This window comes from Nocardia sp. NBC_01503, assembly GCF_036327755.1.
GTDB lineage: Bacteria > Actinomycetota > Actinomycetes > Mycobacteriales > Mycobacteriaceae > Nocardia.
Genome location: NZ_CP109596.1, coordinates 4,232,534 through 4,347,876, shown reverse-complemented (window position 1 = coordinate 4,347,876; position 115,343 = coordinate 4,232,534). Strand labels below are relative to the sequence as shown.

Annotated in this window: 103 protein-coding genes, 1 tRNA gene, 1 other RNA gene and 2 pseudogenes (2 of these 107 running past the window's edge); 44 read left to right on the top strand and 63 right to left on the bottom strand. The window is 65.9% G+C overall.

Translation table 11 applies throughout. From position 1 onward, the window contains the following. On the bottom strand, positions 1-658 hold the 5' end (the start) of the coding sequence (locus OHB26_RS19560; RefSeq protein ID WP_330178721.1) for a prolyl oligopeptidase family serine peptidase. It extends 1,460 nt beyond the left edge of the window; the window shows 658 of its 2,118 coding nt (coding positions 1-658); the start codon lies at positions 656-658; its stop codon lies off the left edge, out of view. Positions 659-817: 159 nt separating this feature from the next. Here OHB26_RS19560 and OHB26_RS19555 point away from each other — a divergent pair, with 159 nt between their 5' ends. Then, positions 818-3,415, top strand: a complete 2,598-nt coding sequence (locus OHB26_RS19555; protein WP_330178720.1) for a DUF4132 domain-containing protein — start codon at positions 818-820, stop codon at positions 3,413-3,415. Here OHB26_RS19555 and OHB26_RS19550 read toward each other — a convergent pair. From OHB26_RS19550 to OHB26_RS19535, 4 genes are all read right to left on the bottom strand, one after another. Continuing rightward, complete coding sequence (locus OHB26_RS19550; RefSeq protein ID WP_330178719.1) at positions 3,391-4,848, bottom strand: FAD-binding protein; 1,458 nt, start codon at positions 4,846-4,848, stop codon at positions 3,391-3,393. The genes OHB26_RS19555 and OHB26_RS19550 overlap by 25 nt on opposite strands. After that, on the bottom strand, positions 4,845-5,333 hold the full coding sequence (locus OHB26_RS19545; protein WP_330178718.1) for a VOC family protein: 489 nt from the start codon (positions 5,331-5,333) through the stop codon (positions 4,845-4,847). Before OHB26_RS19545 ends, OHB26_RS19550 begins: the two co-directional genes overlap by 4 nt. Positions 5,334-5,448: 115 nt before the next feature. Further along, positions 5,449-6,138, bottom strand: coding sequence for a VC0807 family protein (locus OHB26_RS19540; RefSeq protein WP_330178717.1), 690 nt, complete (start codon positions 6,136-6,138; stop codon positions 5,449-5,451). Between the two features lie 122 nt (positions 6,139-6,260). Next, a complete protein-coding gene (locus OHB26_RS19535) occupies positions 6,261-6,701 on the bottom strand; it encodes a MarR family winged helix-turn-helix transcriptional regulator (protein ID WP_330178716.1) in 441 nt (146 codons plus the stop codon). 63 nt (positions 6,702-6,764) lie between these two features. On the opposite strand from OHB26_RS19535, the gene OHB26_RS19530 reads away from it, so the two are divergent. Then, positions 6,765-7,844 carry a substrate-binding domain-containing protein gene (locus OHB26_RS19530; protein ID WP_330178715.1) on the top strand — a complete coding sequence of 360 codons (1,080 nt, stop codon included), beginning with the start codon at positions 6,765-6,767 and terminating at the stop codon, positions 7,842-7,844. Positions 7,845-7,858: 14 nt separating this feature from the next. Here OHB26_RS19530 and OHB26_RS19525 read toward each other — a convergent pair whose 3' ends face one another. After that, complete coding sequence (locus OHB26_RS19525) at positions 7,859-9,547, bottom strand: purine-cytosine permease family protein (RefSeq protein WP_330178714.1); 1,689 nt, start codon at positions 9,545-9,547, stop codon at positions 7,859-7,861. Between the two features lie 226 nt (positions 9,548-9,773). Here OHB26_RS19525 and OHB26_RS19520 point away from each other — a divergent pair, with 226 nt between their 5' ends. Then, entirely contained in the window at positions 9,774-10,058 is a 285-nt protein-coding gene (locus tag OHB26_RS19520; protein WP_330178713.1) for an FmdB family zinc ribbon protein, read from the top strand. Positions 10,059-10,076: 18 nt separating this feature from the next. Further along, positions 10,077-11,330: a formamidase gene (gene fmdA, locus OHB26_RS19515; protein ID WP_330178712.1), complete on the top strand. Its 1,254-nt coding sequence runs from the start codon at positions 10,077-10,079 to the stop codon at positions 11,328-11,330. Between the two features lie 6 nt (positions 11,331-11,336). Here the strand turns inward: fmdA and OHB26_RS19510 are convergent, their stop codons facing one another. After that, the gene (locus tag OHB26_RS19510) at positions 11,337-12,665 is read right to left on the bottom strand and encodes an MFS transporter (RefSeq protein WP_330178711.1); all 1,329 of its coding nucleotides are present in this window, start codon (positions 12,663-12,665) and stop codon (positions 11,337-11,339) included. A gap of 245 nt (positions 12,666-12,910) precedes the next feature. Here OHB26_RS19510 and OHB26_RS19505 point away from each other — a divergent pair, with 245 nt between their 5' ends. After that, complete coding sequence (locus OHB26_RS19505; protein ID WP_330178710.1) at positions 12,911-13,318, top strand: nuclear transport factor 2 family protein; 408 nt, start codon at positions 12,911-12,913, stop codon at positions 13,316-13,318. Between the two features lie 42 nt (positions 13,319-13,360). Here OHB26_RS19505 and OHB26_RS19500 read toward each other — a convergent pair whose 3' ends face one another. Continuing rightward, on the bottom strand, positions 13,361-13,885 hold the full coding sequence (locus OHB26_RS19500; RefSeq protein WP_330178709.1) for a PadR family transcriptional regulator: 525 nt from the start codon (positions 13,883-13,885) through the stop codon (positions 13,361-13,363). A 96-nt stretch (positions 13,886-13,981) separates the two neighbouring features. Between OHB26_RS19500 and OHB26_RS19495 the strand changes: the two genes are divergently transcribed. Further along, positions 13,982-14,536: a hypothetical protein gene (locus tag OHB26_RS19495; protein ID WP_330178708.1), complete on the top strand. Its 555-nt coding sequence runs from the start codon at positions 13,982-13,984 to the stop codon at positions 14,534-14,536. Further along, positions 14,533-15,855 carry a carotenoid oxygenase family protein gene (locus tag OHB26_RS19490; protein ID WP_330178707.1) on the top strand — a complete coding sequence of 441 codons (1,323 nt, stop codon included), beginning with the start codon at positions 14,533-14,535 and terminating at the stop codon, positions 15,853-15,855. The genes OHB26_RS19495 and OHB26_RS19490 overlap by 4 nt, the downstream gene beginning before the upstream one ends. A gap of 10 nt (positions 15,856-15,865) precedes the next feature. Here the strand turns inward: OHB26_RS19490 and OHB26_RS19485 are convergent, their stop codons facing one another. Beyond that, positions 15,866-16,126 carry a hypothetical protein gene (locus OHB26_RS19485; protein WP_330178706.1) on the bottom strand — a complete coding sequence of 87 codons (261 nt, stop codon included), beginning with the start codon at positions 16,124-16,126 and terminating at the stop codon, positions 15,866-15,868. A 128-nt stretch (positions 16,127-16,254) separates the two neighbouring features. Here OHB26_RS19485 and OHB26_RS19480 point away from each other — a divergent pair, with 128 nt between their 5' ends. Next, a complete protein-coding gene (locus OHB26_RS19480; RefSeq protein ID WP_330178705.1) occupies positions 16,255-17,175 on the top strand; it encodes an SDR family NAD(P)-dependent oxidoreductase in 921 nt (306 codons plus the stop codon). A 13-nt stretch (positions 17,176-17,188) separates the two neighbouring features. Here OHB26_RS19480 and OHB26_RS19475 read toward each other — a convergent pair whose 3' ends face one another. From OHB26_RS19475 to OHB26_RS19445, 7 genes are all read right to left on the bottom strand, one after another. Then, the gene (locus OHB26_RS19475; RefSeq protein WP_330178704.1) at positions 17,189-18,142 is read right to left on the bottom strand and encodes a DNA polymerase domain-containing protein; all 954 of its coding nucleotides are present in this window, start codon (positions 18,140-18,142) and stop codon (positions 17,189-17,191) included. Positions 18,143-18,201: 59 nt separating this feature from the next. Continuing rightward, positions 18,202-19,023, bottom strand: a complete 822-nt coding sequence (locus tag OHB26_RS19470; protein ID WP_330178703.1) for a YceI family protein — start codon at positions 19,021-19,023, stop codon at positions 18,202-18,204. Further along, entirely contained in the window at positions 19,020-21,752 is a 2,733-nt protein-coding gene (locus tag OHB26_RS19465; protein ID WP_330178702.1) for an MFS transporter, read from the bottom strand. Before OHB26_RS19465 ends, OHB26_RS19470 begins: the two co-directional genes overlap by 4 nt. 11 nt (positions 21,753-21,763) lie before the next feature. After that, a complete protein-coding gene (locus OHB26_RS19460) occupies positions 21,764-22,270 on the bottom strand; it encodes a MarR family winged helix-turn-helix transcriptional regulator (RefSeq protein ID WP_330178701.1) in 507 nt (168 codons plus the stop codon). A gap of 138 nt (positions 22,271-22,408) precedes the next feature. Beyond that, complete coding sequence (locus OHB26_RS19455; protein WP_330178700.1) at positions 22,409-23,080, bottom strand: response regulator transcription factor; 672 nt, start codon at positions 23,078-23,080, stop codon at positions 22,409-22,411. After that, positions 23,077-24,312, bottom strand: a complete 1,236-nt coding sequence (locus OHB26_RS19450) for a sensor histidine kinase (RefSeq protein WP_330178699.1) — start codon at positions 24,310-24,312, stop codon at positions 23,077-23,079. The genes OHB26_RS19455 and OHB26_RS19450 overlap by 4 nt, the downstream gene beginning before the upstream one ends. 94 nt (positions 24,313-24,406) lie before the next feature. Next, positions 24,407-26,626 (bottom strand): MMPL family transporter, encoded by a 2,220-nt coding sequence (locus tag OHB26_RS19445; RefSeq protein ID WP_330178698.1) that lies wholly within the window; start codon positions 26,624-26,626, stop codon positions 24,407-24,409. Between the two features lie 141 nt (positions 26,627-26,767). Here OHB26_RS19445 and OHB26_RS19440 point away from each other — a divergent pair, with 141 nt between their 5' ends. Beyond that, positions 26,768-26,980, top strand: a complete 213-nt coding sequence (locus tag OHB26_RS19440; protein ID WP_330178697.1) for a DUF5302 domain-containing protein — start codon at positions 26,768-26,770, stop codon at positions 26,978-26,980. 81 nt (positions 26,981-27,061) lie between these two features. Here the strand turns inward: OHB26_RS19440 and OHB26_RS19435 are convergent, their stop codons facing one another. Both OHB26_RS19435 and OHB26_RS19430 read right to left on the bottom strand, forming a co-directional pair. After that, positions 27,062-28,666, bottom strand: coding sequence for an MDR family MFS transporter (locus OHB26_RS19435; protein WP_330178696.1), 1,605 nt, complete (start codon positions 28,664-28,666; stop codon positions 27,062-27,064). After that, positions 28,663-29,292, bottom strand: a complete 630-nt coding sequence (locus tag OHB26_RS19430; protein ID WP_330178695.1) for a TetR/AcrR family transcriptional regulator — start codon at positions 29,290-29,292, stop codon at positions 28,663-28,665. The genes OHB26_RS19435 and OHB26_RS19430 overlap by 4 nt, the downstream gene beginning before the upstream one ends. Before the next feature lie 192 nt (positions 29,293-29,484). On the opposite strand from OHB26_RS19430, the gene OHB26_RS19425 reads away from it, so the two are divergent. From OHB26_RS19425 to OHB26_RS19415, 3 genes are all read left to right on the top strand, one after another. Further along, positions 29,485-30,600, top strand: a complete 1,116-nt coding sequence (locus tag OHB26_RS19425; protein WP_330178694.1) for a class I SAM-dependent methyltransferase — start codon at positions 29,485-29,487, stop codon at positions 30,598-30,600. A gap of 103 nt (positions 30,601-30,703) precedes the next feature. Then, positions 30,704-31,657 (top strand): undecaprenyl-diphosphate phosphatase, encoded by a 954-nt coding sequence (locus OHB26_RS19420; protein WP_330178693.1) that lies wholly within the window; start codon positions 30,704-30,706, stop codon positions 31,655-31,657. A gap of 73 nt (positions 31,658-31,730) precedes the next feature. Continuing rightward, positions 31,731-32,420 carry a DUF899 domain-containing protein gene (locus OHB26_RS19415; protein ID WP_330178692.1) on the top strand — a complete coding sequence of 230 codons (690 nt, stop codon included), beginning with the start codon at positions 31,731-31,733 and terminating at the stop codon, positions 32,418-32,420. Between the two features lie 3 nt (positions 32,421-32,423). On the opposite strand, the gene OHB26_RS19410 is transcribed toward OHB26_RS19415, so the two are convergent. Next, complete coding sequence (locus tag OHB26_RS19410; RefSeq protein WP_330178691.1) at positions 32,424-32,549, bottom strand: hypothetical protein; 126 nt, start codon at positions 32,547-32,549, stop codon at positions 32,424-32,426. A 613-nt stretch (positions 32,550-33,162) separates the two neighbouring features. Between OHB26_RS19410 and OHB26_RS19405 the strand changes: the two genes are divergently transcribed. Then, on the top strand, positions 33,163-33,564 hold the full coding sequence (locus OHB26_RS19405) for a hypothetical protein (protein WP_330178690.1): 402 nt from the start codon (positions 33,163-33,165) through the stop codon (positions 33,562-33,564). An 8-nt stretch (positions 33,565-33,572) separates the two neighbouring features. Here the strand turns inward: OHB26_RS19405 and OHB26_RS19400 are convergent, their stop codons facing one another. The 7 genes from OHB26_RS19400 to OHB26_RS19370 all read right to left on the bottom strand — a co-directional run bounded on the left by OHB26_RS19400 (position 33,573) and on the right by OHB26_RS19370 (position 42,921). Beyond that, positions 33,573-34,112 carry a DUF1353 domain-containing protein gene (locus OHB26_RS19400; RefSeq protein ID WP_330178689.1) on the bottom strand — a complete coding sequence of 180 codons (540 nt, stop codon included), beginning with the start codon at positions 34,110-34,112 and terminating at the stop codon, positions 33,573-33,575. Then, complete coding sequence (locus OHB26_RS19395) at positions 34,112-34,831, bottom strand: alpha/beta fold hydrolase (RefSeq protein ID WP_330178688.1); 720 nt, start codon at positions 34,829-34,831, stop codon at positions 34,112-34,114. Before OHB26_RS19395 ends, OHB26_RS19400 begins: the two co-directional genes overlap by 1 nt. Then, the gene (locus tag OHB26_RS19390) at positions 34,828-35,475 is read right to left on the bottom strand and encodes a hypothetical protein (RefSeq protein ID WP_330178687.1); all 648 of its coding nucleotides are present in this window, start codon (positions 35,473-35,475) and stop codon (positions 34,828-34,830) included. The genes OHB26_RS19395 and OHB26_RS19390 overlap by 4 nt, the downstream gene beginning before the upstream one ends. Before the next feature lie 192 nt (positions 35,476-35,667). Next, positions 35,668-36,918: a glycosyltransferase 87 family protein gene (locus OHB26_RS19385; RefSeq protein ID WP_330178686.1), complete on the bottom strand. Its 1,251-nt coding sequence runs from the start codon at positions 36,916-36,918 to the stop codon at positions 35,668-35,670. A gap of 87 nt (positions 36,919-37,005) precedes the next feature. Next, a complete protein-coding gene (locus OHB26_RS19380; RefSeq protein WP_330178685.1) occupies positions 37,006-39,258 on the bottom strand; it encodes an MMPL family transporter in 2,253 nt (750 codons plus the stop codon). A gap of 15 nt (positions 39,259-39,273) precedes the next feature. Continuing rightward, positions 39,274-40,779 (bottom strand): ArnT family glycosyltransferase, encoded by a 1,506-nt coding sequence (locus tag OHB26_RS19375; RefSeq protein WP_330178684.1) that lies wholly within the window; start codon positions 40,777-40,779, stop codon positions 39,274-39,276. 852 nt (positions 40,780-41,631) lie between these two features. After that, the gene (locus tag OHB26_RS19370; protein ID WP_330178683.1) at positions 41,632-42,921 is read right to left on the bottom strand and encodes a DUF1254 domain-containing protein; all 1,290 of its coding nucleotides are present in this window, start codon (positions 42,919-42,921) and stop codon (positions 41,632-41,634) included. A gap of 413 nt (positions 42,922-43,334) precedes the next feature. Here OHB26_RS19370 and OHB26_RS19365 point away from each other — a divergent pair. Then, a pseudogene (locus OHB26_RS19365) lies at positions 43,335-43,454 on the top strand (NADH:flavin oxidoreductase); the annotation flags it as partial. A gap of 33 nt (positions 43,455-43,487) precedes the next feature. Here the strand turns inward: OHB26_RS19365 and ssrA are convergent. The 11 genes and pseudogenes from ssrA to OHB26_RS19310 form a co-directional block, all read right to left on the bottom strand. Continuing rightward, positions 43,488-43,860: a transfer-messenger RNA gene (gene ssrA / locus OHB26_RS19360) on the bottom strand. 129 nt (positions 43,861-43,989) lie between these two features. Then, the gene (gene smpB, locus OHB26_RS19355; RefSeq protein ID WP_067566355.1) at positions 43,990-44,463 is read right to left on the bottom strand and encodes an SsrA-binding protein SmpB; all 474 of its coding nucleotides are present in this window, start codon (positions 44,461-44,463) and stop codon (positions 43,990-43,992) included. Positions 44,464-44,685: 222 nt separating this feature from the next. Continuing rightward, positions 44,686-45,363 (bottom strand): slipin family protein, encoded by a 678-nt coding sequence (locus OHB26_RS19350; protein ID WP_330178682.1) that lies wholly within the window; start codon positions 45,361-45,363, stop codon positions 44,686-44,688. 366 nt (positions 45,364-45,729) lie between these two features. Further along, positions 45,730-45,802: transfer RNA gene (locus OHB26_RS19345), tRNA-Glu, on the bottom strand. Between the two features lie 100 nt (positions 45,803-45,902). Beyond that, on the bottom strand, positions 45,903-46,229 hold the full coding sequence (locus OHB26_RS19340) for a hypothetical protein (RefSeq protein ID WP_330178681.1): 327 nt from the start codon (positions 46,227-46,229) through the stop codon (positions 45,903-45,905). A 359-nt stretch (positions 46,230-46,588) separates the two neighbouring features. Next, positions 46,589-48,409, bottom strand: a pseudogene (gene recQ / locus OHB26_RS19335) (DNA helicase RecQ); the annotation flags it as partial. Positions 48,410-48,574: 165 nt separating this feature from the next. Then, on the bottom strand, positions 48,575-49,480 hold the full coding sequence (gene ftsX, locus OHB26_RS19330; protein WP_330178680.1) for a permease-like cell division protein FtsX: 906 nt from the start codon (positions 49,478-49,480) through the stop codon (positions 48,575-48,577). Beyond that, a complete protein-coding gene (ftsE, locus tag OHB26_RS19325; RefSeq protein WP_330178679.1) occupies positions 49,480-50,169 on the bottom strand; it encodes a cell division ATP-binding protein FtsE in 690 nt (229 codons plus the stop codon). Before ftsE ends, ftsX begins: the two co-directional genes overlap by 1 nt. Positions 50,170-50,380: 211 nt before the next feature. Beyond that, a complete protein-coding gene (locus OHB26_RS19320; RefSeq protein WP_330178678.1) occupies positions 50,381-51,244 on the bottom strand; it encodes a mechanosensitive ion channel family protein in 864 nt (287 codons plus the stop codon). Between the two features lie 130 nt (positions 51,245-51,374). Beyond that, entirely contained in the window at positions 51,375-52,496 is a 1,122-nt protein-coding gene (gene prfB / locus OHB26_RS19315) for a peptide chain release factor 2 (RefSeq protein WP_330185708.1), read from the bottom strand. Positions 52,497-52,823: 327 nt separating this feature from the next. Beyond that, positions 52,824-53,681, bottom strand: a complete 858-nt coding sequence (locus OHB26_RS19310; protein ID WP_330178677.1) for a helix-turn-helix domain-containing protein — start codon at positions 53,679-53,681, stop codon at positions 52,824-52,826. 142 nt (positions 53,682-53,823) lie between these two features. Here OHB26_RS19310 and OHB26_RS19305 point away from each other — a divergent pair, with 142 nt between their 5' ends. Beyond that, the gene (locus OHB26_RS19305; protein ID WP_330178676.1) at positions 53,824-54,420 is read left to right on the top strand and encodes an NADPH-dependent FMN reductase; all 597 of its coding nucleotides are present in this window, start codon (positions 53,824-53,826) and stop codon (positions 54,418-54,420) included. A 94-nt stretch (positions 54,421-54,514) separates the two neighbouring features. Beyond that, positions 54,515-55,300, top strand: coding sequence for a histidinol-phosphatase (gene hisN / locus OHB26_RS19300; protein ID WP_330178675.1), 786 nt, complete (start codon positions 54,515-54,517; stop codon positions 55,298-55,300). A 425-nt stretch (positions 55,301-55,725) separates the two neighbouring features. On the opposite strand, the gene OHB26_RS19295 is transcribed toward hisN, so the two are convergent. From OHB26_RS19295 to OHB26_RS19285, 3 genes are all read right to left on the bottom strand, one after another. Then, positions 55,726-55,971 (bottom strand): hypothetical protein, encoded by a 246-nt coding sequence (locus OHB26_RS19295; RefSeq protein ID WP_330178674.1) that lies wholly within the window; start codon positions 55,969-55,971, stop codon positions 55,726-55,728. A 96-nt stretch (positions 55,972-56,067) separates the two neighbouring features. Next, complete coding sequence (locus OHB26_RS19290) at positions 56,068-57,498, bottom strand: glycosyltransferase family 39 protein (protein ID WP_330178673.1); 1,431 nt, start codon at positions 57,496-57,498, stop codon at positions 56,068-56,070. A 104-nt stretch (positions 57,499-57,602) separates the two neighbouring features. Beyond that, complete coding sequence (locus OHB26_RS19285) at positions 57,603-57,935, bottom strand: hypothetical protein (protein WP_330178672.1); 333 nt, start codon at positions 57,933-57,935, stop codon at positions 57,603-57,605. Between the two features lie 233 nt (positions 57,936-58,168). On the opposite strand from OHB26_RS19285, the gene OHB26_RS19280 reads away from it, so the two are divergent. The 5 genes from OHB26_RS19280 (at position 58,169) to OHB26_RS19260 (ending at position 63,214) form a co-directional block, all read left to right on the top strand. Then, positions 58,169-59,563: an acyl-CoA dehydrogenase family protein gene (locus tag OHB26_RS19280; protein WP_442942680.1), complete on the top strand. Its 1,395-nt coding sequence runs from the start codon at positions 58,169-58,171 to the stop codon at positions 59,561-59,563. Positions 59,564-59,590: 27 nt separating this feature from the next. Then, positions 59,591-60,829, top strand: a complete 1,239-nt coding sequence (locus tag OHB26_RS19275) for an acyl-CoA dehydrogenase family protein (RefSeq protein WP_330178670.1) — start codon at positions 59,591-59,593, stop codon at positions 60,827-60,829. A gap of 161 nt (positions 60,830-60,990) precedes the next feature. Beyond that, the gene (locus tag OHB26_RS19270; RefSeq protein ID WP_442942679.1) at positions 60,991-61,803 is read left to right on the top strand and encodes a class I SAM-dependent methyltransferase; all 813 of its coding nucleotides are present in this window, start codon (positions 60,991-60,993) and stop codon (positions 61,801-61,803) included. 42 nt (positions 61,804-61,845) lie between these two features. Then, entirely contained in the window at positions 61,846-62,484 is a 639-nt protein-coding gene (locus OHB26_RS19265) for an ArsR/SmtB family transcription factor (RefSeq protein WP_330178668.1), read from the top strand. A 157-nt stretch (positions 62,485-62,641) separates the two neighbouring features. Continuing rightward, positions 62,642-63,214 carry a dihydrofolate reductase family protein gene (locus tag OHB26_RS19260; RefSeq protein WP_330178667.1) on the top strand — a complete coding sequence of 191 codons (573 nt, stop codon included), beginning with the start codon at positions 62,642-62,644 and terminating at the stop codon, positions 63,212-63,214. Positions 63,215-63,903: 689 nt separating this feature from the next. On the opposite strand, the gene OHB26_RS19255 is transcribed toward OHB26_RS19260, so the two are convergent. From OHB26_RS19255 to OHB26_RS19240, 4 genes are all read right to left on the bottom strand, one after another. After that, a complete protein-coding gene (locus OHB26_RS19255) occupies positions 63,904-64,740 on the bottom strand; it encodes an NAD(P)H-binding protein (protein WP_330178666.1) in 837 nt (278 codons plus the stop codon). A gap of 162 nt (positions 64,741-64,902) precedes the next feature. Beyond that, positions 64,903-65,442, bottom strand: coding sequence for a DoxX family protein (locus tag OHB26_RS19250; protein ID WP_330178665.1), 540 nt, complete (start codon positions 65,440-65,442; stop codon positions 64,903-64,905). Continuing rightward, on the bottom strand, positions 65,439-65,729 hold the full coding sequence (locus OHB26_RS19245; protein ID WP_330178664.1) for a hypothetical protein: 291 nt from the start codon (positions 65,727-65,729) through the stop codon (positions 65,439-65,441). The genes OHB26_RS19250 and OHB26_RS19245 overlap by 4 nt, the downstream gene beginning before the upstream one ends. Positions 65,730-65,825: 96 nt before the next feature. Beyond that, positions 65,826-67,610 carry a sensor histidine kinase gene (locus OHB26_RS19240; RefSeq protein ID WP_330178663.1) on the bottom strand — a complete coding sequence of 595 codons (1,785 nt, stop codon included), beginning with the start codon at positions 67,608-67,610 and terminating at the stop codon, positions 65,826-65,828. A gap of 77 nt (positions 67,611-67,687) precedes the next feature. On the opposite strand from OHB26_RS19240, the gene OHB26_RS19235 reads away from it, so the two are divergent. The 6 genes from OHB26_RS19235 to OHB26_RS19210 all read left to right on the top strand — a co-directional run bounded on the left by OHB26_RS19235 (position 67,688) and on the right by OHB26_RS19210 (position 75,699). Next, positions 67,688-68,293 (top strand): response regulator transcription factor, encoded by a 606-nt coding sequence (locus OHB26_RS19235; protein WP_330178662.1) that lies wholly within the window; start codon positions 67,688-67,690, stop codon positions 68,291-68,293. A gap of 109 nt (positions 68,294-68,402) precedes the next feature. Further along, positions 68,403-69,791 (top strand): allophanate hydrolase, encoded by a 1,389-nt coding sequence (locus OHB26_RS19230; RefSeq protein ID WP_330178661.1) that lies wholly within the window; start codon positions 68,403-68,405, stop codon positions 69,789-69,791. Further along, a complete protein-coding gene (locus tag OHB26_RS19225; protein WP_330178660.1) occupies positions 69,788-70,483 on the top strand; it encodes a cysteine hydrolase family protein in 696 nt (231 codons plus the stop codon). Before OHB26_RS19230 ends, OHB26_RS19225 begins: the two co-directional genes overlap by 4 nt. Before the next feature lie 12 nt (positions 70,484-70,495). Beyond that, on the top strand, positions 70,496-72,100 hold the full coding sequence (locus tag OHB26_RS19220; RefSeq protein ID WP_330178659.1) for a regulator: 1,605 nt from the start codon (positions 70,496-70,498) through the stop codon (positions 72,098-72,100). Between the two features lie 66 nt (positions 72,101-72,166). Continuing rightward, complete coding sequence (locus OHB26_RS19215) at positions 72,167-73,705, top strand: AIM24 family protein (RefSeq protein ID WP_330178658.1); 1,539 nt, start codon at positions 72,167-72,169, stop codon at positions 73,703-73,705. A gap of 29 nt (positions 73,706-73,734) precedes the next feature. Next, entirely contained in the window at positions 73,735-75,699 is a 1,965-nt protein-coding gene (locus tag OHB26_RS19210; RefSeq protein WP_330178657.1) for a molybdopterin-containing oxidoreductase family protein, read from the top strand. Here the strand turns inward: OHB26_RS19210 and OHB26_RS19205 are convergent. After that, positions 75,696-76,151, bottom strand: a complete 456-nt coding sequence (locus OHB26_RS19205; RefSeq protein ID WP_330178656.1) for a T6SS immunity protein Tdi1 domain-containing protein — start codon at positions 76,149-76,151, stop codon at positions 75,696-75,698. The genes OHB26_RS19210 and OHB26_RS19205 overlap by 4 nt on opposite strands. 16 nt (positions 76,152-76,167) lie before the next feature. Then, entirely contained in the window at positions 76,168-77,397 is a 1,230-nt protein-coding gene (locus OHB26_RS19200; RefSeq protein ID WP_330178655.1) for an MFS transporter, read from the bottom strand. Positions 77,398-77,522: 125 nt separating this feature from the next. Here OHB26_RS19200 and OHB26_RS19195 point away from each other — a divergent pair, with 125 nt between their 5' ends. Further along, entirely contained in the window at positions 77,523-78,455 is a 933-nt protein-coding gene (locus OHB26_RS19195) for a LysR family transcriptional regulator (RefSeq protein WP_330178654.1), read from the top strand. Between the two features lie 42 nt (positions 78,456-78,497). Here OHB26_RS19195 and OHB26_RS19190 read toward each other — a convergent pair whose 3' ends face one another. Next, the gene (locus OHB26_RS19190) at positions 78,498-79,709 is read right to left on the bottom strand and encodes an IS110 family transposase (protein ID WP_330178653.1); all 1,212 of its coding nucleotides are present in this window, start codon (positions 79,707-79,709) and stop codon (positions 78,498-78,500) included. Between the two features lie 280 nt (positions 79,710-79,989). On the opposite strand from OHB26_RS19190, the gene OHB26_RS19185 reads away from it, so the two are divergent. From OHB26_RS19185 to OHB26_RS19150, 8 genes are all read left to right on the top strand, one after another. Continuing rightward, positions 79,990-80,655, top strand: coding sequence for a response regulator transcription factor (locus OHB26_RS19185; protein ID WP_330178652.1), 666 nt, complete (start codon positions 79,990-79,992; stop codon positions 80,653-80,655). Positions 80,656-80,767: 112 nt separating this feature from the next. After that, positions 80,768-82,192 carry an FAD-binding oxidoreductase gene (locus OHB26_RS19180; RefSeq protein WP_330178651.1) on the top strand — a complete coding sequence of 475 codons (1,425 nt, stop codon included), beginning with the start codon at positions 80,768-80,770 and terminating at the stop codon, positions 82,190-82,192. Positions 82,193-82,197: 5 nt separating this feature from the next. Continuing rightward, positions 82,198-83,550, top strand: a complete 1,353-nt coding sequence (locus OHB26_RS19175) for a cytochrome P450 (RefSeq protein WP_330178650.1) — start codon at positions 82,198-82,200, stop codon at positions 83,548-83,550. Positions 83,551-83,966: 416 nt separating this feature from the next. Beyond that, complete coding sequence (locus tag OHB26_RS19170) at positions 83,967-85,625, top strand: acyl-CoA synthetase (protein WP_330178649.1); 1,659 nt, start codon at positions 83,967-83,969, stop codon at positions 85,623-85,625. A 165-nt stretch (positions 85,626-85,790) separates the two neighbouring features. Continuing rightward, positions 85,791-87,452 carry an acyl-CoA synthetase gene (locus OHB26_RS19165; RefSeq protein WP_330178648.1) on the top strand — a complete coding sequence of 554 codons (1,662 nt, stop codon included), beginning with the start codon at positions 85,791-85,793 and terminating at the stop codon, positions 87,450-87,452. Positions 87,453-87,517: 65 nt separating this feature from the next. Then, positions 87,518-88,093, top strand: coding sequence for a hypothetical protein (locus OHB26_RS19160; protein WP_330178647.1), 576 nt, complete (start codon positions 87,518-87,520; stop codon positions 88,091-88,093). A gap of 34 nt (positions 88,094-88,127) precedes the next feature. Beyond that, entirely contained in the window at positions 88,128-89,612 is a 1,485-nt protein-coding gene (locus OHB26_RS19155; protein ID WP_330178646.1) for a PepSY domain-containing protein, read from the top strand. A 135-nt stretch (positions 89,613-89,747) separates the two neighbouring features. Next, positions 89,748-90,443: a hypothetical protein gene (locus OHB26_RS19150; RefSeq protein WP_330178645.1), complete on the top strand. Its 696-nt coding sequence runs from the start codon at positions 89,748-89,750 to the stop codon at positions 90,441-90,443. 62 nt (positions 90,444-90,505) lie between these two features. On the opposite strand, the gene OHB26_RS19145 is transcribed toward OHB26_RS19150, so the two are convergent. Further along, positions 90,506-91,081 (bottom strand): helix-turn-helix domain-containing protein, encoded by a 576-nt coding sequence (locus tag OHB26_RS19145; protein WP_330178644.1) that lies wholly within the window; start codon positions 91,079-91,081, stop codon positions 90,506-90,508. A 66-nt stretch (positions 91,082-91,147) separates the two neighbouring features. Here OHB26_RS19145 and OHB26_RS19140 point away from each other — a divergent pair, with 66 nt between their 5' ends. Next, a complete protein-coding gene (locus OHB26_RS19140) occupies positions 91,148-92,164 on the top strand; it encodes an alpha/beta fold hydrolase (protein ID WP_330178643.1) in 1,017 nt (338 codons plus the stop codon). Positions 92,165-92,186: 22 nt separating this feature from the next. On the opposite strand, the gene OHB26_RS19135 is transcribed toward OHB26_RS19140, so the two are convergent. After that, positions 92,187-93,626, bottom strand: a complete 1,440-nt coding sequence (locus tag OHB26_RS19135) for an alpha/beta hydrolase family protein (RefSeq protein WP_330178642.1) — start codon at positions 93,624-93,626, stop codon at positions 92,187-92,189. Positions 93,627-93,790: 164 nt separating this feature from the next. Between OHB26_RS19135 and OHB26_RS19130 the strand changes: the two genes are divergently transcribed. Further along, positions 93,791-94,816 carry a S8 family serine peptidase gene (locus OHB26_RS19130; RefSeq protein WP_330178641.1) on the top strand — a complete coding sequence of 342 codons (1,026 nt, stop codon included), beginning with the start codon at positions 93,791-93,793 and terminating at the stop codon, positions 94,814-94,816. Between the two features lie 16 nt (positions 94,817-94,832). Further along, on the top strand, positions 94,833-95,240 hold the full coding sequence (locus tag OHB26_RS19125) for an Ig-like domain-containing protein (RefSeq protein WP_330178640.1): 408 nt from the start codon (positions 94,833-94,835) through the stop codon (positions 95,238-95,240). Between the two features lie 24 nt (positions 95,241-95,264). Here OHB26_RS19125 and OHB26_RS19120 read toward each other — a convergent pair whose 3' ends face one another. The 4 genes from OHB26_RS19120 to galK form a co-directional block, all read right to left on the bottom strand. Next, entirely contained in the window at positions 95,265-95,495 is a 231-nt protein-coding gene (locus tag OHB26_RS19120) for a hypothetical protein (RefSeq protein ID WP_067566280.1), read from the bottom strand. 12 nt (positions 95,496-95,507) lie between these two features. Then, entirely contained in the window at positions 95,508-97,232 is a 1,725-nt protein-coding gene (locus OHB26_RS19115) for a sodium:solute symporter family protein (RefSeq protein WP_330178639.1), read from the bottom strand. A 118-nt stretch (positions 97,233-97,350) separates the two neighbouring features. Next, a complete protein-coding gene (locus OHB26_RS19110; RefSeq protein WP_330178638.1) occupies positions 97,351-97,782 on the bottom strand; it encodes a group II truncated hemoglobin in 432 nt (143 codons plus the stop codon). 74 nt (positions 97,783-97,856) lie between these two features. Continuing rightward, positions 97,857-98,981 carry a galactokinase gene (gene galK, locus OHB26_RS19105; RefSeq protein ID WP_330178637.1) on the bottom strand — a complete coding sequence of 375 codons (1,125 nt, stop codon included), beginning with the start codon at positions 98,979-98,981 and terminating at the stop codon, positions 97,857-97,859. 426 nt (positions 98,982-99,407) lie between these two features. Between galK and OHB26_RS19100 the strand changes: the two genes are divergently transcribed. Together OHB26_RS19100 and OHB26_RS19095 are read left to right on the top strand one after the other, a co-directional pair. Then, a complete protein-coding gene (locus tag OHB26_RS19100; protein WP_330178636.1) occupies positions 99,408-100,847 on the top strand; it encodes a GGDEF domain-containing protein in 1,440 nt (479 codons plus the stop codon). A gap of 41 nt (positions 100,848-100,888) precedes the next feature. Continuing rightward, complete coding sequence (locus OHB26_RS19095) at positions 100,889-101,335, top strand: hypothetical protein (RefSeq protein ID WP_330178635.1); 447 nt, start codon at positions 100,889-100,891, stop codon at positions 101,333-101,335. On the opposite strand, the gene OHB26_RS19090 is transcribed toward OHB26_RS19095, so the two are convergent. The 7 genes from OHB26_RS19090 to OHB26_RS19060 form a co-directional block, all read right to left on the bottom strand. Beyond that, entirely contained in the window at positions 101,332-102,111 is a 780-nt protein-coding gene (locus tag OHB26_RS19090; RefSeq protein WP_330178634.1) for a DUF6319 family protein, read from the bottom strand. The two genes, OHB26_RS19095 and OHB26_RS19090, sit on opposite strands and share 4 nt — an antisense overlap. Before the next feature lie 249 nt (positions 102,112-102,360). Beyond that, positions 102,361-102,768, bottom strand: coding sequence for a hypothetical protein (locus OHB26_RS19085; RefSeq protein WP_330178633.1), 408 nt, complete (start codon positions 102,766-102,768; stop codon positions 102,361-102,363). Positions 102,769-102,919: 151 nt separating this feature from the next. Beyond that, positions 102,920-103,795 (bottom strand): SGNH/GDSL hydrolase family protein, encoded by an 876-nt coding sequence (locus OHB26_RS19080; protein ID WP_330178632.1) that lies wholly within the window; start codon positions 103,793-103,795, stop codon positions 102,920-102,922. 100 nt (positions 103,796-103,895) lie between these two features. Beyond that, positions 103,896-104,090, bottom strand: coding sequence for a DUF397 domain-containing protein (locus OHB26_RS19075; protein ID WP_330178631.1), 195 nt, complete (start codon positions 104,088-104,090; stop codon positions 103,896-103,898). Then, entirely contained in the window at positions 104,083-104,973 is an 891-nt protein-coding gene (locus OHB26_RS19070) for a helix-turn-helix domain-containing protein (RefSeq protein ID WP_330178630.1), read from the bottom strand. Before OHB26_RS19070 ends, OHB26_RS19075 begins: the two co-directional genes overlap by 8 nt. Positions 104,974-105,655: 682 nt before the next feature. Beyond that, positions 105,656-108,169: an MFS transporter gene (locus OHB26_RS19065; RefSeq protein ID WP_442942678.1), complete on the bottom strand. Its 2,514-nt coding sequence runs from the start codon at positions 108,167-108,169 to the stop codon at positions 105,656-105,658. A gap of 133 nt (positions 108,170-108,302) precedes the next feature. Then, positions 108,303-108,962 (bottom strand): phosphate signaling complex PhoU family protein, encoded by a 660-nt coding sequence (locus OHB26_RS19060; RefSeq protein ID WP_330178628.1) that lies wholly within the window; start codon positions 108,960-108,962, stop codon positions 108,303-108,305. Positions 108,963-109,154: 192 nt separating this feature from the next. Between OHB26_RS19060 and OHB26_RS19055 the strand changes: the two genes are divergently transcribed. Together OHB26_RS19055 and OHB26_RS19050 are read left to right on the top strand one after the other, a co-directional pair. Further along, positions 109,155-110,327: an AI-2E family transporter gene (locus tag OHB26_RS19055; protein ID WP_330178627.1), complete on the top strand. Its 1,173-nt coding sequence runs from the start codon at positions 109,155-109,157 to the stop codon at positions 110,325-110,327. A gap of 7 nt (positions 110,328-110,334) precedes the next feature. Then, positions 110,335-110,940: a DUF4126 domain-containing protein gene (locus OHB26_RS19050; RefSeq protein WP_330178626.1), complete on the top strand. Its 606-nt coding sequence runs from the start codon at positions 110,335-110,337 to the stop codon at positions 110,938-110,940. A gap of 46 nt (positions 110,941-110,986) precedes the next feature. On the opposite strand, the gene OHB26_RS19045 is transcribed toward OHB26_RS19050, so the two are convergent. Together OHB26_RS19045 and OHB26_RS19040 are read right to left on the bottom strand one after the other, a co-directional pair. Beyond that, on the bottom strand, positions 110,987-111,862 hold the full coding sequence (locus OHB26_RS19045) for a DMT family transporter (protein WP_330178625.1): 876 nt from the start codon (positions 111,860-111,862) through the stop codon (positions 110,987-110,989). Positions 111,863-111,896: 34 nt separating this feature from the next. Next, the gene (locus OHB26_RS19040) at positions 111,897-112,253 is read right to left on the bottom strand and encodes an Imm51 family immunity protein (RefSeq protein WP_330178624.1); all 357 of its coding nucleotides are present in this window, start codon (positions 112,251-112,253) and stop codon (positions 111,897-111,899) included. A gap of 74 nt (positions 112,254-112,327) precedes the next feature. On the opposite strand from OHB26_RS19040, the gene OHB26_RS19035 reads away from it, so the two are divergent. Continuing rightward, a complete protein-coding gene (locus OHB26_RS19035) occupies positions 112,328-113,683 on the top strand; it encodes a DUF2252 domain-containing protein (RefSeq protein WP_330178623.1) in 1,356 nt (451 codons plus the stop codon). Positions 113,684-113,712: 29 nt separating this feature from the next. On the opposite strand, the gene OHB26_RS19030 is transcribed toward OHB26_RS19035, so the two are convergent. Continuing rightward, a protein-coding gene (locus tag OHB26_RS19030) for an AfsR/SARP family transcriptional regulator (RefSeq protein ID WP_330178622.1) crosses the window boundary here: on the bottom strand, positions 113,713-115,343 show its 3' portion. It continues 193 nt past the right edge of the window; the window shows 1,631 of its 1,824 coding nt (coding positions 194-1,824); its start codon lies off the right edge, out of view — the gene reads right to left on this strand; the stop codon is at positions 113,713-113,715.

The window sequence follows — 115,343 nt, the reverse complement described above, 5'->3', positions numbered from 1 at the left end:
TGTACGGATACCCGGAGGCTGTCTTCTCCCCCGGTTGCCATTCCCGCGAGACCAGCAGCGTGTCATCGTCCGCCCAGGCGACGTACTGCTTCCCGCGTTCGAGGGTGAAGCCACCCGGTACGAATTGCCCGGTGCCACGGTCGAATTCGCGTACGGTCAGCGCGTCCTCGCCGCCCTCGGAGAGATTCACCAGACAGCGGGTGCCGCGGTTCGGGGCGCAGTTCATGCCCTCCCACACCCAGTTCCGGCCCTCCGCGGCGGCCAGCGCGTCGAGATCCAGGACCGTCTTCCACCGTGGTTGCGGTGCTTCGTAATCGGCGACGGTGGTCTCCCGCCAGATACCGCGCTTATGCTCGCCGTCCTGCCAGAAGTTGCCGATCATCCCGTCGCGGAACTCCGGTGCGGGCAATCTGTCCGGTGCGTTGGCCAGCGTGGTGGCCTGTGCGAGGTTGTCCGCGTAGTGCGGATCCTGCTCCAGCACCCCCAGCGTTTTGGCGTTCTCCGCGGCGACCCAGGACTGCACGCGGGGACTGTCCAACTCCTCGAGCCACTGGAATTGATCACCAGACGAGCCGGACCCGCCACATCCGGTGACGACCATGGCGACCACCGCGACTATCGTGGCGCGCCAGCCGAATCCGGTTCCCACACGAGCCATGAACACCCCCGTTTCATGATCATGCCTTCGCCCCGGGCGAAGCCTCGACGCGCAGATTACCCCGCCCCGGCGACACATTCACGGACGAAACCGAGCCGTCGGGATGCGGGTCCGCGGCGGAATCGAATCTGTCGGTGCGACCCGGCATGATCGCCGAGTATGACGAGTGAGGACGCCTGGCAGGTCCCGGCGGAGTGGTGGGCGAAGGCGGAACCGTTCCGGGGGCGGAACGCGGCGAAGGCGCGGGAGATCACGTCTGATGCGACGGCGGAGCTGGCGAATCTGCTTGCCCGGTTCCGCCCGAGGACATGGGAGAGGCTGAAGTCGGCCCCGCTGGGCGATGAGACCGTCGCGGCCGCGTGGGCATATCTCCGGGCGCCGGAGACACCGGTGCCCCCGATCGCCGCGGCGGTCATCTGGGCGCTGGCCGATTACGAGCAATCCCGTGGTGACCAGCAGACACGGGCGAAGATGCGGGATCTGTTCCTGGACAGTTGGATTCAACTGCACGGACCGGACTTCGCCGCCGAGGTCGTGGTGCGGCGCCGGCGCGTCGTAGTGGAGAGCCACAGGACGATCCAGGGCGTCTGGCTGGACGAACTGGGATACGCCGAGCCCGACGACCCCAACCTCATCAGCTTCGACATCATGGCGCAGCGACTGCGCGAGCACCTCACCGGCATATCGGAGGAGCAGTATCGGGCTGTGGTGCGGCGCCTTTCGGAACTGCGCGACGAGCCGGGCACGGTGTGGGCTCGGCTGGCCTGCACGTATCTGCTTCCCGACCAACAGGATTGGCTGGAGGCGGATCTGGCGGCCGAGGGGCGGGGACCACGCAGCCGGGCACGGACCATGCTCGCCTCGTGCCTGACGACCGAGGAGCAGTTCCAGCGCCTGCTGAAGGTCTCGGGGCCGCCGCTGTACAGCCCGGACGCGCAGAAATACAGCATGCTGGCGCAGGTCGGACCGGCCGTGGTGCCGATGATCGTGCAGCAGTTCGAGTGGGCCTCGGGCAATAACTGGACCGATGACATCAAGGTGCTGGCGGAGATGCTCGCTCATGTTCCGACCGATGCGGCCTATCAGGCGCTGCTGGATCGGATCGAGAACAAACATGTGGCCGCCGCCTTGGACAGGGCCTCGGCCAGATATCCGCGCCGGGCCATGCGGCTGCTGTCCCGGCAGGCCGCCGAATCGGCGACGCCCCTGGTGATCCGGACACTGCGCCTGCACGCGGTCTCGTACTCGGCGTTGGTCACCGAATGCGCTGTGGCCGAGGCACTTCCACTGCTGGAGAACGCCAAGCGGCTGCCGACGGCCGAGCCCGCGCAACTTCCGCCCGTGCTCACGGCCGAGCGACCCAAGAAGGGCCCCAGGCTGCCGAAATGGCTGGTGCCCGAGCTCCTACCGCAGCTCCGCTTGCGTGAGGTGCGCTCCGCACTTCCGGATGCGGATGCGGCGCGGTTCATTTCGATGCTGCTGGCCTCCGGCGCGCAGGGCGACCACCCCGATGTGGCCGAGGTGATCGCCGCCGTCGATCCGGTCTCGCTGGCCGAATTCACCTGGGCCGTCTTCGATGCCTGGCACCTGGCGGCCTATCCGGCGGTCAAGAACGGCTGGGTGCTGCACATGCTCACCCTGACCGGCAATGACGACACCGTGCGCCGCCTGGTTCCGTTCATCAATGCCTGGCCGGGCAAATCCGGGCAGGCCAGGGCGGTGACGGGCCTGCGGGTGCTGGCGGCCATCGGCGGCGAGATCGCGCTCATGCATCTGCACACCATTGCCGGGAAGACCAAGTACGCGAGCCTGCGCACCGAGGCCGAGGCCCAGGTGGCCGCGATCGCCGAGCGACTCGGCCTGGCTGAGGAGGAGCTGGCCGATCGGGTGGTTCCGCATCTGGGCCTGTCCGCGGAGAGCACGCTGCGGCTGGACTACGGTCCCCGGCAGATCGAGATCGGCCTGGATCATGAACTGCGGCCGAGTATTTCGGTCGGAGGTAAGCCGGTGCGCGGTATGCCCAAACCCGCCGCGGCCGATGATCCCGAGCTCGCGCCGGTCGCCTATCAGTCCTATCGTGATTTCGCGAAGGAGCTCAAGACCGTCACCACCGATCAGCTCCGCCGGTTCGAGGCCGCCATGGTGGATGGCCGGCGCTGGCGAACTCCGGCACATCGCGCCATGATCATCGATCATCCGGTGCTCGGTCAGTTGGCGCGACGGCTGGTATGGGCGACCTTCGCCGCCGACGGCACGGTCACCGGATCGTTCCGGGTCGATCAGGACGGCACCCTGGCCGATGTCGAGGATGAGCGACTCGAGCTACCCGATGACGCCCTGATCGGGATAGCGCATCCGGTGCACCTGGGTGCGGAGCTGGAGCGCTGGCGGGAGGTGTTCGCCGATTACGAACTGCTGCAACCGTTCGAGCAGCTGGAGCGCGCGGTGTATCAGCTCACCCCGGCGGAGGCGACCTCGAAGGTGTTGCCGCGCTTCGTCGATCGCAAGGTGCCGACCGGCAGGCTCTACGGTCTGCGGCAGCGCGGCTGGGAGCTGGGCTACACCTCGCTGCAGCGGAGTTTCGGCGTGAACCGGGAGGTGACCGTCAGCATGACCCCCGGGATTCACGGCGGCTACAGCTATGAGGCCGAGGAACAGGTGATCACCGGGGTGCGTTTCGGAGGCGATGGGTTCGGCGAGCTCGACGCCCTCACCGCCTCCGAACTACTGCGTCAGCTGGAGCGATTGGCGGCGTGAGCTCCGGCGCGGCGGCCGAAGAACGAGCCCGCACCGAGCTGGGTGCCACTGGCATAGCCCTTGCCGTCCTGGGCGAGGGTCGATGCGGTGGCACCCGCCGCGTACAGGCCGGGGATGGGTGAACCGTTGTCGCGCAGGACTTCTCCGTCCACGGAGGTGCGCAGGCCGCCGAGGGTGAAGCCCGCGTAGAGCGCCTTGCCCAGGGTCAGGTCGAAGGCCGCCCACGGGCCGGTGTCCTGCGGGGCCAGCCAGTCCGGATACTTGTGGAAGTCCGGATCCGCACCGCGCGCGGCATGCTCGTTGTACCGGTCGAGGGTGGCCTGCAGTGCCGCATAAGGGATTCCGAGCGCCTCGGCCATCTCCCGCACGGTCTCCCAGCCGTCGATGAACGGTGCGAGCGGGAACATCGGCCGCTCCATATGTTCGGAGTCGACGATCAAATACGCTGCCGCGCCGGGCTGTTCGAGCACGAAAGCGGAGGTCCGCGCGTGATAGGAGTCCTCGGCGACGAAGCGCTCACCCTGCTGGTTCACGATGAGTCCGGTCAGCAGGGTCGACGGCGGGTATACCGGCGCGGTGACGAACGCCTGGTTCATATTCCGGGTCGCACCGCCGGCCGCCGCACCGAGCCGCAGCCCGGTGCCGTCGTCATAGGTGGTGCCCAGTACGAACGGCTTCTCGGCCAGCCAGGGCACATGCTCGGCCACCATTTCGGTGTTCATGACGAAGCCGCCGGTGGCGAGCACCACCGAATTCGCTTTCACCGCACCGGTTTCGCCCGGTCTGCGCCAGCGCACACCGACAATTCCGCCGTCGGCGTCGGCGACCAGATCGGTCACCCCGGTCTCGTACCGGACCTCGACGCCGAGCGCGGCGGCCCGCTTGACCAGCAGTTCGATAATCAGTGCCGCACCCTGGGTATCTCCGGGCACCGGCACCTTATGCCCGCGCGGTGCGGGTACGGCCGCGTCACGATATGGCCAGACCTTCTCATTGCCGGTGTACATCAGCCCCTCGGTACCGGGCTGAATGACCGCCTTCTCCGGATAGTAGCTGCGCTCGAATTGGAATCCGAGCCCCTCCAGCCAGTCGAAGTGTTCGATACTGCCGTCGCAGTACGCGCGGATCTTGTCCGGCTCCGGATCGCGCGCCACCGACAGCAGGTATTTGTACATCTCGTCGGCCGAATCCTCTTGGCCGGTCGCCTGCTGCACCGCGGTGCCGCCGCCGAGGTAGAAGTGCCCGCCCGCCAGCGCGGTGGTGCCGCCGGCCACGGCGGCGCGCTCCAGGATCAGCACTCGCGCGCCCCGCGACGCCGCCTCCACGGCCGCGCAGCCACCCGCGATGCCGAATCCGGCCACCACCACCTCGAATTCGCCGGACCATTCGGTAACCGACTCCACCGCAACGACTTCCGGCACCTTCGTGCTCACAGCGCCCCCTTCTTGATCTGTTCGAAGAACATTCGCATATTCGGTCCGACCTCGGCGAGTTCGATATACGGCACCCCGGCCGCCGCGCCGTCGAGGTAGGCGAAGCGCATCTGCCCACCCATGTTGCCCTGCTGTACGACGTCGATGCCCTGCGCGGCAGCGTCTTTCAACGCGGCGTCGAAGTCCGGCGGCTCGACGCAGACGTGATGCAGTCCGGGGCCGCCGCGCTCGAGGAATTCGGTGTAGATGGAGGCGCCGCGGACGGGCTGGATCAGCTCGTACTGGGTGTCACCGTTGTAGGAGAGCGAGATGTGCGCGGTGAAGTCCGCCGGTGCGCCGCGATAGGTGCAGGTTTCGGGTCCGAAGTGCACATCGGGCATGCGGGTCCAAGCCTGCGCGCCGAGCATCCGCCCGAGAAATTCCTCGCTCCGCGCCACATCCGTGACGACCCAGGCGATCTGGGTTATCGGTCCTGTCGACAGCATTGTCGTCTTCGCTCCTCTGTGCCGCTTCTCGCGAGCGTAACCCGAATCGGCGGTGGCGACCCGGGCAAAACGGAAGGCCCGGTCCGTGGGACCGGGCCTTGTCCGCCGCGCCGAATTATGCGGTGGCGACGTGTTGTGCGGCGGCGGATCGAGCCATGGCCTGACGCATCCGCTTCACCGTGCGAGCGGTGATCACCATGAGCGAGCCGATGGTGGCGACCATGAGCACGCTGGACAACCACGCCATGGTGCTGATCGGCAACTGGTAGGCGAGCACGACGCGGAGGACGGCCTCGCCGGAAAGACCCACACCCCAGAGCATTGCGATACCCCGGTGGGTGCGGCGCACGGCGGGATCGGTCCGGTACGCGTTTTCGATCTCGGCGAGGCGTTCGGGGGCACCGGCCAGGGCCTTGCGCATGGCCGCGTAGGTCAGCGGTTTGCCGATAATGGCGCTGATCAGGAAGGCGAGGCCGACGCCGGCGGTGCCGACCGAATCCCGCACGATCATGATGCGCGGATCACCGCTGATCAGTGCGCCGATCAGGCCGATGACGAAGCCGATGAGCACGATGGCGGCGATGGGATCGAGTTTGCGGGCGCGGACGGCGGGAATCAGCACGATCGCGGCCGAGGCCACGGCACCGCCCAGCAGTGCGGTGAAATCGGAGTAGCCCATCGAGTGCAGTCCGAAGTACGCGGCCATCGGAATCGCGATATCGCGGGCGACCGGTGCGAGCATGCCGCGAATGCCCGGACGTGGTGCCGCCTGCGGAGCGGCCTCGGTGGTGTCGATGGCGGTCATGGCGTTCTCTCCCCTGTTGTTTCGGCTGTGCGCTATGGGAAGAACGCTACGGAGATCGCGACCCGATCGAATCTGCCAACCATCACGACCCCGGCATGACAGTTGTCATGGCCGCAGGGGCGTCATACGTGCGCGGATTCGGCCGCGCGCAGGTGGTCGACGAGCGCGGTGAGCGCCTTGGGCAGGCGGGGCGCACCGGTGGCGAGCAGGTCCAGGCCGCTCTCGTGAACGGCCTTGGTCATGACCTGACAGCTCACCAGTCCGCGGCGGGTCGGGAAGACCAGTACCCGGCGGCGGTCGGCATCGTCGACGCGGCGGTGCACCAGATTGTCGGAGATCATGGCGTCTATCAATCGGGTCAGACTGGCACCGGTGAGCAGGGTGGCCTCGGCGAGCTGCGACATGGAGCGGCCTTCGCCATCGGCGACCGCGGTCAGCACATGCCAGCGGCCGACCGAGGATTCGCCGATACAGGCCGCGATGGCCCGATCCAATTCCTGTGATGCCAGGCGCACCAGTCGGGCCAACTCCGCCAGCGCGGCCGGGGCAGTGCTATCGTCCACCACAGCACTATATACAACGCCGTATGGTAAAGATTCAAATGGAAATATACGGTGGAGATTTCCATGGGCCACTTCAATTCTCGCGATAACCGAGCCACGGTCGATATCGCGCTGGTCATTCCACTGAGTGGTCCCGCGGGTATGTTCGGGCCTTCCTCGGAGGCGTGCGCCACCCTCGCGGTCGAGGACATCAATGCCATGGGCGGCATTCTGGATCGCCCGGTGCGCCTGCATGCCATCGATTCCGGTGCGCCGCTGTCGCAATTGGCCGAGCAGATCGGGCGATTGGTGGATGGCGGCGCTGTCGACGGGGTGGTGGGGTGGCATCTGTCCAATGCCCGCAAGGTCATCACCCCGCGTACGGCGGGGCGAGTTCCGTACGTGTACACCACCTTCTACGAGGGCGGTGAGGACTCCGACGGGGTCTATATGGTCGGTGAGACGCCGGATCAGCAGCTGTTTCCGGCGCTGCGCTGGCTGCGCGCGGAGTTCGGCGTCCGGCGCTGGTGCGTGATCGGCAACGACTATGTGTGGCCGCGTGAGACCGCGCGTGCCACAAGGGAATTCACCGCCTCCACCGATATCGATATTGTCGGCGAAGCCTATCTGCCGCTGGGCAGTCGCCGCTTCGGCCGGGCACTGGAGCTGATTCGCCACTCCCCCGCACAAGGCGTGCTGCTGTTCATGGTCGGCTCGGACTGCGCTGCCTTCAATCGCGCCTTCGCGCGGGCCGGACTGGACGACGGCCGGCTGCGGCTGTCCATGATGATCGGCGAGGATGTCCTGTACGCGGGCGGTCCGGACAGCACGCGTGGATTGCACACCGCCTCAGGCTATTTCGAGAGCGTGATCACGCCGGAGGGGATGGACTTCGGTAGTCGCTACGTCCGCCGCTTCGGCAGTTACGCTCCGGCGCTGAACAATATCGGCGAATCCTGTTACGAGGGCATGCTTTTGTTCGCCTCGCTCGCCGAGACGGCCCGCAGCCTGGACCCACATCTCATCGAAAGGCATGCGGCACAGGTCAGTTACGGCGGCCCGCGCGGTGAGGTGCGCGTGCGCGGCGCGCACACCACCCAGCCGGTCTTCCTCGCCGACGCCGACGCCCTCGAGTTCAGCGTGCTCGCCGAACTCGAGGGCTGAGGGGCGTTCGCCACTCAGCTCACGGTGGTGGGCTGAGCCAGGCCGAGGTGAGCGGCGTCGGTGGTGTCCGCGTAGCTCGGGGATTGACACTGCTCATGACAGTTCCTGGTGAGGGTGCAGGTGAGCGAGGAGATGGGTCCACCATGGAAGGGGCAGTCGTGCACCATATCCGGGAGTTCGTAACGCTTGCCATCGACGATATCCAGTAGCGTCTGACCCGCCCAGAGCGGCTCCTTCTCGATCTCCTCGCGCAGCGGATTCGGCCGTGCCAGATAGTATTTGCCGCCCGTGGCCAGGGCGATCACCGGTGTCAGCACCAGCGAGATGGCGAGTGCCAGATACGGCGACCAGGCTTGCAGGAAGGGACCGAACGCCCCGAAGTAGGCCACGATCGAGACCGCCGAACCGGCCAGCATGGAGCCGAAGCCGACCGGATTGATCGGGTACAGGTACGCCCGCTTGAACTCGATATACGGCGGGCTGATCTTCAGAATCCCCTTGTTGATCACCAGATCCGCCACGATCGCGCCCACCCAGGCGATGGCCACGTTCGAGTAGAACCCGAGGATGGTGTTCAGCACCGAGAACATATTCGAGAGCATGAGCGTGAGGGCGATGGCGATGTGCAGCACCAGCCAGACCACGCGGCCGGGGTGGATATGCAGTACCCGGCTGAAGAAGTTGGACCAGGACAGCGAGCCCGAATACGCGTTGGTCACATTGATCTTGATCTGCGACAGCAGCACCATGACGGTCGCGATGGTGAGCGCGGCCGCGTGATTGTGAATCATGGAACCGTAACTGCCCAGGAACATTTCGATGGGTTCGGTAGCGCGGGCGAAGCCGACCTGCCCGGCCACGTAGAACGCCAGGAACGCACCACAGAGCTGTTTGGCCGCACCGAGAATCACCCAGCCGGGCCCGGCGGCGAGCACGGCGGCCCACCAGCGCAGCGGCGGCGTCTCGGACTTCTCCGGCATGAAGCGCAGGTAGTCGACCTGTTCACCGATCTGCGCGATGAGTGAGAGTGCCACGCCCGCACCGGCTCCCACCGCGATGGCGCTGATACGTTCGCTGCCGTCGTCGCCCGCCCAGGACAGGAAGCCGGTGAAGCCGTCCGGATCGCTGATGGCGATCATGACCAGCGGTGCCGCGAACAGGATCAGCCAGAGCGGCTGGGTCCACACCTGGAACTTCGCCAGTGCCGACATCCCGTACAGCACAAGGGGAATGATGATCAGTGAGCCGATCAGATAGCCCAGTGGCAGCGGTAGATGGAAGGTCAGTTTCATGGCCTGCGCCATGATCGCGCCCTCCAGCGCGAAGAAGATGAAGCAGAAGCTGGCGTAGATGAGGCTGGTCAGGGTGGAGCCGAAGTAGCCGAAACCCGCTCCGCGGGTGAGCAGATCCATATCCAGGTTGTATTTGGCGGCGTAGTAGGCGATGGGGATGCCGGTCAGGAAGATGGTGACCGCGGCGACCAGGATGGCGACCACCGCACTGGCCGCGCCGTGGGTCACCGCGATGGATGCGCCGATCGAGTAGTCGGCCAGGTAGGCGATGCCGCCCAGAGCGGCGATGGAGCACGCCATCGGGCTCCACTTGCGAAAGGACTTGGGCGCGTAGCGCAGTGAATAGTCCTCGATATTGTCCTTGGCCGCCCAGTCCTGGAACCGGGACCAGCGGGTGACGGTAGTGCTCATCGGATCTCCTAGCTGAATCGCCGTGACTGGGGCTGGCGGGTCGCGGCGAAACAAGACGCTAGGTGCAATATTTTCGTATGGCGATAACCCGAATGAAAATTAACCGGCGCGATACCGGGATCTTTCGACGTAATACGAAGTTCACCGCGCGGTTTCGCTGCGGAGACATGCGGGGCTTTGTATCGTCTCCGTACGGAATAGGTTCGTTTGAAACTAAATGAGGTGAGTGAGCTTGCCCCTCTACGAGTTCCACTGTCCTGACTGCGGCAGCTTCGACGCCGGCTTCACCATGGCGGCCGTGCCCGATGCGACGGGCTGCCCGCAATGCGCGGGCAGTAGTCGGCGGCGGGTCGGCGGCGGCGCGTTCGTCCGCCCCGGATCGGCCGCCGCACGGCTCATCGATGCCACGAAACGCACCGCGAGCGAACCCGCCGTGGTGGGCGCTCCGGCGGGACGGTCGAACGCGCCCGTCACCCGGAATCCCCTGCACCGCAAGCTTCCCCGTCCCTGATACCGAAGGAGGGCTGTCATGCCCGAGTTGTTGTTCCCCCTGGATTCCCGCAAGAAGTTCACCGAGCAGCAGTTCGTTGGCCACAACCGCTGGCATCCGGACATCCCGGCGCCGGTGACGGTCAAGCCCGGCGATGAGTTCCGGGTGCATGTGCGCGAATGGTTCGACGGCGCGATCCACAATGACGACTCCGCCGAGGATGTGCTGAACGCGCCGCTGAGCACCGTGCACTGCCTGTCGGGCCCGTTCGCGGTCGAGGGCGCGCAACCCGGCGATCTGCTGATCGTGGACATTCTCGATATCGGCCCCATCCCACAGGAGGATTCGGGTCCGCTCGCCGGTCAGGGCTGGGGGTACACCGGCATCTTCCCGACCGACAATGGCGGCGGCTTCCTCACCGAGCACTTCCCGGACGCGTACAAGGCCATCTGGGATTTCAGCGGTCACACCGCCACCTCCCGGCATGTGCCCGGGGTGAAGTTCACCGGCATCATGCATCCCGGGCTGATGGGCACCGCGCCGTCGGCGGCACTGCTGTCCAAATGGAATGCCCGCGAGGGCGCGCTGATCGCCACCGATCCACTGCGTGTACCCCCGCTGGCGCTGCCGCCCGAGCCCCGCGATGCCATTCTCGGATCCCTCTCCGGCAGCGAATTCGACCGTGCCGCAGGCGAAGCCGCGCGCACCGCACCCCCGCGCGAGAACGGCGGCAACCAGGACATCAAGAACCTGACCCGCGGCAGCCGCGTCTTCTACCCGGTCTTCGTGGACGGCGCCAAGCTCTCGGTGGGCGATCTGCACTTCTCCCAGGGCGACGGTGAGATCACCTTCTGCGGCGCCATCGAGATGGGCGGCTTCATCGATCTGCGCGTGGATCTGATCAAGAACGGTATGGAGCTCTACGGCGTCAGCGAGAACGCCATCTTCATGCCGGGTAACGAGGGCCCCAATTACACCGAGTACCTGGCCTTCTCGGGCACCTCGGTCACCCTGGCGGGCGAGCAGCGCTACCTGGACTCCCAGCTCTCCTTCGAACGCGCCTGCCTGCACGCCATCGACTACCTCACCAAATTCGGCTACAGCCCCGAACAGGCGTACCTGCTGCTCGGCGCGGCCCCCATCGAAGGCCGCTTCTCCGGCGTGGTCGACATCCCCAATTCCTGTGCCACCGTCTACATCCCGACCGCCATCTTCGATTTCCCCATCGCCCCCACCGCATCCGGCCCGGCCCGCATCGATCCGGGTATGGGCGCACCCCGCGCGACCCGCTGAATCCTGTTACGAGGCAGCGGATTCGAGTGAGACGCCTTTGGTCTCCGGGGCGCCCCAGAGGCAGATTCCGAAGCCGACCGCGGTCAGGGCCGCGGCGTAGAGGAAGGTCGGGCCCATGCCGAGGTGGTCCAGGGACCAGGGGAGCAGGTAGGTGCCCAGGGCGGCGCCGATTCGGCTGACGGAGGTGGCCACGCCGACCGCGGTGGCTCGAATGTGGGTGGGGAACAGCTCGTTCGGGTAGGTCCAGTCCAGTACGTTCGGGCCGCCGCAGAAGAAGGCGTACAGGCAGAGCATGAGGAAGGCGAGCAGGGCGGGCATGGCGGGCCAGACGCCGATGAACAGGACCGGGATGATCATCAGGCCGAAGCACCATACGATGGTGGGGCGGCGGCCGATGGTGTCGATCAGGCGCATGGCGGGCAGGCAGCCGATCAGGAAGACCAGGCTGATCAGGGCGGTGCCGAGGGTGTCCATCCAGGTACCCGAGGGCATACCGAAGGAGGCCAGGATCTGCGGGCCGAAGGTCAGCATGGCGAAGAGCACCGCCACCTGGCAGAGAAAGAAGCCGCAGCAGAAGATGATTCGCTTGCGATAGGGCGGCTGGAACAGCTCACGCAGGGAACCGTGTGACGGCTCGGCGTGACCGGCCTCGAGCAGATCCGCCGGATCCACCCGCACGTGCAGGTACTTCTCGATCATTCCGGCGGCCTTGTCCGGTTTGCCGTGCTGGGCCAGCCAGCGTGGCGACTCCGGGGCGGTGCTCTGCCGGATGATCAGGAAGAACGCGCACAGCACCGCCGCGCTCGCCAATTGCCAACGCCAGCTGCCGTTTCCGCAGAAGGTCAGCAGCAGATAGCCGACCACGTAGGCGAGCACCGAGCCCGCGTACCAGGCCACGATCTGGAAACCGAGCAGTTTGCCGCGCTGCTTGACCGGCAACCATTCACCCAGCAATGATGTGGCGATCGGATAGTCGGCCGATACCGCCATTCCGAGAATGACGCGCAGAATCACGATGAGCCAGACGGATTCGGCCCAGAACGAGGCGATCGAGCAGACCGCCATCACCACCAGGTCGGCGGTGTACATGACCTCGCGGCCGATCTTATCGGTCAGCACCCCGAAAAGCGCTCCGCCGATGAACATTCCGATCAGCGCCGCAGCGCCGATCAGCTGGATGTCCCCGGTGCTCAAATCCAATTCGGCGGTCATACCGATGAGCGCGGTCCCCACAATGCTGAGGATGTAGCCGTCCAGCAGCGGCCCGCCGGAGCAGGCCACCGCCAACCGTCGATGAAAGCCGGTGAAGGGCGCATCGTCGATGACCGTGCTCACATGCTCTCCTAGCCGATCGGAATAGCAAGTACCCAGCAACCGTGGTGAACCTACGCGGCTCCCCGGCCCGTGTCCCGCACTGACACGCCTGCGGTCGGGTTTCGATCCGGACCCGCTCGCTCGACCTACCGTGTTCCGACTGGAATCCGGAGTGACCGCACCGCCTCCACATTGGGCATCGCCACCGCGCCACGATTCGGGTACCGTCCGAAGGACCTATACAACGAGTTGCATAAGAGGTGGCGATGAACTCCTTCCGTAAAGCCGTCGAGGCCCGCGACGCCGATGCCATCGAGGCACTGCTGAGCGACGATGTCGTCTTCATCAGCCCGGTCGCCTTCAAGCCGTACCCGGGCAAGGCGATCACCGCGGCCATCCTGCGCGGAGTGATGCGGGTCTTCGAGGACTTCCGCTACGTCCGCGAGATCGCCGACGGCCGCGAGCACGCGCTGCTGTTCGAGACCAAGGTCGAGGGGAAGTACGTCGGCGGCTGCGATTTCCTGAAGTTCGACGCGGACGGCAAGATCACCGAGCTGATGGTGATGGTGCGCCCGCTGTCCGGGGCCAACGCGCTCGCCGCGGCCATGGGCGCACAGTTCGAGCAGATCCAGCGCGAGGCCATGGAGCAGATCGCGCGCGATACTGCCAGCTGACAGTGCGCGAAAGGTAGTGCGCGCGTTGATACCCCGCGCGCCTCAGGCCCGGCGCTCGGGAATCTGCTCGAGCGCCCAGCGCGCCCACTCCCGATTCATGGCGGCGAAGCGTTCGCCCCACTCCATGGCGATACGGCCGTACACCGACAGATCGGTGTCGTCCCAGTCGACACTGTCGGAGAGCGCGTGCAGGTCCCGCGCCGCGGCCTCGTACAGCTCGTCGATGGCGGTCAGATAGTCACGTGCCTGCGCCCGGCTGACCCGGCCGAGGAAGAAGACCCGCAGCAGCATCTCATTGCGCGGCACCCGCTTGGGCATGGTCTCGGTCAGCCAGTGTTGCAGCTGCGTCAGGCCGTCCTCGGTAATGCTGTACTCCTTGCGCCCGCGCGCACCCTCATCCGAGACCTTGATGAGCTCGGCCTCGGCGAGCTTGGCGAGTTCGGTATAGATCTGACTCTGCGTGGCCGGCCAGACCTGACCGAGTGAGATCTTGAACCGTCGCAGCAGGTCATAGCCGCTGGACGGCTCCTCGGCCACCAGGCCCAGAAGTGCGTACCGAAGACTCATGCGCATCATCGTACATTCCACTATTGACAGGTCGAACTCAGAGGTTCTAACTTCGACATGTCAGAACTGGAATGTCAGGCCGAGGAGCTTTCGACAATGTCCTACTTGCGCGCCTTCGCCCCATGGATCGTCTACGCGGTGATCCCCTCCGAGTACTGGAAGTGGGCCGCCCTCATCGCTTTCGGCATCTCCGCCGCCACCGTCGTGCGCCAGACCCGCGCCGGACAGGCTTTCGACGCCCAACTCATCGATATCGGCTCCGCGGTGTTCTTCGCGGCACTGACGGTCCTGGCCTTCGCGGATCCCGATACCGCGCTGCACCCGTACTCCCCCGCGCTCTCCTCGGGGGTGCTGGCGGTGATCGCGGGAGCCTCACTGGCACTGCGTAATCCGTTCACCCTGCCGATCGCCGAGCAGAGCACCCCGCGCGAACTCTGGGACCATCCGGGTTTCATTCGCACCAGCTACGTCATAACCTCGGTATGGGCGGTGAGCTTCGCCATCGGCTGTGTGGCGCTGACCCTGCTGGCACACACCTCGGGACCGCGCACCATCGCACAGATCGCCGCCTTCGTGATTCCGGTGGTCTTCACCATCCGCTATGTGGCCCACGTCCAGGCCAAGGCAGAGAAACTGGCTGATCCGTCATGAATGAGACCCCGCCCCATCTCACCGGCAACTACGCTCCCGTCACCGAAGAACTCACCGCACAGGCTCTTTCGGTCACCGGACGGATTCCACCCGAACTCACCGGCTGGTATCTGCGCAATGGCCCCAATCCGCATGCCGCCGCCTCCAGACACTGGTTCCTCGGTGACGGCATGGTGCACGGGGTCCGACTGGAGAACGGTCGCGCGGTCGCCTACCGCAATCGGTGGGTGCGCACCAGCACCTTCACCGAGGGCGCGAGCGGCTACGGCGCCAATGGCGAGCGGAATCTCGCCGCGGGCGTGGCCAATACGCATGTCGTCCGGCATGCCGGACGCACGCTCGCCCTGGTGGAGTCGTCGTACCCGTACGAACTGACTCCCGAGTTGGATACCGTCGGACCCTACGATTTCGACGGCGCACTGCACACCGCCATGACCGCGCACCCCAAAACCTGCCCGCGCACAGGCGAATTGCACTTCTTCGGCTACGAGGTCACGGGCGAGCCGTTCCTCACCTATCACCGAGCCGACGCCGACGGGAAGCTGCTGCTGAGCCGACCGATCGAAGTGCCCGCCGCGACCATGCACCACGACTTCGCGATCACCGGCGAGCATGTCGTATTCATGGATCTGCCGGTGGTTTTCGATCTACAGACCGCCATGGCCGGTGGCGGTATGCCGTTCCGGTGGCGCGACGACTATCAGGCCCGCCTGGGCGTACTGCGCCGCGATGATCCGTTCGGCGCGATCACCTGGTTCGCCATCGACCCCTGCTATGTCTTCCACACCCTCAACGCCTTCGACGAGCCGGGCCGAGTGGTGCTGTACGCCATGCGCTATCGCGAACTGTGGCGCGACGGATCGGACGATTTCACCGAGGCGGTGCTGTGGCGCTGGACTCTGGACCTGACCACCGGAACCGTGCGGGAGGAGCAGATCGACGACCGCGCAGCCGAATTCCCGCGCGTCGACGATCGGCTGATCGGTCTCGACGCGCGCTTCGGGCACGCGACAGTCTCGGGGCGATCCCGGTTGCCCGGGGAGGGCGGCGCGCTGGTGCGCTACGACCTGCACACCGGCGCTCGTACCTCACACGAGTTCGCGAACGGCCTGGTTCCGGCCGAGGCCGTCTTCGCGCCCGCCGATGAGAATCCCACCGGCAGTGGATATCTCATGACCTATGTCTACAACCAGGGCACCGATCGAAGTGATCTGGTCATTCTCGACGCGGAGCAGCTGAGCGCGCCACCGGTCGCGAATATCCATCTGCCACAGCGGGTTCCCTACGGCTTCCACGGCAGCTGGCTCCCCGACCACTGACGAGGGCGGATCAGCTGCCGCTGAAGATCCCGCCCTTGCAGGTGAGACCGGACTCCCCGCTCAGGCTGATCGCCGACCCGGAGGTGGTGCAGGAGTGCGGACCGCCGTCGACCGATCCCGCCGAAATGCCCGTGGGCGACAGTGCCGAACCGCTCTCCAAACCCTCGGCCACGAGCTCCGTGCGGCTCGCCGCACCGCCCGCCGCCGCGAAGAGAACGCTCACCACCGCGACGCCTTCGGCGAGCAATAGTCCGGCACGGGACACCGACATCGAATTTCTCCTGTGTTCACACCCGCCGCCCGATTGATCGGCGTGCGCGAACTGTACCCGAGTCGGGCGGTGCGGCGCGGGGGCCGGAGCTGAGAATTCGCTTCGAGTCCCCGAGCGGCGCCGATGGCGTGGTCGGCCCGCCGCGCATCGGATCGACCGACCGGGTACCGTTCGCGGAACCCGTTCCGGCACTGCGACTCTGCCTCGACGCCGCGAACGCCGAGCGTCAGGAGTTCATCGATATGCCAGATCCGCGGGACCGCACGGTCGTCGTCACCGGAGCGAGTTCGGGCATCGGCGCGGCCGCCGTACGCCGCTTCGCCGAACTCGGCGCACGCGTGGTGGTGGTCGGCAGGTCACCGGAGCAGACCCGAGCGGTCGCCGAGGCCATCGACGCCGAACACCATATCGCCGACTTCAGTCGCCTCGACGATGTCCGCGAACTGGCCGAGAAACTCCGCGACCGGCCGATCGACATTCTGGCCAATAACGCGGGCGGGGTCTTCTCCGGCCGCCGCCTGACCACCGACGGTCATGAAATGACCCTCCAGGTCAACCATCTCGCCCCCTTCCTGCTGACCAACCTGCTGCTGCCCAACCTGGCCCCCGGAGCACGGGTGATCAATACCGGCAGTGTCGCGTACAAGATGGCCAAGCTCGACCTGAACGATCTCGACGGTCAGGGCGGCCACAGCGCCTACGGCGCGGCCAAGCTCGCGCTGCTGCTGTTCACGCGCGAATTAGCGCAGCGCACAACCGATCTCACCGCTCATATCTTCCACCCCGGCGGAATCGGCACCGGCGTCATGCGCGAAACCCCCATCCTGGGCCCGCTCATGCGCATCGGGCGCTATGTCCTGCCCGGCCCCGATCAGGGCGCGGCGCCCATGCTCCGCCTGGCCACGATCGAGGATCCGCGGTCGATCAACGGCGCGTACTTCAACAAGCTCCGCCGCCAGGAGCCCACCCACAAACAGGTTGTCGATCCCGCCGTGGGGCGTGAACTCTGGGCCATCTCGGCCCGCCTCACCGGCCTGCCCGCCGACTGATCCGCCGGGCGATTCAGGTATCACGGCGGGCGCGGGCGCGCCGCTTACCCTCGTGCATGGCCTGGACGCGGGCGACCGGGATGGTGTGCCCCTCCTCGATGAGATCGGCGGGGAGGGTCTGCGGTGCGGGCATATGCTCGGCCCACGGGTCGCGGTCGCCGAGTTCCTTCATGGCGGTGCGGATTGTGAAGTCGCGGGGATGGATCTGCGACAGATCGGACCAGGCGATCGGGAAGGACACCGTGGTTCCCGGGCGAATGCGCGGACTGTAGGCGGCCACCACCGTGGCTCCGCCCGCGCGGGTGGAGTCCAGAAATACCTTGCCGCCCCGGTCTTCTCGAATGAAGGCGGTGGTGGCCAGGGCCGGATCGAGCCGTTCGGCGCGCGCCGCGATGGCACGGGTGGCCGCGGCGGCATCGTCGATATCGACATCCTGAACCGGCACGAAGATGTGCACGCCTTTGGCCCCACTGGTTTTCACCGCACCGGCGAGTCCGTCATCGGCGAGCGCCTGCCGAATCAGTTCGGCCGCACCCACCACCTGGGTGAACGGCTGCTCCGGGGCGGGATCGATATCGAGTACGAGATGCGTCGGCCCACCGGAGTAGTCGGCCAGATTCTCGGCGAGCAACAGCGTCACGTGATATTCGACGGCGCGCTGGTTCCCGAACCACAGCAGCGTCCGCACATCATCGCAGACCGCGTACGACACTTCACGTTTCGCGCTGCCCGCCCACATATTCACCCGAGTCACCCACTCCGGCGTGTACTTGGGCAGGTTCTTCTGCATGAACGGCTCCTGCCCCGGCCGCACCCGCATCACCGACAGCGGCCGATCCCGCAGCGCCGGCACCAGCCGCTCCCCCACCGCCTCCAGGTAGTCGATCAACTCCCCTTTGGTGGCCGCGGCCCCATCGAACAGCACACTGTCCAAGCTGCTGAACTTCAGCCCATCCCGAACGCCCATCCGCCCACCCTGCGCCCACCTCCGACCCGCGTCAAGGGGCCGGGCCGGAGGCGGCGGGTTCACAGGGCCGGGAGGGCTTCGCCCTGGACGAGTTCGATATCGAGCTCCACCTGGACGGTGGCGCCGACCGCGGCTATACCGGCGCGGACTATGGCGTTGTAGTCGATGGCGAAGTCTTCACGGTGCAGCAGGGTTTCGGCGTGGAAGGCCATGCGGGTGCCGCCCCAGGGGTCGGGGCCGAAGCCGCCGTAGGTGACGGCCAGGTCCACGGGACGGGCGCGACCGTGCAGGGTGAGTTCGCCGGGCATTACCCAGGTGTCGCCGCCGGTGCGGCGGAAACCGTTGCCCGCGAAGGTGATCAGCGGGTAGTGCTCGGCATCGAGGAAGTCGGCGGAGCGCAGGTGGTTATCGCGCATGGTGACGCCGGTATCGACGGTGGCGGCCTTGATTTCGGCGTAACCCGTTGACTGGTCGAAGGTTCCGGCGATCTCCAGACGGCCGCCGACCTCGGCGAAGCGGGCTCGGATACCCGCGATGCCGAGATGCCGGGCGGTGACCATGACCGTCGAATGCGCCGGATCGATCGTCCACGGTCCGGGCGGCGGCATGGCCACCGCACCCGCCTCGGGTTGCAGCCGAACCTCACCGAGACGGCCGCCGCCCGCCGCGGAGATGCGGGCGAGCTGCGCGACCGGCTGATGATCGGGCGCGGTGACCACCGCGGTATGCGTGCCCGGGGGCAGCGGTTCGGTGGTCGCCAGCCCGCTCGGATCGGTGATCGCGCGGGCCAGCTGGCGTCCGGTCAGATCGGTGACGGTGAGTACCGCACCCGGCACCGGCCACCCCGCCGAACTGCGAATTCGGGCGGTGAGCCCACTCATGGTCGCTCCCGGGGCCATTCGACGCCGGAACGCTCGGAACCCGCGCGGTCGTCGGCCGAATCGAGGCCGTACGACTGCTCGGGCTCGGCCACGTCGTAGCCGAGGTGCATATCGTGGTCGATCTCGCCGCCGGTGAGTCGCACTTCGGAGGTGACCGGCGGATAACCGCGAGCGATCACGGTGTAACCGCCCTCGTCCAGATCGGTGATGGTGTAGCGACCGTGTTCATCCGTGCGAGCCGATCCGATCGCATTACCGTCCCGGTCCAGGACGGTGATCGAGGCATCCGGAACCGCCCGGCCCTCGGCCCACACCTTGCCGGTGAGCACCGCCATCGGGGTGAGTTCGAGATCGAAGCGCAGCAGACCGCTCTCGGGCACGGCCACCGCCGTGGCGGTCGGCCGCATCTGCGCGGCGGCCGCGACCAGCGTGTACGACCCGGCCACCACACCGTGGCAGAGGTAACCGCCGTCGGCCCCGGTGACGGCCGCGCCGACCACCTCACCGCGCGGATCGGTGAGCGTAATACTCGCTCCCGCAAGCGGTTCCCCGCGTCCGGTGGTGCGCACCGTACCGGAGAGCTCGCCCGCACCCTGGAGGGTGAGATCGCGCTGCTGCGGCTGACCGTCGACGGTGATATTCACCGCGGTCGGCAGATGTCCGGGCGCGGAGACGATCAGCACATAGCTGCCGCGCGCGGGCGGATCGATGCGGTAGCCACCGCCACTGTCACCGGTGGCACGCGAAACCTGGTGTCCGCTCTGGTCGATCAGCGTCACCGCGGCATCGGCCACGGGCCGCCCGTCCTCGCGCTGCACCCGGCCGCCGATGGTGCGCGACAGCCCGGCCGCGCTCACCACCGGCAGGGTGGTCGTGGTCGACACCGCGGCGAAGGATGAGACCTGCTGCCCGCCATGGCTGTTCGATTCGCCCGACCCGCCGAGCCCGTTGCCGTACGCCGACTCGTACCCGTTGGCTTCGGCACCCGATCCGACCGCGGCCGCGACGAGATCCTTGCCGTGCCCGTTGGCCTCGGCCGTATGCCGTTCCGCCAGTACCGGTTCCGGCTGCGAGATGGCCTGCGCGGCCCCCTCCCACACCTGATCCTCGGCCCACTCCGCCTCGGCCACCGCTTCGGGGGCGGCGGGTTCGACCGGGGCGGGCGCGGCATCCTGCAACGGGATCTCCTTCATGAACAGCAGCACGATGCAGGCCAGCAGCGCCACACCCGCCGCCACCCAGAACACCCCGTGCATGGCATTGGTGAAGCCGATCAGAATCGGCTCGCGCACCTGTGCCGGAAGTGCCGCGATACCGGCGGTATTGGACTGCACGCTGGCGAGTTCGGAGGTATCGAAACCGGCCGGCAGGTGCCCGCCGAAGGCGTCGATGATCTTGTTCGGCAGCAGATTGAACAGAATCGTCAGGAAGACCGCGACACCGAGCGTGCCGCCGACCTGCCGGAAGAACGTGGCCGAAGCGGTCGAGACACCCATATCCGAACGCGGTCCGGCATTCTGGACCGCGATGATCAGCGTCTGCATACAGCCGCCCAGGCCGAGCCCGATAATGCCGCTGTACAGCAGCGGCTGCCACAGCGAACTGTCGAAGTGCACGGTCGCGTACAGCGCACCGCCGCAGGCGATCACGAATGTCCCGATCACCGGCAGCACCTTGTACCGCCCGGTGCGCTTGGTGACCTGCCCGGAGATGAGCGATCCGATCATGATGCCCGCCACCAGCGGCAGCATCAGCAAGCCCGCCTTGGTGGGTGAGAATCCACGCACCACCTGCAGATACAGCGGCACCATCGAGATCGCGCCGAACATGGCGATACCGACGATGAAGCCGCCGATGATGCAGACCGTGAAGGTCGAATTCTTGAACAGCCGCAACGGAATCAGCGCGGCGTCCTTCATCAGGTATTCGATGCCGATGAACAGCACCAGCCCGATCACACCGATGACGTAGCAGAGGATGGCCCGGCCCGAATCCCAGCCCCAGCCGCGCCCCTGTTCGGCGACGATCAGCAGCGGCACCACGCAGATGGTCAGTGCCACCGCACCACCCCAGTCCACGCGCAGTTGCCGTCGCTGCTGCGGCAGGTTCAGCACCTTGGCGACCACGACCAGCGCGATCACGCCGACGGGCACGTTCACCAGGAACACCCAGCGCCAGCCCTCGATGCCCCAGAGGTGGTCGAAGCCGGAGAACCAGCCGCCCAGCACCGGCCCGAGCACGGTGGCGATACCGAAGACCATCATGAAATAGCCCTGGTACCTGGACCTTTCACGGGGCGGCACGATATCGCCGATGATCGTCATGGCCAGCGACATGAGCCCGCCCGCGCCCAGCCCTTGGAAGGCACGGAATCCGGCCAGCTGATACATCGAGGTGGCGAAGGTGCAGGCCGCCGAGCCGATGACGAACAGCGCGATCGCGGTCAGGAAGAACTGTTTGCGGCCGTAGATATCGGCCAGCTTGCCGTACAGCGGGGTGCTGATGGTGGCCGTGATCAGATAAGCCGTTGTGGCCCAGGCCTGTTGATCGAAGCCGTGCAGGCTGTTGGCGATCTTGACGATCGCCACGCTCACGATGTTCTGGTCGAGCGCGGCCAGGAACATGCCCAGCAGCAGACCGGAGAGAATGGTGAGGATCTGCCGATGCGACAGCTGCGGCGGTGCACCCGCCTGCACGTCCGGCGACGCCTCGATGGTCGCACTTGTCATAGTCTCGGGACCTATTTCGATTCGGTTGGCGCGGTGGTTCGTTCGATGTCGTGCACGAGTCGTTCGAGCAGTTCGATCAGGGTCGCCCGGTCGCTCGCGGGCCAGTCGGCCAGCAGACCCGCCAGGTACAGATTGCGTAGCCTGCGGTTCTCCGCGAAGACCCGCTCACCCTCCGCCGTCGCGGTCAGCACGCAGGCGCGGCCGTCGATGGGATCGGCGCCGCGGGCGACCAGACCGTGCGCCACCAGCGTTCTGGTCTGACGGCTGATGGTCGAGATCTCCGCGTGCAACAACTCGGCAAGCTTGCCGGTGCGCTGCGGCCCGTCGTGAACGAGACAGAACAGCACCGCGTACGCGAGTTGTTCCAACCCGTCCGGACCATCCTTGACCACCCGATGCCTGACCCTGCCGACCGCCCGCATAAGGCGGACCAGCAGTGATCCGAGCCGATCCGCGGGATCCGGTTCGGATGCGGCACCGAGATCACGGGCAACGACGGCCATGATCGAGTCCTTCATGATGAGCCTATTTACTTAGCTACTACAACTACTTGCAGTTGCCAACTATACACACGACAGGCATCGGTTTGAAGGCCCTGCGCGAGATCAGGGGCGCAGGCGCACAGGCAGATTGGCCGGGCCATCGGGCGAGCACGTTCACCGGGGCGGTTCGACGCGGACCAGACCGGACTGGAAAGCGAGGACGACGAGTTGGGCGCGGTTCTGTACCCCCAACTTCGACATGGCGCGCTGCACATGGGTGCGCACGGTCAGCGGGCTGACATACATCTTCTCGGCGATCTCCTCATTGGACAGGCCCTCGGCGACCATGGCCACCACCTCGCGTTCGCGGGCGGTGAGCACCGCCAGGGATTCCGCCGCGCTGATCCGGCTCTCGGGTCGGGCCAGGTAGCGGGCGATGAGGGTGCGGGTGGCGGTGGGCGAGAGCAGGGCATCACCGGCCGCCACCGCCCGGATGGAGCGCAACAGCTCCTCCGGGCCGACGTCCTTGCCGAGGAAACCGCTGGCCCCGGCCCGAAGCGCCTGTGCCACATACTCATCCAGCTCGAAGGTGGTCAGGATCAGGACGCGGGTGTCACACAGGGACGGATCGGCGCAGATCTCCTGGGTCGCGGTGAGGCCGTCCACCCCGGGCATGCGGATATCCATGACCACCACATCGGGTTCGGCCCGCCGCGCCAGCTCGACCGCCTCGCGGCCGTCCCCGGCAATGCCGACCACCTCCATATCCTCGGCCGAATCGATCAGCAGGCGAAAGGTTCCGGCCAGCAGGGCTTGATCATCGGCCAGCAGCACCCGGATGGTCATGGCGTCTTATCCTCCGGCTCAGGGGTTTTCGGTGGCTCCAGCGGAAGCTCCGTGGTGACCTCGAAGCCACCGTCCGGTCGGCGTCCGGCGCGCAGATGGCCGCCGACCGAGACCGCGCGTTCGTTCATTCCGATCAGACCGTAGCCCTGACTGTCCGAATCCTGTTCGGCGCGAACATGTTCGGCGATCTCACCGCCCTCATCGGTGACGCTGATGGTCAGCAGCAGCCGGGAGTAGACCAATCGCACCGTCGCCGCCGAATTACCGGCGTGCTTGGTGACATTGGTGAGCGCCTCCTGAATGATCCGGTACGCCGTCAAGTCCGCACCCGGCGAGAGCGGTCGCGGCACACCGGTAATGGAGAGCGACAGGGTGAGCCCGGTGCGCTCGAAAGAGGTGAGCAGCTCCGATAATTGGGCCAGCCCCGGGGTCGGCTCCAGCGGGGCATCCGAATCGTCCTCGCGCAGTAGGCCGACGGTGGCCTTGAGCTCGCGCAGCGCTTCGGAGGTGGTGCCCGCCAATTGGTCGAGCATCTCCTGCGCCTTATCCGGCTGGCTGCGCAAAAGGTATGCGGCGGTGGAGGCTTGGGCATGTGCCAGGGCCATATGGTGCGCGACGATATCGTGCAGTTCGCGCGCGATACGCAGGCGCTCCTCGCCGACGCGCTGGCGGGCCTCCTCCTCCCGGGTGCGTTCGGCCAACTCGGCCCGAGCGTGCAGGGCCGCGAGATAGTTACGCCTGCTGCGCCCGGCCTCGGCGAACGCGCCCGCCACCATCACCCCGGCGATGAGCGTGATGCGGCCGCCGGTCAGGATCGGATCGAAATGCTGGATCAGCGAGGCGATCAGCAGCGCGGCGCCCGCGAGCAGCGGCCACACCTTGGCCGTACGCAGATCCGCGGACCAGTAGCCGAGCGAGTACATGGCCACGAAGGCCGCGCCCGCCGTGAGCAACGAGATCTCGAAACCCAGCGCGCCGATGACGATCGCGCAGCCCGTGGCGATCACCAGCACCGTCCGCGGCGCCACCCGCCGGAACAGCAGCGCCAGCGAGGCCGTGGCCGAGAGCAGGAAAACCGAGAGCGAGGCCGGGCGCACCACCACCGGCCCCTGACCATTGCCGTGATCGGTCAACCTGCTCGCGTAGGTGGCCAGCGCGCACAACAGAATCGCCACGACCACATCGACGGCGCGGCTGTGCCGACGCGGCCACTGCGACCATTCGGCGGTCATCCGCTCTCCTTCTCGTCATCGAGAACCCTAATCGGCCGGTCCCGAACCGACCGGTAGGCCGCCCACCCGGGACGGCCCACCGATACCTCTTCACTCAGACACGAGCGGATTCGAGCTCACGCTCGGGCTCGACCTGCTCGATGCGATCGAGGCTCTCACCCTCCACATCCACATTCGGCAGCACCTTGGCCAGCCACCGCGGCAGCCACCACGCCTTGTCACCGAGCAGCGCGAGCACCGCCGGGACCAGCGTCATACGCACGATGAAGGCATCGAAGAATACGGCCGCGGCCAGACCCAGACCCATCATCTTGATCATCGGCTCACCGCCGCCGACGAAGCCGGAGAAGACCGCGATCATGATCGCCGCCGCGGCCACCACCACCCGGCCGCTGTGCCGGAAGCCGGTGACAATCGCGTCCCCGGCGCTCTCACCGTGCGCGTACGCCTCCCGCATCCGGGTGACCAGGAAGACCTCATAGTCCATGGCGAGTCCGAACACCACACCGATCAGGAAGATCGGCATCATGCTCATGACCGGTCCGGTTTGATGCACGCCGATGAGCTCGGCCAGCCAACCCCACTGGAACACCGCGACAATCACACCGAAGGCCGCGCCCACCGAGAGCAGGAAGCCCAGTGCCGCCTTGATCGGCACCGCGATGGAGCGGAAGACGACCATCAGCAACAGGATCGCCAGCCCGACCACCACCGCGAGATACGGCAGCAGGGCGTCGGCCATCTTCTGCGAGACATCGATATTCATCGCGGTCGCACCGGTGACCAGCATGGTCGCACCGGTCGCCGACTTCAGATCGGCTGCCTCACCGCGCAATTGGTGAACCAGGTCCTTGGTCTCGGTGGTCGAGGGACCGGTCGCGGGCACCACGTTCAGCATGGCGGCATCACCGGCCTGATTGAACACGGCGGGCGAGACCGACACCACACCCTTTGTCCCGGACAGGATTCGGCTCGCCTGCCGCACCGCGCCCTTCGGATCCGCGACACCCTGCACATCGACCGCGACGGTCAGCGGACCATTGAAGCCGGGGCCGAAACCGGCGGCCAGGGCATCGTAGGCGCGACGCTGGGTGGTCGAGGTCGGCTGCGACTCATCACCGGGCATACCGAGCTCGAGACTCGTCATGGGCAGGGCGAGCGCACCCATTCCGACCAGGCCGATCAGCAGGACCGCCACCGGGCGACGGACCACGAACCGCGCCCAGCGGGTGCCCATCTCGTCCTTCTCATCCGGACCCGCGGCGGCCGCCACGGTGGTTCCATCGGCCCGCGCGGCCAGCGCCTTTCGGAACGCCTTGGGCATGACCGCGCGCTGGCAGAAGCCCAGCAGCGCGGGCAGCAGGGTCAGCGCGATGGTGACCGCGACGGCGACGGTGCCCGCGGCGGCCAGACCCATCTTGGTCAGCGCCGGAATTCCGACCACGGCCAGCCCGGCCAGCGCGATGACGACGGTCAGACCCGCGAAAACCACTGCGGAACCGGCGGTTCCGACGGCGCGCCCCGCGGCCTCCTCGGCGCTGTACCCCTCCGCGCGTTCGGTGCGATACCGCGAGACGATGAACAGCGCGTAGTCGATACCCACCGCGAGCCCCAGCATCATAGCGAGAGTCGTTGTGGTGGTGGACATTCCGATCGCCACAATGGCGGCGATACCCACCCCGATACCGATCAGCGCGGTGAGCAGCGGCAATCCGGCGGCGGCGAACGCGCCGAAAGTGATCATCAGGACCACGGCGGCGATGGCGATACCGATGGCCTCGGTGGCGCCACCCATCTCCGGCTCGGGCATCAGCGCGGAGCCGCCGACCTCGACCGTGACGCCCGATGCCTTACCGTGCTCGATCGCATCGTTGAGTGCGGTCTTGGTCGCATCGGTCAGATCATTAGGGGTCACACCGTAATTCACGGTCGCGTAGGCGGTGGTCCCGCTCTTGCTGACCGCACCGGTCTGAAACGGATCGAGCACGCCCTTCACCTGCGCGCCGCCCGCGACCTCCGAGACGATCCGCTCCACCGCCGCCCTATTGGCATCCGAACCGATCTGCTGACCGTCCGGTGCGACGAAGACGATACGAGCCTGCGCCCCATCGGATTTGGTCCCCGGGAACCGCTCGGCCAGCAGATCGAACGCCTGCTGGGATTCGGTTCCGGGAATCGAGAAGGTATCCGGTGGCGCGGTGGGCGCACTCGCCGCCCCGGCCACCAGCGCGGCCATGATACCCAGCCAGAGGACTACGACGAGCCGCCGCTTCTCGAACGCGAACCGACCCACCCGGTACAGGAATTTCGCCATGCGCCCATGCTCGTTCGCGGGCGTTGTAGTCGGCATCGTGCAGGTGAAGGCCGTTGCGCGTACTGCGTCCGCAGTACGCCCGACCCACACCTACTCGATCCGCAGACATCCGTGTGAGTCCGGTCATGGCAGGCTTACCCCATGGCCGATGAACAGCAAGCCCCGAGCGAGAACCCCGAGGGCGATGTCAACGAGTCGCCGACCGAGGCGACCAAACGCAAGTTCCGCGAAGCGCTCGAACGCAAGAACGGCCACGCCTCCAATGGCGGAACCGCTCAGAACAATGCCAAGATCCACGGCACCCACGCCCAGGCGGGCGGTAAGCGGACCTTCCGTCGCCGCGCCGGTGGGTAGACCGCACGCGGTAACCGGGACCATCCCGGAAAACGCGGACGGCCCCCGATCACCGAAGTGATCGGGGGCCGCGCGCTCGACTCAGCGTTCGGAGATCAATTTCGAATCCTGCTGCGGCACATCCTCTTCCATAATCGCCTCACCGCGCGCCACCATTCCGGCCTCATCCGAGAGCGTCAACTGCGGAATGAACAGCGCCAGTACGAAGGCCAGGATCGCGCCCGGAATCAGATACCAGAATCCCGGAACCAGGGCGTGCACGTAGGCATCGACAATCGCGTCGTGCAACCCGGCGGGCAGGTGTTTCACCACCGTCGGCACCAGATTGCTCGGATCCAGACCACTACCGATCGCCTCCGCGCCGTGCGTCCGGAAGGCATCGGTGAGCCCCTCGGTCAGCCGGTGCGTGAAGATCGAACCGAAGACCGCGACACCGATCGCGCCACCCATCTCGCGGAAGTAGTTGTTGGCGCTGGTCGCCGTGCCGATCTGCTCGGGTGACACCGCGTTCTGCACCACCAGCACGATGATCTGCATGATCAGGCCCAGACCCGCGCCGATGGTGAAGAGCATGCCGCCGATCACCCACATCGGAGTATCGGCTTTCAGCGTGGTCAGCCAGAGCATGCTGGCGACGATGACCAGTGCGCCCAGCGGCGGATACATGCGGTAGCGACCGGTTTTGGTGATCGCGCCCATCGAGGTGATCAGGGTCGCCATCATGCCGATCATCATCGGAATCAGCAGCAGACCCGAGACCGCGGCGGAGGCGCCCGTGGCCATCTGCAGATAGGTCGGCAGGAAGCCCAGCGCGGCGAACATGACCAGACCGACGATCAAACCGATCGCCGAGGTCAGCACGAAGGTGCGATTGCGGAACAACCACAGCGGCAGCATCGGCTCCTGCGCCCGCGACTCCACCATGATGAACGCCGCCACCGCGAGCACCAGCGCCACGATCATCGAGATGATCACCGTCGAACCCCACGCGTACTGCTTGCCGCCCCAGTCGGTGATCAGAATCAGCAGTGCGGTCGCCGAGGACATCAGCACCACACCGAGATAATCCGGCTTGGTCTTGGGCCGATGACTCGGAATCGACAGATAGCGGAAGGCGATGACCAGCGCCGCGAGCCCGATCGGCACATTCAGCCAGAAGCACCAGCGCCAACCCGGACCATCGGCGAAGAAGCCGCCCAGCAGCGGTCCGGCCACCGAGGTGATACCGAAGATCGCGCCCATCGGGGCCATGTACTTACCGCGATCCTTGGCGGGCACCACATCGGCGATGATGGCCTGCGCCAGAATCATCAGACCGCCGCCGCCCACGCCCTGTAGGCCGCGGAAGGTGACGAACTCCCAGAAACCGGTCGCCGAGGCCGCGCCGATGGAGGCCGCGGTGAAGACCGCGATCGCGAACAGGAATAGCCAGCGGCGGCCGAACAGATCACCGAACTTGCCGTAGATGGGCATCACGATGGTGGTGGCCAGCAGATAAGACGTTGCGGTCCAAGCCATCTGGGAGACACCGCCGAGATCACCGACAATGGTCGGCATTGCGGTGCCGACAATGGTCTGATCCAGGCTGGCCAGGAACATCCCCGCGATGAGTGCGGAGAAGATGAGCCAGATGCGCTTCTGGGTGAGGACGATCGGGGTCGGCGGCGCGTCAGCCGTCACGGTCATCTCTTTCTCCTATCGTCGGATCTATCGAAAAGCCTTGCAGCCAAATGTGATTGATCGCGCAATGCGGCGGCCAGGGAGCGATTCGGATCGGTGGCCAGACACATGGCGGCCCGGGTGGTGAGGGCGGACATGACTCCCGCGGCGAGCGAGGCGAATTCGGGATCAACCCGCTCGCCCACGCGCGCGGAGAGCAGTTCGGCCAGTGCGGTCTCATGCCGTACGCCCGCGGCGATGAAGCCCGCCAGTACCCGGGGCTCGGAGGTGATGAGCTGGGTGACCAGCGAAATACCCTCGCGCGCTTGATCTTCCGGTTCGTACAGGGAGGCGTAGAGCGCGGTCAGGTCATCGATCAGCACGCCACTGGGACCACCGGCAATGAACTCCTGCCGAGATTCGGGCGTACCGATCTCCCCGACCGGACCGACCACGGCGTCCATCTTGGTCTCGTAGTAGTTGAAGAAGGTGCGCGGCGAAACCCCTACCGCCCTGGCCACATCATCGACATTCATCGCGTCGATACCCTGCTCGACCGCCAATCGTCTTGCGGCCATGCAGAGTTCGAGTCGGGTACGACGCTTCTTCTCCTCCCGCCATCCGAGGGCGGTTTCCTCCTGCGCTGCGGGCATGGCGCAAATTTAGCAGAATCTGCAATTTTTCAGAAACTGCAATTACGTGTCGAAGGTCTCCCCGGCCCGGAATCGGAACCGTGCTAGGTTCGACGGATGGGTATCGGCGCCCCGGCGGCACCGTTCATCAGCGAAATTCGCTAGCCAGCGCTCTCTCGCACCCCGTACGTTTCGTGACGAGGAGAGAGCTCTGTGACGACCATTTCCTGGGCCGAGAACCAGATCGAGATCACCGCACGTCGGCACTCGGAGAACGGCGCGCCCGCGCCCGCGCGCGTCCTGGTGGCCGATGATCGCATGAAGGCCGATACCGCCTATCGGCACTGCTGCGAGGGCACCGCCCTGCTGTGGCGCGGCGACTATCACAATGCCCGGCAACTGCTGACCGCGCTCGAACGTCGACTGGATCGCAAAACCCCCGCGCCCATTGCCGATCCGGCCGGATTGTTCCGGCAGCAACGCGGGATTCGCAGTCATCGCGCGCGGGTACTGGGGCGCGTGCTGGTCGTTCTCGAGGATGACTACTCCCTCGATCTGCGCCGAGCACCGGATATTCGACAGGCTTGCCAGGAGGCGTACGGCCCGTCGGAGGGCACCACCGTGGTGGCACTGACCGAACTGCTCGGCGTTCTCGGCGCACGGCAGTGGCGGGAGCGAGGTGTGCCGATCCCCAGCCTGGACGCGCGAATTCATCCGCACTACGGGGTGTTCTCGCCGGTCCGTGGCGAATACATCGATCTGGTCGCGAAAGCACCACTCCCCCGGCGGATTCGGACCGCCTTCGATCTGGGCACCGGGACCGGGGTACTGGCCGCGGTGCTCGCCCGGCGCGGTGTCGAGCGGATCGTGGCGACCGATGCCAGTCCCCGGGCGCTCAGCTGCGCCCGCGCGAACATTCACGATCTGGAGCTGTCCGATCGAATCGAGGTGGTGGGGCCCGCACTGTATCCGCCGGGCCGGGCCGATCTGATCGTATGCAATCCGCCGTGGCTGCCCGCGCGTCCGACCTCCGATCTGGAGCGCGGGGTCTACGACCCGGACAGCGCCATGCTGCGCGAGTTCCTCGAGGCCCTGCCCGAACATCTCGAGCCGGGCGGCGAAGGGTGGTTGATCGTCTCCGACCTCGCCGAATTGCTCGAATTGCGTACGCGCGCCGATCTTCTCGCACTGATCGAGGCGGCGGAGTTGCGGGTGGTGGACAGACTCGACACCGCGCCGCGGCATCGGCGGGCCACCGCGAGCGAGGATCCGCTGCACACCGCCCGTTCGGCGGAGGTCACCTCACTGTGGAGACTGACGGTTCGATAGCGTTCAAGATCGGACATCTCGTACGAATCAGGCGAAAGCTATTGATTCACAGCATATTCGGAGGAACTCCGCGCCGATCTGATTCTTGATTCACACTCGCCCCATGCGAAACTCCTTCGCGATGCTCACCTACTTCGAAGCGACAGTCATCGGCGCGGTGCAGGGAGTCACCGAACTGTTTCCCATCTCCAGCCTCGGACACTCCGTACTGGTCGCCGCGTGGCTCGGCGGAGCCTGGCGGGAACTACCACAGGGCGGTGAATCATCCGCAGGCACACCATATTTGGCCTTCGTAGTGGCATTACATGTGGCGACCGCGTTCGCACTGCTGGCCCACTATCGGCGCGACTGGTACGCCATCACAACGGGTTTCGCCGTATCGCTGCGCACCCGGCGCGTGGAGACCGTGCCGCAGCGGATGGCATGGCTCATCGTGCTCGGCAGCATTCCGGTCGGCGTGCTCGGGCCACTGCTGCAACATCCACTGCACGAACTTTTCTCGGCCCCACTGGCCGCGGCGGTCTTCCTCACCCTGAACGGCGTCATCCTGGTGCTGGGCGAGGTGCTGCGCCGGCGCAATGAACCGACCCTGGTGGAGTACGGCCGCCGTTTCGCCCGCTGGGAGACCCGGCGCGCCGCCTTCACCACCGCCGAATTGCCACGGCTGCAAGCGGATCGGCCGCTCGCCGCCCTCACCCCGACCGATGCGCTCGGTATCGGATTGGTGCAGGCCGGAGCCCTGCTGACCGGATTCAGCCGGGCCGGACTCGCGATGGTCGGTGGTCTGTGGCGCGGGCTCGAACATGAGCACGCCGCCAAATTCGCCTTCCTGCTCGCCACCCCGGCCATTCTCGGCGCCGGCCTGCTCGACCTGCACGACCTACCAGGTCCCGGCTCCGGAGATATCGGGCCGATTCTGCTCGGGGCGCTGGTCTCCGGGGTGTCGTCCTGGCTGGCCGTGCGATATCTGGAGCGGCACTTCCAAACCCGGACACTGCTGGTCTTCGCGCTCTACTGCCTGGTCGCCGGAGCGCTGTCGATACTGCGCTTCAGCTGACCGATGAGTTCGCGCGGTTCGCGGGGTCTACACCTACAGCACGCAATCCGTGAGCACGTTCAGGGAGGATCCAATGAGCAATCCAGCACTGCCACCGGTCGTCGACACCGAAACCTGGCAGCGTGAACTCGACGCGCTGCGCGTTCGCGAAAAGGCCGCGACCCGCGAACTCGATGCCATCGCCGCACAACGCCGTCGGCTGCCGATGGTCGAAATGCCCGACTACACCCTCGAAGGCGCGGACGGACCGGTCCGCCTGGTCGATCTCTTCGACGGCAAACCGCAGCTCATCGTCTACAACCACATGTGGTTCGAGGGCGAGGAGTGGCAGTGCGGCGGCTGCACCGGATTCACCTCGCAATTCACCCGATTGGAGTTCCTGAACAACTATGACGCCCGATTCGTCATAGTCACCCAGGGGCCGATCGACGAGGCGCTGGCCTGTAAACGCCGCGTCGGGAACAAGATGGACTGGTACTCCACCGCGAACAGTCCCTTCGGCGCCGATGTCGGCACCCCGCCCGGGGGCGGATTCGGCGTCAATGTCTTCCTGCGTGACGGTGACACCGTCTACCGCACCTGGCACACCAACGGCCGTGGCACCGAACAGCTCAGCCACTCCTTCGCGCTCATCGATCTGCTGCCCTACGGCCGTCAGGAGGAGTGGCAGGACTCCCCCGACGGCTGGCCGAAATCCCCCACCTACAGCCGCTGGAGCGGCTCCAAGGAGATCGCGGCCGCATACGGCGAACCGGGGGCGTAACCCTCACAGGCAGAGGGCGTGATCGATCAGGGTGCTGCCCGAATTCTCCTGCTCCTGAATGTGTTCCGGAGTGTCACCGCGGGCCTCGGACATGGAGACCACGGCACTGCGTGTGCCGTCGCCGGTCACGCCGTTGAGGGTGATGTAGCCACCGTCGCCACCCTCATGACTCCAATAACTCCCGCCACAGCTGAGCGGCCGTATTCGAGTATCCCCACCCCTGCCCGGGTGCGAACAACAGAAACCCCACCCCGCTCACACCCCGGCGACAACCACCCTCACCACACCCAACATCACGGCAACCCGCTGTCGCAGAATCGAATTCATCCCCTCACGCTAACTTCACCCACACCGGAACACCTCCGGGTACAGCCCGGAGATCGCCCTGGGTGATGCCCCCGAAAACGGGACGCCAGCACGCCTGTGATCAGGTACGCCGACGCGAGGGTCCCACCGCCGCACTCTGATCGGCCCGACACGCGATCGAACTTCGCCACGCCGCCGATGCGATATCCGCGTAACGGGGCGCGGCTCGGCGGCGAATCCTCTCACAGGTCTCGGGACGGGGCGGGAAGGAGAGATTTACCGGCGGTCATCGGAATGCCATCAGCTCGTCACCACAGCGTCGAAGGTCAAGGCGCACAATGATTTCCGCACCGTCGCCCGGAGGTCCCCGATGTTCGAATCATGTTGTTCCCCATACGAATCCGCCCACCTGCTGCGGGCGCGATACGGACTACCCGTGGAACTGTTCGCCGACCGGCTGTACCTGACCACCGGGCACGACCTGGAGGCCATCGTCGTACCCCGCCCCCTGAGCGAACACGTCCGCACCCGCCTGTCCTATCTCCCCCAGCCCACCCCCGCCGTCGTCGACCCCCGCAATCGCAACTGGACCTTCCTGACCGCCCGCCCCATGCCGTATCACGCTGTCCCCCAACCACTTCAGCGCCGCCTCGAATGCCACGGCGTCACCCTCCCGCAACCCGGCACCCGTGTCATGCTCCCCCGCTCCGATGACACCCTCGGCTGGCGCTGGGCCTGCGAACCCGTTCCGGGCGAACTGCACCTACCGCACCGCGCACTCGTGCTCGGCGCCATCCGCCTCGCGATACTCGAAGGCACAGACGACGTTCCGGCCTGAGCACGCCGCTACGCCTGTGCCTCCACCGGCACGACCGTCGACTCCGCCGCCGTCTTCAGTGGAATGACGGTGGCGGTTTCGCAATCGTCCGCGCAGAGCCGGAACAACAGCAGGTAAAGGCTGTCGATCAGGAAGGGCAGCGCGAGGAACAGCACGGTCGGCAACGCCACCAGTAGGAATTGCAGCCATTCGCGTGCGTTGGCACCGGCCATACGACCGCCGAACCGCACCGCCGCCCACATCATCCACCGTTGGATTCTCGAGACTCCACACTCGCGCAGTACCCGGCGGAAGATGCCATCGGCGTCGGAACGACCGACGGGCCGGTGCTCGCACAGATAATCGTGCAGGATCGCCGCGCGGGTGTATGTGCCATAACGCGGGATCAGCCAGATCAAAGGTCTTGGCACAGAGGCGAAATCAGTGACGAAACCGACCGGCACGATGAAGATGTCGGCGGCGGCGCGGTAGGTGAGCGGGACCTGCATTCGCCACCTGACCGCATCCACCTCCTCCACGACCACAGCGTATTCACCGAGAAATGGCATCAGGCGATCTCCTCGTTCAAAGCATCGGCGAGCGCTTTGCAGTGGCCTTCCGCCAGATAGGCGGTGGTGTGGCGACCGTCGGTGAGATAGCCCTTCATCCACGCCACCGCGCCGCCCCAGTCCTGCCAGTGATCGAGGTTCCACCACGGTTGCAGATTGCGGGCCAGCGCGGTGTCGAGCATGTGCCGGGCCCAGCGGGCAGCGGCCTCGGATGAACTCAGGGAGTAGAACTCGGTCATATCAGCCAAGGTGCGCAAGGGATTTCCGGCGGGGAGAGCCGTGATCGGATCACCCGTGGCGGCGGCCCACCAGGTGGGCATGCCGGTATCGCGTTCACCCGCGATGCCCCAGCCGCCCGGATCACCGCCGACGCACCGGCCGCGTGGACGGGACGGGTCGGCGATCAAGGCCGCGCCGCGGACCCGCAACTCCGGATGCTGCCCGGACGAGACCTCGGCCGCGACATCACCCGCGATCTGCGCACCCTGCGAATATCCGCCGATGACAACATCGTTCGGACTCTCGCCGATCGCGTTGAGCAGGGCCTCTCGCCCGGCCACCCGACTGTCGTAATAGGTTCCGGGGCTGCCATATTCGGCGGGATAGTCCACGATCCGGGTGCTGAACCGCGCGGGATCGAGATCGCGCAGGAACTCCTCGCTGATGTTGTCGCTGCCATGCGGGCAGAAGGTGCCGGGCAGCATGAGCACGTCGATCATGACCGGGCTCCGGTGCGCGCGGTGACGATGCCGCAGGCGGCGGCGAACTCATCGGCGGACAGACCGTCGGCACTGTTCATATCGCAGGAGCCGAACGGCGCGCAGCCCTCGGGAAGCCCTCCGCCCCAACCCTGTCCGTCGGTGTACTGATGCGCGACCTGACCCGGCAACCGCGGATCCCGGCCGTAGCCCGCACCGACCAAACGCAATCCCTCGGGTCGAGTGCACCACATGGTCGCGAGATCACCCGCGTTGGCGTAACCGATGACGCGGCGCGGATCCCCCAGCCAGTCGGAGACCGCCCAGTAGGCGCGATTGACACCTTCGGACTGATCACCCGCCGGATTGCCACCCTGCTCGACATCGATCATCACCACCATCCGCGGATGCGGACCACCCGCCGCGGTGACCATATCGATGCACGTCAGCACGGTTTCCGACCAGTTCGGACGCCAGTAGAAGTAGACGATGAAGAACGCCAGCCGCCCGGAATCGGCTGCGGCGCACGCCCATTGATAGTTCTGCGCGAACCGGTTGTCGCGATAGGTCCCGTCATTGCTGCGAAAGGACAGCACCTCGTACGGATAGTCGTCGTCGACGGGCGCTTGAAAAGCGGACACATCAGCGAACAGGGTGTCGGTCATCGGTTTCTCCCCCGGTGGATATCGATCGGCGAGGAGTATCGCCGTCGATTCGAAGGTAGAAATCCGAAGCCCCACTCCGCGCCTGGATTTATCCGGAAATCACGGAAAGACGCAGGCCACGAAGGTTTTCCGGCTTTCCGGTCCGGCGCGAATCCGGTCCGGACCGGACAGGATCACCGGCTCATAGGGGCGTCAGCCGGCGACCGGCACCGGGGTCGCGCGGTGCCGCCCGGTGATCAGGTACAGCACCACCAGCAGCACGCTCAACCAGACATAGGAGTTGCCCGTAACCTGTTCCCAAGGCGTCCAGGACATCTCGCGACCATCGCCCCCGGGAACCCAATTCGGCGGCCCGTACACGAAGATCGCCGCCGTGATCGCGGTGACCACATACCAGCCGACCGCACTACGCCACGGCAGTCGCATCGCGTACCCGACCATGGCGAGCAGCGCCGGAGCGATCCAGACCCAGTGATGCGACCACGAGATCGGCGACACCAGCAGCGTGAAAACGGTGTTGATCGCCAATGCCAGCGGCGGGAAGTCCATGGCCTGTCGCATGGCGGCAACCACCAAGGCCAGCACGAGAGCGCCGAGCACCAACCACAGCACCGTGAACAACGGCTTGTGGATCTCGTACCGAGCCAGCACCGCCTGGATCGACTGATTGGTATGGAAGGCCGAACCGCTCAACCCCGACACATTGCCGAGCCCACCGAACCAGTACTCCATCGACGATTTGGGGAACACCGGAAACGCGATCAACGTCGCCGCCGCGGTGGTGATCGCCGCGGTCGCCGCGGCCCGATAATCACGGCGAATCAGGAAGTAGACCACGAACGCGGCCGGGGTCAGCTTCACCGCGGCGGCGATACCGACCAGCATCCCCCGCTTCCACTTCGGCTTCTCCGTCAGACAGTCCGCCACCACCAGCGCCATCAGCAGCAGATTGACCTGCCCGAAATCCAGCGTCGACCGCACCGGCTCCAACAGCAACGCCAACGGCGTAGCGCACGCGGCAGCGAACAGCGCCAGCCGAACGCGCTCCTCGCCCGCCCACACCCGCCGCGCCACCAGATACAGCGACAGCGCCAACGCGGCCACCGATGTCACGAAGAACCCGAACGCCGCCGCATCCCACGGCAGCAGCGCGAACGGCGACAGAATCAACGCCGCGAACGGCGGATAGATGAACGGCAGCCCGATCCCGATGGTCGTCTGCGGCAGCTGCCCGTACAGATCGCCACCGTGCCGCAGCGTATTGATCCCGATCCGATACACCTGTAGATCGATGAACCCGCCGGTTATCCGCGTGAACGGCCAGAGCGGTCGCGTCAAACACAGTGTGGTGAAGCCCGCGAGCAACGCCGGAACCAGCCACATCACCCGCCCGAAACGGCGGTCCAGCGACTTAGGTTCATCAACTGCGGTCGAACTACTCATCGGCGGCGACGATACCGACATCCGGCCCGCCGGTCACAACGGAGCCGTGAAATGACCACCGCATCAGCCCGAAAGCCTCGAATGCGGTTATGAATCGCTGAGTATCGGGATCCGGGTGGTCACCGGGTCGACGATGGGAGTGGTCTCGACAAGGTCGACCATAGCGGTGCCGCCGGGCCGTTCATCGTCGAGAATGACTTCGCCCAGGCCGATCCTCCGCTGGATCTTCCGCATCCAGGCGGGCGCCCACCAACAGTCGTCACCGAGCAGTTTCATGGTCGCCGGTACCAGAAGCATGCGGATCACCGTGGCGTCGATGAGCAGCGCCGCGATCATGCCGTACGCGATGTACTGCATCAGGACCAGATCGGAGAAGGCGAACGCTCCGGTGACGACGAGCAGGATCAGTGCGGCCGCGGTGATGATCCGACCGGTATGGGCGGTGCCGATCCGAACCGCCTCGGAGGTCGAGGCGCCCTTCGCGCGCGCCTCGACCATCCGGGAGAGCAGGAAGACCTCGTAGTCGGTGGAGAGGCCGTAGATGAGGGCGATGATCAACACCAGCACATTCGCCTGAATCGGCTGCGGGGTGAAGTTCATCGAATCGGCGCCGTGACCGTCGATGAAGATCCACGTCAGAATGCCCAGCGTCGAGCCGAGCCCGAGCGCGCTCATGATCGCCGCCTTGAGCGGCAGCACCAGCGAGCCGAAGGTCAGGAACATCAGCAGCGTGGTGACGAGCAGCACCAATCCGATCATCAACGGCATGCGGCCGAGCAGCGCGTCGAGACTGTCCTTCTGCACGGCCGGCACCCCGCCGACGTACACGCTCACCCCGTCGGGGGTCCGCATCGACCGCAGATAGTCGATGGTGGTGTCGGCGTAATCGGAGTCGATCAGCAGTGCGTGCGTCCGATAGATACTCGGCACGGTGGCGGATCGTTGCGGCACATCGAACTTCCCGGACAGTCCCGGGGCATTGTTCGCCAGACTCCAGACCGGACCGACCTCGGTGCTGTCGGTGGCGACGAAGACCAGTTCGATCGGATCGGACCTGCGCCCCGGAAACACCGTATCGATATGCTGCTGCGCGAGCCGAGTCTTGTTGTCCGGCGGCAGATATCGCTCACTGAACCCACCGAACGCCAAATTGTGCACGGGCAGGATCACCAGCAACAGCACGATGGTCAGCGAACCACCGATCTGCAGCGGATGCCGCATCACCCAGCGCGTGCTCCGGCCCCAGCAGCCGTTCTCGACCTCCTGCGCGGTCTTGGTCTTGCGTAACCGCTTGATACCCAACATATCCACCCGCGGGCCGAGCACGGCCAGCATGGCGGGCAGCACCGTGATCGCGGTCAACGCCGCCAGCGACACCGCCGAAATAGCGCCGTAGGCAATCGATTTCAGGAAGCCCTGCGGAAACAGCAGCATGCCACCGGCACTCGCGATGATCATCGTCGCGGAGAACACCACCGTGCGCCCGGCGGTCATCACCGTGCGCCGCACCGCCGCCGGGGTGTCATAGCCCTCGGCCAACTCCTCCCGGAACCGGCTCACGATGAACAATCCGTAGTCGATGGCCAGGCCCAGGCCGATCATCGAAACGACCGGCGCGACAAACGAATTGACCTCGGTGTAGTTGGTCACCAGCCGGATGATCCCGTTCGCGCCGACCATCGTCAGCCCGCCCACGATCAACGGCAACGCGGCACTGACCACACCACCGAAGATGAGGAACAGCAGCACCGCCACCACCGGGAAGGCGAGCAACTCCATGCGCCGGATGTCATCGGCCATGGTGTCGTTCAGCGTGACCGCCACCGGCTCGAGACCACCGACCTCGGCGACCACACCGGGAATCTCGAAAGCGTCCTTGACCGCGTGGTAGTTGCCGAGCATGGCGTTGTCACCGTCACCGCGGATGGCGATCGACGCGACGGCATACTTCTTGTCCGGCGTCGCGAACTGCGATCCACTGGCCCGACCGGTTTCGGTGGGCCAGTACGCGCCGTTGATCCCCAGAATCTGCCCCGGGAACCGCTGCGGCAGATTGTCGAGATGCTGGACGATCGTGCGACCGAAGTCGGGATCATCGACGGTCTTGCCCTGCGGCGCGGTGTAGAGCACCACCACATCGACATCATGGCCCTGCGGGAACGCCCCGCCGAGCAGTCGCGCGGCATGCGCGGACTCCGAATTGGGATCGTCCAGCCCGCCGGAGCTGAGATGCTCCCCCAGCCCGAAGCCGTACGCGCCCAGCGTCAGCAATCCGCCTATGACGGCACCGAGTACGGCGAACCGTAGCCGATACGCGAGGTTGCCCCAGCGCGCGAACAATATGCGGCCTCTTGGTCAGTGGGTAGGTCGAGTGGTGAACCGGGGATCGCGCCAGAGCCCGAGATCGAAGTACAGCGTGGTCATCGAATCCCAGAGGACCGACCAGGGCTGCTTCGGCCCCCGAACCTTCCAGACCGCGACCATGCGATCGATGCCCGGAATACCCATGGGATCGTCGACCCGCACTATCCGCTCCACCTCGTCGAAACGGGCGCGCAAGTCGAGCTCGGCGGTATCCAATCCGACGAAGATGGCCGTGGTCGCCGAATCCGGTGGCGCACCGAAGAATCCGAAGCCTCGGCTCGGACTGTAGGTGGCGGGCAGGTTGTACTTCCCGCCGAACTCCTCGACAGCGCCCGCCTGCCAGTAACCCTGGGTGATGATGACGGCGTGCGTCTTCTCCTCGGGCGTCAGCGTGTTGTAGCCGGTGTCGACGGCCTCGACCAAGGCCGACCAATTGGTGGTTCCCCAGAACGCCGACCGAATGCCGAGGTCGATGGCGTCCTGGGTCTGGCTGCGCCAGGTGGACGGCAGGGGCAGCAGGGTGAGCGTGCCGACGAACGTCACCACGGTGAGCACCACGACCGGAAGGATCGCCAGGTTCATCCACCGCTTCCGGGGGTACCGCCACAGACCGACCGCTCCGAAGGCGAACATCGCAGGGAAGAAGCCCGTCGGGTAATAGGGCCGGCCGTGCGTGATAACGACGAACGCGGTCATCAACAGCAGCGCGACCGCGATGAAGCGATACGGACGCAGCGCCTCCTGCCGAATCACCGCGTAGAACCCGACCATGATCAGGAGCGTGCCCAGGAACCCGGCCAATCCGAGCCACTGCGGGAAGAATCCGGGCGGGCCGTAACCCGTGGCGTCCTGCTCCGCGCCGATGATCGTGCCCATGGCCAGCTGCGGCCAATTGTGCTGCGACTGCCAGTACAGGATCGGGACCAGGGACAAGGCAAGGATGCCGGTGGCGATCCACAGTGCGGGGCGACGCAGGATCTCCCGGGGACCACACAGGATGACGGCGATGCCGAGGCAGGCCCAGACCAGTGGAATCATCCACTTGACCTGCATATCGAGGGCGGCGACCAGCCCCGCCGCGATGATCAACCGGTCCTGCCGCGTACGAACCCAGCGGATGAACAGCCAGGTGATCACGGCTGTGAAGGTGGCGTCGAAGGAGAAGGTGCTGAGCGCGCACTGGGTCACCAGCAAGTAGGACGTGGCATAGGTGCCCGCCGCGAGCAGTTGAACGCGGCGGCTGGCGCGGAGTTCATAGGCGATGAGCGCGGCCACCACGATGGCGCCCACGCCCATGACGACGGCCGGGAACCGCACCGCCGTCACCGATCCCGGTGCGAGCGCATCCGCGATGTGGGCGAACAGGGCCACCACCACACCCTGGTCGGCATAGGTGTAGTCGAGTCGCCGTCCGGCGGACAGGAAATAGAGTTCGTCGCCGAAGAAGTCGTAGCGCCCGGCACTCGCCGTCAGCGCGATCATCGAAATGAAAGCCATCAGAGCGACACCACGGAAAGCGAACTTCGGCTGAGTATCGGAAATGATTTCCGGTTCGAGACGAACCGGAGCGACCGCTGTCATGAACTGCCCCCACAAAACTTTCCGACAGACGTTATCGGCGGCACCCGCCGGTGTCGCCGCATCTGTTCGCTGATGAACCGATTCCTCCCCGGCAGCGAACTGATGAGCGCAGGCCCTCGCGGGCTCTCACGGTCGTGCTCGGATCGTTCAATTTTGTGAAATGTTAGTTTGTATCATCGGAACCCGCAAATGCACCGCCTTGCTCGGGTAATAGCGGAATGATGTCAATGCCAATTCTGCAGTTATTTATCGGAATGACTTTTGTGAGCCGCGTTACAAATGAAATAAATACCCGTTACTCGCCGGTATCAATTCACCCTCCGTTCGACGGATGGATGTAATGGGTTCGACTTCGACGGGCATCGATACACATAGGACGTGTCCCATGCCCCCAAAACTATTGGCATGACAAATAGTGGTGGGCTACTGAGCGGATTCGAAACGACGAAGGCCCGGTCCAAGCGGACCGGGCCCTCACCTCAGTGGACCTGTCAGCGCCGACTGCTCAGGTAAGCGGACCCGGTGGACACGATCGAGATTCCCTGTCCGATGAGAGTTGCGATGACGCCGAGGATTTCCATACTGACCCCTGTTTTCGATTACTGCCGTTGTACGACGGTCTTTCCCCGCCCGGTAAACCGATACCACACGCCCGGCCGGCATGCACACCGCCGCAGATCGGACAGTCGCATGAAAATGGCCCCCATCCGGTTTCCCGAACGGGGGCCGTGGTGACGAGCGTGCGCGCGCGGGTCACCACATGCGCGGTCAGGCCGTTTTGACGCCGGGCGGGTTCCAGGTGCCGTCGATGATCTTGCTGTCAGGCCAGTACAGTCGCATCAGCAGGTTGAACTCACCCGATTCCGGGGCGGGCAGCCAGTTGGATTCCCTTTCCGGGCCGGGGTTTTCGCGCTGGATGTAGACATCCAGCGAGCCGTCGGGATTCTTGTGCATCTGCTCGCCGCGTACCGCGTAACGGTTGATCGGGTTGGCGACGAAGAAGCCCTTGTCGTTGTACATGGTCAGCGACCAGAACGCGCGCACGGGCGGGATCTCGTCGGCTGCGAAGTGCAGCACGTAGTTCCGGTCGGAGGTCAGATTCGCGCCGGTGGCATCGATGCGGGTGGCCGGGTAGATCGCGTCCTCGGGCAGATTCGCTCCCAGCCCGCTGTAGGCGACCAGTGCGCGCTGGTCGTAGTCGGTGCCGTAGGTGCCCATGCCGGTGCGGGCGATATTCCAGCCGTTGGCCGGTGTGCCGCCGAGATCGACCTCGATCTTCGACAGTGCTTTGGGCCAGGCGTCCTCCCAGGTCTTGCGGTCGGAATCCGACAGCGTCGCCAGGTCGAGTTTCTTGTCCGGCGTCCACCCGGCCTTGGCCAGCTGGTCGAGCAGGTCCTTGTCCTCGGGCCGGGGCTGGTTGTGCGACAGGCTCGAGTAGTACAGGTCCCAGTACTGCTGTGGACTCAGATCGTGAATGTACTTCGCGACCTCCTGCCCGACCGGCCAGTCCGGATGCAGATCGGTGTTCTCCGGCGGCGTATACGCGGCGCCGGAGGCGCTCAACGGCGCGGCGGTCAACCGCTGTTGGATCGCGATGACCGCGGGAAGATCCTCGGGCCCGTTGACCTGGATACGGCCGATCATCCAGCCGCCATCGGTCGGCATCTTGTACTCGTGCACGCCCTCGGGAAGCGCACCGTGCCAGTTCGGGCCGGTGATGGCGAACTGGTAGGCGTGCCCCGCGCCGAGGGTTCGAGTGCCCGGTGAGGCTTGCACGTTGGTCCACATGTCCATGATCGGGAACAGGTGGTAGCGGTCGCCCATGTCCGGAACGCTGATCACCAGTGGCTCTTTGGACACGTCGTAGAACATCGACGAATACAGGGTGTCGACATTCGCGCGCACCACGTTGGTGAACGAAGCGTCCGGCAGGAACGCCAGATTCCCGAACTGATTCATCGGCGCTTCCCCGCTCGCCGCCGGGCGCGGCACGTTCGTCGACTGCCGGCGCGTGACCTCCACCGACACCAGCGGATAGGAATACGCGTAGGCCTTCATCGCCGCCTCCTCGTTCACCCCTGAACCCGACGACGAACTTGTCGAACACGCGGTCATGCCCAACGCGAGTACCGCTGCGCCGACCACAACAGTGAGAATCTTGCCTCGATACGATCTCGAACTCACAGGCCCTCCTCATGAGGCTCGCCACGATCGAACCAACCAGATTTGCCATTAAGTAGCTGCGGCGGTTTCGAGGCTAGACCTCCGCACCCGCCACATCGGAACACTCGACCCCCGCGTCGCAAGCTTCAGGAATATCCCCTGATCGTCGACGGTCGCCTCCAGAAGATCAGCGACGAGGTGCGTTGGAGCTACGACACCACCGAGTGGCTGCGGCCATGGTCGATCACCGGCGACCCATCTCGCACCGGCCAGGCTGGGCCGATCACCCTGCGCAACAGGGTGATCGAATGCGCCCGGAATCCGTTGCGGGACTGCGGTAGTTGACCGATGCGGTGCACGCCGAGGGCCCGACGACCTGCGCGCGGATCGGCCATGCGGGACCGGTCGCATGTACCCGAACGCAGCGAACCCGCAGGCCGATGACCTGCGGGTTCGCTGTTCAGTGGAGCTGCCGGGAATCGAACCCGGGTCCTCCGCCGCATTTTCAGGGCTTCTCCGTGTGCAGTTCGCTATGCCTCTACTTGGATCTCCCGGTCTCGCGAACAAGCCGGGATGACGATCCCAGTCGCTGTTTGATGTTCCGTGACTGCTCCGCGACCGAGCAGTACGGTAAGCCCTCTAGCTGATGCCAGTGACCGGGTCGAGGGCGAACCCGGGCTGACAGACACGCTCTACTGCTTAGGCAGCGAGAGCGTAGTCGCGCTGATTGGAATCGGCGCTTATAGGGTTGCAGCGACGCTTATACAGTGGTCTCCTGCCTGCACTGACACGCTTCCCCTGAATCAACGTACGCAGTCGAAACCGTTCAGCCCCGTCTGTGTTCACCGATTCGAGTGAACTCACCCGGCTCACACCGGGCGATTCATACTAACACCGCCCAAACAGCGGATCATCCCATTATCCGCGCGTCACGCACGGTGTTCGCCGAACGCGAACCCCGCGTCAGCGCATCCCCTTGATGCGGCGGCCGATCTCGCGGGTGACCTCCCGCTCGGCATCACGTTTGGCCAGGTCCTGGCGCTTGTCGTAGTCCTGCTTACCGCGGGCCAGCGCCAGCTCGACCTTGACCTTGCCGTCCGAGAAGTACATGGACAGCGGGACCAGCGTCAGGCTGGACTCCTTGGTCTTGCCGACCAGCTTGTCGATCTCCCGGCGGTGCAGCAGCAGCTTGCGTGTGCGCCGTGGCGCGTGATTGGTCCAGGTGCCGTGCGAGAACTCGGGCACGTGCAGCCCGCGCAGCCAGACCTCACCGTCATCGATGGTGGCGTAGGCGTCGACCAGCGATGCCTTGCCCTCGCGCAGGCTCTTCACCTCGGTGCCGACGAGTGCGATACCCGCCTCGTAGGTGTCGATAATCGCGTAGTTGTGCCGCGCCTTGCGGTTGCTGGCGATTACCTTGCGCCCCTTCTCCTTCATGCTCCCTCTATCGTCGCGTCGTTCGATGCGGAACGGGTTCCGTACCGAACTGTGTCCCGGGCTCCCGTCAGGGCCCCGGTCGAATCCGCCTTGTGCACTTGTGCGACCCAGAGTAATTGCCCCGGGCTGTCGAATATTCCGCGAGTTGGCGCGTCGCGCCCGGGGCGGTTCGTTCACACCGGGCGCGAGGCTCTTCAGCAGCGGGTTCGGGCGCGCGTCCGGTCATGCTCCCGGGGTCGCGTCCAGGACGACCTTGGTGCCGGGTGCGGCGGCGACCTGCAGGGTCCGCAGCCGCAGCAGGACCGGGTTGTCCTCGAGCAGCTTGGCGGTATTGGCCAGTGAACGCAGGGCGGCCGCCTCGGCGCGGGCGCGTTCGAGCTCGGCGCGACCACGCTCACGCGCGAGGATCGTCTCGAGGGCGGCCTTGCGCAGCTCACCCGGGAGCATCAGGTCCTTGGCGCGCACGCTGTTCACCCGGATTCCGAGACGCTCCACCTTGCCCGCGATTTGTTCGGTACCGATGGTCAGCAGGGCACGGTCGGCGATCAGTTCGTCGAGAGTGTGCGCGGCAAGCAGATCGCGCGCCACCTCCTGCATCGCGGCGTAGAGGACGGACTCGGCGGACTGCGCGCCGGTGGTGAACGCCACCGGATCGGTGACCACCCAGTCTGCGACCAGGCTCACCCGGACCGAGAGTCCGTCGCGGGTCAGCAGCTCCTGACCGGGGAGCTGCAGCATGCGCGGGCGCATCTCGACCGAAACCAGCGTGCAGCGGTCGGCGTCGTACTTGTGCCGGCCCGGCTCCAGGACTCGCTCCAGGGTGCCGTCGCGGAACAGCAGGGTGCGCTGCCAATCCATCACGGTGGCATAGGCATTCGTGAAAAGCTTCTTCTTCGTCATGTCAATCTCCTTGCCGCACAGGGCAATCAGGTACGACCGGATACGCCCTGCCCGGCCACGACGACGCGGCGGGAGTTCCCCCGCCCGCAGGCGGAGAGCTCGCAGAGCCGCGCTGTCGCGAACGACCGGACAGGGCGCATCACATAAGGAGTCGAACCTCGGCGGGTCGAAGACCCGCGTCACCAGAAAGTTGACCGCAACCGATACGGGGAACGCGGTCCGGAGATTCCGGTGCGCCCCTGACTCGCGGCCGAGATCAAAGGTAGCGAGCCCCACCCGTTCCAGGCCAACGATTTATTGCAGCCACCGTTCCGCACCCGGATATGCGAAAGGCCCCCGGCCACAAGGGCAGGGGGCCTTTCGAAGTAGTCCCGACGGGATTTGAACCCGCGCTACCGCCTTGAGAGGGCGGCGTCCTAGGCCGCTAGACGACGGGACCAGGATGCTCGCTGCGCTCCGACCAAGGTCGAACCGCGGCAGCTCCGAAAGCTTATCGTGCCCGCGCCCAGCCACCAAATCCGCTGACAGCGGCCTTGCTCTCAACTTTCTCTCCACGCCTGAGCCCGGTCGATCAGGATCGGAATCCCGGTATAGCGCCACCAGTGCGGCGAGACGGACCCATCGCTGAGCCCGCTCCCCGTGAAGTAGCGCTCAACCCCGACGATGTCGTGCACACCGGCGCGGGACAGTTCGTCCGATGTCATGTCGAGCAGGTCGAGTATCTCCGACTCGAGTATGCGTGGCCACTCGAATTCGTTGGGTATCGGACGGTTCTTGAACCGCGTGCGCAGTTCCTGCCACAGCCGGGGATCACCGCGCAATCCCCACTGCCAGGGCTCCCGATCGAACAACTCGTCAAGTGTCACGGGCGATCTCACTAGCCGAAGTCGGGTGGGAGTTCATCGAAGTCGGGGGGCATATCGTCGGGCCAGGGGACGTCGTCGTAGGACGGGGCGGGAGCGGGACGGGGCGATGACCGGGGTGCGGGAGGCTCGGATTCGCGCGCGGGGGCAGCTGCGGGTCGTGCGCCGGTGCGGGACTGGCTCGCGGCGGGGCGAGCGGGCTTTTGCGGGGGTGAGCCTGCCGAGGGGAATCGACTCACGGAGCCGGGTGCGGAAGGTGCGGTGCCGCTGCCCGCGGAGGCCGATGCGGAATCGGCGCTGCTGACCACCGCTCCGGCAACCGAAGTCGCCGGTGCCGAGGCGGTTTGGGTCCCGGAAGGCGCGCCCGCGATTACCTCGAGGACGCCTTCGCCGTATTTGGCGCGCTTGTTCTCACCGATGCCCGAGATGGTGCCGAGGTCGGCGAGGGAGGCCGGTTTGCGGGCGGCTATTTCGCGCAGGGTGGCGTCGTGGAAGACCACATAGGCGGGGACGCCGGTCTCCTTGGCGGTGGCGGCGCGCCAGGCGCGCAGCCGCTCGAAGAGGTCGGAGTCGCCGGGGGCGAGGTCCGGGGCGAGGCGGGATGCCTTGGCGGGCTTGGTGGTTCGGGCGGCCTTGACGCGCTCTTTCTCACGGCGGAGTTTGACCTGGCGGCCGTCGAAGAGCACCTCGTTCGAGGAGTCGGTGAGGGTGAGGACGCCGTAGTCGCCGTGTACGGCGATCAGACCTTGGGCCAGGAGCTGGCGGATCACCCCGCGCCACTCGATATCGCGGAGTTCGGTGCCGATGCCGAAGACCTTGAGTTCGTGATGGGCGTGCTGCTCCACCTTGGGATTGCGCTTGCCGATCAGGATGTCGACGATATGGCCCGCGCCGAAGCTCTGCCCGCGTTCGCGTTTGAGCCGCAGGATGGTGGAGAGCACCTTCTGCGCGGGCACGGTGCCGTCCCAGGATTCGGGGGCATTGATGCAGGTGTCGCAGTTGCCACACGCCTCGCCCGGCTGGCCGAAGTAGGCGAGCAGTTGGGTGCGGCGGCATTCGACCGTCTCGCAGAGCGCGAGCATGGCGTCCAGATGCAGTTGCAGCTGACGACGGTGCATGGCGTCGCCGTCGGAAGAGTCGATCATTTTGCGTTGCTGCACAACATCACTCAGGCCGTAGACCATCCATGCGGTGGAGGCCTGGCCGTCACGCCCGGCGCGGCCGGTCTCCTGGTAGTAGCCCTCCACCGATTTCGGCAGATCCAGATGCGCGACGAACCGCACATCGGGTTTGTCGATGCCCATACCGAAGGCGATGGTGGCGACCACGACCAGGCCGTCCTCCCGCAGGAACCGGGCCTGATTCGTCGCGCGAATCCGATTGTCCAGCCCCGCGTGATACGGCACGGCCGCAACACCATTGGCATTGAGGAAGGCGGCGGTCTTCTCGACCGAATTCCGCGACAGGCAGTACACAATGCCCGCGTCCCCGGCGTGCTCACCCTGGATGAACGCCAGCAGTTGCTGCTCGGGCCGATTCTTGCCCTCGATCCGATACTGGATATTGGGCCGATCGAAGCTGGCCACGAAGTGTTCGGCCGCGGTGAGATCGAGCCGTTCGGCGATCTCCTTACGCGTGGCGGCGGTAGCCGTGGCCGTCAGCGCGATGCGCGGCACATCCGGCCAGCGCTGATGCAGCATGGACAGCGCCAGATAATCCGGCCGGAAATCATGACCCCACTGTGAGACACAGTGCGCCTCGTCGATGGCGAAGAGCGCGATCTTCCCGCGATCGAGCAGCTGTGCGGTGGACTCCAACCGCAATCGCTCCGGCGCGAGGTAGAGCAGATCCAACTCCCCCGCCACGAAGGCCGCCTCGACTGCCCGACGCTCGTCAGGGAACTGGGTGGAGTTGAGGAATCCGGCGCGCACCCCGACCGCGTTCAGCGCGTCGACCTGATCCTGCATGAGTGCGATGAGCGGTGACACCACCACGCCCACCCCGGGCCGCACCAGCGCGGGAATCTGATAGCAGAGCGATTTGCCGCCACCGGTCGGCATGAGCACCAGTGCGTCACCACCGGAGATGACCTGCTCGACAATCGCGCGCTGCGGTCCGCGGAAACTGTCGTAGCCGAACGTCTTTCGCAGAACCTGGTGCGCCGCAGCGCTTCCCGCGTCCACGGTGGATGCGTTGTCGGTGACGGTCTCGACCTCCGGTGCGCTCACGCGGGCAATCCTACGGACCGTATCCGACACCCGTTCCGCCTTCCGCACACCACACGCAACTTCGCACCCCCTCCCGCCCGGTTCGCGAGTTATGCGAAAACCGGACGGGGGTGAGCGATTTCACTCACGCACGTAATACCGCAGTGCGCCGTAGGCCGCGAGCGCGGCGAATCCGATACCGATCGGCGTCACGATCAAGGCCACCGTGGCGATATCGTCGCCGGTGATGCGCGGCAGCACCTGATCGTTGAAGAGACTGCCCAGCGCCCGATTGATCACCAGCGGTTGCGCGATGAACAGGCCGCCGATCGCCAGCGCCGATCCGACCGCCGCCGCCAGCACCGCCTCCAACAGGAATGGCAGCTGGGTGTACCAGCGCGTCGCACCGACCAGTCGCATGATGCCGACCTCGGTCTTGCGCGCCAGGGCCGCGACCTGAACCATATTGGCGATCAACAGCAGTGCCGCCAGCGCCTGCAGCGCCGCCAGTCCGAATGCCGCATTGCGGAGTCCGACAAAGAAACTCACCAGCCGGTCGACGATGTCCATGTCATTGAGCACCGTCATCACGCCGGGCCGTTTGGCGAAATCGTCGTAGATGGACCGGTATTTGGTCACATCACTCAACTTCACCCGGAACGAGGCGGGCAGTCCGTCCTTGCTGACCTCGTCGGCGAGCCCGGGCTGATCCTTGAAGGTGGTCTCCTTGACCTCCTTCACCGCATCCGCGCTGTTGACGAACTGCACGCTCGCCACATCCCGATGCTTCTTCAGATCGGACATGAGCGTTTTGCACGGTTCCTGCGTGCAGTCCAGATCCGTCCGCGAAACGTCGTCATCCAAATACAGTCGGATCTCGACCCTTTGGACGTAGTAGTCCTGAATCTTGTCCGCCATGCGCACCGCCAGCAGGCCGCCGCCGAGCATGGTCAGCGAGACCGCGGTGGTCAGGATCATGGCGATGGTCATGGTGACATTGCGGCGCAGGCCGGTGAAAACCTCACCGAAAAGGAATCCGAGTCGCATTACCGGCCCACCCCGTAGACGCCCATCTCCTCATCGCGGACCAGGCGGCCGCGATCGAGTTCGACCACGCGTCGGCGCATGGCATCGACGATGGTGTTGTCGTGGGTCGCCATCACGACCGTGGTGCCGGTGCGGTTGATCCGTTCCAGCAGGGTCATGATGTCGGCGCTCGTCTCGGGGTCCAGGTTGCCGGTGGGCTCGTCGGCGAGCAGTACCAGCGGCCGGTTCACGAAGGCACGGGCCAGGGCCACCCGCTGCTGTTCACCGCCGGACAGCTCACTGGGCAGTCGATCGGCCTTGCCGGAGAGTCCGACCATATCGAGCGCCTCGGGCACCGCGCGGTGGATGAAGGTGCGCGATTTGCCTATCACCTCCAGCGCGAAGGCGACATTCTGCTCGACCGATTTCTGTTGCAGCAGCCGGAAATCCTGGAATACACAGCCGATGCGCTGGCGCAGTTTGGGGACTTTGCGGGCCGGTAGCTTATCGACCCGGAAATCCGCGACCCACACCTCGCCGGTGGTGGGTTTCTCATCCTTGAGCAGCAGTCGCATGAAGGTCGACTTGCCGGACCCGGATGGTCCGATCACGAAGACGAACTCGCCTTTTTCGATGTCGACAGAGACATTGTCCAGCGCGGGTCGCGTCGAGGTCTTGTAGGACTTGGTGACCTTCCGCAGGCTTATCACGGGAATCCAGTCTAGCGAGACGTGACCGTTACCCGGCCACGCCGCGCAGACACGCCGTTAGCGGGCTGGTGGCTCACTTGGGCCAGAGAGATGGTTGCTGAGGACCGAGTTCACCAGGACAGGGCGTTGCGGCTTGGTGGGTGTGTCGGGTTTGACGAACAGGTACAGCACGAACGTGGCGACCCAGACCGTCATCAGGATCGCCGTGGACTTACGTGGTTTCACTCAGACCCTCCCGGCGTAGCGCCGCGGCCACTCGCACCCGCAGCTCACGCCCGACGTCGAACTGTTTGCCCGGCAATGTCCGGGCCACCATCTTGATATTCATCTGGTCGACGGTGAGATCTTCGACACCCATGACAGATGGTTCGTCGAGCAGTAGTGATTTCAATTTTCGGTCGGCGAACGCCTTCGCGCCCACCTCGTGCAGAATCTCATTGATCTTGTTGATATCGGCGGTGGCGGGAACGGGGACGTCGATGGCGGCCCGCGCCCAATCCTTCGACAGATTGGTCACTTTCACGATTTGACCATTCGGAATGGTGATCACTTCGCCGTCGACGCTGCGCAGTGTGGTGACGCGCAACGTGACGTCCTCGACCGTACCCTCGGCGTCGACTGCCGATCCGAGGATCGCGATGCGCACCACATCGCCGAAGCCGTACTGTCTTTCGGTGATCAGGAAGAATCCGGCCAGCAGATCCTGCACGATGCGCTGTGCGCCGAAACCTATCGCCGCACCGAGTACCGCGGCCGGAGCCACCAGCCCGGTGAGCTGAAAGCCCAAGCGCTGCAAGACTTCCAGCGCCACCAGGAAATACACGATGGACAGTACGACCCAGGTTATGACCTGTGCCAACGCATGTCGGTGTTTGGCGGCCTCGGTCCGCACCAGCGAATCGCTGCTGCGGAACGAGGCGTCGATGTTCCGAGTGATCCGATCACGTACGAAAGTCGCTGCGCGCGAGAACAACATCGCGCCGACGATGAGCAGCACGATCTCGAGTCCGCTGGACCTGAACCAGTTTCCGAAGTCGGCACCGGTACCGGCGGCGAGAGTCGAACTGGTGCTCATTTTGCCTCCGCTTCGCTCCGGCGGTTCGCGACCCTCGTAACCCCGGATCTTCCCTCCTCCACTCCTCCGCTTCGCTCCCCCGTTCCGCCGGTCCAGATCCGGGGCGGGCCGCGAACAACCAGGGTGAAGGTTAAGCCTGTGTCTGCTGCTCCCGCATGCGCCAGCGGATTCCGGATTCGATGAAACCATCGATGTCGCCGTCGAGTACGGCGGAGGGATTGTTGACCTCGTAGCTGGTCCGGAGATCCTTGACCATCTGGTACGGGTGCAGAACGTAGGAGCGCATCTGGTTGCCCCAGGACGCGCCCTCATTGGTCTTGAGCGCGTCCATCTGGGCGCGCTCCTCCTGCCGCTTGCGTTCGAGCAGTTTGGCCTGCAGGACGCGCATGGCCGAAATCTTGTTCTGCAGCTGAGATTTCTCGTTCTGGCAGGTGACGACGATGCCGGTCGGAATATGGGTCAGGCGCACCGCCGAGTCGGTGGTGTTGACCGACTGGCCACCGGGACCGGAGGAGCGGTACACGTCGACGCGCACCTCGCCCTCCGGAATCTCGATGTGGTCGGTGGTCTCCACCACGGGTAGCACCTCGACCTCGGCGAAGGAGGTCTGGCGACGGCCCTGGTTGTCGAAGGGGCTGATGCGCACCAGGCGGTGCGTGCCCATCTCCACCGAGAGCGTGCCGTAGGCGTATGGCGATTTCACGGCGAAGGTGGCGGATTTGATGCCCGCCTCTTCGGCATAGGAGGTGTCGTAGATTTCGACGCTGTACTTGTGTCGTTCGGCCCAGCGCACGTACATGCGCATGAGCATCTGCGCCCAGTCGGCGGCGTCCACGCCACCGGCGCCGGAGCGAATATTGACCAGCGCCTCACGCTTGTCGTATTCACCGGCGAGCAGCGTGCGGACCTCGAGGGCCTCCACATCGCCGTGCAGGTTGGCGCGTTCGGCATCGGCGTCGGCGAGAGCGGAGGCGCGCGCCTCACCCTCCTCGTCCTCGGCCAACTCGTACAGCACCGGCAGGTCCTCGAGCCGCGAACGCAACTCCCGGACCCGTCGCAGTTCACTCTGGGCGTGCGAGAGTTCGCTGGTCACGGCCTGGGCGTGGTCCTGGTCGTTCCAGAGCTCGGGATCCGCGGCCTGCTGTTCCAATTCGTCGATACGCCGGACCAGCTCGTCGATATCGAGCACCGACTCGATGGTCTTCAGAGTCGCGTCGAGTTCGGCCAGGTCAGCGGAGACGTCAGGATGCACGGTGCTCAAGGCTACCGCCCCTTTCAAGGTCGATGAAACAAAGGCAGACCAGCCGCGTGCGCCGCGGCCGGGTGGGCGGTCGATACCGCCGGAGAAGTTCGAGGGTCGGGCGCGGCGGTCACGAACACGCGTGAACACACCGCGCCCCGATCAAGTCGGTGCGGGGTGGCGGAGCCCATGGGGCACGGCCATCGAAGCCATCCGCCAGGACGAAAGGGCCATCCGAGCGCGGGCCGAGGCGGCGACGGTGAACGGACGCGCGGGACTGTCAGCGTCGTGCGAGTGCCGCGCCGCGGCGGATGCGAACCTGCGAGGTTCGGCCGCTCTTCAACCGGCGACGGCTCGGAGGCTGCCGGGTGTACGGCCGATCAGGGCGTCGAGGGCGGCGGCGGTCGGTTCGTCGGCGGGGAGGTAGATCATGATGTATTGATCATCGTCGGCCGAGAGCGAGAGCGTTTCGTAGGCCAGGCGGAGCATGCCCGCTTCGGGGTGCTCGAGGCGGCCGACGCCATTGTGGTCGGGCAGGCCGGGGATGTTCTCCATGCGGCGGGTGAATTCCTCGCCGACGGTGAGGGTGAGTTCGTCGATGAGCGCGCCGACCTGCGGATCGGAGCGGCCGGGACCCTGTTTCAGCGTGGCAACCACCTTGTCCGCCTTGTGTTCCCAGTCAGGGTAGGCGGTGCGGGCGCGCGGGTCGGTGAGTACGTAGCGGGCGTAACTGCCCGGCCATCCGGCATCGAGCAGGCCGATGGGTTCCATCAGCCGCCGGTAACCGGTGGTGCTGGCGAGCAGTTCGCTGAGCCGGTTCATCACCACGGCAGGTGCGGGTTCGAGTTGTTCGAGGATCGCCTGGATCGCGGGGCGCACGGCCCGGTTCGGGCCCGCGCCGCCGAGGCAGCTGAAGCCGGGATCGGAGGCTTTGCCGAGCTGATGCAGGTGCACCCGCTGATTCCTGGTCAGCTGGAGTGCATCGGCGATCGAGGACAGTACGGACACCGACGGATTCCGGTCGCGCCCCTGCTCCAACCTGATCAGGTATTCGACACTGACTCCGGCCAGAGTGGCGAGTTCCGCGCGCCGCAAACCAGGGGTGCGCCGACGCGCGCCGCTGGGTAACCCCACCTCGGCAGGCGTGGTCGCCTCCCTGCGGGTACGCAGGAACAGCCCCAGCTCGTTGTCACTCACCTTTCGAAGGTACCAAGGTTGGCAAGGCCGAGAGTGTCCCTGCCACTACCACTCTCAGTGTGGTCTCCCTACTCGATCTCCTGGGCAGCAGAGTCGTTGACAGCGGTCGACCGGCCGCCAGCGCATCTCGAAGGAGACCACAATGACCAGCACGCCTCTGCGCCTCGCGGTGATCATCGGCAGCGTCCGGGAGGGCCGTTTCGGTCCGGTGGTCGCGCATTGGTTCGTCGAGCAGGCGCGTGAGCACGGCGGATTCGAGGTCGATCTGATCGATCTGGCGGAGGTGGAGTTGCCGCATGAACTGCCCGCCGTGCCGTTGGTGATGGAGCCCAATCCGGCCCGCCCGCAGGGCATGCTCGATCTGACCGCCCGGTTGGCGGCGGCCGACGCCATGGTGATCGTGACGCCGGATATCAATCGCAGCTATCCGGCCTCGCTCAAGACCGCCATCGACTGGCATCTGGCCGAATGGGACCGGAAGACGGTCGGTTTCGTCGGGTACAGCGGCAAGAGCGGTGGTCTGCTCGCGGTCGAACACCTGCGGCAGGTGTTCAGCGAGCTCAATGCACACACGGTGAAGGATTTCGTATCGTTCCCGCGCTACTTCCTGCTCTTCGATCAGCAAGGTCAACTGCTGGATCCGACCGAGCCGGAGCAGACCGCGGCCCGCATGCTGGACCAGATCCATTGGTGGGCAAGCGCTCTCACCGCGGCCCGCGAAGTTCCGGCTGCCGTTTGAGGCGGGCGCGGACCCGGCGCGGCACGGTTGCCCGATATGGGCGAAGGTTGCGGCCGATGCGCGGGGGTTACCGAAGGCCGCTAACGTTTCCCGGGTGACCGCTTACTCCAGTGATCTCGAACTCGCCCTGCGGCTGGCCGACGCGGCCGACGCCATTACCCGCGATCGGTTCGGCGCGCTCGATCTGAAGATCGACGCGAAGCCGGATCTGACCCCGGTGTCGGACGCCGACCTGGCCGTGGAGCGGATGGTGCGTGAGGTGCTCGGCTCCGAGCGCCCGGCGGATCTGGTGCTCGGTGAGGAATTCGGCGGGGATGCCGAGTTCACCGGCCGTCAGTGGGTGATCGATCCGATCGACGGGACCAAGAATTTCGTGCGCGGGGTGCCGGTCTGGGCCTCGCTCATCTCACTGCTCGAGGACGGCGTGCCGGTGGTGGGCGTGGTGAGCGCCCCGGCGCTGTCGCGGCGCTGGTGGGCGGCGGCGGGCGCGGGCGCGTGGACGAGTTTCGAGGGGGCCGACCCCAAGGCCATCTCGGTGTCGGCGGTGGCCGAACTGGGTGCGGCGAGTCTGGCGATCTCCTCGCTCTCGGGCTGGCGGGCCATCGGCCGGCGGGCCAAGTTGATCGCGCTCAGCGATGAGGTGTGGCGGACCCGCGGCTACGGCGACTTCTTCGGCTACACGCTGCTGGCGGAGGGCGCGGTGGATATCGTCACCGAACCCGAACTGTCGCTGTGGGATATGGCCGCGCTGGACATTCTGATCCGGGAGGCGGGTGGCACCTTCACCTCCCTCGATGGCAATCCGGGCCCGCACGGCGGTAGTGCGGTGGCGACCAATTCCCATCTGCAGGACCAGGTGCTGGCCGCATTGGCCGCCTGAGCTTCGTACGCACGAACGCCCCCGCATCGATTGCGGGGGCGTTCGTGTTCATGCACGTGGAGATCTAGGCGGAACCGCCACCGCCACCACCGTTAGGTGTGCCGATGAGCACCCCAACGAGGCCGCTGAGCAGACTGGTAACTACAGAGACGAGTCCTGACAACATAACCAATCCTCCTTTCGTCTCATCGAAAAACGTAGTGAGGCTTGACAGTTGGCGTGACCGAAACGAAATAACCGCATAGCGTTCCGACTTATGCAAAACTCGCCATACAGTGAATCACTATGCACACAACCGTTTTTGACGCGTTTATTGCGCAATCATATTGGGTAAGAACACTACCCGATGGGTGCACATCGGAATACCTGTCGCATCAAGGAATTCGGAGCGGAGCGGTAGCCGGATGGCCGACAATCCGCGACGATCACGCCGCGGGAGCGCCACCACCCTTGGACGAGCCGGTGCTCAGTCCGGCGAGCAGGTCGACCAGCGCCTTCACCAGCGGGGAGCAGGTCGGATTGGTATTCGAGGTGCAGCCGATCTCGCTCGATCCGGCAGAACCGGAGGTCGCGACCGGCGCGGCGCCGATGGACGCCGCCGCGGCGGAACCGAATTGCAGAGGCAGCAGGAGCGCACCCGCTACGGCGAATCCGGCAATTGAACGCTTCATCAATGTCCCTATCTGTTCGATCGTGTCCCGACGAAACTGGACGGTAGTGAAACGTAAACCTTTCCCAAAGACCCGAATTCCTTGGTGACGTGACAACTATCCGAGAAGGCGCAGGGTAGGCCAGGTTTCGGCCCAGGGCAGCCGGAGCGCGCGGCATACGTAAAGGGTCCTGCCCTGTTCGTCGTTGTCGATGCCGAGACCGTTGTCGATGCGGCCGACCTGCTCGGCATCGGCGCACAAGCGGGTTATGCGACCCGGATTCAGGCCGACCGCGAGCACCGGACGACCATCCGAAGGTGGACCCCACCACCAGTAGGCGTTGTGCGGGCTGTGCGGAGTGGGGAGTCCCTGGGCACCGCCGAACCGTTCGATGGCCGCGGCCTCGCCGTAGTTGGCGGTGAGGATCTCGGCATCGGGTGCGAAACGGGTACGGGTGTCGGCGATCTGACGCACGAAGGCGGGCCAGCCGATGGTCTCGCCCGCGTCGTAGTCGATGGCGAGTATCGGGGAATCACGCAGGGCCGTGACCGGGAGTACGGGCAGGAACAAGACCGCGGAGACCACCGCATTGAGGGCGACCGCGAAAGCCACTGCGGCGCTGCGTGTCCGGTGGCCCGAAAGTTTCGCCACCAGTCCCACCGCTCCGGCCGCCAGCAATAGCGGATACATGACACCGAGGTAGTACGCCTTCCCGCCCGCGAGTGCGTAGAGCCCGAACAACAGCACGTAGGCGAGAGTGAAGGCGCGATAGCGCGGATGCCGCCCCAGCCGATAGAGCCCGAATATCCACAGCGGCACCAGGAACGGGCCCATCAGGCCGAATTGCAGGAGCACGAAGGCGATCGGCGAGTTGGAGGTGCCGGAAGAACCGCCCGCGATGGATCGACTCAGCTCCCACTGCGGCCAGCCATTGCGCGACTGCCAATATAGGTAAGGCAGCGCGAGTAGCCCCGCGAGCACCATGGCCAAGGGAAAGTATTTGGTGGCGAAGACCTTTCGCGGCCCGATCATCGCAACCGACAGCGCCAGCGCCAGCAGTGGAATCGCCATCAGCGCCTTGTTCTGCAGGCCCACTCCGGCCAGTACGCCGATCGCCAGCCACCAGCGTGGATCGGAATCCGTTCGCAGCAAACGCAATACCAGCACGGTGATGCCGGACCAGATGGCCAGGTCGAAAATCGTTGTCCCGAGCAGATGTCCGACCCCCATAACCAGCGCTGCCGAAGCGACCGCCGCGGCCGAGAGCGTTCGCGCCGTCACTCCCCCGCCGAGTTCACGGGCCATCCAGCCCGCACAGAGCACCACGGCGACCGCCGCGAGTATCGCCGGAATCCTTAGCAGCACCAGCGATTCCGAATCGATCGCGGCCATCCCCCGCGCGATCAGCGGAACCAGCGGTGGTTGATCGGCGTATCCCCAGTCCAGCCGCCGCCCCGCGGCCAGGAAGTACATTTCGTCCCGGTGATATCCGTACCGATTCGCACAGCTCAGCAAAACCGCCGCGAATATGCCCGCCACCCAGTACATTCGGTCAGCCTGTCAAAATTCGATGAACGCCGGGTGTGATTCGCCCGTCCCCCCGTGCGAGCCCGACGCGGGGCTGCGGTCCCCTACGCCGGGAGGTGGTGCTGTCAGCCCGCGGAGGCGGTGCCGCCGGTGGGGGCGGCCGAGCCGGTCGTGCCGGCGATGGGGCTGTAGCCCGATCCGGAGTTACCCGAACCGGTATTGATCTGCCCCGAGCCGGTGCCCGCGGCACTGGATCCGCCATTGCCGATCTGGACCGATCCGAGTCCGACGGCGGAGCCGGAGTCGCCACCGCCGCCGTTGCCGGAGCCGGTGTCGATACCGCCCTCGGTGACGGTGCCGATGTCCTGCAGCGGGATGCCTTCGGCGGATGCGCTCGGGGCGGCGGCGATGAAGAGTGCGATCGCAATCGCGCCGGTGGTACCTACCAGCGTTTTCATTTAGGGAGACCTCCATTTGGGGTGCAATGGTGCGCCGACACCGTAGCCCACCCGCAACCCATATGAAGGGTGTTTGTTTCACTATTCGCCATGGCGCATTGGAGACTTGCGAAACCACCGCGTTGACCAGCCGATTCGACAACCCTCGACGTCAGTTCTTACTCTGAAGTAAGATAGTCTTACTCTGGAGTAAGATTGCTGGGCAGGATCACCCTCCACACTCAAGAAAACTGGTGATTATGAGCACTCGAGACACCGCAAAGACGCGACGTCCGGATACCTCCGCCGTGGGCCTGAACCCGGTCAAGCGCGACTGGATGGGCGCGGCCATGCGGGTCATGACGACCATCACGGGGTCCGAACTCGCGGAGAAGTACAACCTGCGCAAGCCCATCGAGCGTATTACGTACGAGGGCACCAAGACCGGTTTCCGCAGCCTCGGCGCCGCGACCCGCGTCTTCGAGAAGGTTTCCGGTGGTGGTGCGCCGAAGCGGCTGCCCGCCAACGAGTCCAAGAAGAAGGACTACTTCGACCTGACCCCCACCGATGATCAGCAGATGATCGTCGAGACGGTCCGCGAGTTCGCCGCCGAGATCCTGCGTCCGGCCGCCTACGACGCCGACAATGCCGCCAAGGCTCCGCGCGATCTGCTCGAGCGCGCTTCCGAGCTGGGCATCACCCTGATCAATGTGCCCGAGGAGTTCGAGGGCGCCGCCGCCGAGCGTGGCGCGGTCACCAATTCCCTTGTGGCCGAGGCGCTCGCGCACGGCGATATGGGTTTGGCGCTGCCGCTGCTCGCGCCGAGCGGTGTGGCCGTGGCACTGTCCCAGTGGGGCACCGACGCGCAGCAGAAGACCTACCTGGGTTCGTTCGCCGGTGAGAATGTGCCGCAGGCGTCGGTGGTCATCTCCGAGCCGCAGGCGCTGTTCGATCCGTTCGCGCTGAAGACCAAGGCCACCCGCTCGCCCAGCGGTTACCGTCTGAACGGTGTGAAGAGCCTGGTTCCGGCCGCGGGCGATGCCGAATTGTTCATCGTGGCAGCCGAACTCGACGGTCGTCCGGCGTTCTTCATCGTGGAGTCGGACACGCAGGGTGTGGTCGTGGAGGCCGATCCCTCGATGGGTCTGCGGGCCGCGGGTCTGGGCCGATTGATCCTGGACAATGTCGCCGTCTCGACCAACGCCCTGCTGGGTGATGCCGAAACCGCCCAGCGCTCGGAGGATTACGCGGACGCCGTGCGCCTGGCCCGCCTGGGCTGGTCGTCGCTGGCGGTCGGTACCGGTCAGGCCGTACTGGACTATGTGATTCCGTATGTGAAGGAGCGGGAGGCGTTCGGCGAGCCGATCGCGCACCGCCAGGCGGTGGCCTTCATGGTCGCCAATATGGCCATCGAGCTCGACGGTCTCCGTCTCGTGACCCTGCGGGGTGCGTCACGCGCGGAGCAGGGCCTGTCGTTCGCTCGCGAGGCCGGTCTGGCTCGCAAGCTGGCCACCGACAAGGGCATGCAGATCGGCCTGGACGGCGTGCAGCTGCTCGGCGGTCACGGCTTCACCAAGGAACACCCGGTGGAGCGCTGGTACCGCGATCTTCGTGCCATCGGCGTTGCCGAGGGCGTCGTCCTTATCTGACCCGACTTCTCAACGGAGAGACCACTCATGATCAATCTCGAACTCCCCAAGAAGCTGCGGGCCAGCGCCAACCAGGCTCATCAGGTTGCCGCGGAGATCTTCCGTCCCGCTTCCCGCAAGTACGACCTCGCCGAGCACGAGTACCCGGTCGAGCTCGACACCATGGCCGCCATGATCGAGGGCCTGTCGGACTCGGGCGCGCAGGATGTCTCCGGCGCCACCGGTGGCCGTAAGGCCAAGGGCGGCGACGCCGAGCCGGATGTGCACGCGGCCGAACTGCTCGGAAACACCAACGGCGGCAATATGTCCGCGCTGATGAACGCCCTGGAGACCTGCTGGGGCGATGCCGGGCTCATGCTGTCCATCCCCTACCAGGGCCTGGGCAATGCCGCGATCGCCGCGGTCGCCACCGATGAGCAGCTGGAGCGGTTCGGCAAGGTGTGGGCCGCCATGGCCATCACCGAGCCGTCCTTCGGTTCGGACTCGGCGGCGGTCTCCACCACCGCCACCCTCGATGGTGACGAGTGGGTGCTGAACGGCACCAAGATCTTCGTGACCGCCGGTTCGCGCGCCACCCATATCGTGGTGTGGGCGACGGTGGACAAGTCGCTGGGTCGTGCGGCCATCAAGTCCTTCGTGGTGCCGCGTGATGCCAAGGGCCTGACCGTTTCTCGCCTCGAGCACAAGCTGGGCATCAAGGCCTCCGATACCGCGGAGATCCGCTTCGAGGATTGCCGTATCCCGAAGGACAACATCCTCGGTTCGCCGGAAGTCAATGTGGAGAAGGGTTTCGCGGGCGTCATGCAGACGTTCGACAACACCCGTCCCCTGGTGGCCGCCATGGCCGTCGGCGTCGGTCGTGCTGCCCTCGAAGAGCTCCGCAAGGTCCTCTCCGATGCCGGTATCGAGATCGACTACGACAAGCCCGCGAACAACCAGTCCGCCGCCGCCGCCGAATTCCTGCGCATGGAAGCGGATTTCGAATCCGCCTACCTGCTGTCGCTGCGCGCGGCCTGGATGGCCGACAACAAGAAGCCCAACTCCCTCGAGGCTTCGATGTCCAAGGCCAAGGCCGGCCGCATGGGCACCGACGTGACTCTCAAGGCCGTCGAACTCGCGGGCGCGACGGGCTACTCCCAGCGCACCCTGCTGGAGAAGTGGGGCCGCGACTCGAAGATTCTCGACATCTTCGAAGGCACCCAGCAGATCCAGCAACTCATCGTGGCCCGCCGCATCCTGAACCTGGGCAGCGACAAGCTGAAGTAACCTCCGGTACAACGGAAAACCGGTGTGTGTTCCCCTCCAGGACGCACACCGGTTTTTTTCGTGTCCGCGGGACGGATCAGAATCGGCCGATAAGGTTTGGCCCGCCCTGCTGTGGTAAATCCTTGGGGATAGCTTTACCAAGCGATGGGATGAGATGTGTTATGACGCAACAGCAATCGTCCGTTCTCGGTATCGAGGCCATGCCTCGGGGTGGACCGGGAGCGTCGAGGCTGGACCAATTCCTACAGACTGATCGACTCGAGTTCACGGATCGGTATGACGTGTCCGATGTGGTGAAACAGCGGGTGGTGGATGCGCTGGACCGGATCGGACATCGGTTCGGGGTGTTCGAGTCCAATGCGCGGTTGGCGCTGGAATTGGTTGCGGGGGTGGAGAATCCGCGGATTCTGGAGCTCGGGGCGGGACATGGGCGGTTGTCGGCGCGAATTCTGGAGCTGCGCCCGGATGTGCGGGTGACCGCGACCGACCTCGATCCGGCATCGGTGGCCGTGATGGCGGCGGGGCCACTGGGCGCGGACCCGAGGGCCACCGTGCGGGTGACGGATGGGACCGCGATCGAAGATCCCGACGGTAGTTATGACCTGGTGGTGTGGGCGGCCGGTTTTCATCATCTGCCGCCGGGCGTCGCGGCGCGGGCGATCGCCGATGCCACCCGGGTGGGACGCAGATTCCTTGTGGTGGACGGCATTCGGCCGTCGGGGCCCGCCTTGCTCGTCCGAATCATGCTGTTTCCGCTGATGATGCTCTTGATCGGTGCACTGGCGCGACTCCCACTCGCGACCATCCCGCCAACCCTGCACGACGGGCTCATCACCCGCCTGCGGCTCTACAGCGTGTCGGCGTTCGAGGCGCTGGCAGCCGAATCGAATATCTCGGTCGAGTTCAGGATCGAGGGCAGTCCCGAGCGCGATCATCCGGTCATCTTCACCAGATCCCAACCACCGACAAGATAGATTGTCTTGACAAATTAATTTGTCGGTAGCAGCCTGGAACGCGTGTTGGATGTCGCCGTCATCGAAGAGCCCGCCGCGGCCGAGGCGTCTTTGGACCCGATTCGGTCGCGGATTCTCGCCGCGCTGAGCGAGCCCGGATCGGCCGCCATGTTGGCCGGTCGACTGGGTTTGCCCAGGCAGAAGGTGAATTACCACCTCAAGGAGTTGGAGCGGCACGGGCTGGTCGAGCTGGCTGTTGAGCGCCGCAAGGGCAACGTCACCGAGCGGGTGTATCAGGCCACGGCCGCCTCCTATGTCATCTCACCGAGCGCCTTGGGGGCGGTCAGCCCGGATCCCGCGCGGGCCCCGGATCAGCTCTCGGCGCGCTGGTTGCTCGCCCTGGGGTCGCGGCTGGTGCAGGAGGTCGGGGCACTGCTGACCGGCGCCCAGCGCGCCCAGCGACGGGTCGCCACCTTCGGAATCGATGCCGAGATCCGGTTCGCCACCGCGGGCGATCGGGCGGCGTTCACACAGGAATTGGCGCAGGCGGTGACGACGCTGGTCGGCCGGTATCACGATGAATCCGCGCCGGGTGGTCGGGACCATCGGGTGATCGTGGGCCTGCACCAGATTCCCACCGCGCGGCCCGCCGCGACGGAGCACGCACCGGACACCGAATCCCCAGCGGAACAGGAGAACTGAGAGCTCTACACCTTCCATCACAGCCCCACCGGTATGGCGGTCATGTTCCATCACCTGTTCGCCCCGAATACCGCTGGCGCGGAGGCCGCTTGGCAGCGGTGGCTCACCGCACTCGTCGCCTGACAATCGAAAAACCGCAACCGATAAGGAGATTCACATGCGCACTCTGATCAGCACCGCCTTCATCTCGCTCGACGGTGTAGTTGAGGGCCCGGGCGGCGAGCCCGGCTACCGCAACTCCGGCTGGACCTTCAAGGATATCGAGTTCGACCCGGCAGCTTTCGAGATCAAGGGCCGTGAGCAGCAGGAGTCCAGTGCGATGCTGTTGGGCCGGGTCAGCTACCAGGCGTTCAGCCCGGTGTGGCCGGACATGGACGATTTCGCCGATTACAAGAAGATGCCGAAGTACGTGGTCTCCACCACGCTCGCCGAGAGCGATCTGGTCACCAACTGGGGCGAGACCACCATCCTGCGCTCCCTCGATGATGTCGCCGCGCTCAAGGAGACCGACGGTGGCCCGATCATCATCCACGGCAGCGCCTCACTCAACCAAAGCCTCTCCGACGCGGGACTTATCGACCGCTACCACCTGCTGGTCTTCCCGCTGCTGCTCGGCGCGGGCAAGCGCCTGTTCAGCACCACGGACAAGGACACCCGGAAGCTGAAGCTGATCGAGTCCGAGTCCTACTCGAACGGCTTGCAGAAGAACGTCTTCGACGTCATCCAGTAGGGTAATTGCCCTCCGGGGCCGGCAAGATGTTCACGACGTTCACTTCTTCGGATACGGGCGTGGGCGGAGGGATGGGTGGGGGTGAAACCGCCGCCATATTCCACCAACGAACCGCTGAGGTAGTCCCGCAGCGCGGGACCGTACCCGAGATCGGTGGCGACCTGGTCCGCGAGGCATTCGCCGCGCCAGCGCAGCCACGCCCGTGGAAAGGGTTGCAGCAAACAGAGTGTGGCCAGGACCCCAATTCGCAAACCGCGCGAACAGCCATGCCAGACAACGGATTACGAGAACAGCGAGGGCCACCCCCAGACCCGCCCACACCGCGAGGCTCCGCAAGAGCACAAAGGTGGCCACGCCCCACGGCAGCGTGATGATCAACCGGGTCACCGGGAACAGTCGAACTTCGAGGCGTGCGAGTCCGATGAAGCGGTAGGTGGGCACCCCGGGCGGAAAGTCCATGGACCTGATCAGAGCTCCCTCGCGCCGCGACGCTCGATATCGTCGCGGACCAACACTCGTGCGACCGGAATCAGCTTGGCCAGTGGGAAACCCGCTCCGGGAGAGCGCTACTTCAGGGTGCCCACGACGGGGGGAATCCAGTTTCATGGCGCAGACTCACGGTCGGTTCGTATCGCGACATGTTCACGATACGAACCGGTCGACCGTGGCAGTAGCCCCCGCTTGTGCGGTCAGGAGAAGTCGGCGAGGTGGTCTGCGACCCACTCGGCGTAGGTGCGGGGTGCGTGTCCGGTGAGGTCTTCGACAAGCGAATTCACCTGTGCCGGTTTGCCTACCGTGGCGGCCATCAGATCGAAGAGGGCATGAACGAAGGCGGGGTCCATGAACTGCGCCAGCTGGGCGCGCACGGGTGCGTCGTCCAGCTCCTCGAAGGTCAGTGGGCGTCCCAGGGCCGCACCGAGAATCTCGACCTGCTCTGTCTGCGTGAGGGATTGGGGGCCGGTGAGGTCGTAGGCGCGGCCGCCGTGCCCGCCGAGCAGGACGGCCGCGACGACATCGGCGACATCGTTCTCATGGATTACCGATGCGGCGGCCTGCCCGTACGCGGCGCGGATCACCTCTCCCCCGGCCAGTTGCATGGCGAAGGACAGCGAGTTGATCGCCGGGAAGAGCAGACGCAGGAAGGTCCATTCGATTCCGGACGCCTCGATGGCGCGCTCCACATCCCGGTGGTACTGGGCGATCACATCGGGCTGCACCTGCGCCCCGTCGACCACCGCGCCCGAGGACAGGAACACGATGCGGCGCACACCCGCGCGGCGAGCCGCGGAAAGCAGTGGTGCGGCATCCATTCCGTACGGCAGCACCAGGAAGATCGATTCGACACCGGCGAGCGCGCTGTCGAGGGAATCGGCGGCGGTGAGATCCCCCGCCACCACCTGCGCACCGGCGGGCAGGTCGGCCGATTCCGGGCGACGGGTCAGCGCCCGGACCGGTTGCCCGGCAGCGAGCAGTGCGTCCACGGCCTGACGACCGAAGTGGGCGGTGGCACCGATAACCAAGAACATGTGACTTCCCTTCGTACCCGGCGGCGTTGGATCGGCCGCGCTTTCACGACTGTAACAGAACGGAATGTTCCATTCCACTCCAGAGCGGAGAAGTCTCACCGACTCCGAATATCCGGTGCTGGCGGCTGGGCCGCACCGGATATCCACGCCGTCGGTGACTACTCAATGCGCGGTGCGGGAGCGCAGGAGTGTGCGCAGTGCACCGGGTAGCGGCTGCGGATCACGCTGTCCGGGGGCGCGCAGGGCCCACGAGGTCAGGGTGAAGGCGGTGAAGACCAGGGGGCCGACCCAGCGCGGGACGGGGTCGCCCACCGCGACGTGGGAGGCGGCCGCACCGGCGTATACGAAAACCAGTCCGGCGTACGCCCATTCCTTCAGGCGCGGCAGGCCGGGGGCCACCACCGCGCCGACGGCCAGGAGTTTGGCGGTGCCGAGGATGGTGGCGAAGTACATGGGGTAGTGCAGTTCGTCGAAGGTGTCCCGCACGTAGGGGGTGCGCGCCAGGTCCCAGTAGGAACCGACCACGGATTCGGTGAGCACGATACCGGTGGTACCGATGAAGGCGGCGAACTTGGCGCGTTCGACGGGAGTGTCGCCCGCGACGGAATTGATCAGTGCGCCAATGCGACTCGCCGGCCTCACCGCATAGGCGGCGGGTGCGGGGTTCTCCGAGACGGCGGTCGCGGCGTGCACGGCGCTCATCGCTCGTCCACGATCTCGCCGGTCTCCACGGTGGCTTCCACGGTCAGCGCCATGGTCGCGCCGACCAGTGGAAAGCCTTGGGACGCACCGATCGCCGTGAGCATCTGCTCGGCCGACTCCCAGCGCCAGGTATCGGAGTAGCTGCCGTCCTCCAGCCGGGTGAGCCGGGTTTCGGTCAAACCGGGATTGTTGCGGCGGATGCCGTCGATGAGAGTGGTGCGCTGCGCCAGCATGGCGTCCAAATCGGCTGCCTCGACGCGGTAGTGATGAATCCGTACGACCGGCATGATGTCCGCTCCTTTGTCCTGGTCAGGTTGTTTTTCCGACAAGGAAAGCTTCACATCGGGCGGGGTCGTCGAGTAGTGCTGTGCCGCACCGGTTACCTATGCATCCGGGGGTGTCTCGGATATGCACTTTGCACCCGCGCCCACGGGAAGCTGTGCGTCGAGCAGAAATTCGCCGTCGCATACAGAGGTGGTGAAGGAACCGCCCACATCGATGACGCGGGCACGCATATTGCGCAGGCCCCGGCCGTGCGGCCCATCCGAATCAACGGCACCGTCATTACGAATTGCCAAGTGCAGGTGGCCATTTCGCCGTCGACAGTCGATCTCGACCCGGGTCGCGGCGCTGTGCCGCAGAATATTGGTGACCGCCTCGCGCAGCACCGGCACCAGCGGCGCAGTGAGTTCCTCGGGCAGCTCGGCGTCGGATTCGAGGTGCACGACCTTGCCGTTCTCCACGAGGACCTTTCTCGCGGAGTGCAATTCGCGATGCAGCGACCGCTGCGGCAGATCATCAACCATGGCGCGCGCCTCGGTCCGCGCCTCTGCCGCGATCCGCAGCGACTCCTCGATCTCCAGGGCGGCCCGCCGCGGATCGCGGGCGATGAGCTCGGTGATCAGATCACTTTTGAGCGCGAGCACCGACAGCGTGAGCCCGAGCAGATCGTGCATATCGCGGGCCACGCGTAATCGCTCCACATGCAAGGTCATTCGAATGAGCTCGACGCGGGAGCGGTTCAGTTCCTCGGACAACTGCCAGAAGCGGGAGAGACCGAACAGCACCAGGGTGGCCTCCATGGCGAGTATGACCCAACCCGCGCGACTGGCCAGCTGGGCGGCGGGTTCGGTGTAGACGGCGCGCAGCGCGGTCAGGGCGGCGGCGATGACAAGTGCCGGAATTCCCGTTCGGCTCAACAGGACCGACGTCGCGAGCAGGATCAGCCACACGCACCAGTTGGCCCCCAGCCAGGGCAGCGGCACCAGGGTGATGGCCGCCTGGATCAGCAGCATGGGCGTGGCATACCGCGGCCAGCGCAATTGCGCCAGGAGCAGACCGGACATGGCGAACCCGCCGAGCGCCACGGCCGGACGATAGTCGGTGTTCTCCAGGGTTTGATCCACGGTCCAGGCGAGCAGGCTCATGACCAGGGCGGCCAGGGTCAGCCGCGGTGCCAGCCGGGCGACTGGTTCGATGTCCCGGGGTGGCGAGTCGGAGCGGTGATACACGTCGGCGGTCTCGCGCACGGTTTTGGTCATTCCGCGGGTCACCCGGGCCACCTGGGAGGCGGCCAGCCGCGCCATATCGGGCGCGGAATCGATATCACGACGGGCGACACGCAGCCAGATCATGACGAGATCGACTTGATCGCCGAGCGCGGCCCGCAATCGGCGCGCGAGCTGTAATCGCTCGCGCGCCAGGGTGACTCGCTCCAGGTCATCGCGGGTGGCGGTGAGCCGGTCGACCAGTTCCGGCAGGCGCAGCAGGCTGTAGATGACGATGGCGACGGCCGCGGTGGTGAGCACACCGTACAGGTAGGTGGCCCAGGTGTCCCGCCAATCCTGGTGCACACCACCGGCTACCGCTACGACCAGGCCGAAAGCCGGCCATCGCCAGCGCATCGGGACGCACCACAGCACCGTGGCGGCAAGCAGAAACCCCTGATTGACACCCGTATCGCCGGTGACGACGAGTGGAAGACAGGTCAGCGCGAGCTGAATCGGCAGCACCCACGGCCTGCTGCCGGGGCGACGCTGCGCCAGCACCAGCAGTCCGGCCTGTAGCGCGAAGCAGATCACCATCGCCGAATCGGCCCCGCCGACGAGCGCGGCCAGGGTGAAGAGGATCAGAAACAGATACCCGGCCGATCGCGGTAGTAGGGCCACACAGATGATTGCATACCAGGGCGGCGCTTCGGGCAACCGCGATAGTGCGCCGAACCTGCGGTGAGGAGCGAGGTTTCGTGATCAGAGTGCTGGTTGCCGAGGATATGCGGATACTCCGCGATACGCTCGTGGCGGCGTTGGAGTTGGAAGACGATATCGACGTGGTGGCCGCACTCGACCGCGGCGAATCCATTGTGGACACGGCCGTCGCCGAGCGGGTTGACCTATGCCTGCTGGATATCGATCTGCCCGGTATGGACGGTCTCACCGCCGCCACCGCATTGCGCACCGGCCTGCCGGACTGCCGCGTCCTCATTCTCACCGCGCTGGCGAATCCGGGTCATCTCAAGCGCGCCATGGAAATTGGCGTATCCGGCTTCATCCTCAAGGACACGCCCCGCCGGGAACTGCTGGTCGCGGTCCGTACCGTCGCCGCGGGCGGCCGGGTACTCGATCCGGAGTTGGCGTTCACCGCCCTGCGCACCCCCGACTGCCCGCTCACCGACCGCGAGATCGACGTACTGCGCTGCCTCGCCGCCGGTGCGGACCCCCGCGAGATCGCGGTGCAACTCAGTCTCACCTACGGAACGGTCCGCAATTACCTGGCCTCGTCGGTGGCAAAACTCCAGGCCCGCAATCGAGTCGACGCCATCCGCATCGCAACGGCCTCGGGCTGGCTGTAATCCACTTCCACCCCGCCGTACCGTACCCGTGCGGGGCTGCGCTTTTCAGCTAACACAGCGGACATAATTCGAGGCTCTGGGCTTCACACGGGGTGCCGACAATCGACAGATGTTGAACCCTGGACCCACCGTCGCGGAGATTCTGGCATCGCATGAAAGTGGTAGCGGGTCACCGATTCACACCGCCGTGCGGGTCGCGGATGCGATTGCCGCGCGGGGAGATGACGGGACCTGGATTACCGCGGTGCCGCGGGCGGAGCTGCTGGCGGCGGCCGCGGAGATCGAGCGGCGGCCGGGGGCGCGGACGTTGCCGCTGTACGGGGTGCCGTTCGGGGTGAAGGACAGTATCGATGTGGCGGGGTGGCCGACCACGCTGGCCTGTCCCGATTTCGCCTATACCGCAACGGAAACCGCGCCCGCTGTGCAGCGGCTGTTGGATGCGGGGGCGCTGTTCGCGGGGAAGACGAATCTGGATCAGTTCGCCACGGGGTTGAACGGGACACGGACGCCGTATCCGATTCCGCGGAGTGTGTGCGGCGGGGATTTGATCTCGGGTGGGTCCAGTTCCGGATCGGCGCGGGCGGTGGCGCTGGGTGAGGTGCCGTTCTGCGTGGCCACCGATACCGCGGGCTCGGGGCGGGTTCCCGCGGCGCTCAACGGGATTGTCGGGTGGAAGCCGTCGCGGGGGTTGATCAGCACGGTGGGACTGGTTCCGGCGTGTAAGTCGCTGGACTGCCTCACGCTCATGGCGACCACGGTCGAGGATCTGGATCGGGTTTTCGAGGTGATCGCCGATCCGGATCCGAATGATCCGTGGAGCCGCGAACGCGGAGAGCGGTTCGACGGCAACAAGATTCGACTCGGCCTGCCCGATGCGGTCGAGCTGGAGTTCTTCGGTGACGAGGTCTTCCGCACCGCGCACCTGGGGCTGCGCGAACGACTGCCCGGACTCGGATTCGACTGTGTGACGACCACGCTGCGGCCGTTCCTGGACGCGGGCGAACTGCTGTACCAGGGGCCATGGGTGGCCGAACGCCTGGTGGAGTTCGAGGACTTCCTCGCCGCGAAACCCGATTCGATACTGCCGGTGATTCGCGAAATCCTCACCGGCGGAATGCGGTTCACCGCCGTCGATGTCTTCCGCGCACAGCAGCGGCTGCAAGAGCTCAAATCCTTGGTGGCCCGGATGTGGCGTGAGGTCGATGTCATGGTGGTCCCGACCATCGGCACCACCTTCACGGTGCCGCAGGTGCTGGCCGATCCCATCGCCACCAATACCGTGCTCGGCCATTACACCCACTTCGGGAATCTGCTGGATCTCACCGCGATTGCCGTACCGCTGGGCGCCACCCCGGACGGTCGTCCGTTCTCGGCCATGGTCTTCGGACCCGCTCTGAGCGACGACACCGTCCTGGCGGCGGCCGCCCGCATCCTCGACGAGCCGCGCCCGCTGGTGGCGCATTCGGAAGTCCGGCTCGAACAGAGAGAACGAAGATGACGGCAGTTCAATATATTCCGGCGCAACCCGGCGAATTCTCCTTCGAGCCGAGCACTCTGGCTCTGCTCGTCATCGATATGCAGCGGGACTTCCTACTGCCCGGCGGGTTCGGCGAGAGCCTGGGCAATGACGTGGGATTGTTGCGCACCGTGATCGAACCGCTGGCGGGGCTGATGGCCGCCGCCCGCGCGGCCGGAATCCCGGTGATCCACACCCGAGAGGGTCACCTCCCGGATCTGTCCGACTGTCCTCCGGCGAAACTGTTGCGGGGCAGCCCTTCTCAACGCATCGGCGATCCCGGGGCGTTCGGCCGGATTCTGGTGCGCGGTGAATACGGGCACGACATCATCGACGAACTCGCGCCACTCGCGGGCGAGGTGGTGATCGACAAACCCGGTAAGGGCGCGTTCTACGCCACCGAACTCTCGGATGCGCTGGCGGGCAAGGGAATCACCTCATTGCTCGTCACCGGCGTCACCACCGAGGTGTGCGTGCACACCACCGTCCGTGAGGCCAATGATCGCGGCTTCGAATGCCTGGTCGTATCCGACTGTGTCGGTTCGTATTTCCCGGAATTCCAGCGGGTCGGGCTGGAGATGATCGCCGCGCAGGGCGGCATCTTCGGCTGGGTGGCCGATTCGGCCGCCGTCATCGGCGCTCTCACCGCCACGCTCTCCACCCCGGCTCAGTGAACAGGAACCACCATGTCCGTCGATACCAAGCTCCCTGACGAAACCGGTTCCGCCGCACCACTTTCCCTGCCCTGGTGGACGCGGGGGGATACCAATGCCTTCTTCGGGCTCGCCTTCAATATTCTGGTCAATGTCCTGACCCTGACCACACTCTCCATCGCGGTGGTGAAGATTCCGAGCGCGGATGTGCTCGGCACCGTCCTGCCCGCGCTCGGAATCGCCCTGGTACTGGGGAATCTGTACTACATGGTGCTCGCGCGGCGCCTGGCCCGGCGCGAGGGGCGCGATACGGTGACCGCGCTGCCGTACGGGCCGAGCGTGCCGCATATGTTCATCGTGGTCTTCGTGGTCATGCTGCCGATCTATCTGAAGACCAATGATCCGATGCGCGCGTGGGCCGCCGGCCTGGCGTGGGCGTTCATGATCGGCGTGATCGTCATGATCGGGGCGTTCGTCGGACCGTTCATTCGCAAGATCACCCCGCGCGCGGCGATGCTCGGCACCCTGGCGGGTATCTCCATCACCTTCATCGCCATGCGCCCGGCCGCGCAGATGTGGGAGGCGGCCTGGATCGGATTGCCGGTGCTGGCGATCATTCTGATCGGGTTCTTCACCAATGTCCGGCTGCCGGGCAATATTCCGATCGGATTGGTGGCGCTGCTGGTCGGTACCGCCATCGGCTGGATCGGCGGGTACATGTCGGTGCCGGATGTGTCGGCGGCGGCGCACGATATCGCGCTCGGGCTACCGGATCTGCGATTGCGTCTGCTCTTCGACGGGCTCAGTCATCTGGCCCCGCTGCTCGCCACCGCGATTCCCCTCGGTGTGTACAACTTCACCGAGGCCATGAGCAATGTGGAGAGCGCGGCAGCGGCGGGCGACAACTACAACCTGCGCAGTGTGCTGCTGGCCGACGGTTTCGGGGCGATCATCGGCTCCGGATTCGGCTCGCCGTTCCCGCCCGCGGTGTACATCGGACATCCCGGCTGGAAGGACGCGGGCGGGCGCACCGGGTATTCGCTCGCCAGCGGCGCGGTCATCGGATTGATGTGTCTGCTGGGGCTTTTCGGAGTGCTCGCCACCATTCTGCCGATTCCCGCGATCGTGCCGATCCTGCTCTACATCGGATTGCTGATCGGTGCGCAAGCGTTCCAAGCGGTTCCGCGATTGCACGCCGTCGCGGTGGTGGCGGCGCTGCTGCCGAATCTCGCGGAATGGGGTGTCGGACAGATCGACAACGCGCTCAGCGCGGCCGGAACCACCGCGGACAAGGTCGGGATGGATGCGCTCGGACAGGCCGGGGTGGTGTACGACGGGTTGAAGACGCTCGGCTCCGGTGCGGTGCTGGCCGGTCTGGTGCTGGGCACCATGGTGACGTTCATTCTCGAAAAGCGTTTCCGTGCGGCGGCACTCGCCTCGGCGGTGGGCGCGGTGCTGGCCTGGATCGGATTGATACACGCCAGCGAGGTCGGCTGGGCCGCCGCACCGCAGGTCTCCCTCGGATACCTGTTCTTCGGTGCGGTGTGCGGGGCCTGCTCGTTCCTGCCCGGCACCGCACCCGCGCCGGAGATCGACACGCCCGAGCCCGCCGACACGATCGAGGGGGAATCCACGTAGCGCGAAGGGCCGAGCGCGGGGCACACTCGGTGACGTGAAGCTGAGCTCAGTTGGGGGAGGGCTGTCGTGAGCACGCTCGCCCGAGGAGAGAATCGCCCCGCGCCCGGGGAACGATTGACGGTGACGGTCGCGGGTTCGGCCGCACTCGATGTGTCGGCGCTGCTGCTTGGCACCGACGGCCGGGTGCGGTCCGATGCGGACTTCGTCTTCTTCAATCAGCCTGCGGGGCCGGGGGTTACGTACCGGCACGGGCGCGGCAGCGGCGATATGGTCGATGTGCGGACCGGTGCGCTGCCGGCGAATGTGGACAAGGTGGTGGTCACCGCCAGCCTCGACGGCAGCGGACCCGCCACCTTCGCGGGCGTGGGTACGCTGACCGCGACCATTACCGCCGATTCAGGGACCTTGACCTTTCCCATGTCCGGGCTCAGCACCGAGACCGCCGTGGTGTGCGTGGAGATCTACCGGCGCGGTGGCGCGTGGAAGGTGCGCGCGGTCGGGCAGGGCTATGACAACGGGCTGGCCGGTATCGCCGAGGCATTCGGCGTGAATATCGATGACGAGCCCGCGCCGCCGAGCGCCGCCGCGGTCGCGACACCGCCCGGGCAGTACCCCTCCGCCCCGCCGCCCGCCCAGGGTGGGCCGTCCGGCGGATACGCGCCACCCGCCCCGAGTGCACCGCCGCCGGGCCAGTACCAGCCGCCTCCCGCGCAGCCGGGCCAATACGCCCCGCCGCCCGGGCAATTCGCGCCGCCGGGCCAGTTCAGCCCTCCTCCCCCGCCGCCGCCCGCTGCCCCGCAACCTCATTCACCCGCACCGGCTTACTCCGCGCCGGTCACACCCGCGTTTTCGCAAGGAGCCCAGCCCATGCAGAGTGAACTGTTCGATCCCCGCCATGCCGAGGTCAATGGCATCGGTATTCAGAAGCAGGGCGGCAAGATGATCAAGGTCGCCGTCAATGGGGAGGTGCTGGCGCGGGCCGGGTCGATGGTCGCCTACCAGGGCGATCTGCAGTTCAAGGCGCTCGGTTCGGGTGGGATCGGGCGCGCGATCCAGCAGCGGCTGACCGGTGAGGGCGTCCCGCTCATGAAGGTCACCGGACGCGGCGATCTGTTCCTGGCCAATGGCGCGGCCGATGTGCACACCGTCGACCTGGACGGCACCGACGGACTCACCATCAATGGCGCGAATGTGCTGGCCTTCGATCCGACGCTGACCTACAACATCAAAATGGTGCAGGGCGCGGCCGGTTACGCCAGCAATGCCGGGCTCTTCAACTGTGTCTTCACCGGCCGCGGCCGGATCGCCATCACCACGCACGGCTCCCCCGTCGTGCTCAATGTCGATCAGCCCACCTACGCCGATCCGCAGGCCGCCGTGGCTTGGTCCTCGAGCTTGCAGACCGGTATCAAACGCAATGACTCCTTCGGCTTCTCCCGCCTCATCGGGCGCAGCACCGGCGAGGGTATGACGCTGTCCTTCTCCGGCCGCGGCTTCGTCATCGTGCAACCGTCGGAACTCCCGCCGGGCGGTTTCATCGGCGGTACCGGCGGTGGTCAGGAGGCCGGACAGTCCGGTGGCCTGCTCGGCGGCATCCTCGGCTGATCTCGGCGCCCCCGCCTAGGATCGGGGGAATGAAGGTGCTCGGGGCTTGCCCGCTGGATTGTCCGGATGCTTGCTCCTGGGTGGTCGACGTCGAGGACGGCGTCGCGGTGGGGTTGCGCGGGAACAAGGCGCATCCGATCACCCGGGGCGCGCTCTGCGTGAAGGTGAACCGGTACCTCGAGCAGGTGCGGTCACCCGAGCGGATCACCCATCCGATGCGACGGGTGGGCGCCAAGGGTGCGGGTCGCTTCGAGCGCATCACCTGGGATGAGGCGCTCGCGGAGATCTCCGAGCGATTGACCGGGATCATCGACGAGTACGGCGCGGAGGCGATCTGGCCGTTCCACGGGACCGGGAGCCTCGGGTACATCCAAGGGCTGGAAGGGTTTTCCGGGCGGCGGTTCTTCAATGCGCTGGGCGCCTCGCTGCATGATCCGACGATCTGCTCGGTCGCGGGATCGCTCGGGGTGAAGTACACGCTGGGCACTTCTGGCGGTATGGATCCCGAGGACTTCGTCAAATCGGAGTTGATCCTGCTGTGGGGCACCAATCCGCTGAGCTCGGGGCATCACGGGTGGAAGTTCATTCAGGACAGCGGGGCGTATACCGTCGCCATCGATCCGGTGCGATCGCGGACGGCGGAGCGCTGCGATGAGCACCTCGCACCACTGCCGGGGACGGACGCGGCGCTGGCGCTGGGGCTCATGCATGTGATCGTCTCGCTGGGCGCGCAGGATGACGAGTTCATTGCCTCGCATACCGTGGGCTGGGGTGAATTCCACACGCGCATAGCCGAATTCACACCGGACCGGGTCGCGGAGATCACCGGGCTACCGGTGGAGCGAATTGTGGCGCTGGGTGAGCGCATCGCCCGCACCCGGCCCACCGCTATTCGCGCCTCCCAGGGTATGCAGCGGCATGCGGGCGGCGGCATGGCGCTTCGGGCACTGGCCTGTCTGCCTGGCGTCACCGGCGATTGGGCGATTCCCGGTGGCGGACTGCACTATTCGACGAGCGGGCACTTCGATCTGAACGATGCCGAGCTGGCGCGATACGACCTGCTACCGCATCCGGTGCGCACACTGTCCATGACGCGGCTCGGCGAGGGTCTGCTGGAGGTGGACGAGCCACCGGTCAAGGCACTGTTCGTCATCGCCGCCAATCCGGTCGGCTCGAATCCGGAGCAGGGGAAGGTGATTCGGGGCCTGTCGCGCGAGGATCTGTTCACCGTCGTGCTGGAGCACTTTCCGACCGATACCGTCGACTACGCCGATATCGTGCTGCCGGCCACCATGCAGCCCGAACATCTCGATGTGCTGGCCGCGTACGGGAATCTGTACCTGGTGTGGAATGAACCGGCGGTGTCCGCACCGGGCGAATGTCTGCCCACCACAGAGACTTTCCGGCGGTTGGCGCGGAGCATGGGCCTCACCGAACCCGCGCTGTACGACTCCGACGAGGAGCTGGCGGCGCAGCTGCTGAAGGGGCACGATATCGAGCGGTTGCGCACCGAGGGCTTCCTTAAGGTGGCGGCGCGGCCGGTGCCCACCGATAAGCTGAATTTCGTTTCGACCCGGGCCGAAATGGCGGGCCACGACCCGCTTCCGGCGTACATTCCGCCCGCCGATCCGGGCGACGGACTGGTGCTGATCTCGGCGGCCTCGCACTACTTCCTGAATACCACCTTCGGCAACAACACCGAATTGCGCCGTCGCTCAGGCGATCCCACGGTGGCACTGCATCCCGACGATGCCGCCGCCCGCGGTATCGCGGACGGCGATCCGATCACCGTGGCCAATGACCGCGGTGCGTTCGACGCCATCGCCGAGGTCTCCGACCGCGTCCGCACCGGCGTCGCGGCCACCACCAAGGGCCGCTGGGCCAAACTGTCGGGCGGATCGACCGTGAATGCCACTATCGCCGAACGGGATTCGGATTTCGGCGGGGGCGCGGTCTTCCACGACAATCGGGTGCGGATCACGCCCCGAGGCTAGGAGACCTGGATATTCACCCGGGCCCCCGGCGGTATCCGCCGAACCTGATCGTGGATCTGGCCGAGTATATCGAGGCTCATCGACACCTCGGCGACCTCGACATTCTCGACCTCGAGCGCACCACCGAGCACCAACGGGTGCGAGAAGTCGTAGATCTCGTCCGCACCGGGCACCAGCCCACCCTCCGCCAGCGCGAAGGCGAGCTCGGCAATGAGGTATTTCTCCTGTCCCGCAGCGGTATTCAGCTCCGCTTCGAGCTGTTCCAGGCTGTCCCACTCCCGGGTCAGCTCCCCTTCGATGGTGTCCAGCCACCACACGCCGTCATCCGCGCCGAAGAAGACATCGCCGAAAACGGAGGTGAACAAGGGGGTCTTGCCATCCAGTCCGATCCACGCCCATGAGCTCAAAGCGTCGTTGAATTGCTCAGGTGTGAACCATTTGATTAGTTCCACACGGGCACATTACATCTCACGCGCGCGCCGGTATCGGCGTGAACGCGCTACCGGCGGGTTGCGCCGCCTTGGGCAGCAACAGCGGGGTGAAAAGCAGCAGCACGCCCGAGATGGTGATGGCGGTGAGCGGACCGGTGCGGGTGGCGAGCACACCCCAGATCACCATGAGCAGTGCGTGCACGAGTTTGCTCGCCGCACTCCAGGTGCTGAGTACCCGGGCGGCGTGATCCGCCGAAATCCGTTGCAGGCGTTCGGTCGCGTAGATCGGATTGAAGATGCCCATGCAGGTGATCAGCAGACCCTCGACGACGATCACGGTCAAGAGTCCGGGGACACCGGGTTGCACGAACGCGAGTCCCAGCGGGAAGAGCGATCGCAGCCAGCCGAAGACCATCATGATTCGGTGCTGCCCGAAACGGCCCACCAGGCGCGCGGACAGGCGCGCGCCGACGAAGCCGCCGAGGGCCGGAATACCGAAGGCGATCCCGTATTGCCAAGCGGGATACTGGTATCGGCCCAGCAGCAGCACGGCCAGCAGCGGGGCGGTGGCCATGATCAGCCCGCCCACCAGGATCGAGTTGAGGAACAGTCGCAGGAGTGCGTGATCGCGGCGGATGACCCGCCAGCCGGTGAGCAGATCGGCCGGGCGCAGTCCGGCATCCGAGCGGGGTGCCGCGATATCCCCGCCGCGAATGCGCAGTACCCCGAACGCCGACAACAGATAACTGAGGGCATCGGCCAGTACGGTGACCACCGGACCGAGCAGTCCGATGAGCGCACCACCGAGCGGCGGACCCGCCGCGGTCGCCACCCAGCCGGTCCCCTCGAAGCGCCCGTTCGCCACCAGGAGTTGATCGCGCGGAACGAGATACTTCAGATACGCGCCGGACGCCGCGGCGAAGGCGATATTCGCGGTGCCGGAGATGACCGAGACGATCAGCAGCTGGCCGTAGGACAGCAGGCCGAGAACGTACGTGACCGGGATGCTCACCATCGCGGCGAAGCGGATCAGGTCCATGGCGATCATCACCGGTCGCTTGGCCCGGTGCTCGACCCATGGTCCGAGCGAGAACGCGACCAGCGCCGCCACCGCGAGCCCGGACGCCTCCAGGAGCGAAACCGCGAAGGTCGGCGAGTGCAACACTCGAACCGCGATCAACGGGAAGGCTCCGAAAGCCATCCACGTGCCGTAGGTACTCACGGCATAGGCCGACCACAGCCAGCCGAAATTGCGCCCCAATTGCACCCGTGTACTCCCTTGCGACAACCGATGTTCGGGTCCATGAATCACAACAGGCGCACGGCCAGGCGATCAAACAACCGCCTTTCGGCGCGCCACAACCATCGGTTGAGCACCCATAGGGTGGAGCGGTGGATACCGAAGCCGTCAGATCGTTCGTCCGGGCCGCCGAGCTCGGACAGTTGCAACATGCGGCCGATGAGCTCGGCGTGACCCAGCAGGCCGTATCGAAGCGGATCGCCGCCCTCGAACGCGCACTCGACATCCGATTGTTCACCCGCACCGCGCGCGGGGTGGAGTTGACCCTCGACGGCCAGGCATTCCTGCCGCACGCGCGCACCATCGTCACCGGTGTCGATCGCGCGATCACCGCGATCAGGCCGGGTTCGCGGGCGCTACGCATCGACGTGCTGGGTCTGCGCTCGGCGCAGGCCGTTGTGCTGCACGAGTATTGGCGGGCGCATCCCGAGGTCGACCTCGACGTGGTGACGCTGCGGGTCGATGATCCGCGCGAGGTGGTGGCCGCGGTCCGGGCGGGCGATATCGACGCCTCGTTCCGGTCGGTCACCGATCCGGGCACGCTGCCGCGGGAGGTGCGGATGATCCACGCCTTCGACTCTCCGTCGGAACTGCTTGTCGGACCTCGGCATCCGCTCGCCGCCGCCCGCACGCTCACACCCGCCCAACTGCGCGGGCATCGGATCTGGGTGCCGGGTATCGCGCCGGGCAGTGAATGGTCGGACTTCTACGATCAGCTCGTCGCCGAGTTCGATCTCCGGATCGATGCAGCCGGGCCGAACTTCGGCAATGAGGTGCTGCTGGATATTCTCGCGGACTCCGCGGAGGTGGCGACCCTGGTGGGTGCGCGTGATCGGTACCTGTGGCCGACCAACCACGATCTGCGCCGGATACCGATCGCGAATCCGACATTGGCGTATCCGCTTTCGCTCATGATGCCGAGCGCGAATCCGCATCCGCGACTGCGGCCGATCATCGACCATTTCGGCGGCCTGACGCCGGTGGCCGAGCCGGTCTGGCGACCGTCCTGGGCGCTTCGACGCTGATCCGCGCTCGGGCCGGAATGTGATGCTCCTATTTGTGTCAAGTCATGCTGCGGCGAGCCATGCTCGGTAGCGTTGGGCGAGTTCGTAATCGGGGTAGGTGCCCAGTTCGGTGCGGCAAATCTTGGTGACGTAGGTGCCCATAGCGGCTGCGGCGATGCTGAGGGGAATGTTCTTGGCTTGCCGTGCTGGGCGCAGGTCTTCGAGTCCGGGGGCGGCCAGGCCGCGGGTGAGGGATTTGAAGACCTCGCGAGCGATCGCGCGTTTGAGGATGCGCAGGATCTCGGCGGGGTTGCGGCCTTTATCACGTTGTGCGCGAACGAATTCGCGGGTGCGGGCGTCGGAGGACATACGGACCAGTGCGATGGTGTGCAGGGCGCAGTTCGCGTGTCTGTCACCGCCTCGGGAGAGCCGGTAGCGGGTGGTCTTGCCCGAGGATGCAGGAACCGGGGCGGTGCCGCATAAGGCGGCGAAGGATGCTTCGCTGCGAAGTCGTTCGGGGTTGGCTCCGGCGGTGATGAGCAGTTGGGCGGCGGTGTTGGGGCCGACCCCGTGCAGAGACATCAGGTGGGGGTTGGCGGCGGTGGCCAGTTCGCGGACCTGTTTCTGGAGATCGTCGGCCTGGGTGGTGAGGAAGCGGTGTCGTTGGGCCAGGGTCTTGAGCGCGGTCAGCACCGCCCGCACGACCGGATCAGCTCTGTCTGGTCGGCAGGCTGCGAGCGCGGTGACCAGTGCTTTGTCCTTCAGGTGCCGGTACTTCTCCCGGATCGCGGCTGGGGCGGTGATGAGCATGTGGTGGATCTGGTTCATCGCGGCGGTGCTGGCTTTGACCGCTGAGCGGCGGGCGTTGTTCAACGCGCGCAGCGCCTCGATCTGCTCGGTCTTGGGTGCGGCGTTCGCGCGCCCGGACAAGACCGCGCGGGCGGCCTGGTAGGCGTCGATGGGGTCGGATTTTCCGTGCATCCGCCGCACGGATCGTTCGGGCCGGATGACCTCGCGGACCTCGATTCCCGCCGCGAGGACCGCGCGGGTGAACCCTGCCCCGTAGGAGCTGGTGCCCTCGATGCCGACGACATCCACAGTTCCGTGGGAGGCCAAGAACTCCAGGGCGTCCCGGTATCCGGTTGCGGTGGTGGGGAATTCGTGATCGCCCAGTTCCCGCCCCACCGCGTCCAGGGCCGCGACGTGGATGGTGTCGGCGTGGGTATCGGCTCCCGCCACGAGCGAGATATTGGTGACCGGCCGCGACGCTGCCATGCTTGATACTGCCTTCCCGTAACGACTTCGGTGGGTCGACGCCGGTCGGGCGAGCAGACAGGACATTGATGAGGCTTCGCCAGGCTCTTATTAAGTCATGTCCGCCCGGCCGGCGAGCGGGAGCCTTGACTACCGATCAGACCAAGTGATGGTCAGCCCAGCAGGGCGACAGTCGGTGGGAGAGATACAGCGGTCAAGGCCCTGAAACATCATCAGTGTCGGTGGGTGCTGTCATGCTGGGCGTAAGTGTCCAGGGTCGCGGAAGAAGGGCTGGCGCAGCATGATTCGCGTGCTCTTGTGTGAGCGGGAACCACTGGTCCGGGTGGGGTTGCGGGCGGTGGTGGGGGCAGAGGCGGGAATGGCGGTGGTCGGGGAGTTCAGTGATGGGCCGACGGCCGCCTCCGCCATGTCGGAGTTGGAGCCGAATGTGATTGTGGCGGATACCTCGGCGCTCACGGGGGCGTCGGGGTGTGCGTCGGGCGAGTTGGTGGAGACGTCGCTGGCGGCCGGTGTTCCGGTCTTGGTGCTGGCGCATCGGGGGTGCCTGGATGGGGCGGCGGCCGCGCTGCGCGCCGGGGCGCGGGGGTTTCTGCTGAAGGATGATCCGCCCGCGCAGATCGCCTATGGGATAAGGGAAGTCGCGGCGGGTAACGCACTGCTGTCGCCGACGGTGACCGCTCGATTGCTCGCCGATCTCATGCCCGTCGAGCGGCCGGAGACGGTGCGGTCGGAGGTGGATCTGCGGTCGGTGCTGACCGCTCGCGAGGTGCAGGTGCTGAGTCTGCTGGCGGGTGGGATGACGGTCGGCGGGATTGCCGAACGCCTGGTGGTGGCGGAGGTGACGGTGCGATCGCATATTCACCATATGCTGCGGAAGTTGGAGCTGGATCGGGCATTTCAGGCCGTGGCGCTGGCGCATGCGAGCGGGCTGCTCAACAGTCGTTGATGGCAAAGTTCCACTATTGACCGACGATATTCGAAGCCTCCATCGATACCGTGGAAAGTCAAGGGAGCGTGCGGAATTCGCATCGCTCGGACTGCACGCACGAGGGGTCGACATGGCGGAGGAAGAACGCGGCGCGGGGCCGGATGGTCGGCCGGAGGCGGGTCGGCGGCGCAGTGCGGATGAGCGGCGTATGGCGGATCATCAACGGGCCGTCGCGGAGTTGGCGGGGCGGTACGCCGCACTCCCCGCCGATCAGCCGGTGCGGTTGGCCAAGCGCAGCTCCAATCTGTATAGGCCCCGGCAGCGGCACCGGGGCGCGAGCCTCGCGGTGCATGGGCTCGATGGGGTTTTACGCGTCGATCCGGTGGCGCGCATCGCCGAGGTGCAGGGTATGGCCACCTACGAGACCATTGCCGACGCCACGCTCGCGCACGGCATGCTGCCGTCGGTGGTGCTGGACTGCAAGACCATCACCATCGGCGGCGGGGTGGCGGGTACCGGGGCGGAGTCCTCCTCATTCCGGGCCGGACTGCCGCACGACAGCATTCTCGAGATGGATGTGCTCACCGGTGACGGCCGGGTGCTCACCGCTACGCGGGACAATGAGCATTCCGATCTGTTCCACGGAATGGCGCACTCGTACGGCTCACTGGGCTACGCGGTACGGCTGCGGGTGGAGCTGGAACCGGCGAAACCCTATGTGCGGCTGCGGCATGTGCGGCTGAGCTCGGCCCGGGAGTGGGTCTCCGCACTGCGGCGCGTCGATGCCGAGCGGCAGTTCGAGGGGCAGCCGGTCGATTTCGTGGACGGGGTCTACTTCGACTCCGGCGCACTGTATCTGGTGCTCGCGACCTTCACCGACGCACCGCCGTACGTCTCGGACTACACGCGCGGTGCCGTCTACTACCACTCCATTCGGACGCGCTCGGAGGACCACCTCTCTACCCGGGATTACCTGTGGCGCTGGGATACCGACCTGTACTGGACCTCCAAACTCTTCGGCCTGGAGAATCCGGTACTGCGCAGGGTGTGGCCGCGCCGGTATCGCACCGCCGCGGTGCAGCGGCGGCTTCAGATGTGGTTCCGCGCCGGCGGGGTCACCGACCGGGTGCGGGCGGGGGTGGGGCGGCCGGTGGAGTGGGTGCTCCAGGATGCCGATCTGCCGGTCTCGACGGTGCCGGAGTTCCTGGAGTTCTTCCGGCGCGAGGTCGGCATCAGTCCGGTCTGGTTGTGTCCCATGCGATTGCGGGAACCTGCGCTGCTGTACCCGATCGAACCGCGGGAGCTGTATGTGAGCGTCGGCTTCTGGTGGCCGGTACCGCTGCGCCACGGGCAGGCCGCCGATCATCACAATCGGCTGATCGAGCGCAAGATCACCGAACTGGGCGGGCATAAGCCGCTGTACTCCACCGCGCACTACACCGAGGCGGAGTTCTGGGCGCAGTACGGCGGTGACGCCTACCGAAAGTTGAAGGCCGCCTATGACTCCGGTGATCGACTACCCGATCTCTACGACAAGTGCGTGCGGGGGCGGTGAGCGATATGACCAGACCCGATATCGCACCCGGCCCACGCCTGCCCATCGGAGTCCGCCGCTATCGCGCCGATGCCGCGGCCATCATGCGCGAACTGCACCGTGAATACGGCGATATCGCCCGTTTCCGGGTCGGACCGCAGCTCATGCACCAGATCACCGGTCCGGCACTGATTCCGCAGGTGCTGCACGACAAGACGGGAGCCTATCGACGCGGCAAGGTCTACGGTGGCTTCGAACTCTTCTTCGGCAAAGGTTCACTGACCACCGATGGTGAGCAGTGGCGGACCCTGCGCACCGCGGGCCAACCCTTCTTCCGTGCGGGATACCTACGCCCCAATGTGCCGACCATCGCCGCGGTGGTGCGGGATATGTTCCAGCGCTGGGAAGACGCTGGAACACAGGGTGAATCGGTCGATATCGTGCCGGAGATGATGCGGCTGGCCTTCGAGGTGGTCACCCGGGTGCTCTGCGGTATCGATATGAGCGATCGGGCGACGAAGGTGGTGCCGACCATTCGAGAGGTGCTCTCCGCCATGTTCCCCGGCAGCCCGGAACAGCTGCTACCGACCTGGCTACCCGGGCCGGTACGGCAGCGGGTACGCAACACCCAGGCGGTGCTCGACGGGGTGGGAAGCTCCCTGATCACGGCGCATCTGGAGGGCGGGCTACCACCGGATCGCTTGGTGGGCGGGCTCTTCGACGCCATCGATCCGGCGACGGGAGCCCCGCTGACCCGGCGGCAGATCATCGACGAACTGAAGACCTATCTGCTCGCGGGCCATGAGACCACCGGCTGCGGTCTGGCCTGGACCCTGCACGAATTGGCCGCACATCCCGAGGTGGCCGCGCGCCTGGCCGCCGAGGTCGACCAAGTGCTCGACGACCGCACACCGGAGGCGGCGGATCTCGCTCGCCTGCCCTATCTTTCGCAGGTGGTGGACGAGGCACTGCGGCTACACCCGCCGATTCCGATGTTCCCGCGCGAGACCACCCGGGAGATAGAGATCGGCGGCTACCGAATCCCGGCCGCCACAACGCTTTTCATCAGCTCCCACACCGTCCACCACGATCCCCGGCACTGGCCCGATCCCGATGCCTTCGATCCCGATCGCTTCGCACCGGACCGCCCGAAACCCCTGCCCTACACCTACTTCCCCTTCGGCGGCGGCGCGCGCCGCTGCATCGGAGCGCCCCTGGCGGAGCTGGAGATCCAGGTGGCGGTGGCCATGATCCTGCAGCGCTACCACCTCGAACCCCAGCCCGGACACCCGGTCCGGGAGCAGTCCCTCATCTCCCTGCGCCCGCGCTTCGGACTACCGATGATCATCACCAGGCGACAGACCCGAGTCGATCGATGAACAGGCGTTCGGCTATCTACCGGTTGGTCAGGCCCCGGGTAAGGAGTGACGGCTGTGAAACAGGGACGGCCCGCCGGAACACTCCGGTGGGCCGTCACTGTCATATGTCGGGCATGCGCCTCGAACTAGGCGGCGCTTCCGCTCGCCTGCGACATGATCGTGGTGAAGATGTTGGCGATAACTTCGAGCAGTTCCATCGGGGACCTCATCAAGCTGGAAAGTGGGCCACCGCAGCCTCATCGACTCCCGTGTACGGCGGGTGTCCGGAGGGTGAAGAGCCCGGGGCGTTCTGCACACATGCGGCAAATGACTGATGTGACCGAATTTGTGTAACGCCCCTCACATACCGCTGTTACCGTGGCGCTACCCGCCGCGCGCGAGGTGGTGGGCCGCACACTCTCTCGGAGGTGGTCGAGATGGCCTCGGTTCTATATTCGGCACAGCGCCGGATCACCCACGGCGCCGAGGCGCTCCGGGGCTTGAAAACCTTGCGGGACAAGGGAATCACCGATCCGCGCAAGCCGGTGGAGACACTGCGCACCATGTACGAATCACAGGTCTTCGGACCACCCGCCACCGCCCTGCGTCATGCCGCGCGGGTCTGGCCGGACAATCCCGGAATCGCCGATGAGCGCGGTGAGCTGACCTATCGGGAGCTGGACGAGCAGTCGAACGCGGTGGCGCGCGGACTCCAGCGCCTGGGCGTCACCCCGGGCACGGTGATCGGCCTGCTCGCCCGAGATCATCGCGGCCTGATTCTCGCCATGGTCGCGGCGGGCAAACTGGGCGCCCGTGTCGCGCTGATGAACACCGGCTTCGCCAAACCGCAGTTCGCGCAGGTCTGCGAGCGCGAGAACGTGAAGGTGGTACTGCACGACAGCGAATTCCTCGGCCTGCTCGACGCGCTGCCCGCCGAGCTGCCCCGGGTACTCACCTGGGTCGACGACGATGCCGAAATACCTTCCGGCACAGCAACACTCGACACCTTGATCGCGGCGAACGCCAAGGCCGCACTGCCCAACCCCAAGAAGCCGGGCGGGGTCGTCATCCTCACCAGCGGCACCACCGGTCTGCCCAAGGGCGCACCCCGCGACAAGACCTCGCCACTTGCCACCGTGCAGATGGTCGACCGCATCGACTTCCCCGCCCAGGGCACCATGGTCATCGTCTCGCCGATCTTCCACAGCACCGGACTCGCCACCTGGTTGGTCGGCACCGGCCTGGGCAACAAGGTGGTGATGGCGCGCCGTTTCGACGCCGAGCGCACGCTGTCCCTGATCGCCGAGCACCGCGCCGACATGCTGGTCGCGGTGCCGACCATGCTGCATCGAATGGTGGAGCTGGACAAGGAGATTCGCGATAAGTACGACATCTCGGCACTGCGCGGGATTGTGATCGCGGGTTCGGCGCTCTCCCCGGAGTTGTCGATCCGCGCCGCCGAGGCGTTCGGCCCGGTGCTCTACAACCTGTACGGGTCCACCGAATGCGCCATCGCGACCGTCGCCCGGCCGGAGGATCTGGCCGTCGCACCGGGCACCGCGGGCCGCTCCCCCACCACCTGCGAGGTGGCGCTCTTCGATGAGGACGGCAGGCGGATCCGGGCCAAGAATGTCACCGGCCGCATCTTCATTCGCTCCGGTGCGCCGTTCAAGGGCTATACCGACGGACGGCATAAGCAGATCATCGACGGCTATATGTCCAGCGGCGATGTCGGCCACTTCGATGATCGCGGACTGCTTTTCGTGGACGGCCGTGATGACGACATGATCGTCTCCGGCGGTGAGAACGTCTTCCCGCAGGAGGTGGAGAACCTGCTGCTGGAACGCCCCGATATCTTCGACGCGGCGGTGGTCGGCGTGGACGATGTCGAATTCGGTAAGCGGCTGCGGGCTTTCATCGTGCCCGAACCCGGGCAGCGGCCGGAGCCGGACGAGATCAAGGCGTATGTCAAGGGCAATCTCGCTCGCTACAAGGTTCCCCGGGATGTCTTCTTCCTCGATGAACTCCCCCGCAATGCCACCGGAAAACTACTGCGCCGGGTACTGGTCGAGTACGAGGAGCCCGCTCACCCCTGATGTCATCCGCGCCACGACCTGGGCGGTTTATGCGCTACCGGCGGTACCAGAGACCTCAGCCACATCCGCGGCGAGGGTGCTTGCTAGGGTTAGCAGTGCACTGGATCTCGAGGTTGCGGTCCGACAGCCGACTCGTCCGGCAGGGGATCGCGGAAGGTTGTACCCATGTCACTAGCCCTTCCGTCGGCAGGCACGGTTCTTCGCAAAGCGGGTGATGCGGCGCTCAGCGTCAATGCCATGGTGCGCGGGGGTTTGTTCAATCCACTGCGCCCGGATCAGGCGGTGCGGTCGGCGGTCAATGTGCTCAAGTTCGGGCCCTTCGCGGGCGCGGTCGTGCACGCCGCCAATACCAATCCCAAATCGGCGGCGATCGTCGACGAGCGCGGTGAGTTGACCTTCGAACAGCTGGACAAGCAGTCCTCCGCTTTCGCGCGCGGACTCGCGGCGCAGGGCTTGAATCCCGGTGATGTGATCGGCGTACTCGCCCGTGATCACCGCGGCATGGTGCTCACTCTGGTCGCCGCCGGCAAGCTCGGCGTGCGCGCGGTGCTGATGAACACCGGTTTCGCCAAGCCTCAGTTCGCGGATGTGGCGGCGCGCGAGAAGGTCAAGGCGGTGCTGCACGACAGCGAGTTCTTCGATCTCATGAGCGCCATTCCCGAGGACATCCCGCGCATCCTGACCTGGGTGGATGAGAAGGACAATGCCGACCCGTCCATTCCCACCATCGATTCGGTGGCGGCCGGGCAGTCCACCGCGGCGCTGGCTCCGCCCGAGAAGCCGGGCGGCATGGTCATTCTGACCAGCGGCACCACCGGCACCCCGAAGGGCGCGCCCCGCGATAAGGTCAGCCCCTTCATCACCGCGCAGTTCCTGGATCGAATTCCCATGCCGCGCAACAGCACCGTGGTGATGGCCGCGCCGATCTTCCACGCCACCGGGCTCTCGCAGTTCACCATCTCCATCGCGCTGGGCAATCGAGTCGTATTCCAGCAGCGGCGATTCGATCCCGAGACCACCCTGGCCAATATCCAGAAGTTCCGGGCGCAGGGCCTGACCGTCGTCCCGACCATGCTGCAGCGCATTCTGGATCTGCCGCCCGAGATCCTCGCGAAGTATCAGCCGTCCGAGACGCTGCGGGTGCTCTTCGCCGCCGGATCGGCCATCCCGCCGGATGTGGTCACCCGCACGCTGGACTACTTCGGCGATTCGCTCTACAACGTGTACGGCTCCACCGAGTGCGCGGTCATGACCGTGGCCACCCCGTCCGAACTGCGTAAGGCGCCGACCACCGCGGGTAAGGCTCCGGTCGGTATCCGCATCGCGCTGTACGACGAGAACCGCAAGCGCATCTCCGCGCCGAATGTGACCGGCACGATCTTCATCGAGAACGGGCACTCGTTCAAGCAGTACACCGACGGGCGCACCAAGGAGTATGTGGACGGGCTCATGTCCAGCGGCGATGTCGGGCACTTCGACACCGACGGCCTGCTGTTCATCGATGGACGCGATGACGACATGATCATCTCCGGCGGCGAGAACGTCTTCCCGCAGGAGGTGGAGAACCTGCTCTCCAACCGCCCCGATGTGCTCGAGGCGGCCGTGGTCGGCGTCGAGGACCGCGACTTCGGAAAGCGGCTGCGCGCCATTGTGGTTCCGGGTCCGGACTCCAAGCGCGATGTGCAGGAGCTCAAGGATTATGTGAAGGAGAACCTGGCGCGCTACAAGGTGCCGCGCGAGGTGATCTTCCTCGATGAACTCCCGCGCAATGCCACCGGCAAGCTGTTGCGCAAGCCGCTCATCGAAATGAGTGTTCCCACCGAGTAATTCCGGATGGCGGCGAGTATGCCGGGGCGGAGAATCGGCCCCGCATTCTCGGCTATTATCAGCGCGTGAGTTTCGAGTCCGGCCGGTCCACGGCGCATATCCGCAGTGATGCTGCGGTATTGCGCGGTGGGTCGGCCGGTTCGATTTCCGGGGCGCTGGCGGTCGCCGCGCACGGTTGGATCTCCGGGGCCGCGCCCTTGGAATCCAGTGCGCTGACGCTGCTGGTCGCCGCCTCGGCGGCGGTGGGTGCGCTGGTCGCCGGTATCGGCGCGCTGCGCACCACCCGGCTCGGACTCGTGGTCGCGCTGATCGGCGGGCAGTTGCTCGGCCACTTCAGCATGATGTGGGGGTCACCTGGCAGCAGCGGGCAGCACCATCACCACGCCTCCATGTGGAGCCCGGCCATGCTGGCCGCGCACGTCTGCGCCGCCGGTGTTGCCGCGGTATTGATTCTCGGAGCCGAGGCCGCCTATCGGATAGCCAGCACAGTGCTGGATTGGGCGCTGCCCGTACCCATCGCACTGCCGGTCCTGACCGGACCGCCGCGGTTGCCGATCGCGTATCGCGATCGGGTCGTGCTGCGTGTGCTCGCGGCCGATGCCTTCCGGACCCGTGGTCCACCCGCTTTCGTTCGAGTCTGAATTCACCTCTCCTCGAACATCGGAAAGTCCGCTCGTGACAATCACAGAGAGCGGTGCCGTCGACGCGGCACCGCCTATTTCGCCTGCCCGGAATTCGGAATCTCCCCCACCCGGGGAATCGACAAAACGCAGTGCGGGCAATGCCATTCAGGCGTTGCTGCTGCGACTGCATTTCTATGCCGGTGTATTCGTCGCACCGTTCATTCTCATTGCCGCGGTGACCGGTGCGCTCTATGCGATGTCACCGACGCTGGAGTCCATTACCGATCGCGGTCTGCTGCACACCGAGTCGACCGGACCGGCGAAGCCGCTCGCCGAACAGGTCGCCGCGGGCACCGCGGTGCGACCGGGCCTGCCGCTGATCGCGGTCGCGCCCGCGCAGCACACGGGTGACACCACCCGGATCATCTTCGGCGATCCGACACTCGGGGAGTCCGAACGGCGGGCCGTATTCGTCGATCCGGTGACCGCGAAGCCGGTGGGCGACAGTGTCGTCTACGGCAGTTCGGGTGCGCTGCCCACGCGCACCTGGATCGATCAGTTGCATCGGGATCTGCACCTGGGCGATTTCGGTCGCTACTACAGCGAGATCGCCGCGTCCTGGCTGTGGGTGATCGCCCTGGCCGGGCTGGTGCTGTGGATCCGCCGGGTGCGGGCGCGCCGCGAGAAGCGGTCGGCGGGCTGGCTGGTGCGGCCCGATCGATCCCGGCCGCGGGCGCGCGCGCTGAATTGGCATGCGGTGGTGGGTATATGGATTCTGCCGGTGCTGCTGCTGTTGTCGGCCACCGGTATGACCTGGTCCAAGTACGCGGGTGAGAATGTCACCAAGCTGCGCGAGGAGCTGAGCTGGACCACGCCCGCCGTCACCGCCAAACTGCCGGGTTCCACCGGTCCGGCCATGCCCGCCGGTGGTGAACACGACGGTCACGGCAGCGCCGCGCGGAGCACCGCACCGGCGGCGAACAAGGCCGCGCTGGTCGACACCGTGTACGCGGTGGCGCGCGCCAACGGGCTGGAGGGGCCGCTGGAGATCAGCGTTCCGGCCACGGACGACACCGCCTTCGTCGCCAAGGAACTGCGCCGGCCCGGTGTGCTGACACTGGATTCGATCGCGGTGAACGGCAGCACCGGCGTGGTCACCGATGCCCTGCGGTACTCGGACTGGCCGCTGGCCGCCAAGCTGACCAACTGGGGCATCCAATTCCATATGGGGTTGATGTTCGGGCTGCTGAATCAGCTACTGCTGCTTGCCATCATGATCGGCCTGCTCACCGTGGTGGTACGCGGTTACCTCATGTGGTGGCGACGGCGGCCGACCAAGGAGGCCGGCAAGGTGGCGCTGGGTAAGGCGCCGCGCCGCGGCGCGCTGCGGCAGACACCACTCATCGTGCTGACGCCATTCCTGGCGGCGGCAGCCGTGGTGGGCTGGTTCGCGCCGATGATCGGCATTCCACTGCTCGGTTTCCTGGTCCTGGATGTGCTGGTGGGCTTGGTATCCCGCCGCCGCGCCACCGCCTGATATTCGAATCCCGCTGAGCGGCAAAGCCATTGGCCGTGCCGTCGGTACCCCATATCTTCACCCGGATCCCGACGGTCGGGATTCGGATTCTCCGTGCGGAACCTGACCCGCACTGACACAAGGATTTTTCATCTCATGAAGCTCAACACGTTCGTCGCGTCCACCGTCATCGTTTCGAGCGCGCTCGGCATCTGCGCCGGGAACGCGCAGGCCGACGCACCGGACACCGCGATCAACTACACCGTGACCAACTCCGAGACGAACTCGATCGTTCGCACCGATGCCGGTTCGATGGTTGTCGAGGACGGCGTATTCAAGGTGAAGGCGACCGATGGCACCACCCTCGCGGGCACCGAATTGTCTTTCCGCGTAGACGATTTCGTCTTCCCCATCGCGGCCGAGATCAAGGACCGGGTTGCCACCCTCACCCCCCAGTTCGATCTCGCGCACGCCGAGTACAAGCCGGTCGCCCTCCCCTTCGAGGACAAGGCCCCCTGGAAGACCGAGTTCGACCGCGAGCAGGCCGCCTGGAGCCGCATGACCTCCACCATGGGCTTCGGTGCCAGCATCGGCACCCTGGTCGGCGGTATCGGCGGTGCGGCCGTGGGCTGCCTCATCGGCGGCGCCACCCTCGGCACCATCACCGGCGCGCTGACCGCGATGTTCGGCGCACTCGGCGGCGTCGCCGTCGGCTGCATCGTCGGCATGAGCGTCATCGGGTTCCTGGGCACCGTGGCTGGTCAGATCCTCGTGACCGCGCCCGTCGCGATTCTCGCCGCGGCACAGTACTTCACGACGATCAACCAGCCGTTCAACGCTCCGGCCAAATAACCGGATTCCGAACCGGTCCGAAGCGGACGCCATCGTCCGCTTCGGCGGGTGCTCGGCCACCCTCAGCGGGCGGGATGCACGTGTGCGCGCATGCCGTGTGGGCCGAACAGGATGAGTAGTTCGACCGGACCGCCGTCGGCACTGCCGAGCCAATGCGGTTGGGAGGTGTCGAATTCGGCGACCTCACCAGGTGGCAGGGTCAGGTCGCGGTCACCGAGGACCAGGCGCAGGTGGCCGTTGAGGACATACAGCCATTCGAAGCCTTCGTGGGTCTGGGGTGTCGGTTCGAGTGGTTCGGACTGCGCGGGAAGGATCATCTTGAAGGCTTGAATGCCGCCCGGGCGGCGGGACAGCGGGATGAAGGTCATCCCGTACCGCCGGATCGGCTTCAGATGGATACGCGGGTCGCCGGTGTGCGGGGCCCCGACGAGATCGTCCAGCGGGACGTCGTAGGTGCGGGCCAACGGCAGCAGCAATTCCAGGGTCGCCCGGCGCTGCCCGCTCTCCAGCCGGGACAGTGTGCTCTCCGAAACCCCCGTGCGAGTGGCGAGTTCGGCGAGGGTGAGGCCGCGGGCGCGGCGCAGGGCGCGCAGTCTCGGTCCTACCGCGTCGAGTACGTCGCCGGTTTCACGATCCACGGGGACATCTTGCCGGAACAGCAAGATCGCGTGCCAAAGGGTGGTGGACCTGGCGACGATGAGCCCGTGACCATCACAATGCCGAAGCCCGGGTTCGGCCGATTCGCGCACGCGGCGGTGAGCATCGTGCTCGCCCTGCTGATCGCGACGGGCGCCACCGCGTGTACGCCGACCACGCCCGATATCGCGCCCTACGCAACCGCGACCGCGGGAAACCCCGCGTTCGAGAACACCTTTCGACATGAGTTCGCCGAGGTTGACGGTGTCCGTATGCACTACGTGGCCGGGGGCAGCGGATCACCGGTGGTCTTGATCCACGGTTGGCCGCAGACCTGGTTCGGTTGGTGGCCGATCATGCCCGCGCTCGCCGAACAGCACACCGTGTACGCGATCGACCTCCCCGGGCTGGGTGACAGCAGCGGATCGCCGACCGGCTATGACAAGGCCACGCTGGCCCGTTATGTGCACACCCTGATCGCCGACCGGCTCGGCATACGAGATGCCAGGATCGTCGGGCACGACTTCGGCGCGGCCGTCGCGTTCGAGTACGCCGCGCAGTTCCCCGCCGATACCGCACTCCTGGGCTACCTCGACCTGCCACTACCCGGACCCGCGATCGACGCGGCGACCTACCGCTCGCTGAGTTGGCATATCGCCTTCCATTCTCAACGGCGCGTCCCCGAAGCGGTTGTCGGCGAACATGTTCGGGAGTATCTGGCGCTGTTCTATCCGCAGGTTTCCTACGGCGGTTCGGCCTTCGGTGGCACCTCGGATCGATCTCCGTTCACCGACGCCGAGGTCGACGAATTCGCACGCACCTACAGTCGGCCCGAGGTGCTGACGGGCGGCTTCGAGCTCTACCGAGCCCTCGACAATGATGTGCGGGACACGGTGGCGGCGGCGCCGACACAGGTGCCGACCCTGCTCATGACCGCGCAGGGGCAGCTCGACGCGGTACGGGCCACCGTCTCCCCGCGCATAGCCAATATCGTGCGGGCGGTGGACGTCCCGCATGCGGGGCATTGGCTGGTCGAGGAGAATCCGCGGTTCGTCACCGCGGAGCTCCAACGCTTCCTCGCCTGATATGGGATGGCGGACGAATCCGCTATCCGAACAGCTGCCAGTGCAGTGCCCAGGGAAGAAAGGCGAGGCCGGTCAGCAGCAGTGCGGTGAGTTGAATGCGTTGCGCGCCGGGGACCTTGCTTCTCGCCCGGGACCAGTGGGCCGCCACGGCGATGACCGATACCAGCACCGCGACCGCGAGTAGGCGGAGCAGCAGCCAAGGCAGGGGCTGACCGGATATGACTGTGCCCAAGGATATTCGCGTACCCGTCGCCAACACCCAGATCACATAGCCGACCGTGCCGAGCACCGTCAACAGTCCCAACGAGGACAGCGCGCGGGCGGAGCGGCGGAGCGGGCGTGGCAGTTCGGAGGGGCCGCGCCGCAGCAGTATTCGGGCGAGTGCCGCGAGAGCGGGCAGCGCGAAGCCGAGCAATAGCACTGCGAGCGCGGCGTATTCGTAGCCGGGCCGACCGACCGGGGCGACGGTGCCCGCGGCCGGATGTGGAGCCTGCGCGGCGCTCGACGGCGGGGCTTGGCCCGCGGCGACCCGATGTACCCAGTCGGTGATCACGTCGGCGTAGCCCGGGACCAGTTCACCGAGTGGTTTGCCCTCGAACAGGTCCCCGCCGACGCGGTCGAAACCGTCGGTGCTGCGGTGTCCGTTATGCCCCGCTCCCGGAACGAAACCCGTAGTGACGGAGTTGTTTCCGGCCCGCGCCAGTTCCCGCTGAAAGACCTCGGCGCTCTCGGCCGCGGGCACCTTCACATCATGCTCACCCCACAGCGCGAGCACGGGCACCCGCACCCTGGACAGCACCGCACCCGGATCGAAATCCGCCTCGGGAAACACTCCGGTCCCATCGATGAACTGCGCGCCCGCCCCCGCGACCGCATCGGGTAGTGATCCCGAAACCCCCTGATGCGCCAGCTGATTACGCAGATACCAGGTCTGCGTGCGCAGCGGGCTGCGCCCGGAACCGCCGATGGTCACCACATACGCGATATCGCCGGAGCGCGCCGCCGCGAGCGGTGCGACCCAGCCTCCTTCACTGAAGCCCCACAACCCGACCGAAGTGGGGTCCACATCGGCCCGCTGCCGCAGCACGGTAACCGCCGCGACCGCATCATCGGCGAGCACGGAGAAGTCGCGATGGTTGGTCGAGTAACCCACCGTGCGCTTGTCATAAACCAGCGTGGTGATCCCCGCCGCCGCGAAAGCCCGTGCCTCCATGGAGTATTCATCGCGCGGCCCCGCCCCCGACCCGTGCACCAGCACAATCCCCGGATGCCTCCCCGGGTCAGCGGGCCCGTACACCGTGCCGTGCAGCATCACCCCATGACTTTCGAACGACACCTCCGACAGCACCGTATTCGCCTGTGCCGGTTGCGCATCCGCCACCGATGACGTCACCCCCATCCCCACCGCCGCAACCCCGAGAACCATTAGCAGACCCGCGAGCCCGCGATGCAATACACGCATGACCGCAACGTATCGGCCGATTTCTCATCGGCCATCACCCTGCGGTATCAGACCACCCAGCAAAAGCGAAACAACATCATTTCAATTCTCCTGCGGAGGTTGACCATCGGCCGCTACTGTCCCGACCCGAAGGGTTCAATGGAGAAAATTGGAGGGGTACCGCTGTGATTTTCAGAAAATCACTGCTGTTCGCGCCTGTCTTGGCACTGACCACCGTGATGTCCGCGGTGTCCGGTGCGGGCACGAGTAGCGCCGACGATATGTCGCTTTATCATCCCAGCTCGGGCTGGGCGCAGAGCCTGATGGGACTGGGGAACGTCACCTCCACAGGTGCGGGGGTGACGATCTACGTCATCGACGGCGGGATGCGGGTCGACCTCCCGGAGTTCGGGGGTCGCGCGTCGATCGCGTACGACTACTACGACCAGGTCAACAAGTCCGGAAATTACACCTACGCCAACGGCGTGGACGACCATGCGACGCAGGTCGCGGTCGCCGCGGCGGGATCCACCTGGGGAATTGCCAAGCAGGCCACCATCAAAGCCGTGAAGGTCAGCAACTGCGCAGGCGATTGCTACGACATCAACGCCGAGATCGCCGGAATCAATTGGGTGAAGGACAATCATCAGGGTCCTTCGGTAGCGGTGATCACGTCGAATACGACTCGGCTGAATGATTCGTCGGAGGCATTGCTGAACGCCGTGAACGCACTCGCCGCGGCCAATGTGTTCGTCGCGGTCTCGGCCGGAAACGTCGATACCGCAGAACTGGCGCCCACCCCGACCTACAACGCGTGCTTCAACCCACCGGCCAATGCGGCGGGTCCGATGGTCGTCGCCGCCAGCGATGCCAGCGATCTCGATGTGTGGAGTGAGATCACCCCACCGCACCCGCCGACGCAGCAAAAGATCTGGACTTCGGCGTACGGCGGCTGCGTCGACATCTTCGCGCCGGGCCAATGGATCGATACCAAGTTCACGACCGGCGCGGACACAATCCAATCCGGCACCTCGTTCTCCGCGCCGTATGTGGCGGCCGCGGGCGCGCTGTACAAGCAGAAGTTCGGCGATGCCGCATCGCCCACCATCAAATCATGGCTGATACAGCATGCGGCCCCGATGAATCGGCTGCACGCCAGTTGGATCTACGGCAGCGACCCGAACGCTCGGTTGAACCTCAACGGCCTCTGATCAACTGGGAGAATTCATGAACATCGCATACTCGCGCAGCCGACGCCTAGCTGCCGCAACACTTTTCGCACTTGTCGGCGCCGCGGCCCTCGCCCCGCAGGCCATCGCCCAGGTCGACAACGTCAAACCCCCGGCCGAGACGTACGGCAAGTACCCGTGCGTCGTGCAATGCCAAATCACCGCACACGTCTCCGGCCCCGATGCCAACGAGCCGGTGACCTTCTCCGTCAACGGCAAGGAGATCGGCACCGCCACACCGAAACCCGAGAACGGCGACAAGGGCAAGCTGACCGCCTCGATCGAGTGGGCCGCCCCCTCGAACGGCGACTTCGTCATCACCGCTTCCCAAGGCGCGGACAAGAAGTCGAAGTCGACCACCTACACGGTGAATGTCGACGTGTCCGAGACTTCCAAGAAGAAGTAGGGCGTACCGAGCGGACGGCGAGACCTACTCGGTGTCGTCGTCCGCGCCGGTGAGTTGGGGGACGGGGCGGAGGCGGACCCAGGCGAAGAAGATGAGGCCCACGACGGTCATTCCTATTCCGGCCCATAGGTTTACGTTGATGCCGCCGGTTTTGGCGCGTTGGAAGTCGGTGCTGTAGGCCAGGCTCACGACTATGAGGATCACGCCGTAGCAGGCCAGGAGCCCGCCGACGATGGTGCGGATGTCGAACAGCATTTGACGCCTTTCCTATCCGACGAAAATGTTGAGGAGGATGACCATTACCAGGGCGATACCGGCGAGCAGGGCGGGGCGCTGGTACCAGGGGAGGGTGGCGGCGTCCGCGTCGGTGCGCATGGCCTTGGGGGTTTCGGAGTAGACCAGGCCGACCAGCTCGGCGACCGGTTTGGGTTTCGACACCTGGGTGACGATGACGCTGATGACGATGTCGACCACGAAGGCGATGCCCGCCGCCACGAAACTCGTTCCCTGGCCCGACAATTCGAAGACATGCGCCTTGCTCAGAATGAAGATGAAGATGGCGGCGGCGGTACCGCAGACCAGGCCCACCCAACCCGCTGCGGGCGTCATGCGCTTCCAGAACATGCCGAGGATGAAGGTCGCGAACAGCGGCGCGTTGAAGAAGCTGAACAGGGTCTGCAGATAATCCATCATGTTGGAGAAGTTGCCCGCGATGAAGGCGGTGCCGACCGCGCCGAGCGTCGCGCCCACGGTGGCCAGTCGGCCCACCGAGAGGTAGTAGTGGTCGGGGCGGTCCGGCTTGATGTACCGCTGCCACAGGTCGTAACTGAAAACCGTATTGAAGGCGGAGACATTGGCGGCCATACCGGCCATGAACGCCGCCAGCAGTCCGGCCAGCCCCACCCCGAGCAGACCGTTGGGCAGCACATCCTTCATCAGGTAGAGCAGCGCCTGGTTGTAGGTGACATCGCCCTTGTAATCCGGATTCGCCGCCACCTGCGATTTGAAATCGGCGATCTGCGGCACCAGCACCGCGCTGATCATGCCCGGAATGACGACGATGAAGGGAATGAACATCTTCGGATACGCGCCGATGATCGGAGTGCGCTGCGCCGCCGAGATCGAATGCGTGGCCAGCGCGCGCTGCACCTCCACGAAGTTGGTGGTCCAGTAGCCGAAGGACAGTACGAAGCCCAGACCGAAGACGATGCCGACGACCGAGGCGATATTGTTCGTGAACCCGGTGAGCTCATTACCCGGCCAGGCGTGCAACTGCTCCGCCCCACCCGGCCCCTCGATCACCCTGTCGCGCAATCCATCCCAGCCGCCGACCTGGTGCAGGCCGACGATGGTGAGCGGCAGCAACGCCGCCACGATGATGAAGAACTGCAGCACCTCGTTGTAGATGGCAGCGGACAATCCGCCGAGGGTGATGTACGAGAGCACGATGGCCGCCGCCGCCAGCACCGATACCCAGAGCGGCCAGCCCAGCAGCACATTCACAATGCTGCCCAGCAGGTACAGGTTCACCCCGGCGATGAGCACCTGGGCGACGGCGAAGCTGAGCGCGTTCACCAGATGCGCGCCGGGACCGAAGCGCCGCAGCATGAACTCGGGCACGCTGCGTACCTTGGAGCCGTAGTAGAACGGCATCATGACTATGCCCAGGAAGAGCATGGCCGGCACCGCGCCGATCCAGAAGTAGTGCATGGTCGGCATGCCGTACTCCGCGCCATTGGCGGACATACCCATGATCTCGACCGCGCCCAGATTGGCGGAGATGAAGGCCAGGCCGGTCACCCAGGCCGGTAGTGAACGCCCGGAGAGGAAGAAGTCGATACTCGACGACACTCGTTGGCGGGCCAACCAGCCGATACCCAGGACGAACGCGAAATAGATTGCGACCATCGCATAGTCGATGGGATCGGCATCCAGTCGCAGCTGTGCCGAGGCCACTGCGGTGGCAGCGGGCAGGCTGGCGTCGAACGGCATACGGCTCTCCTGTCGAGAAGATCACGAGATGACGCGGGCACGACTGTAGCGCGCAATACTAGCGGGGTGTTCGCTGACGCCTGGGAGGCGCGGCCCGGCAATTACTCGTGTTCGTTGATTACCAGGTCCAATGCGGTACCTCACGCAATGGATGAAGTTGCTCGTCGGTTTCCGCATGCGAGTTCTGCTGTGCGACCCGCGCACCGAACTCGACATGCTGACGCACGGCTTCGCGGAACTTCTCATCGGCGGGCAGACCCGCCTCGTCCAGGGATTCCAGATAAACCTCGACGAAGCGTTGCCGCTGCTCATCGGTGATCTTCAGGCCGCGATGCCGGTCGATGAGGTACGCGAATCCCAGTTCGCGGCTGAAACGGCCTGGGCCACCGAAGGATTCGGCGGTGAACCAGGTCAGATGATCGACGTGGGTGGGCCGGCGTTCGGGAAAGACCTGACTCAGCACGGGGTCGGCCAGTGCCTTGTCGTAGAAGATCTCCTCCAGGCGGTGCAGGGCCTCATCGCCACCGGCGAATTCGTACAGGCTCTCCATGGGCTCGCTCGTTCCTGGTATGCGAGTGGATCTGACCGGTATTCAGGCTAATCCCGGACAGCGGCGAGCGTGCGCTATTCGATCCGGCGCGCTCCCGCCGCAGGGGTCACCGCGAAACTGCGGGGCGCGGCGAAACGCCTGCGTGCGAAGGCATCTCGGACCGTGGCGACGACCCTATCGGTCCGCTCGGAATCCACCAGCGCGATTATGCTGCCGCCGAAACCACCGCCGACCATGCGCGCCCCGTAGGCCCCGGCGACCAACGCGGCCGCCACCGCGGTATCGAGTTGCGGTGCGGAGACCTCGAAATCGTCCCGGAGTGAGGCGTGCCCGGCGGACAGGTCGGGACCGATCGAGCGCGGATCAGCACCACCACGCAATCTTTCGGCTACGCGCAGCACCCGGGCGTTCTCGGACACCACATGCCGAGCGCGACGGCGCAGCACCGGGTCCGAGAGCCGGTCCACCTCGCCGCCGGTCGCATCCCGCAGGAAGGGCACGCCGAGTTCACCGGCGGCCGTGGCACATTCGGCGCGCCGCTTGGTGTACTCACCATCGACCAGTCGATGCGGACTGCCGGTGTCGAAGACCAGCAGGCTCAATCCGAATCGCTTCAGATCGAACGGGATCTGCTCGTACGCCCGGCTGCGCACATCCAGGAACAGCACATGCCCGGCGGTGCAGAGCATGGCCGCGGATTGATCCAGGATTCCGGTGGGCACACCCACGTAGACGTTCTCCGCCGTGCGCGCCATATCGATGATCTCGGCGGCGGAGACGCTGGGCGCGAACAGATCCCGCAGTGCGATGGCCACCGCACAGGACAGCGCCGCCGAGGAGGAGAGCCCCGCGCCCATGGGCAGGTCACCGTCCAATTCGAGTTCGGCACCGGGCAACTCGTGACCGCGGCGCACGAACTCGCGGATCACGCCGAGCGGATAATGCGCCCAGGTGGGCAATTCGGACCAGCCAGCGGCGGCCAGCGCGGAGAGCGCGATCTCGACCTCATCGCTGGGGGCCTGTCGCGAGCGCAGCCGCACCTTCCCGTCCGGGCGCACAGCCGCGGTGCAGGTCACGCCCATCGGCAGCGCGAGTGGCAGGACGTAGCCGTCGTTGTAATCGGTGTGCTCACCGATGAGATTGACCCGTCCGGGAGCGAGCCAGCGCCCGGCCTTGGATCTCTCGAGGGATCCGGCCACTTCAGCTCCCCTCCGGAGAGTCGTGCGGTACGTCGGGTTCGATCAGCAGGGAGCATAGCGAGTCAAGCGCCCCGCGATCCTGCGGGTTCATCGGACTCCCGTACGCGATGCGACATTTCGTGCCATGATCGACTCGGTTGCCCAGATCTCGATGGCAGCGCCTCTCCCCCGTGGATACTGCCGCCGCCGGCTGGGACCTATGCTCGTACAACACTCGGTTCGTGATCGCCGTGTTCGGGGCCAGTGGATCCACTCGTGATCCGTGGTAGCACAGGCGATTACAGACCGATTGGCACGGTCTCGAAGAAGCAGATGCATTGGGGACGGAGCGGACAAGGGGGGCTGGTGGGCACAGACGAACAACCGGCCGGTCGGCCCGGTAGACGGTTACGAGTCTGTTGGCGTTCATTGGGGTTCAGCTGCGGGGTGCTGATTCTGGCACTGCCCTTGGTGGTCGACAACCGCATGATGGCACTGATCACCCTCTACGCATCGGTCGGTATCGCACTGGTCATGATCGGTGCGGGCGTGCACCGATTCCGGCCGCAATTCCCCCTGCCCTGGTATCTGCTCTCGGCCTCGGCCGTGCAATTCACCATCGGCACCACCCTGCGCGAGGTCACCGACTGGCATCAGCACCCCTTCGATGATCTGTTCACCCTCGGCGGCTACTGCTGTATCGGCGCGGCCGCCGTGCTCTGGCTGCGGCCGCGACAGAACAGCACCGATCACGATCTACTGCTGGACTCCGGCCTGATCGGACTCGGTGCGGCGCTGCTGTCCTGGACCTTCCTGATCTCACCCATTCTGCATCGAGCGCACGGCTTCAATTTCACCACCGCCACCGCCATCACCTATCCGGTGATCGACGCCCTGCTGCTGACCGTTGTCGCGCATTCGGTGGTCACCTCCGCGCGCTCGGAAACCTCACTGCGCCTGGTGTATCTGGCCATGCTGGTCATTCTGGCGGGCGACCTCGGCTACAACCTGGAGACGGCCGGATCGGCCGATCTGAGCCGCCAGATCCTGCTCATGCCGGTACAACTCGCGTACACGCTGATCGGCGCGGCGGCCCTGCACCCCACCATGGTCGTGCTCGGCGGGCCCCGCGATATCCACGCGCATCGATCCCGCCAGCGCGCCAGCATCATCGCCATAGTGATGATCGTGGCCGCCCTCGTACCGGTGGTCGGCTCCAGCCTCGATCTCATGGACCGCGTGGTGGTTTCCTCACTCTTCGCCCTACTACTCGGCGGCGTGCTGCTACGCAGCGAACGCGCCATCGAACGCAGCGCCCGCAGCGAACGGCGCGCGCAGTACCAGGCGGACCACGATATGCTCACCGGCCTCCTGAACCGCGCCGCCCTGCTGCGGGCGCTGCATCGTAATAGGGACCGGTGGGGTGATCAGCCGCTCGCCCTGCTCTTCATCGATCTCGACGGATTCAAACGGGTCAATGACAATTGGGGGCATGCGGTCGGCGATGAGCTGATCGCCAATGCGGCGGCACGAATTCGGCGCATTATTCGACGCGATGACGCCGCCGCGCGTTATGGCGGTGACGAATTCGTGGTGCTCGCCCCACTCGGCCGACAGCAGGCGCTGCTGCTCGCCGAGCGACTATTGGCCACCCTCGGTGAACCGTTCGAACTCAGCGCCGCCGAGGTGCGTATCGCGGCCAGCATCGGAATTGCCTGCAGTGGCCCGCGCGGGGGCGATACCACGGTGTATGAGCTTCTGCGCGAAGCGGATTCGGCTATGTACCATGCGAAGGAATATTCGCTGGGGTACGTTTTCCATGCCGATCTCAGGCACGGCCACCCGGAGTCCGGTCCGCGCACGTGGCACCGGGAGTCCGCGGTCTGACATCGTAATCGCTGTCACCGCACGGATATTCGGGTATTTCAATGATTTCTTCCACACGTGGGTATCGACTACTCACCGCCACCGTAGCCGCTACGGCCACTCTCGCCATGGGCGCGGCGGGCGTTGCGAACGCGACACCGATCGAGCTCGAAACAGCGCCGGTGGCCACCGAGGCAGCCCCGGCGGGCGGCGATATCGCGCTCGGCTCCGGCTCCGGCTCCGGCTCGCTCTCGGCGGATCCGGGCTCGGCCTCGGCGGCGCTCTCCGGCTCGGCCGGAAGCGGTTCGGGCGCAGGCAGTTCCAACCCGTATTGGCCATACACCGGTTCGGGTACGCCGAACAGCGGTTCGGCGGGCTGGGGCGACCGCATCGGGCGCATGGGCCCGGATCTGGCGGCCGGCCTGGACAACCTCATGCGCGCGCTGGGATTCCGGCCGGGCAATGTTCCCACTGCCCCGGCGCCGGAACCTCCTGCGGCCGAGGGCTAACCGGCCAGTTCGTCGAGGAGTCGACGAGCGTTCTCGAGTTCGGCCTGTAGCTGCTCGACCTTGGCACGCTGGGTCAGTCGCACCGCCTCGAGCACACCGTCGACCACCTCGGCGACCTCCGGATGCAGGAGCTTGGCCGCCTGCGATACGGCCGAGCCGGGTACGGACAGACCCTTGATGGTGCGCTTCTTGCCATTGACGACGTCCAAGGTCCATTCGCCGTCGGCGGTGCCGCTGAGGGTCACCACGACCTCGGGGTCCTTGGGCTTCTTCGCGGCGGCCGCATTGCGGGCCGGACGTGATGCGGCACCGGCAGCGGGTTTGGCGGCGGCCTTGGGGGCCTCCGGCTGCACCGCTGACGAGCTGGAATCGGTAGCGACGGGTGCGGTTTCCGGTTTCGGAGCAGGCGGCGTGCTGGGGGCGGTCGGCGGTGTTGCGGCAATGGTCGCGGGCGACGGCATCGTCACGTTGGGGTCCTTCCTGGTTGCCGTTTTCTGTTTCGCACCGGCGGCGGGCTGCTGCCGGGCCGGTTTGGTCAGGGTCACCTCGGTGGGGCCGAACGAAAGCACATCTTTGGAACCGGTCGGCTTCACCTGCAGGAAATCACCCTCGGACGGATCACCGAGCGAGATCACCTTGCCGGAGCGGCCTTCCGGTACGCCGACCGCTGCCGCCGTGAACCACACCATCGGCGGACGGCCGGCATCGATCTGCTCGGCAATCTGCCGAATCTCTGTCTCCGACAAGGGCAGTGGCTTGGTGCTACGGGACGACATGGGACTCTCCGGGCGGACGGTTGGACATCAGCGTGCACAGAGCATGCCCCATGGCACCGACAAATCCACATCCGGAGAATTCACACCGCCACCGACGCACTGGTCAGTGAACTATTGGCAATTCCGACTTGTGCGGCCCACCGAGCATGGCCGGCGGTCCGATCGTAGGCGCACAGCACCCGGCGCGCGCAACTTTCCGAGCTCGGGACACCCGCATATGTGCGGCACGACACTGCTCCACCGTGCGGCTCAGAGCTGTTCGACACCGCGCAGTACACAGCGCACGCTCTGCGGCCGAGTGACCGGATCGAGCCGGGTCTCGGTGGTGAAGTCCTGGGTCGCGCCCGGTGCCACGGTCACCTCGGTGCTGGTCCGCTCCAGGACGGTGGACTCCACCGTCAGGAAGCTGATCACCACCAGGTACCGATGCTCGACCTGATCCCGGTTGCTCACCACCGCGGTGGCTTGCCAGCCCACCGGAGTGCCACCGCATCCGGTGACGAACGCGCTGCGCTGCATTTCCGTGCTGCTGTGCGCCGAATCGGATTTGCCGGAGCCGTCGACCTCCGCGGTCGGTGTACCCGCCCGGGCACACCCCGCCAGCACAGCCGCGCATCCACCCAGAACACCGACGAGCCTCAGGTAGGGGGCGATCATGAATCTCCCTTTCCACCGCGCACTTCCGTGCCACAATCCCAGCCGCCCCCGCAACTCTGTTGCCGCTAATTAGCCGCGCGCCGAGATTACCGCGACCTGAACCGCGTGTCGTCACATGACACGTAGGGCGTGTCGCGAAGGTGACACGAACTCAATGCGCGCCGAGCACCTCGAGCACCCGCCTGGCCTGGTAATCCGCACCCAACTGATTGGGGTGGAACGGTACCGCGAGACCGAACGGAGTGCCGGAGAACGGGATCAGCCCCTCCACCCAGCGCGTGCCGACCGGCTGGCAGGCATCATGTCCGGAACTGCCGCTATAGGTGTCAACGAAGTCGACGCCGCTGCTCGCCGCGACTCGGGCGAGCATGTCGTGGAGTTCGATGAGCTTGCTACCCAACCAGATCGCATCGGGATCGGAGATGGGGATCATCGGGAAGCAGCCGCCGGTGGTGCCGATGCCCTCGAAGTAGTCGAGCAGCAGGATGCGGGCGTGCGGGGCACGCTCCCGAATACCCGCGACGGTCGCGGCAACCCGTGATTCGGCGCGCGCGATGTTCTGCGACATACGATCGACGCCGTTCACGATCATCTCGTTCCGGCACGGCGTCGCGGCGGGATCGACTGTCACGCAATCCGTTACCGTCGCGGCGAGATCCGCGTCATTGCCGCCGATCTCGAGCGTGACCAGATCGGTGGTGACGGTCAGACTGTCGAACTGCGGCGGATTGGTGCCGAGCGCGGTGGCCTGCGGAGCGGTCATATTCGCGGTGACCGCACCCCCGCAGGTGGCATCGCGAAAGACCGGCACCGCCAGCGCCGCCGCGATCTGCTTCGCGTAATTGTGGACGCTCTGTACACAGTTCACCGGCGTGAACGCCGTGGTGACCTGACTCAAAGTGGCATCGGCCGCCCATGAATCACCCAGCGCCACATACTCGTTCACCGCCGGTTCGGCCTGTACCACCCCCACCGGAAGTACTGCCGCGAGCGCGGCAACCGTCACCAAGACATGCGAGATCTTCAAGTCATTTCCCCTACGACCGACACCCCGACGATGAACTGGACCATTGTTCAGCTGAGAACTTAGCAGTGGCGCGGGGGTCGTGGCGCGCGGAAGGTCGAATTCACTCGCCGCACACGATCCCAGCAAGGAACGCGTTCCAATCACCCTGAGAGAAGATGAGCGCGGGACCGGCCGGATTCTTGCTGTCGCGAACACCAACCCCGCCCGACTCGAGGTGAGCGACTTCGACGCATTCACCCTGAGCCTGGCTGTATGTGCTCTTGAACCACGTCACGCCGGATAGTTCGCTACTCACGGTCGTACTCCTTCGCTACTCGGGTCACCAGGGTCTGACTGGCCTTGGCGTCGAGACTTGCCTGTTTGATCCTGTCGTACGCCCGATCGTAGAAGCTCACATCATCGGGCTTTCTGAGGTAGATCCCGCCAACTACGTTCTCCAAGAAGATGGTGCGAGGTTCGATCGGACTCCCGTCCGAAGCCCTACCGAAGTCGAGAATTACGAACGGCGGCATGCTGACTCCGCCGGGGAACCCCGCTTCGAAAGGCAGAACCTGCAGAGTGATGTTGGGATGGAGAGCGGTCATTTCGGTGAGATGCCGCAGCTGGGCGGCCATGATCGCGGCGCTACCAACCCGATGGTGAAGTGCGGCCTGGCTGATGACCACATCCATCACTACCGGTTTGGGCCGGGTGAGAATCGCCTTTCGATGTGTCTTCACCTCCACGATTCGTTCGAGTTTCTGCGGCTCGGCGTCCGGCAGCGACTCCCGGGCGAGAGATAGGACGTAACTTGGTGTTTGGAGGAGACCGGGGATCAGGTTCGGCTGGTGTGAGCAGATCGATTCCGCAGCGGTTTCCTGAGCCACATACACATCGAAATCTTCAGGGATGTCACCCCCGTAAGCGTGCCACCACCAATCCTTCTGTGCGGCCTGCATTGCCAGCCCGACAGCGCCATCGATGAGATCCTCTGGGACACCATAGAGTTCACAGATCGCTCTGACATCCCGGGGATTGGGTTTCGCTTTCATCCCCTTCTCCAACCGATGTAGCGCGGTCTGACTCATTCCCGGCACCATGCTTGCCGCACGCTCCAAGCTGTAGCCCGCACCGTCACGCCAGTCCCGGAGACGGCGACCGAGCTGATGGAGGGGCAGCGTCTGACCCACACTCGGCATCGCGCTTCCTTCCGTTTCGGAAGAGCATTTCCTTCCATTCCGGATCGATGTTCGCACAGATAACGGGAGGCCTCCTGGGGTTTCGGAAGATCCGATCCGCATCTTCCGATTCAGAACGGTTCCACAGCATTTGGGGCGCAGGGTTGGTTTCTCAATCGCGGCGACTTCGGAGGTTGTGATGACGAGTGGGGATATTCCAGCCAGGCTGTTCCATCACAAGGTAGATCCCGGCGAAATGGACCCTGCCACAGCGGATATCGCGCGTGAGCTACATCGGGACTGCGGCCGCCCGGGGTGCCGGGTCAAAGAGCGGCTGCATCTGATGGCGGTGGCCGAGGTCATGCCAGGGGCACATCATGTCACCGGATGACATAGCGACCCGTACCGAAATACCTTGGGATATCTGGGCGCTCATTGCCCTGTTCGCATTCTTCGCCGCTATCGCGGTCTGGGGATTCACAGGCGACTACCTAGGTCACCTGTCGAGAGCTGGTGGCGCCCCTCTTCGATTCGCATCCACACGCGGCGGATTCCTCGAAGTCACAGGCGCTGGCCATGGACCGCGAAGGAGATGGCGGTACCGGGGGCAGCATCGGGGCGGCTACCAGACCTGGCACGGCAGGGGTACCCGGGACCCATCCCTGCGTGCGAAGCAACGGAATCCGTCATGTGCGGACCCAGCTCACATCCAATCACTGGATCCCGCAACGGAATCAACGCGGTCGCGTTCGTAGCCCAGGAGTACGTCGTGGGCGACCTCGCCGTCGACGACGGTGACTCGGCTGAAGACCGGGGGGTAGCCGCGGGCCATGACGGTGTAGCGGCCGTCCGCGAGGTTCGGGACCACATAGTGGCCGGTGTCGTCGGTGCGGGTGACGGCAATCAGGTCACCGGCCTCGTCCAGGACGGTGATCTGGGCGTCGGGGACGGCGTGACCGGCGTCGGTGCTGGCCGAGCCCGCCAGGACGGCTCGGGGCAACACCTCTACATCGTGGCGCAGCATTCCGGTGTCGGGGACGGTGAGAGTGCTTGCGGCGGGGCGCATCTGGTCGGCCACCGCGACCAGGGTGTAGGTGCCCGCCAGGACGCCGCGGCAGACGTACGCGCCGTCGGCGGTGGTCACGGCGGAGGCTACGACGTCACCGTAAAGGTCGGTCAGGGTGACCGTGACATCCGCCAGCGGGGCACCGCGCCCCGCCGAGCGCACGGTGCCCGAGATCTCACCCGAACCGATGAGCGCGATATCGAGCTGATGCGAGCGGCGGCCGACCGTAATGGTCACCGCCGCCGGCTGATAGCCGTGTGCGGAGACAATGAGCACGTAGCCACCCGCTCGGGGAGCCCCGATGGAGTACGAACCGTCGCCGTCGCCGAGCGCACGCGAAACCTGGTGCCCACGTTGATCAATCAGCGTCAGCACGGCATCGGCGATCGAGTTTCCATCCTCGCGGTGCACACAGCCGGAAATGGCGAGTCCGGATGGCGGGACGATCCGAAGCTCCTCCGCGGGCAAGGATTCCGGCTCCGGCTCGGATTCGGCCTCGGGCTCCGCGTCCCCCGCGGCGACCGCACTCTCGACGGCCGTCCCCTCGTCCGCCATCCCCTCGACAGCCGCCGGAGTCGGCATATCCTGTAGCGGAATCTCTTTCATGAACATCAGGACGAAGGCGGCCAGTGCCGCGACCGCGGCGGCGACGTAGAAGACCCCGGCCATGGAGTCGGTGAAGCCCATCAGGATGGGGACCCGCAGCTCATCGGGGAGCGCCGCGATTCCGGTGGTATTGCTCTGGATTCGGCCCATCTGCCCGGCGTCGAAGCCGGGTGGCAGCTCACCGCCGAAGGCGCGCAGGATCCGCTTGGGCAGCAGGTTGAACAGGATGGTCAGGAAGATGGCCACACCGAGCGTGCCACCCATCTGACGGAAGAAGGTGGCCGAGGCGGTCGAGACGCCCATATCCGCACGCGGACCGGCATTCTGGGCGGCGATGACGAGGGTCTGCATGCACCCGCCGAGGCCGAAGCCGATGATGCCGCAGTACAGCAGCGGCAGCCACAGCGCGGTGTCGTAGTGCACGCGCGCGAAAAGCACCGAACCGACGGCGATTACGAGTGAACCCAGCACCGGCAGCGCTTTGTAGCGGCCGGTGAATTTGGTGACCAGCCCGGCCAATTGCGCGCCGATCATGATGCCGACCACCAGCGGAAGCATGAACAATCCGGCACGGGTCGGCGAATAACCGCGCACCACTTGGAAATACAGTGGCACCAGCACAATCGCACCGAACATGGCAACGCCCACAATGAATCCGCCGACGATGGCGATACTGAAGGTACCGCTTCGGAACAGCCGCAAGGGAATCAGCGCGGCATCCTTCATCAGCAATTCGACAATCAGGAAGAGTACGAATCCGGCCGCGGCGATGCCGTAGCAGAGCAGTGCCCGATCCGAACGCCAGCCCCACTCCCTGCCCTGCTGGGCGATGATGAGCAGCGGCACGGTCGCGGCGGTCAGGGTGATCGCGCCCAGCCAGTCGGTGCGAATCCGCTGGCGCGGGAACGGCACATCCAGGACCTTCGCCACCACCAGCATGGCGAGTACGCCGATGGGGACGTTGACCAGGAAGACCCAGCGCCAACCCTCCAGGCCGAGCAGGTGATCGGCATTGGAGAAGAAGCCGCCCAGCACCGGGCCCAGCACCGTGGCGATACCGAAGACCATCATGAAATAGCCCTGGTAGCGCACCCTTTCGCGGGGTGGCACGATATCGCCGATAATTGTGAAGGCCAGCGACATGAGCCCGCCCGCACCGACCCCTTGCAGGGCGCGGAAGCCCGCGAGCTGATACATGGTGGTGGCGAAGGTGCAGGCCACCGAGCCGATCACGAAGACCCCGATGGCTATGAGATAGCAGGGTTTCCGGCCGTAGATATCGGCGAGCTTGCCGTACAGCGGGGTGCTGATGGTGGCGGTGATCAGGTACGCCGTCGTGGCCCACGCCTGCTGGTCGAACCCGTGCAGGCTGTTGGCGATGCGCACGATCGCGACACTGACAATGTTCTGATCCAGGGCGGCCAGAAAGACGCCCAGTAGTAGACCGGACAAAATGGTCATAATCTGCCGGTGCGATAAAGCTGCTCTCGCATCGGATTCCGAAGCCGGCGGGATAACCCGCGGCTTGGTGATGGTATTCGTCATGTTTGGGGCCCTTGTCGGATTTCGGGTGTCCGTAAAAGTGCGGTGCTACTCGAAAAGACCTCGCCATGAAGCAATTCGGGCAGCGTACCCCTACCGATCCGGCCCCTGACCGGGCACCCCCGCTATGAGGTGGTTACGCCTCCACTTGTGCGTACAGCGGAATTCCGCTGTGGAAGAAGCGAATGAGCTGGCCGATCCGCACCGAGTGATCCACACAGTGCCCGAAGTGATGCGCCATCATGGCGATATCGATGGCCATGGCCGAGCCGTGCGACCAGCCCGAATCGGCGGCGGCCTCGGCGGCCCGCACGCGCAGCCGGTCCAGGGCCTCATCGCGCGGTACCAGCACCTGATCGCGCGGCGGGTTCTGTGCGGCAATGACTCTCACCACGACGCCGACCAGATCGGTTACCGCGGTGGATATCTCTGTCAGCATCTCGGCGATGGGCTGTACCGCAACCGGTTCCGGATAGCGGCGCACCACCACATCGGAGACCCGGCTCAGCGCTCCGGCGATGCCGAGTAGATCGTCGGCTATCTGCATGGCCGTCACCACATGGCGTAGGTCGCGGGCGACCGGGGCCTCCAGGGCCAGTAGCAGTACCGACCGGTCCTCACACTTGGCGTGCTCGATCTGCACCTGCTCCTCGAGCGCGAAGACCTCGTAGGCCGCGGTGAGGTCACTGCCCATCAGCGCCACGCAGGCACGCTCGGCCGACTCATGAGTCAGCCGAGCCATATTCGCCAGCTCATCGGTCAACGCCATGAGCTCGATGGAGAATTTCGTCCGCACTCGCATATCTTGTCCGCCCGCCCACACAACTGCACAATATCGCGGCAAAAGCATTACACCCGAATGCCTCTCGGCCATGTCATCAAGAAATAACCAACCGACCAGTCGCGTTCACTTGATTCACGCACAGCATCGGGCAGACGCCGGTGCGTCGAACCCGGAAATACCGCCGGGGTACCCGAGACTGGCGGGGTGACCGACCACTCGGCGTCCGTCGAAACCCCGGCCCCGGGCAGTCGCATGCCCGCCTGGCTCCCCCGCGCCATGGTGCTCGCCTTCGCCCTGCTCGGCCTGTTCGAGCTGGTCAACTGGGCCGCGCACGCGCTGATCGGGATCGCCGTCATGATGACGGTGGCCTTCTTCATCGCGCTCGCGATGGAGCCCGCGGTCGATGCCATGGCCGCGCGCGGGATCAATCGAGGACTCGCCACCGCGGCCGTATTCATCATCGTCTTCGCCTGCACCATCGGCTTTCTGGTGACCCTCGGCATTCTCATGGTGGAGACGGTCGGCAACGTTCTCGACGAATTGCCGCGCCTACTCGACGAATTGGTGTCCTGGGTGAATCACACCTTTCACCAGGATTTCACCGTACATCAACTTCGGGACCGGCTCTTCAAGGACTCAGATGTCATCAGCGCGTATGCCGAACGCGCCGCGAACAATGTGTGGGGACTGTCGAATACGGTGCTCGGCGGGTTCGCGAAGGTGGTCACCATCGCACTCTTCAGCGTGTACATGACCGCGGACGGGCCGAAGCTGCGGCGCTCGCTGTGCTCACTGCTGCCGCCCGCCAAACAGGGTGCGGTACTGCATGCCTGGGACCTGGCCATCGACAAGACGGGCGGATATCTGTACTCGCGAGCTCTGCTCGCGGTCATCTCCGCGGTCATCCACGGCGCGTTCCTGTGGCTGCTCGGACTGCCCAACGCCTTCGCCCTGGGCATCTGGTTCGGTGTGATCGCCTCGTTCGTGCCGACCATCGGCACCTATATCGCGGGCGTGCTGCCCGTGCTGGTGGCGCTCACCATCGAACCCATCGACGCGGTGTGGGTGGCGCTGTTCGTGGTGGTCTACCAATGGATTCAGGACTATATGCTGCAGCCGCGCATCACCGCGCGCACGGTCGATGTGAATCCGGCGGTGGCGCTGCTCTCGGTCATCGTCGGTGGTGCGCTATTGGGCGCGGTGGGCGCGCTGCTGGCCATCCCGGCCACCGCCACCCTGCAGGCCTTCCTGAGCGAATACGTCAAGCGCTACGAGGTCGCCGCGGACCCGCGCATCGAACGCCGCGGCCGAATCGCCAAGGCCCACCGACAAGTACCGGCGAGCCCGGACAAAACACCCCCGCCCTCGGACCGATAATGCAGCTATGGAACTGCTGACCGGGTTCGGACTCGCGACCGCGGCGGGTCTCAACGCCTATATCCCGCTGCTGGCGCTGGGCCTGCTCTCCCGGTTCACCGATCTGGTGACGCTGCCGCACGGCTGGGCCTGGCTCGGCAACGGCTGGGTGATGGCGATCGTCGCCGCGCTGCTCGTGGTGGAGGTCGTCGCCGACAAGATCCCCGCCCTCGACAGCGTCAACGACATCGTCCAAACCTTCGTCCGGCCGACGGCGGGCGGCATCGTATTCGGTTCCGGCACAGCGTCGCAGACCGCCGCCGTGGCCGATCCCGGTGCCTTCGCGCAGTCGGGACAGTGGGTGCCGGTCGTCATCGGAGTCATTACCGCGCTGGCGGTTTCGCTGACCAAATCGACGGTGCGACCGGTCGCCAATGTCGCCACGGCGGGCGTGGCCGCGCCGGTGCTCTCCACGCTCGAGGACATCGCCAGCGTCGCGCTGGTATTCCTGGCGATCCTGGTGCCCGTGTTGGCGGTGGTGGCGGTGCTCGCGCTGGTGTGGGCGGCGGTGCGGCTGGTGCGCCGACGGCGACAGCGCAAGGCCGCCGCGGCGATCGACCGGACCGTGTACTGAGCTGAGCCGCGACACGACGTCGTCGGTGCAGCCGCTGCCCTCCTGACTAGGCGGGCGCGGGTTCGGGCACCACGGCACGGGAACGGGCCGTGCCCAGAATCGAACCGAGAATGACCAGCGGGAAGCCGATGGCCATACCGGCGGTCAGCGGTTCGCCCAGCAGGGTGACACCGATGAGCAGTGCCACCGCCGGATTGATATAGGTGATGACGGTGGCGCGAGCCGGACCGACCTCACCGATCAAGGCGAAGAACACCACGAAGGCCAGTGCCGTGCAGAGCAGTCCCAGACCCACCACCGACCAGGTGGCATCGGCGGGGAAGTGGGAAGGCATGCGCCACAGCGCGAACGGCAGATAGATGACGGCGGCGAAGAGCAGCGAAGCGGTGACCACGCCGATCGGCGGTAGCTCGGTGAGCCTGCGATCGATGATGATCGGGCCGAAGGCGTAACCGACCGCGCTCACCGCGATGGCCGCCAGCGCACCCAGATCCGAGACGTCGATATCCAGACCGACCAGGGCCGCCACACCCGCCAAGCCGATCATCAAACCGGTGATGCGGCGCGCGTCCAGGCGCTCATGCCCGAGCCTGGTCACCACGACCACCGCGATCAGCGGTACCGCCGCGAGGAGCAAGCCCACGGTGGAGCTTGTCAGGGTGGTCTCGGCCGTGCCGATCAACAGCCAGGGACCGGTGATCTCCACGACCGTGTAGACCAGCACCCATTTCCACTGCCGTACTACGGGCAGGAAAACCTTGGTGTACAGGGCAATCGGCAGCAGCACGAGCGCGCCGAGGGCGGTGCGGCCGAAGGCCACCACCACCGGATCGAAGTCGCCCACCGCGACCCGGATCATGGCGTACGGGACGCCCCAGATCACGCCCATCGCGAGGAACAGCACCCAACCGCGCTTACTCATCGCTCACCACCTGCCCACATGCCGTCACGCCCTGTCAGTCGAACCACTCCGGGTCGCCGCCCGCGATGAACTCCGCGAGCACCGTCCGCTCCCGGAACGCCTCCTGGAGCAATAGGCCCAACCTCCGCAGGGCCTCCGCATCTTCCCCGTACGCGACAAAAGTTCCGGCCTCCGGGTCCAAGCCGAATTTTCCGTCCAGCTCGGGTGCGCGCAATGCCACCGCCGACCTGGCGACACCAGTCCAGCCGTAGCCGCCACCCTCGTATCCGGCCGCGGTGAACGCCTCCTCCAACTCGACCATGTGATGGTCCGAGAGCATGAGGCAGTAGTTGCCCGGCTTGTGGTCGTACTCGAAGAACACCAGCGGGGCGAAGGTCGCGCGATCGGTCATAGCCGCGAACCTAGCCCGCGACACCGACAAGTCGGATACGCCGGGGGACGCCGTACCCGAACTAGAGTCCGTACATGTCGACTTCCGAGCGCGCGGACAGTGGCGAGACTCCGGCGGCCGAGGCGGGACGGGCCGCACGCAAACAGGTGACGCGCACCGCCCTCGGCGTCTGGGAGCCGGGGCCGGACCGAGCCGACCCCATCGACATTCTGGAGCGACAGGCCGCCACCCGGGTACCGGAGCTGGTGCGAATCCGCTACGCGCGCATGGCCGCCGGACAGTTCCCGTTCTATCGTGGCGCGCCCGCCATCATGGCGGCCGACCTCGCCGCCGGACCGGATACCGGGCTCACCGTACAACTCTGCGGTGATGCCCATCTGTCCAATTTCGGGCTGTTCGCCTCACCCGAGCGTGCGCTCGTCTTCGACCTCAACGATTTCGACGAGACGCTGCCCGGCCCCTTCGAATGGGACGTGAAGCGGCTCGCCGCCAGCGTCGCGGTCGCCGCCCGCGCCAATGGCTGCGACGATACCGAGGCCGGTGCGGCGGCCCGGGAATCCGCGACCGCGTATCGAGAAGCCATGGCGCACTTGGCGACTCTCGGCGAGACCGACGTCTGGTACGAGATGGTCAATGTCGAGGAGGCCACCGCCGTACTGCGCCCGCAGGACCGCAAGACCGTCGAGAAGGCGATCAACAAGGCCAAATCCCGCACCAGTCTGCAGGCCCTGGACAAGCTCACCGAACCCGGGCCGGACGGTAGCCCGCGCATCAAACCCGATCCACCACTGGTGCTGCCCATATCGGAAATCGAAGAGGCCGACCTGGATTCGGTACTCGCGGACTATCGCGCCAGCCTGCCCGAGGAGCGCCGGGTCCTGCTGGACCGCTATCAACTGCGGGATCTGGCTATGAAGGTGGTCGGCGTCGGCAGTGTGGGCACCCGCTGCTTCATCGCCCTGTTCACCGGCCGTGCCAATGACGATCCGCTCTTCCTGCAGGTGAAGCAGGCCGAGACCTCGGTGCTGGCGAATCACCTGCACGCCAGCGTATTCCGGCATCAAGGCCATCGGGTGGTGCACGGCCAGCGCCTGACCCAGGCCGCCGGTGACATCTTCCTGGGCTGGGCCACCGGCCCCGAAGGTCGCTTCTACTACTGGCGGCAACTGCGAGATATGAAGGGCACCATCACCATCGACGATATGAGCCCGGAACAGCTGCGCAAGTACGCCAATCTGTGCGGCCGCACCCTGGCCCGCGGTCACGCCCGCTCCGGCGACCGTATCGCCATCGCCGCCTACCTCGGCACCAATGACGTATTCGACCGCGCCATAGCCGATTTCGCCATCGCCTACGCGAATCAGACCGCCATCGACCACGCCGCGCTGGTCACCGCGATCGATCTGGGGCGCATCGACGCCGCCACCTGAGGATGTTCTCGACCGTGCCGGTCCTGCGATCAGGCGGGCAGGGCGGCGGGAGTGGCGCTGGGCATGAGGTGCTTGGCGAAGAGGCGGTGGATCTCGAGCATGACGTACCGCGGCGGGCCACCGTCCGGCTCGGTGCGCGTGACCAGATGCGCATCGTGCAGTTCGGCCAGGGCGGCGGCCGGATCGGCCAGACCGGTGAGCGCCACCGTGGAGAATTGTTCACGCGGCGACAAGGTCGCGCCGAGGTGACGCAGCACGCGGGCGGCCACCGGGCTGAGCCGGCCCACCATCACGGCCACGCCATTGCGCACATCCGCTGCGCCATAGGCGAATTCGTGTAGTCGGCGCTGCTCCTCGGACATCCGGCCGAGCTGCTGGGTAATGGTCCAGTGCGGGCGGGCGGCCAGCCGGGAACCCACCGCGTACAGCGCCAGCGGGATGCCGGAGCAGCAGCGCACCAGGGCGGTCGCGGCCCACTCCTCGGCCCGCACCCGCTCCTCGCCCAGGAGTGCGCAGAGCACCTCCATACTCTCGGACATGGTCAATTCGCGCAGTACCGTCTTACGAATTCCCTTGATATCCAAGCCGATACGACTGGTGACCAGAACCGCGCAACCGGAGCCGACCGTGAGCAGCGGAGCCAGTTGCGCCTGCGAGGCGGCATCGTCGAGCAGTAGCAGTACGCGTCGATCGGCGAGCTCGGCGCGGTAGCGGGCGGCGCGGGCACTGAGATCACGCGGGTGCAGGGCGGCGGGGACCCCGAGTGCGCTCAGCAGGCGTCCGAGCACCGCGAACGGCTCGGCGGGAACCGAGGCGGAGCCGCCCAGATCCACCCGGAGCACACCGTCCGGGAAGTGCCCGCACAGACTCTCGGCCACTCGAACAGCCAAGGCGGACTTGCCGATTCCCGGACTACCGGTGATCAGCACCGGGCGGGTTCCGGCGCCCTCGGTCAGCGCGCGCCGGATACGGTCGATATCGGCCACGCGACCGCGGAAGCCGTGCGGGTCCACGGTCTCCGCGGCGGGATGCTCCCGCGGCGGAGCCGGTGCACCCGGCATCGGGTCCGAGTACGCCGAAACCGGCTCCGCTGGAACGGTTTCGGGCGCACCCCCACTGGCCAGCAGTTGGGCGTGCAGCGCGCGCAGGCGCGGGCCCGGATCGACGCCGAGCTCGGTGGCGAGGGTGCGGCGCAACCGGTCGTAGTGCGCGAGCGCCTCCGCATCACGATTGTCCAAATGGTAGGCGCGCAACAGTCGTTCGTGCAGATCCTCGGCGAGTGGATGCTCGAGCAGCGCCTTGCGCAGATCGGCCGCCACCGGCTTCGGATTCCCGCGCCGGAGTTCGGCATCGGCCCATTCGGCGATCGCCTCGTGCCGGAGCTGACGCAGACTGTCCCGGAACCGCCGCACCCAATCACTGTCCAACCCGGCCAGCGGTTCTCCGCGCCACAGGGCCAGCGCCCGGCTCAGCGTCTCCGCTCGGGCGGGATCAGCGGGCGACATGGCCCGGGCTCGCCCCACCAAATCCCGGAAGACCGAGAGATCGACGGCGCCCCGCGGCACCTCGATCCGGTAGCTGCCGTGCACCCGGCGAATCTCCGGCGACTCACCGGTATGCGCGGTGGCTGTCCGCAGAATGCGACGCAGCCTGGTCATAT

Bases quoted from the DNA above. Each gene is read 5' to 3' on its own strand.
- ftsX (WP_330178680.1), bottom strand. From the start codon at position 49,480: ATGCGACTCGGATTCCTTTTCGGTGAGGTTTTCACCGGCCTGCGCCGC.
- OHB26_RS19045 (WP_330178625.1), bottom strand. From the start codon at position 111,862: ATGAGTAAGCGCGGTTGGGTGCTGTTCCTCGCGATGGGCGTGATCTGG.
- OHB26_RS19170 (WP_330178649.1), top strand. From the start codon at position 83,967: ATGGCCTCGGTTCTATATTCGGCACAGCGCCGGATCACCCACGGCGCC.
- OHB26_RS19165 (WP_330178648.1), top strand. From the start codon at position 85,791: ATGTCACTAGCCCTTCCGTCGGCAGGCACGGTTCTTCGCAAAGCGGGT.
- OHB26_RS19320 (WP_330178678.1), bottom strand. From the start codon at position 51,244: ATGAGCACCAGTTCGACTCTCGCCGCCGGTACCGGTGCCGACTTCGGA.
- OHB26_RS19545 (WP_330178718.1), bottom strand. From the start codon at position 5,333: ATGCTGTCGACAGGACCGATAACCCAGATCGCCTGGGTCGTCACGGAT.
- OHB26_RS19210 (WP_330178657.1), top strand. From the start codon at position 73,735: ATGAAGGTGCTCGGGGCTTGCCCGCTGGATTGTCCGGATGCTTGCTCC.
- OHB26_RS19225 (WP_330178660.1), top strand. From the start codon at position 69,788: ATGACGGCAGTTCAATATATTCCGGCGCAACCCGGCGAATTCTCCTTC.
- OHB26_RS19415 (WP_330178692.1), top strand. From the start codon at position 31,731: ATGAGCAATCCAGCACTGCCACCGGTCGTCGACACCGAAACCTGGCAG.
- OHB26_RS19420 (WP_330178693.1), top strand. From the start codon at position 30,704: ATGCGAAACTCCTTCGCGATGCTCACCTACTTCGAAGCGACAGTCATC.
- fmdA (WP_330178712.1), top strand. From the start codon at position 10,077: ATGCCCGAGTTGTTGTTCCCCCTGGATTCCCGCAAGAAGTTCACCGAG.
- OHB26_RS19530 (WP_330178715.1), top strand. From the start codon at position 6,765: ATGGGCCACTTCAATTCTCGCGATAACCGAGCCACGGTCGATATCGCG.
- OHB26_RS19115 (WP_330178639.1), bottom strand. From the start codon at position 97,232: ATGCCGTTCGACGCCAGCCTGCCCGCTGCCACCGCAGTGGCCTCGGCA.
- OHB26_RS19040 (WP_330178624.1), bottom strand. From the start codon at position 112,253: ATGACCGATCGCGCGACCTTCGCCCCGCTGGTGTTCTTCGAGTACGAC.
- OHB26_RS19495 (WP_330178708.1), top strand. From the start codon at position 13,982: ATGTCCTACTTGCGCGCCTTCGCCCCATGGATCGTCTACGCGGTGATC.
- OHB26_RS19175 (WP_330178650.1), top strand. From the start codon at position 82,198: ATGACCAGACCCGATATCGCACCCGGCCCACGCCTGCCCATCGGAGTC.
- OHB26_RS19470 (WP_330178703.1), bottom strand. From the start codon at position 19,023: ATGAGTGGGCTCACCGCCCGAATTCGCAGTTCGGCGGGGTGGCCGGTG.
- smpB (WP_067566355.1), bottom strand. From the start codon at position 44,463: ATGAAGGAGAAGGGGCGCAAGGTAATCGCCAGCAACCGCAAGGCGCGG.
- OHB26_RS19540 (WP_330178717.1), bottom strand. From the start codon at position 6,138: ATGACCGCCATCGACACCACCGAGGCCGCTCCGCAGGCGGCACCACGT.
- OHB26_RS19190 (WP_330178653.1), bottom strand. From the start codon at position 79,709: ATGGCAGCGTCGCGGCCGGTCACCAATATCTCGCTCGTGGCGGGAGCC.
- OHB26_RS19375 (WP_330178684.1), bottom strand. From the start codon at position 40,779: ATGGCTTTCATTTCGATGATCGCGCTGACGGCGAGTGCCGGGCGCTAC.
- OHB26_RS19505 (WP_330178710.1), top strand. From the start codon at position 12,911: ATGAACTCCTTCCGTAAAGCCGTCGAGGCCCGCGACGCCGATGCCATC.
- OHB26_RS19440 (WP_330178697.1), top strand. From the start codon at position 26,768: ATGGCCGATGAACAGCAAGCCCCGAGCGAGAACCCCGAGGGCGATGTC.
- OHB26_RS19110 (WP_330178638.1), bottom strand. From the start codon at position 97,782: ATGGAGAGCCTGTACGAATTCGCCGGTGGCGATGAGGCCCTGCACCGC.
- OHB26_RS19305 (WP_330178676.1), top strand. From the start codon at position 53,824: ATGACCAGCACGCCTCTGCGCCTCGCGGTGATCATCGGCAGCGTCCGG.
- OHB26_RS19260 (WP_330178667.1), top strand. From the start codon at position 62,642: ATGCGCACTCTGATCAGCACCGCCTTCATCTCGCTCGACGGTGTAGTT.
- OHB26_RS19220 (WP_330178659.1), top strand. From the start codon at position 70,496: ATGTCCGTCGATACCAAGCTCCCTGACGAAACCGGTTCCGCCGCACCA.
- OHB26_RS19445 (WP_330178698.1), bottom strand. From the start codon at position 26,626: ATGGCGAAATTCCTGTACCGGGTGGGTCGGTTCGCGTTCGAGAAGCGG.
- OHB26_RS19290 (WP_330178673.1), bottom strand. From the start codon at position 57,498: ATGTACTGGGTGGCGGGCATATTCGCGGCGGTTTTGCTGAGCTGTGCG.
- OHB26_RS19285 (WP_330178672.1), bottom strand. From the start codon at position 57,935: ATGAAAACGCTGGTAGGTACCACCGGCGCGATTGCGATCGCACTCTTC.
- OHB26_RS19450 (WP_330178699.1), bottom strand. From the start codon at position 24,312: ATGACCGCCGAATGGTCGCAGTGGCCGCGTCGGCACAGCCGCGCCGTC.
- OHB26_RS19070 (WP_330178630.1), bottom strand. From the start codon at position 104,973: ATGCCGAGTGTGGGTCAGACGCTGCCCCTCCATCAGCTCGGTCGCCGT.
- OHB26_RS19095 (WP_330178635.1), top strand. From the start codon at position 100,889: ATGATTTCTTCCACACGTGGGTATCGACTACTCACCGCCACCGTAGCC.
- OHB26_RS19490 (WP_330178707.1), top strand. From the start codon at position 14,533: ATGAATGAGACCCCGCCCCATCTCACCGGCAACTACGCTCCCGTCACC.
- OHB26_RS19370 (WP_330178683.1), bottom strand. From the start codon at position 42,921: ATGAAGGCCTACGCGTATTCCTATCCGCTGGTGTCGGTGGAGGTCACG.
- OHB26_RS19085 (WP_330178633.1), bottom strand. From the start codon at position 102,768: ATGATCGCCCCCTACCTGAGGCTCGTCGGTGTTCTGGGTGGATGCGCG.
- OHB26_RS19125 (WP_330178640.1), top strand. From the start codon at position 94,833: ATGAACATCGCATACTCGCGCAGCCGACGCCTAGCTGCCGCAACACTT.
- OHB26_RS19460 (WP_330178701.1), bottom strand. From the start codon at position 22,270: ATGAAGGACTCGATCATGGCCGTCGTTGCCCGTGATCTCGGTGCCGCA.
- OHB26_RS19065 (WP_442942678.1), bottom strand. From the start codon at position 108,169: ATGACGAATACCATCACCAAGCCGCGGGTTATCCCGCCGGCTTCGGAA.
- OHB26_RS19390 (WP_330178687.1), bottom strand. From the start codon at position 35,475: ATGACCGACACCCTGTTCGCTGATGTGTCCGCTTTTCAAGCGCCCGTC.
- OHB26_RS19525 (WP_330178714.1), bottom strand. From the start codon at position 9,547: ATGAGCACTACCGTCACCCGCTGGTCCCGGTTCCAGGACTGGGCGGCC.
- OHB26_RS19150 (WP_330178645.1), top strand. From the start codon at position 89,748: ATGAAGCTCAACACGTTCGTCGCGTCCACCGTCATCGTTTCGAGCGCG.
- OHB26_RS19400 (WP_330178689.1), bottom strand. From the start codon at position 34,112: ATGCCATTTCTCGGTGAATACGCTGTGGTCGTGGAGGAGGTGGATGCG.
- OHB26_RS19180 (WP_330178651.1), top strand. From the start codon at position 80,768: ATGGCGGAGGAAGAACGCGGCGCGGGGCCGGATGGTCGGCCGGAGGCG.
- OHB26_RS19255 (WP_330178666.1), bottom strand. From the start codon at position 64,740: ATGTTCTTGGTTATCGGTGCCACCGCCCACTTCGGTCGTCAGGCCGTG.
- OHB26_RS19385 (WP_330178686.1), bottom strand. From the start codon at position 36,918: ATGAGTAGTTCGACCGCAGTTGATGAACCTAAGTCGCTGGACCGCCGT.
- OHB26_RS19035 (WP_330178623.1), top strand. From the start codon at position 112,328: ATGTCGACTTCCGAGCGCGCGGACAGTGGCGAGACTCCGGCGGCCGAG.
- OHB26_RS19230 (WP_330178661.1), top strand. From the start codon at position 68,403: ATGTTGAACCCTGGACCCACCGTCGCGGAGATTCTGGCATCGCATGAA.
- OHB26_RS19435 (WP_330178696.1), bottom strand. From the start codon at position 28,666: ATGACCGTGACGGCTGACGCGCCGCCGACCCCGATCGTCCTCACCCAG.
- OHB26_RS19120 (WP_067566280.1), bottom strand. From the start codon at position 95,495: ATGCTGTTCGACATCCGCACCATCGTCGGCGGGCTCCTGGCCTGCTAC.
- OHB26_RS19500 (WP_330178709.1), bottom strand. From the start codon at position 13,885: ATGAGTCTTCGGTACGCACTTCTGGGCCTGGTGGCCGAGGAGCCGTCC.
- OHB26_RS19270 (WP_442942679.1), top strand. From the start codon at position 60,991: ATGACGCAACAGCAATCGTCCGTTCTCGGTATCGAGGCCATGCCTCGG.
- OHB26_RS19555 (WP_330178720.1), top strand. From the start codon at position 818: ATGACGAGTGAGGACGCCTGGCAGGTCCCGGCGGAGTGGTGGGCGAAG.
- OHB26_RS19135 (WP_330178642.1), bottom strand. From the start codon at position 93,626: ATGCGTGTATTGCATCGCGGGCTCGCGGGTCTGCTAATGGTTCTCGGG.
- OHB26_RS19475 (WP_330178704.1), bottom strand. From the start codon at position 18,142: ATGGGCGTTCGGGATGGGCTGAAGTTCAGCAGCTTGGACAGTGTGCTG.
- OHB26_RS19185 (WP_330178652.1), top strand. From the start codon at position 79,990: ATGATTCGCGTGCTCTTGTGTGAGCGGGAACCACTGGTCCGGGTGGGG.
- OHB26_RS19250 (WP_330178665.1), bottom strand. From the start codon at position 65,442: ATGAGCGCCGTGCACGCCGCGACCGCCGTCTCGGAGAACCCCGCACCC.
- OHB26_RS19350 (WP_330178682.1), bottom strand. From the start codon at position 45,363: ATGACGAAGAAGAAGCTTTTCACGAATGCCTATGCCACCGTGATGGAT.
- OHB26_RS19050 (WP_330178626.1), top strand. From the start codon at position 110,335: ATGGAACTGCTGACCGGGTTCGGACTCGCGACCGCGGCGGGTCTCAAC.
- OHB26_RS19395 (WP_330178688.1), bottom strand. From the start codon at position 34,831: ATGATCGACGTGCTCATGCTGCCCGGCACCTTCTGCCCGCATGGCAGC.
- OHB26_RS19245 (WP_330178664.1), bottom strand. From the start codon at position 65,729: ATGCCGGTCGTACGGATTCATCACTACCGCGTCGAGGCAGCCGATTTG.
- OHB26_RS19455 (WP_330178700.1), bottom strand. From the start codon at position 23,080: ATGACCATCCGGGTGCTGCTGGCCGATGATCAAGCCCTGCTGGCCGGA.
- OHB26_RS19275 (WP_330178670.1), top strand. From the start codon at position 59,591: ATGATCAATCTCGAACTCCCCAAGAAGCTGCGGGCCAGCGCCAACCAG.
- OHB26_RS19465 (WP_330178702.1), bottom strand. From the start codon at position 21,752: ATGACAAGTGCGACCATCGAGGCGTCGCCGGACGTGCAGGCGGGTGCA.
- OHB26_RS19485 (WP_330178706.1), bottom strand. From the start codon at position 16,126: ATGTCGGTGTCCCGTGCCGGACTATTGCTCGCCGAAGGCGTCGCGGTG.
- OHB26_RS19090 (WP_330178634.1), bottom strand. From the start codon at position 102,111: ATGTCGTCCCGTAGCACCAAGCCACTGCCCTTGTCGGAGACAGAGATT.
- OHB26_RS19295 (WP_330178674.1), bottom strand. From the start codon at position 55,971: ATGAAGCGTTCAATTGCCGGATTCGCCGTAGCGGGTGCGCTCCTGCTG.
- OHB26_RS19430 (WP_330178695.1), bottom strand. From the start codon at position 29,292: ATGCCCGCAGCGCAGGAGGAAACCGCCCTCGGATGGCGGGAGGAGAAG.